Origin of the sequence: Mycoplana rhizolycopersici (genome assembly GCF_013378445.1) — a bacterium.
In the GTDB taxonomy this organism is placed as follows: Bacteria; Pseudomonadota; Alphaproteobacteria; order Rhizobiales; family Rhizobiaceae; genus Mycoplana; species Mycoplana rhizolycopersici.
Genome location: NZ_JABXYK010000002.1, coordinates 227,962 through 341,981, shown reverse-complemented (window position 1 = coordinate 341,981; position 114,020 = coordinate 227,962). Strand labels below are relative to the sequence as shown.

The following is a 114,020-nucleotide window of genomic DNA, read 5'->3' as shown; positions in this document are numbered from 1 at the left end:
CTCGGAGTTTTTGTAGGTGCCTACTGAGGTCATGAAGGCCGTCTCACCTGACGCCTCAAAGCTGATCAGATTCAGCGTAACAGACTTCTCATCTGCGCTTCCAACGACAATGCGAGGTTGCCCCCCTCCTGGCATGAAACGGAGACTGAAGGAGAGGTCGTCGAGGGGGATCTGGAATCCCAAGGCGTCCCCTGGCACAATAAATGTACCAGAAGATTCGATCATCCAGCTGCCACCTTCGGACAGCATGTTGAATGTAATCGGCATTTCTCCTCCGTGGGCTTTGCCAATTTGGTCTACTGATTCTCGGAACCGGCTTTCATTTTTGCGATTTCTCTCGCCACCTTGGGGTGGGAGCACAGCTCAACATAGCGAGATAATTTGGATTCGCTCGATGTCGATCTAAGGTAGCCCGAGAAAAATTTAAACTGATTTTCCAAGTCAGCGATACCTTGAGCGATCGTCTCTAGATCAGCGAGTTGATAGACGTACATCCGCTTGTGAAAAGTCTGCCGTGCACTCTCTGTTAGGCCGTTAACGGCGTTTTCGCGGCCAAATTTGATAAAGTCTGTAGTTTCGCACCAAACAATCCCGTCCGGAATTTTCACGCAGATCCCGAAGACCCCGTGCGCAAGCGCATTGCGCGATTTTTCTAGACCGGACTTGATCGCCAGCAGGGCATTGAGAAGTAAGAGGTCATCGTTTGAGAGCGTGGAGTTCGCGGCAGCCTTGAGTACGTCTTGCCGAGCGCGCGCGTTCTGTAGGCTAAGGTACACTGCTGCGGCCGCATCGGTATCAGCCTTTAATAAGAGGGCAAGGATTTCTGCTGTCGCAATTTCAAGATAAGTCCAGGCGGCGATCGACCGGGCGACAATTTGGGCGGCAGCCGGACGACGCTCGAGCATTTCCGGGCCTAAGGTCACCTTTGCGCCTTTGTAGCTAGGCAGAAAAGGCTTTCGTTCTCCGCCGCTCGCCTTGACCCGTTGTTCGCGAAATGAAGTGCGCGTGAAATTTGCTTTAAAAGGCTTCATCTGCTCCGCGGAGTAATCGCCATCGTACCCGCATGCGCATGGTGTACTGATTAGCCCTTCACCGCTGATAGTTACAGGGGTGCGACCTTTAGAGTTATCCGGAAATAGCGCGATCCATTTTCCGCATTCGTTGCACTCGACGCCGTAGAAGTGGTCGCCCTTTTTGACTGTGAGGTCGCCATCGAGCCGAAAGGTCTTTCCTTTAGGGAGCACGTGCATGCGTTGTCTTTCTATGTTGACGAGGTCGTTACCGGTGGAAGCCATTCCGGTCTGAATCTAATGTTTTCCAGAAGCAATTGGAACTTGGGATGAGGCCAACAATCTCCCTGTTGTTCGGAGAGGCATCACCGCCACTCCGTAGTCCACGAATTACAACAGCCCTGAATTTCCGATAGATTGCACCTGAAGCCGGTGCCGACGCTTGCCACGATCCCCTGTCAGCATCTCTCAGATACCAATGAACCTTGATTATTGCGTCAAAGCTAGAATGATCCGTGACTTGCTTCTGCGTCGGCGCGCAATCATCAATCATGCGCCACTCATGTGCCATGCGGCATGCCCTGTAAATGCTGGTAAATTTGGTAAACCGATGGCGCACGGCGCGGAGCGCAAAAAGTATATTAAGCTGTTGATTATTATTATGATCCCTCCGCGATCCGAACGCGGGACCCCCAAATCAGGAATATGATGGTTCCGAGGCTATCGAGGCGGCCGAGGCGTCCAATTTATCACAAAACAGAGCGTGAACATCCGTGGGACTTCCGTGGGACTTTCTGCTCCTTACCCCGCTTTTTCCCGCCGTTTGTTCTTTTTTTCGTTTGAGCAAGCATTTTTGCCCTTGCATCCAAATGCCCGAGATTATAGGGCTTTCCTCGGTTCGGAGCGTAGCGCAGCCCGGTAGCGCACTTGACTGGGGGTCAAGGGGTCGTGGGTTCGAATCCCGCCGCTCCGACCATTTTTCTCAAATATTTCAGAGTATTGAGTTCAACCGGGAACGCTTCGCAAGAAGCGCTTCGGTTCTGTCCTCATGTTTGCCGTCTATGCGTTCGGTACCCATTGGCTGTCGGCCATGGTGGCGAGGGACCGATGCGTGGGCTTTGCAAACCGTTGAACAGCCGGCCAGTGGCGTCAGCCGCCATCGAGCCAGCGTTCGGCGTCAGCCGCCGTGGGCGAGAGCGTGGGCCATCCGCGTCTCGGCGGCGTGGTGGGCCACGAGGCTGGCTGCAAGTGTATCGCCGACGTGTTCGTGACGACGGCGGGAGCGTCGTTCGCCTGCGACCGGCATACCGGCCTCCAGGCAGGCGAAGATGAAGGCCTCGCGGGCCATGTCGGCGGGCAGGCCGCCATCCAGCGCCACGCGGCACAGGTTCGCAGCACGGGCGTAGAGAGCGCCGGTTCGGCTCGGCCATTCATGTTCAAGGAAGTCGAGCGCGTCGTGGACGCAGACGAATCCACGCTCCAGACCGCATTGCAGATGGACGTGGACGGGAGTGGCCCAGCGGGGTGCAGAGTTGTGCATAGGATGTATCCTCCCGATCATTGAAATGCCCTTCCCCTGCGACCGTCTGTAGCAATGATTCGTGTCAGCGACGCGACGATGAGAGGGTGCGGCAGGCTAACGGCCGGCACGGGCATTTGTTCCGGATAAAAACCGGCAACGATCCTGCCGTCTTCCGGACGAAAAAATGGTCTCGCCTGCACCCCTCTCGCGGGCGCCTTTCCTTGATGGACAGATCAGGCCGGAGGACGGATCTTGACGAGATCCACCGAGGACGGACGCCCGAATTCGACAAGCCGGGGATTGAGCGGAAACGCGCCGGGTCGAGGCATTCGTAAAGCCGCAATCGGACGGGCGCTCAGCAATGTATGCCCGCGTCCGGCGGCGCAGTCGTGATTCGGTGAAGCTCCTGACCCGCACAACGAGGCAGACGTCGCGGAGACGGCAAGTCTACAGAGCAACGCGCATCAGGGAGAAGGCACGGCGGAGGATGGACTATGTGGCCCGTCGCGCCGAACCCGGCCTTGTAAGGCCCCGAGCGAACCGATTGCGGTCCCTTTCGTGGAGCAGCACAGGCAGCGTTTCAGCGCACCGGTGTCAGCGGACCTGATCGAGCAGGCGCTTGCATTCCAGGAGGTCGTAGAGCGCTTCCTGCAGGAGCGCCCGGTCCTCCTTGGATACGCTGCTCTTTCCGATCGAGATTTCGGGCGTATCTTCGCCTCCGCCGCCGACGAAGGAAAAGAACCGGCGGCTGGCCGGCGCCTTGGCGCGCCCGACGATCTGGTCGTCGTCCGCCGTCTTCGGCGCAGCGGGTTCTTCCTGGCTGGCCGCGGCCAGCGCCTCGACGGTCGCCAGGTCGCCGCTCGCAATCGCCGCAACGAACTTGTTTCCGTTGTTTTTCAGCAGCTTCTGGACGCCCTTGATCGTATAGCCGTGATCATAGAGCAAATGACGGATGCCCTTGAGCAGTTCGACGTCATCAGGTCGGTAGTAGCGGCGACCGCCGCCCCGCTTCATCGGCTTGATCTGCGAAAAACGGGTCTCCCAGAAGCGAAGCACATGCTGCGGCAGGTCGAGATCGTCTGCGACTTCGCTGATGGTCCGGAACGCGTCGGGGCTCTTCTCCATCATAAACCTCACCGAAGGACATTTGCGACTCAAAGCCGGGAAGCCGGCGAGTCTTTGCATTTCAGCGGGTTGTCACACTTTTTTCAAGCACAGAATCGGCCTCGTCCAAAGCCTGTGCACCAATCAGGACGCGGACGACTGGACCTTCTGCTTGGTTTTGCGGGCGGTGTGCGCCTTCAAAACCCTCTGCTTGAGGACGTTGGACGCCTTGAAGGTCATGACGCGCCGGGGCGAGATCGGCACTTCCTCGCCCGTTTTCGGATTACGCCCGATGCGCTCGTTCTTGTCGCGGACCTGGAAGGTCGCGAAGGAGGAAAGCTTCACGCTTTCGCCACGGACGATGGCATTGCAGATTTCATCGATGACGGTTTCTACGAGTTCTGCGGATTCAGTCCTGGAGAGACCGACCTTCCGAAAGACGGATTCGGCCAAATCTGCGCGTGTCACGGTTTTGCCGCTCATCTTCTCCCACCGTTTTCTTATTGAAAGCGCTCAGTTATCGGGTCAGAGTATTTCCCTTGCCCCTGTCGGTCAAGCGCCGTTGAAGTAGGGTATGCGGGTGCGACGACTACCAGCGAAGCAGCACCGCCCCCCAGGTAAAGCCGCCGCCCATCGCCTCCAGCAGGACGAGATCGCCCTCCTTGATGCGCCCGTCGCCCGCAGCCGACGCGAGTGCGAGCGGGATGGATGCAGCCGAAGTGTTGCCGTGCAGGTCCACCGTGACCACGACCTTCTCCAGGGGGATGCCGAGCTTCTTGGCGGAACCGTCGATGATGCGACGATTGGCCTGGTGCGGCACCATCCAATCGAGATCGTCGATCGTGAGGCCGGTCGCGTCGAACGCAGCAACGATGACGTCGGTTATCATGCCGACCGCGTGCTTGAAGACCTCACGGCCTTCCATGCGCAGATGCCCCACCGTGCCGGTGGACGACGGACCGCCATCGACATAGAGCTTTTCGAGATGAGCGCCGTCGGAACGAAGCTGGGCCGTCAGGACGCCGCGGTCTGACACGTCTCCGGTTCCCTCCTGCGCTTCCAGCACGATCGCACCCGCACCGTCGCCGAAGAGGACGCAGGTCGTGCGATCGGTCCAGTCCAGGATGCGCGAGAAGGTTTCGGCGCCGATGACCAGCACGCGGCGCGCGAGGCCGCCGCGGATATAGGCATCGGCCGTGGTCACGGCATAGACAAAGCCGGAACAGACCGCCTGCACGTCGAAGGCAAAACCGTGATGCATGCCGAGCCGGTTCTGGATGTTGACGGCGGTGGCGGGAAAGGTGTTGTCCGGGGTCGAGGTGGCAACGATGATCAGATCGATATCCGCGGGCGTCAGGCCGGCGCGCTCGAGCGCCTCGCGCGCCGCCGCCTCTCCCAGCGAGGCCGTCGTCTCGCCCTCGCCGGCAATGTAGCGCTGGCGGATGCCGGTCCGCTGCACGATCCATTCATCGGACGTGTCGACCATGCTCTCAAGCTCACGATTGGTGAGCACCCGCTTCGGAAGTGCCGTCCCGAAACCGCGAACCACTGAACGGATCATCTTAATTCCTATATCCCGTCACTCATGCTGCTGGCCGCGCCTTGGACGGGTCGGTTGGCATGATATCTCTTCAGATCGTTTTCAATCTTTTCCTTCAGCCCGTTGCGGGCCATGTCGTAGCCAACGTCCACCGCCGCCGCAAAACCCTCGGCGTCCGTGCCGCCGTGGCTCTTGATGACGATGCCGTTAAGGCCGAGGAAGACGCCGCCGTTGACCTTGCGGGGGTCCATCTTCTCGCGCAACCGGTCGAATGCGCTCTTGGCCAGAATGTAGCCGAGCTTGGCAAGCCACGTCCGCGACATCGCTGCACGCAGATACTCCGCCATCTGGCGGGCGGTACCCTCCGCAGCCTTCAGGGCAATGTTGCCCGCAAAGCCTTCGGTCACGACCACGTCGACGGTGCCCCGGCCGATATCGTCGCCTTCGACGAAGCCATAGTAGTCGATCGTGTCAAAATTGGCTTCGCGAATGAGTTGGCCCGCCGCCTTGACGTCTTCCTGGCCCTTGATCTCCTCGACGCCGACGTTCAGCAGGCCGAGCGTCGGGCGCTCGATCTCGAACAGGGCGCGCGCCATCGCGCCGCCCATCAGCGCAAAGTCGAACAACTGATTGGCGTCGGCGCCGATTGTCGCACCGATGTCGAGCACGATGCTCTCGCCTTTCAGAGTCGGCCAGATTCCGGCGATCGCCGGCCGTTCGATGTCGGCCATCATCCGCAGGCAGAATTTCGACATGGCCATCAGCGCGCCGGTGTTTCCGGCCGATACCGCCACATCCGCCTCGCCCTTTGCCACTGCGTCGAGCGCCATCCACATGGAAGACTTGCCGCGGCCGCGGCGCAGCGCCTGGCTGGGCTTCTCGTCCATGCCGATCGCGATCTCGCAATCGGTGAACGTGCTCGCCTCCTTCAGTTTGGGGTAGCTGTCGAGCAGCGGCAAGCATTGGGATGCAACGCCAAATAGGCAGAAGCGAATGTCGGGGTGACGTTCGAGCGCCTTGGCTATGCCAGGGATGACGACCTTCGGGCCGTAATCGCCACCCATGACATCAACGGAAATTCTGACCACGCGAGTCCAGTCCTTATTCTCCAGCCCCCGGGGCGGATTTTCGGTCAAAATACCGCTTTTCGTCCGGGTGACAACTGAATTGTAGAGGGCTCAAATGCCCATTCAGTTCTTTTTCCAGTCCTTCAATGCGGCAAAAGGCGACGGTTTTGCGTCATCCGCCTCCGTACTCTCGACATGGGCCGAGAAAGCCACACCTTCTTTGCGCGGATAGGGGTCGATCGCCATCGCCGCATACTCCGCGGCCACGGCGCCGGCATCGATCGTGTCGCCCTGAAAGGTTTCGGGGCTGTCCGGTCCGTCGGGATCGAGCAGCATCTCGCCGCCTTCCAGAATCGGGCCACGGGCGAGCTTCGAGCCCTCCGGCACGAAGATGGCGTCGATCGGTTCGTCGATCTTTGACCCCATCGGTTCCAGCGTCACGACACAGGTCTGGACGATGTCCGCGCTCACCCGTCCCTTCAGGCGCACCCCGTCCTTTTTCCAGCGCTTGACTTCGAACTCCGCGGAAAACGCGTTGACGCCGACGATGCCCCACTGCCGCGCCAGCCCCTCGCACTCCGCGGCGCTGGCGACAATCGTCACCGTCACCGGATTGGACGAGATATGCCCCACCTTCACGAGATAGGAGAATGGCATGTCTTCATGATGTTTCATTGTCGTTTCCTTGCGGATGCAGCCGGCTCAGGCGGCAGCTCCTGCCGGAGGTAGCTGCGCATCCCCGGTTTCGATGACGAACTCGTCCAGCGCGGCAAGGTGAGCCTCGGCAGCAGAAAGGTAATGCGCCAAGCCCTGCATGTCCGGGGCGGATTCGATATCATCGGGATAGATATTCCGTTTCAGCGCCTGCGCAAGTGCTTCTTCGTCAGAAGCATCGAGCGCCGTTGCGTAGGATTCGAGGCGGCCATAGAAACGCCCTGCCAGTTTCTTCATCCGCTTCGGTACGCCCACGTCGCTGATGCCGAGTTCGCGTATGGAATGGTCGACGTCCTGAAAGAAGGCGTCGACGATCTGCTGTGCGATCTCCTGCCCGGACCTCCCCGAAACACGCGTACGGCGGAAGTACAGGATCAGAACGGCGGAAAGCATTTCCAGCCGTCCCATGACCGTATCGGGCACGCCGAGGCTTTCGTAGAGATGAGGTTGGCGCGCAGCCGCGGTCAGATGGGCGTATTGACGCTCAACGATGCGCTGGTTCGCATTTTTTTTCCTGAACAGGCCGAAAATCATCATAACGCCTAGTTTTGGCTGATTGAAAGGGCATGGGCTGGCCCTGCCGTGTTGCATGACAGCCGAAGCTGGTTTACCGAAGCATCCACGAATTGCAATGGCTTGTGGGCCATCTTAGCCTCAAGGGGATTGTCGTTGAAGAGACGGTATTTTGGGACTGATATGAATTTGCTGCGCAGCACTGCCATTGCCATTACGCTTTCCTCCGCCGTGCTCGCCGGTTGCCAGACGGGCGAAGTCTTGAACCAGGGCTATGTGGTCGACCAGCAGACGCTTGCGCTGGCTCCCGTCGGCTCGTCCCGCGAACAGGTATTGCTGTCGCTCGGGACGCCTTCGACGACGGCGACCTTCGATACCGAGGTCTTCTACTACATTTCGCAGAAGCGCTCCCGTCCGGTGGCCTTCATGAAGCCGAAGCTGATCGAGCAGAGCATCCTGGCCGTCTACTTCAACAAGGAAGGCAATGTCGACCGGCTGGCGAACTATACGATGAAGGACGGCGTGCCGTTCGACATGATCTCGCGCACGACGCCGACCGGCGGCGTCGAACAGACCTTCCTCGGCCAGTTGCTGAAGGGCGGTGCCGACCCGAACGCGGCGATCCGCAACGCGCTGAGCCAGCCTCAGTAGAGCCAGCCAGATCCAGAAACGAAAAAAACCGCGGGGCAAAACCCCGCGGTTTCATATTCAGCACATTGGAATTTCAGGCGAGAACAGCCAGCAGCAGCAGGGCCACGATATTGGTGATCTTGATCGCCGGGTTCACAGCCGGGCCGGCCGTGTCCTTATAGGGGTCGCCCACGGTGTCGCCCGTGACGGAGGCCTTGTGCGCCTCCGAACCCTTCAGATGCCGGTGGCCGTCCTTGTCGACGAATCCGTCCTCGAAGCTCTTCTTCGCATTGTCCCAGGCACCGCCGCCCGACGTCATGGAGATCGCGACGAAGAGGCCGTTGACGATGACGCCCAAAAGCGAGGCGCCGAGCGCTGCGAAGGCGGAAGCCTTGGAGCCTGAGATCAGCAGTACGCCGAAGTAGACGACGATCGGAGCCAACACCGGCAACAGCGAGGGCACGATCATCTCACGGATCGCAGCCTTCGTCAGAAGATCGACGGCCCGCCCGTAGTCCGGCTTCTCCTTGCCCAACATGATGCCGGGCTTTTCCTTGAACTGCCTCCGCACTTCCTCGACGATGGCGCCTGCCGCGCGCCCTACGGCGGTCATCGCGATGCCGCCGAAGAGATACGGTATCATGCCGCCGAAGATCAGGCCCGCCACCACATAGGGGTTCGACAGATCGAACGAGATCTCGCCTATGCCAGCGAAATACGGATATCTGTCCGGGTTGGCGGCGAAGTAGGCGAGGTCGTTGGAATAGGCAGCGAACAGCACCAGCGCGCCAAGGCCGGCAGAGCCGATGGCATACCCCTTGGTCACGGCCTTCGTTGTGTTGCCGACCGCATCGAGCGCGTCGGTGGACTTGCGAACCTCCGGCGGCAGATGCGACATTTCGGCGATCCCGCCGGCGTTGTCGGTCACCGGGCCGAACGCGTCGAGCGCCACGATCATGCCGGCAAGGCCAAGCATCGCGGTTACGGCGATCGCCGTACCGAAGAGACCCGCCAGCTGATAGGTGGAGATGATGCCGCCGACGATGACGAGGGCCGGCAGCGCCGTCGATTCCAGCGACACGGCGAGGCCCTGGATGACGTTGGTGCCGTGTCCCGTGACCGATGCCTGGGCGATCGAATTGACCGGACGCTTGTTGGTGCCGGTATAGTATTCGGTGATCACGACGATCAGGGCGGTCACGACGAGGCCGACCAGGCCGCAGAGGAAGAGACCGGTTCCGGTGACGTCGACGCCGCCGACCGTGCCGATCGACCCCCAGCCCACCGTCAGCCACGTCGCAATACCGAGGCCGAAGATGGACAGTACGCCGGTTGCGATCAGGCCCTTGTAGAGGGCACCCATGATCGAGTTGTTGGTGCCGAGCTTGACGAAGAAGGTGCCGACGATCGAGGTGATGACGCAGGCGGCGCAGATCGCCAGCGGATAGACCATGGCGGTTGCAAGCAGCGGCGTGCCGGCAAAGAAGATGGCCGCCAGCACCATCGTGGCGACGACCGTCACCGCGTAGGTTTCGAAAAGGTCGGCCGCCATGCCGGCGCAATCGCCGACGTTGTCGCCCACGTTGTCGGCGATGGTCGCCGGGTTGCGCGGATCGTCCTCTGGAATGCCTGCCTCGACCTTGCCGACGAGGTCGCCGCCAACGTCCGCACCCTTGGTGAAGATGCCGCCGCCCAGACGGGCGAAGATGGAGATGAGCGAGGCGCCGAAGCCGAGCGCGACCAGCGAATCGATCACTTCGCGCGAGGCGGGCTCATGGCCGAATACGGCCGTCAGGACCCAGAAGTAGATGGAGACGCCGAGCAGCGCCAGGCCGGCCACCAGCATGCCGGTGATCGCGCCGGACTTGAAGGCGATTTCGAGCCCGGAAGCCAGGCTGACCGAGGCGGCCTGGGCGGTGCGCACGTTGGCGCGAACGGAGACGTGCATGCCGATGAAGCCGGCCGCGCCGGATAGAACGGCGCCGATCAGGAAGCCGATGGCGGCGGACGACGACAGAAGAAGGCAGGCGGCGATGAAAACGACGACGCCGACAATTGCGATGGTCTTGTACTGACGGGTCAGGTAGGCCTGAGCCCCCTCACGGATATAGCCTGCAATTTCCTGCATGCGGGCGTTCCCCTGATCGGCGGCAAGCACCGACCGCGTTGCCCAGATGGCATAGACCACCGAGAGCAACCCGCATGCGATAACGCCCAATAATATGGCCATTTCGCTATTTCCTCCTGTGAAGCCGCATTTCCCAGCACGCGGCCATAAAAAACGCCAGCGGCCCGCTTGCCTCCTCACAATACGGGCGGTTGACGACAGGGGCAGAGTGCAAGTGCGAATCGGCCGCGTCAAGACGCCGCGGGCTGATCACAATGGCGCGAAGGGCTTATTTTCTTTGCAGGACGGCTCAGCGCGCCTGCGCCCGGCCGCGGTAGAGCAGCATCAGAACGAGGAACAGCGAGATGCCGGTGACTGGCCAGAAGACGAGGTTGATCGTCTGCCAGCCGTAGGCATTGAAGACTTTGCCGGAGAAGAACGAGGCGAACGCCACCGTTCCGAAGAGCACGATATCGTGGAAACCCTGCACCTTGTCGGCCTCGTGCGGGCGATAGCTGGAGGCGACGATCGCGGTGGAGCCGATGAAGCCGAAATTCCAGCCAATGCCGAGCAGGATCAGCGCGCCCCAGAAATTCCAGAGCTCGATGCCGGCATGGGCGATTGCCGCGCAGGCCATCAGTATCAGCAGGCCGGCCGCGACCACCTTCTCCGTCCCGAAGCGCTGGATGAGCATGCCGGTGAAGAAGCTGGGAGCAAACATCGCCAGCACATGCCACTGGATGCCGAGCGTGGCGAGTTCGGGCGAGAAGCCGCAACCGATGACCATGGCAAGGGGTGCGCCCGTCATCATGAAGGTCATCAGCGCATAGCTTGCGATACCGCAGACCATTCCGGTCAAAAAACGCTGACTGAGAACGATTTCGCTCAGCGGACGGGCGGGCGCAGAGGCTGCGAACTTGGCGGCCGAGACGTCCGGAAGGCGCAGAAGCAGGAACAGCACGATGGTCGACAGAAACAGCGGCCCGATCGCGACGAAAGCGCCGGCGAACAGCACCGGTTCGAACAGGTCCTTGGTCAGGATGACCAGTTGCGGGCCGAGGATGGCGGAAATGACCCCGCCGGCAAGGATCCAGGATATCGCCCGAGGCTTGTAGAAGGAGGGCGAGGCGTCGGCTGCGGCAAAGCGGATCTTCTGGGCGAAGCCGGCGGAGATCCCTACCAGCAGGAAGCCCGCCGCCATCAGCCAGAATTCGGAGCGGAACAGCGCGATCGCGGCCAGGAGGCCGCCGCAGGCGCCGAGCACGGCGCCGGAAATGAAGCCATAGGTGCGGCCGAGTGCGCGCGCGAGGATCGCGACCAGCACCGCGCCGAGCGCCACGCCGATGTTGAACCCCGTCAGCGGCGCAGTTGCCAGCGACTTGTCTTCGCCCAGAAGCTCATATCCGGCCAGACCGCCGACGGAGAAGACTATGGGGCCGGCCGATGCCAGGATCGCCTGCGCGGCTGCCAGCAGGAAAACGTTCCGGCGAGCCGCTGAAAGCTCGCGCTCCAGACCTTCCACCACCGCCGTCATGTCCTTGCCCCCTACACGCTTTCGATCAGGCCCGAACCTGCTTTGCGATGCGGTCCAGCACGGCGTTCACCAGTTTCGGCTCCTCGTCCTCGAAGAAAGCCTTGGCGATCTCGACGTATTCGGTGACGATCACCGCGACCGGCACGTCGCGGCGCTCGATCAGTTCAAAAGCACCCGCACGCAGGATCGCGCGCACGGTGGCATCGAGCCGCGAGAGCGCCCAGTCGTCCTGGAGTGCCGCGCCGATCAGCGGGTCGAGCTTGCGCTGGTCGCGCACGACGCCGGCGACGATCGAACGGAACCAGGAGGCATCCGCCTTGAGATAGGTGTCGCCATCGACTTCCTGCCCGAGACGATGCGCCTCGAATTCCGAGACGATCTCCAGAACGCCGGTGCCGCCGATTTCCATCTGGTAAAGCGCCTGAACGGCGGCGAGGCGCGCTGCACCCCGCTGGTTCGCCTGCTTCACCGGCTGGTCCGATTTGTCCTTGGTCACGATACGCCGCCCAGTTTCTTCTTCAGTTCAATCATGCGCAATGCCGCGCGTGCGGCAAAGCCGCCCTTGTCGCCGTCGGAGCGGCGGGCACGCGCCCAGGCCTGCTCGTCGTTTTCCACCGTGAGGATACCGTTGCCGATCGGCAGGCTTTCGCTCACGCTCAGATCCATGATCGCACGGCAGGATTCGTTGGCAACGATGTCGAAGTGGTAGGTCTCGCCCCGGATCACCATGCCGAGCGCCACGAAGCCGTGGTACTCGGTGCCGCCATAGTCCATGCCGTCGAGCGCCATGGAGATCGCAGCGGGGATTTCGAGCGCGCCGGGCACGGTCACGATGTCGTAGGTCGCCCCTGCCGCTTCGAGGGCGGCTTTGGCGCCGTCCAGCAGCGCGTCCGACATGTCATCGTAGAAGCGCGCCTCGACGATGAGGAGATGTGGGGTTTCAGCATTTGCCATGGGTCACCCGAACGTTGGAAGAAAGGCACGCGGATCGTCGCGGCGAGCGGCGGTCAAACCACGACCGGGCGTCATTGGCAAGGAAATTCGCACTTTTTCATGCGCCGGCGCGCACAGGCCCGTCTTGTGCCGTATCGCCAGCTTATGTTCGCCATTCGATAACGTCGATCTTCGCCATGCGACATTTGCAGCCCTCCAACCGGAGACACCCGACCATGACAGAAGCCCGCAAGCCCGTCGTCAACCCGGCAAGGCTCAAACTCGACCACTGGACAAAAGGAAGCTTCTTCGAATCGCGCGACGTCGCCTTCGGCCCGCTGCTCGGATTGAAGGATCTCGGCATCGGCTACGGAGAAGTGCCGCCTGGGAAATCGGGCTGCCCCTTCCACAACCATCATGTCGAGGAGGAAATGTTCGTCATCCTCGAGGGCACCGGCACCTACCGATTTGGCGATCAGCGCCACGAAGTCGGTCCCGGCGACGTGCTGGGCGCGCCAGCAGGCGGACCGGAAACGGCCCATAACCTGATCAACACCGGCCAGACAGTTCTGAAATACCTCTCCATATCCACGATGGCTGCCACCGAGATCTGCGAATACCCCGATTCCGCCAAATTCTTGGCCAAGACCCGGCCTGCCGCTGGCGGCCCGGTGGAGTTCCGGTATGTCGGCCGGGCGCAGGGCGCGGTGGACTATTGGGAGGGAGAGCCGGGGGCGGAGGAGGACTGACCTTCCCGCGACTGCATCGGCGCAATTTACGCGTGTCTAACGGGGAGCAGCCGCCTGCGCGGCTGCTCCGGTTTCAAGGGACCTGCAAGGGCAAGCCCCGGCAACGACAGGAGATGCGCGAGTTGCCCCGACGCGCAATCCCGTCAGCAGTCCTGTCAGGCGGCCAGCGCCTGCGCGCGGGCAGCAAAACGCTCCTGCGCATCGCCGATCGGGTCATGTGCCTTTGCGAAGGGCAGCACGGCGCTCCGCAGCAGGGCCTTCAGGTGGTCGCGGCCGCGATTGCGCACGATCGGCGCAAACGGTGCCATGACGGTTACGGCAGCCATCGGAATCACCTTGTCGACTTCGGCGAAGTTCACGAACACTTCGTGGTTGGCCGCCTCGATGCGGAAGGTTTCGGCCGGCGCGCCTTCGGCGAGCACGACTTCATGGCTGTCGAGCAGGATGTGGTAGTAGTCCACCGCTTCGTGGCCGGCCGGAAGAGCCGGAGCGATCGTGGAACCGTTCACCAGATCCTTGGCCTGAATGAGGACGCCGTCCACGTACAGGCTGTGGTAGGGCGAAACGTAAAGGTCCGCACGCGGGGTGTTCTCGTCAAGAGCATGACGAGCGATGCGGATCGGCAGTACGTCGCTGTTCCAGGTCGGGCCAAAGCGTTTGAAGGTCTGGTGTCCGATCCAGCGAATGGGCATGCTCTCGCCGCGAACGGTTTTCACCATATCGCCGACGCGGAGTTCTTCCACGCGGACTTCCCCGTCGGGCGTCGAAATGGACGTACCCTGCAGGAAGCAGCGAGGCCCCCCGCCGGGACGACCGCCGCCGGGACGACCGCCGCCGCGACGTGCCCAGGCGTGGCCGGGCAGGATCGAGGAAGCCAGAACGCCCATTGCAGCAGCTTTAGCCCCCGTGGAGGCAGCCAGACCGAGGAAGTTACGTCGAGCCCGATTTAGCTGGGAGGGCCGCTTACTCTTTGAAGACATCGTTCTCTCCTTGCCTTTTAATTTACGGATTCAGTACTTACACTTCGATATCCTGCCGCAAGGAGTCATATAAAGAAATATACATACCCATGGCTTCCCACTGTAACAACGGTTGCCCGTATTACTTCGAATGACCAAGCCAGGCTGCTTTAGGGGTAGGGCTACCACCAAAGTTGGTGGAGGGATCGGCGCTTCGGCCCTTGGACGAACGATCTAGAACGTTCTAGATCGTCGGCGCGGCGGGGAATTCCGCAAGGCGGGCGGCATAGCGTGCCATGGTGTCGGCCTCAAAATTGACAAAGTCGCCGACCTTTCGCTCGCCCCAAGTGGTGACTTCCAGCGTATGCCGGATGAGCAACACATCGAAAACGTCCCCGTCCACCTTGTTGACCGTCAGCGACGTGCCGTCGAGCGCGACGGAGCCCTTGGGCGCGACGAAGCGTTCTAGGCCCGCGGGCGCACGCAGCGTAAAGCGGGTTGCGTCCCCTTCCGCTTCGACCGCCAGGATTTCGGCCTTGCCGTCGACATGGCCGGAAACGAGGTGGCCGCCGAGTTCGTCGCCGATCTTGAGCGACCGCTCGAGATTGATGCGGGTACCCTGCCGCCAGCCGCCGATCGTGGTCAGACGCAGCGCCTCTTCCCAGGCTTCCACCTCGAACCAGCGCTCGTTGGAGCCCTTGTCCGGCAGCGCGGTCACTGTCAGACAGGTGCCGGCATGGGAGATCGAAGCCCCCATGTCGATGGTCGCCGGATCAAAGGCGGTGCGCACGCGAAGGCGGACGCCTTCGTTCATGGGCTCGAGCCGCTCGACCGTGCCGACATCCGTTACGATTCCAGTAAACATCGTTAGTCTCTTTCGTATTCTTCCAGCAAATCGTTTCCGAGGCGCATCGTGCGGCGCAACGCGAAGCCCGGCGGCACAGCGCCTGGCACAAGTGGGGATGCGATCCCGTTTTCGCCAATCGGGCCGGCACCGGAATAGAGGTGGATCCGGTCGACGAAGCCGGCGTCAAGGAAGCTCCTCGCCACCGTGGCCCCGCCTTCGACCAGAAGTGAGGATATCCCGCGCGAGGCAAGCGCCGCCAAAAGGGCTGCGACATTGCGCGGATCGCATTGCAGCACCTCGACACCCGCCTCGTCCAACGCCTCGCGGCGCGCCAGAAACGAACGGTCGGCGGCATCGTCGAAACGCGGCGGTTCGCCGGCCACGTCGATAACCGGCACCTCCCGCGCCGTCAGCGCCAGCTTGCTGTAGAGCGGCAGTCGCAGATCCTGATCCAGAACGATGCGGATCGGCGAGCGATCCTGCAATCCCGGAAGCCGGCAGGTCAGTGCGGGGTCGTCGGCCAGCGCCGTACCGATACCGACGAGGATCGCATCGCTCTCGGCGCGCAAAATCTGTACCTGCCCGCGCGCTACCGGTCCCGTGATGGCCACCTGCCTCGCGCCGAGTCGGCCGAGCATACCATCGGAGGAAACGGCAAGCTTCAGAGTTACATTGGGACGCTTGTTGATCTTTTGCATGAGGTAAGCGGCCAGGGCGCGGCGCCCTTCACCCTCCAGCACGCCGGTCTCGACCTCGATCCCGGCGGCGGCGAGCATGGCAATCCCCCTGCCCGACACGCGCTCGTCCGGATCGACGACGGAGACCACGACGCGGGCGACCCCCGCCTCGATCAGGCCCTCGGCGCAGGGTGGCGTCTTGCCGTGATGGGAACAGGGTTCGAGCGACACATAGGCGGTGGCGCCGCGGGCCGCCTCGCCGGCCCCGGCCAGCGCGACCCGCTCCGCATGCGGCCGCCCGCCGAGATCGGTGACGCCCGTTGCAAGGACGGCCCCGTCCTTGACGAGAATGCAGCCGACGGAAGGATTGGTCCCAGTCCTGCCGAGATTGCGCAGGCTCAGCCGGATCGCTGCGGCCATGAAGCGCTCGTCTTCCGCCGCGACCGCCATGATCAGGCCTCGTCGCCGGGGTCGCGGGCAATCTTGGCCGCCACTTCGGACAACGTCTTCTCGAAATCGTCCACGTGGGAAAAGTCGCGGTAGACGGAGGCGTAGCGGACGAAGGCCACGTCATCGAGCGCCTTCAGCGCCTCCAGCACCTGCAGACCGATCTGCTCCGACGAGATCTCCGTCTCGCCCGAGCTCTCCAGCCGGCGGACGATGCCGGAGACGGCGCGCTCGATCCGGTCGCGATCGACCGGACGCTTGCGCAGCGCGATCTCGAAGGACTTCATCAGCTTGTCGCGGTCGAAGGGGGCCTTGCGGCCCGTCTTCTTCAGCACCATCAGTTCACGCAACTGCACCCGCTCGAAAGTGGTGAAGCGGCCGCCGCAATCCGGGCAGATGCGGCGGCGGCGGATGGCGGTCCCGTCCTCTGCGGGACGGGAATCCTTCACCTGGGTATCTTCCGAGGCGCAATAGGGGCAGCGCATGTCCGTCCTTACATGTAGGGATACATGGGGAAACGGTCGGTCAGCTTGACGACCTTCTCCCGGACGGAGGCTTCGACGGCGGCATTGCCCTCGTCGGAGTTGGCGACCTTCAGGCCGTCAAGGACCTCCACGATCAGCTTGCCGATCTCCCTGAACTCGGCTTCCTTGAAGCCGCGGGTCGTGCCGGCCGGCGTGCCGAGGCGTATCCCGGAGGTAACGAAGGGCTTTTCGGGGTCGAAGGGAATGCCGTTCTTGTTGCAGGTGATGTAGCCGCGGCCGAGCGCTGCCTCGGCGCGCTTGCCGGTGGCGTTCTTCTTGCGCAGGTCGACCAGCATCAGGTGGTTGTCTGTGCCACCCGAGACGATGTCGAGGCCGCCTTCGATCAGCGTCTCGGCCAGCGCCTTGGCATTCTTGACGATCTGGGCGGCGTAGTCCTTGAACTCCGGCTGCAGCGCCTCGCCGAAGGCGACAGCCTTGGCGGCGATGATGTGCATCAGCGGGCCGCCCTGCAGGCCGGGGAAGACGGCCGAGTTGATCTTCTTGGCGATGTCCTCGTCATTGGTGAGGACGACGCCGCCGCGCGGGCCGCGCAGCGACTTGTGCGTCGTGGTGGTGGCGACGTGGCAGTGCGGGAACGGCGAAGGATGCTGGCCGCCGGCGACGAGGCCTGCGATGTGGGCCATGTCGACCATCAGATAGGCGCCGACAGAATCGGCGATCTCGCGGAAGCGCTTCCAGTCCCAGATGCGCGAATAGGCGGTGCCGCCGGCGATGATCAGTTTCGGCTTGTGCTGCTCGGCCTTGCGCGCCACGTCGTCCATGTCGAGCAGGTTGTCGCCTTCGCGCACACCGTAGGAAACGACGTTGAACCACTTGCCGGACATGTTGACCGGCGAGCCATGCGTCAGGTGACCGCCCGAGTTCAGGTCGAGACCCATGAAGGTGTCGCCCGGCTGCAGCAGCGCCAGGAACACGGCCTGGTTCATCTGTGAACCGGAGTTCGGCTGGACGTTGGCGAAGTTGACGCCGAACAGCTTCTTGACGCGTTCGATCGCGAGTTCCTCGGCGATGTCGACGAACTGGCAGCCGCCATAGTAGCGCTTGCCCGGGTAGCCCTCGGCATACTTGTTCGTCATGATCGAGCCCTGGGCCTCGAGCACGGCGCGCGAAACGATGTTCTCCGACGCGATCAGTTCGATCTCATGACGCTGGCGGCCGAGTTCCTTCTCGATCGCGCCGAAGATATCCGGATCGGTATCGGCAAGCGAACGGGAGAAGAATGCTTCGGTGGTGGAAGAAAGGCTCATCCTCGAGGCTCCTTTGAGACGGTGGCACGGTGTTTATCGTCCTCGCATGGCAAGGGCAATATCCGCTGTGCGGTTTGCGTCATTTCCAGCCCGACGGGGAAATAAAAACGGCATGCCCTCGCCCTAAAGGCCGGAAACGAAAGGGCCGCGCAAACCCATCGGTTGCGCGGCCCCTGAAGACATTTCGCGGCGGGGTTACTGCGGCAGGAAGTCCTGCTCCACCGAACCGGCCGACCGCTCGACGCCGAAATTGGTCTGCAGCGCCAGTTCGGCAACGCCGTCGCGCTCGTAGATGTCGTCGCGGAACTGCACGACCCGGTCCGTCGCCGACCAAGCGGTGACGTAGACGATGTAGACGGGCACTTCCTGGGAGAGCTTGATCGGCGTGTTCTGGCGGGTGGAGATGACGCGCTCGATCTCCTGGCGGGACCAGCCGGGCGTGTCGCGCAGCAGCCAGCTGATGAGGTCGCGCACGTTCTGCACACGCACGCAACCGGACGATTCGAAGCGCATCAGCTTGTTGAACAGGCCCTGTGAGGGCGTGTCGTGCATGTACTCGTTGTTGGGATTGTGGAAGTTGATCTTCGTCGAGGCCATGGCGTTGATCTTGCCCGGGTCCTGTCTGAACATCAGGTTCGGTGCCTTGTCGGCGAACCAGTCGATCGTTTCCGGCGACACCTCGTTTCCCTTCCCGTCGATCAGGCGGATCGCGTTGCGGGTCAGGTAGGTCGGATCCTTGCGCATCAGCGGCACGATATCCTTTTCGATGATCGAGCGCGGCGCGGTCCAGTACGGATTGAGGATGACTTCGTAGATCTTGGAATTGATGGCGTGCGTCGGACGATCGATCTTGCCGACGACGGCGGTGTGGCGCAGCGCCACGCGATCGTTCTCCACCGCCTCGATATAGGCAGCCGGGATGTTGACCATCACGAAACGCTGGCCGAGATCGCCGGACATCGCCTGGATGCGCACAAGGTTGGTCTGCAACTGGCCGAGGCGGACATCCGCAGACACATTCATCGCCTTCAGCGTGTATTCGCCGAGCACGCCGTCCGCCGGCAGGCCATGGCGGGCCTGGAAACGCTTCACCGCACCGTCGACATAGGAATCATAGGCGTTCGAGATGCCGGCAGAGCGCGGCAAATCGCCGGAAATGATCAGGCGCTGGCGCAGCTGCTGCACCGAAGGATCGCTGATGCCGAGCTCAAGCTTCTGCGGCGCATTGACCATCGGCCAGCCGCCATTGGAAACGATGCCCTGGTAATCAAAGATTGCCTGCTGGATATGGGCGGCCGAGCCGGGGCCGAAGATCGGATTGTTGGAAACGACGGCCGTCGCCGTACGCGAGGCCTTGGCATCGAACTGATCGTCCCAGTTGCCGCGGCGGGGAGCGTTGAGGATATCGTCGATCGCGGTCTGCGCGCTGGCGGAACCGGCGACGGCAGCGGCACCGATCGTTGCTGCGGAACGCAGGAAAGTGCGGCGTGAAAACACATCATTTCCGATCTTGCGAGACATCTATCCTACCATTCTCTACCCGGCCGCAATAACGGCCTTCGCCCGTGCGAACTTTGAAGCCACCAAAGGCCCATATCCCACGGAACCTAATACGAACAGGGTTAACAAACGGAAACCGGCCATGCGGAGGGCGCATGCCTGGGGCCATACCCTCCGGTCCCATAGCAATATGGCCAAAGCGTGTCGCGGGCGCGCACGCAACGCTAACGCACGTGTGATGGCCTGCCCCTCCAAACGGAAAACCGGACGCGCACATCGGCGCACCCGGTTTTGACTGGTACTGGCGGTCCGTTCGGGCCTGCAGCCTTACAGGCGATACAGGATCGAGTCGTTCCAGAAGCGGTCGAGACGCTGCAGCAGACGGTTCATCTCGTTGAACTCGTTCTCGCCGATGCCGCCAACCTTCTGGATGGAGCCGATGTGGCGGTCGTAGAGCTTTGCTACGGTCTCGGCGATTTCCTGGCCGCTCTCGGTCAGGCTGATGCGAACCGAGCGACGGTCGACGCGCGAGCGCTGGTGGTTGATGAAGCCGAGATCCACCAGCTTCTTGACGTTGTAGGAAACGTTCGAGCCGAGGTAGTAGCCGCGGGAGCGAAGTTCGCCGGCGGTCAACTCGGAATTGCCGATGTTGAAGAGGAGCAGCGCCTGGACGGCGTTGACGTCGGAACGACCGGCGCGGTCGAACTCGTCCTTGATGACGTCAAGCAGACGGCGGTGCAGACGCTCGACGAGGTGAAGGGATTCCATGTACAGGTTGCGGATCGCGTCTTCGTGGATATCGACTGCGGGCGCCTGCGGCTTAAGCTTCGTGTTCATTTTCTGCCTCACTGTTTTGGTGGCGGTGTCTGTTTTCCCGCCTTGAGTGAGACCCTATCGAATGCATCTAAAATTCTACTTAAACCGCAGCCTTAACAGCGCCTTACCGGTTCGCCACTCTGTCTCAGGGTAAATCAGTCCTTACCTGCCGTGCCTGCTTGCGGCGCTGCAGGAACAGCGCGCCCTGGAAAAGAACGTAGATCACGGCCACAGTGATATGGGCGATCACCAGCAGCCTGTTGATGCCGAAAATCGATGGAAAGAACTCGTGCATCGCGATCTCCGTCGCCGCAGCGAGCACCCAGACGACCGCGCCCCAGGGCGCCAAAAGCCAGAGCCCGACCGCCGCTACCGGAAACATCATCGCCAGCGCCGTGGATGCCGCCTTCCAGGCCGGCGGCAGCAGGTCGAAGCGCCCCCTCCCCTCCAGCGAGTAACCGGTCAGCATCGCCCAGTACTGAAGCGCGAACCAGAGGCAGGCGGCAGCCATCACGCGCAGGAACGTCACGTAAAGCGTATCGGTCAGCGTCCATCTCGGAACATTCGGGGAATCAGAAGCCATGGGCGGACAATAGCAGCCCCCGCCGGGGCATAATACCAATGATCGGTGATAGGAACCTTTGGCGCCGGCTCGGTTTTGGTTTCCGGCCAGGCGGCAATGTGCCGGGCAAGCGGCCTTGTGCCGCATTCGCATCCGGGCACGCCTTCTGGTAAGCCGTCCCGACGTGCTATGAGCACGAAAAACATGCAAGGACAGTTCCATGACCAATGTCGTCGATCAGATCACCGGCCACCGGCGGATGCGCCGCAACCGCAAGGCGGACTGGACGCGCCGCCTGGTGCAGGAAAATCGGCTGACGGTGGACGACCTGATCTGGCCGGTCTTCGTCATCCCCGGCACCAATATCGTGGAGCCGATCCCCTCGATGCCCGGTGTCAGCCGCATGAGCGTCGACCGCCTTGTCGAGGCGGCAAAGGAAGCCGCCGACCTGGGCGTGCCGGCGATCGCCACCTTCCCCAACATCGAGATGCATCTGCGCGACGAGACCGGCTCCAACAGCCTTGCCGCCGACAACCTGATCAACGAGGCGACGCGGGCACTGAAGAAGCATGTGCCGCAGATCGGCGTGATCACCGATGTGGCGCTCGACCCCTTCACCAGCCACGGCCATGACGGCATCCTGCGCGGCGACGAGATCGTCAACGACGAGACGGTGGAGCAGGTGGCCAAGGCTGCCGTCGTCCAGGCCGATGCGGGTTCCGACATCATCTCGCCTTCGGAAATGATGGACGGGCGGATCGGTGCGATCCGACAGGCGCTCGACGCCGCCGGACACCAGAACGTCGGCATCATGTCCTATGCGACCAAGTTCGCCTCCGCCTTCTACGGGCCGTACCGCGAGGCAATCGGCACCGGCGGGCTTTTGAAGGGCGACAAGAAGACCTACTACATCGACCCCGCGAATGGCACCGAGGCGATCCGCGACGCGGCGCTCGACGTGGAGGAAGGCGCGGATATGCTGATGGTCAAGCCGGGCCTGCCCTATCTCGACATCTGCTTTCGGATGAAGGAAGCGTTCGGCCTTCCCGTGTTCGCCTACCAGGTCTCCGGCGAGTATGCGCAGATCAAGGCTGCGGCCATGAACGGCTGGATCGACGGGGACCGGGTGATGATGGAGACGCTGCTCGCCTTCAAGCGCGCCGGCTGCGACGGCATCCTGACCTATTTCGCCGTCGAGGTCGCCCGGCAGCTTTCGAAGAAGGGCTGACAGTCTGCGCGCAATTCACCCGGATGGCTTGGGGCCATCCGACTTTATTGCTTTTGCGCCAGCAATTCCCATATCAGTGGCATGAGTGAACACAGGAGCCATTCGATGAGCAATTATGACGAGGTTCGTCTGCCGAGCACGGACTGGCGCGCCTATCGCGGCGTGCTGTCCCGACGGATCTTCGCCTTTCTGATCGACTATGCGATCGTCGCCCTTCTCTGGGTGCCGGCGGCAGTCGTCGTCTTCTTCCTCGGCATCATCACGCTGGGCCTTGGCTGGATGCTTTATCCGGCGCTCTTCGTCATCGTCGCCATGCTTTATTTCGGCATGACGATCGGCGGACCGAACCAGGCGAGCGTCGGGATGAACGTGATGGGGCTGGCCGTGATGCGCGTGGACGGGCGGCCGATGGATTTTCTCACCTCCGTCGTCTACCTCGTGCTGTTCTGGCTGGGCAATGCCCTGCTCACGCCCTTCATCCTGCTGATCGGCCTGTTCACCGATCGCAGCCGATTGCTGCACGACCTGCTTCTCGGCACCGTCGTCGCCCGGCGCTCGGGCTTCTGATACATCGACAGCTGAACGTTGCGGCCGCCGCCCTTGCGGGCGGCCGGCCTCGGCGACCGGAAGGCCGGCCAGGAGTATTGGCAACGCCGGTACTAGCTCTCCGAACCGGTTGACCTTTTCCTCAACTGCGCCATGCTAGTATTGTCAGTCAGGCCCGGTTGGAGTCGCGTGCCGAAAACATGAATACCCAGACAACCCCCGCCCCCCAATTCTACCTGACGGCTCCGGCTGCTTGCCCCTACCTGCCGCACGAAATGGAGCGGAAAGTCTTCACGCACCTCGTCGGCGAGCGCGCGCCGGATCTCAACGACCTACTGACGCAGGGCGGTTTCCGCCGATCGCAGAATATCGCCTACCGGCCGGCCTGCGAAACCTGCCGGGCATGCATCTCGGTGCGCATCCTCGTCAACGAGTTCGAGCCCAGGCGCTCGATGCGGCGGGTGCAGGCAGCAAACAGCGATCTCATCGGCTACGAATATCCCGCCGAGCCCTCCAGCGAACAATACACGCTGTTTCGCCGCTATCTCGACCGCCGCCACCAGAAGGGTGGCATGTCGGACATGTCCGTTCTCGACTATGCGATGATGGTCGAGGATACCCACGTCCACACCAAGGTCATCGAATATCGCAAGCGCACCGAGGGCGCCGGCCTGGAGGAGCGGCCCCGGGGGGAGCTCGTCGCAGTAGCCCTGACGGACCGCATGGGCGACGGGCTCTCGATGGTCTACTCCTACTTCGACCCGGACGAGCAGCAACGCTCGCTTGGAACCTTCATGATTCTCGATCATATTCGCCGCGCCAGGGCGCTGGGGTTGCCACACGTCTATCTCGGCTACTGGGTAAAAGGTTCCCGAAAAATGGACTATAAAACAAAGTTTCTGCCGCAGGAGCACCTGATGGCGCGCGGCTGGGAACGCTATGATGGCGGAAGTTCGGACTGAGAATCGGATTTCCGCGTGTCACCTGCCCAAGACCCCAGCCTGCATCGCAAGGGCCTGATGATCACCGCAGTCGGCGGTCTGGCCCTGTCCTTCGACATTCCCCTGATACGTTCGGCGCACGGCGAGGTGTGGTCGCTGCTTGCCGTCCGCAGCATCGCGACCTTTCTGGTCGCAATGACCATCTGGTCGGTCCTGCGCCTTCTGCTGCGTCGTCCGCTGGCGCTGATCCCGGGTCCTGCCGGACTTGCCGCCGGCGTGCTGTATGGCATCAACTCGCTGACGTTCATGCTCGCGGTCTTCAACACGACCACTGCCAACGTCGTCTTCATCCTCGCCTTCACCTCGATGTTCGCCGCACTTCTCTCATGGCTCTTTCTCGGTGAGCGCCCGTCGAACGCTACGCTTGCGACCATGGCAGCCATGGTCTGCGGCATTGCGCTGATCGTCCATGACGGGCTGGAGAGCGGCAATTTCTTCGGCGATGCGATGGCCGCCTGCTCCGCCTTGCTGCTTGCCAGCGCCATCACCATCAGCCGCAAGAGCGGCGCCGACATGGGCTTCGTGCCGCTGGTAACCGCCATCGTCCCGGGCCTTGCCGGGCTCCTGATGCTTCCCGGCGGCACGCTGCAGATCGAACAGCCGGCCTTCATCCTCTTCAACGGGCTGGTGATGATCCCACTCGCCTTCTGGTGCCTTGCGACGGGGCCGCGATATCTGTCCGCACCCGAGGTCGGGATGTTTTATCTTCTGGAAACGGTGCTGGCGCCGATCTGGGTGTGGATCGTCTTCGCCGAGCAGCCCTCCAGCCAGACGCTCGTCGGCGGCACCATCCTTATCCTGGCGCTGCTGTGCCATTCGCTGTGGCAGATGCGCAGCAAGGCGAAAGCCGCCCGGCTGCAGGCCACGTGCGCCGTGGCCGCCCCGACGCATCCCTGACGGGTCGATTTGCGATCTGCCGCATCCTCATGTTATAACAACGTTGCAACATGAGGATACGGCCATGAACGTCACCGTCCGCAAGATCGGCAATTCCGAAGGCATCATCATCCCGAAGGAAGTGCTTGAACGCCTGGGCGTGAAGGCGGGCGACGAATTGACCCTGACAGAAGACAATGGCCAGCTCACGCTCGTTCCGCAGAATGCGGACCTCGCCGAACAACTTCGGGCTGCGAGCATCGGAATGGGAAAGTATCGCGTCGCCTTGCGTGAACTTGCCAAGTGAAGCGGGTGAAGTGGCTGACGCGCGAGGCTATCGAACTCGTTCATCATGAACAGCTGCAAGAGCACGGTGGTCTACCGGGACTGAAGGACGAAAATGCGCTGGAGGCCGCGCTTGCCCGCCCGCAACATAAGGCGACCTACGGTGAAGATGATCTGTTCGTCCTCGCCGCAGCCTACCTTTACGGTATCGTTCGCAATCACCCCTTCTCGGACGGCAACAAGAGAACGGGCTTTCTGGCCGCGTTTATGTTCCTTTATATCAATGGTTTGCTGGTCGATGCTGACCAGGGTCGGGTCATCGAACTCGTGTTCGGCGTCGCCGCCGGCGAGATCGACGAGGACGGGGCGACGCGCTTCCTGCGCGACTTCACCGTCCCCCTGCCCTCCGGCTCCTGAGCCGTGAAGCGGGCTGCGACTTCTCGAGCCCAGCCCTGACGCCCCATCCTATGACTCCACGCAGGCCATTGTCACAAAGCCGCGCGCGCTTTCGCCCGCCTGCTCCAGGGGCTTGTGATTATCGCATTGTCCGACGCCGTAGCGCTGCCGCTTCGGCTGGAAATGCGCTATCCGCTGAACTTGCCGCTGCGCGGGAAGCCCTTCGGCACCGTGCGACCGGCGCTGGCGCGGTCGGCGAGCCATTCGGCAAGCTCTTCCTTGCTGCGTACGAAGTTGCGGCCGGCGCTGTCGTCCCAAGTCAGGCCCTCGTCGAGCGCGAAGCAGCGGATGTCGGAAACGCCGCCATCCTTGTAGCGCTGCAGGCGCACGCCCTTGCCGCGCGACATTTCCGGCAGCTGCGCCAGCGGGAAGATCAGCATCTTGCGGTTTTCACCGACGACGGCGACATGGTCGCCGCGCACGGGCACCACGAGCTTGGTCTCGTCCGGCATGCCGACATTCATGATCTGCTTGCCCTTGCGGGTGTTGGCGATCATCTCCGTCTCGGCGATGACGAAGCCGTTTCCGGCCTGCGAGGCGAGGATAACCTTCCGGGCCGGATCGTGCACGAAGGCGGTCAGGACGTCCTGATCGTTCTCCATGTCGACCATGATGCGCAGCGGCTCGCCGTGGCCGCGTCCGCCCGGCAGCTTGTCCGCGCCGAGCGTGTAGACCTTGCCGCCGGTCGTCAGCACGAGGATCTTGTCGGTTGTCTGCGCCGGGAAAGCCACGTTGAGGGCATCACCCTCCTTGAACTGCAGGCCGGACGTATCGGCGATGTGTCCCTTGAGCGCCCGGATCCATCCCTTCTCGGAAATGACGACGGTGACCGGCTCCTTCTCGATCATCGCCTGCTGGATCGCCTCGATGTCGGTTTCCGGCGCATCCGAGAACTGGGTGCGGCGGCGGCCGATCTCGGTCGCCTTGGCAAACTTCTTCTTCACCTCGCCGATCTGCCAGGCGACGGTCTGCCATTGCTTCGGCTCGGAGGCCAGCAACGCCTCGATCTCCGCCTTCTCCTTCGTCAGCCCGTCGAACTCGGTACGGATCTCGAATTCCTCAAGCTTGCGCAGCGAGCGAAGCCGCATGTTGAGGATCGATTCGGCCTGGAGGTCGGTCAGCGAGAAGCGCGCCATCAGCGCCGGCTTCGGCTCTTCCTCCTCGCGAATGATGCGGATCACCTCGTCGATGTTCAGATAGGCGACGAGGTAGCCGCCGAGGATTTCCAGCCGCCGCTCGATTGCAGCCAGCCGGTGGCGGGAGCGGCGCACCAGCACTTCGCGGCGATGGGCCAGCCATTCCGACAGCACCTCGTTCAGCGCCATCACCCGCGGCACGCGTCCCATCGAGAGCACGTTCATATTCAGCGGAATACGGCTTTCGAGCTCGGACAGCTTGAACAGCGATTCCATCAGCAGCGTCGGATCGACGCTGCGGCTCTTCGGCACGAGCACGATGCGCACGTCCTCGGCGGATTCGTCGCGGATGTCTTCCAGCAGCGGCACCTTCCGCGCCAGAAGCAGTTCGGCGACCTTCTCGATCAGGCGCGACTTCTGCACCTGGTAGGGGATTTCGGTGACGACGATCTGATAGCCGCCGCGCCCCAGGTCTTCCGTCTCCCACTTCGCCCGCACGCGAAACCCGCCGCGGCCGGTGCGGTAGGATTCCAGCATACTCGCGCGGCTTTCCACGATAATGCCGCCGGTCGGAAAGTCCGGCCCCTCGACCCCGCCCTTCTGCGGGTTCGCCGGATCGAACATCAGATCCTCGACGGTGGCGTCGGGGTGCTTGATCAGGTGGAGGGCCGCATCGCAGAGCTCGTGCGCATTGTGCGGCGGGATGGAGGTCGCCATGCCGACGGCAATGCCCGAGGCGCCGTTGGCGAGCAGGTTCGGGAACGAGCCCGGCAGCACGACCGGCTCCTCGTCCTCCTCGTTGTAGGTCGGACGGAAATCGACCGCGTCCTCGTCGAGACCTTCGAGGATCAGGGTTGCGACATCGGTCATGCGCGCTTCGGTGTAGCGCATCGCCGCGGCGTTATCGCCGTCGATATTGCCGAAGTTGCCCTGCCCGTCCACCAGCGGATAGCGGATGGCGAAATCCTGCGACAGGCGTACCAGCGCATCGTAGATCGAGGCGTCGCCGTGGGGGTGGAACTTACCCATCACGTCGCCGACGATGCGGGCGCACTTCTTGTAGGCCTGCCCGGGATCCAGCCGCAGGATGCGCATCGCATGCACGATGCGGCGGTGTACCGGCTTCAGGCCGTCGCGCACGTCAGGCAGCGCGCGATGCATGATCGTCGACAGCGCATAGGCAAGGTAGCGCTCTTCAAGCGCCGCCTTCAGGTCGACCGGAAGGATATTGTCGTCGTCTCCGCCACCGGGCGGCAAAATCTCTTGTCCCATGGGACTTGACTACCGAAAAGCCCGATTCGCGGCAAGGAAACCGGGCGATTGCGCTGTGGATAGCCGGCCTGCCAGGTTGCCGGCAAACCCAAGATACGCAGGCAATCGACGGCCGCGAAGCATCGCAGTGTCAGCAGGGACAGGGCGTGCGACAAGTGCAACGGCAAAACCGTCCACGGGACGGCGATAGTCTCTCGGCCGGACAAGGGTTTCCGGGGCACCGACCGGTTTGCGATCAGCATCATCACGCAGCGCCATGTCGACGGTCCCGGCAGCCGGTCCGCCCTCATTCCCGCCACCATTGACGTGAAATAGTGACGTTTACCATTTCGCCCGGCGCGGGATGCGACGCCAATTTGCATGACGAATAGACAAGCCGTATCAAACGTTTCCGAGCCGGACGACGGCCGACGGCCGGCACGACAAGAAGGAACCATTATGCTTTATAACCGCACTCTCCGTAAGATGTTCGCCAGCGTCGCGCTTGCGGCGATCGCAAGCCCCGCCTTCGCGCTCGACGGCGCCGACCTCGTCGCCAAGCTCAATGCAGCCAACAGCGCAAGCGGCCTGACGGTGACCTACGGCAACATCGCGGTCGACGGCGATACCCTGACGCTGCAGGCAACGAAGGTCACGCCCACAGGCGGCGAGGCGCTGGAACTCGGCGACATCACGCTTGAGGGCGTCGAAGAGGACGGCGACGGCGGCTACAGGATCGAAACGGTCAGCTTTCCGGACATCAACAGGACCGAAGGCGACACGACGATCGTTGCCTCCGACATCCAGCTTGGCGGGCTGACCATCCCCGCCAAGGCGGACGGCAAGACGCTCGACACCATGCTTTTCTATGAGACCGCGACCACCGGCCCGATCACGGTCACCAACAAGGGCAAGGAAGTCTTTTCCACCTCCCGCATAGAAGGCAGGATCGAACGCCGCGCGAACGACGCCGGGATGGACTTCGACGGCTCGGTCTCCGACATCAAGGCGGACCTGACCACGATCCAGGACCCGAAGGGGAAGGATACGATCGAAAAGCTCGGGCTGCAGACGATCGAAGGCAAGATCGACATGAAGGGCAGCTGGGAACTTGGCAGCGGCCTCTTCTCCGTCGACGAATATGCCTTCGATTTCAACGACGTCGGAAGGCTGAACCTGGCCTTTGCGATTTCGGGCTACACGCTCGATTTCATGAACACGATGCGCGAAGCGGTGGAGACGGCGCAAGCCAACCCCAACAGGGAAGAGGCGAACAACGCGCTCGGCATGTCGATGCTGGGCATGCTGCAGCAGCTGACTTTCAACAGCGCCGAGATCAGCTTCAACGATGCGTCGCTGACGAAGAAGGTGCTGGACGTGGTCGGCGCCGAACAGGGCGTTTCCGGCGATCAGATGGCGCAATCGCTGAAGGGGCTGGTGCCACTGATGATCGCACAGCTGAACATGCCCGAGTTGCAGAACCAGATCTCGCAGGCCGTGAACACCTATCTCGACGATCCGAAATCGCTCAAGATTACCGCAGCACCAGCAAACCCCGTGCCCTTCCCCATGATCATGGGGGCTGCGATGGGCGCGCCGAACACGATCCCGCAGGTTCTGGGCGTAACGGTCACAGCTAACGACTAAGTGGTGCAAGCCGAACAAAGTTGATCAGAAACCCGGCGGCGAACCGCCGGGTTTTTTCGGTCGAATTCAGTGCGACGCCGGCAGGGCCGCACCTTCCTTGTCGTGGACGGCGAAGCGGTCGAGCATGTGGGCGCTCGCCTCGTTCAGCCCCTTCACTTCGACCTCGATGCCGTGGCGGCGATACTTCAGCACCACCTTGTCCAGGGCGCCGACGGCGCTGATGTCCCAGAGATGGGCATTGGAGACGTCGATCACCACCTTCTCCAGCTCCTCGGCGAAGTCGAAGGCCGCGACGAAGCTCTCCGTGGAGGCGAAGAAGACCTGGCCTTCGACGACGTAGGTGCGGACCCGGCCGCCCGCATCCGTTTCGGAGCTGACCCTGAAGAGGCGCGCGACCTTGCCGGCGAAGAAGACGCCGGAGAGGAGCACGCCGACGAGGACGCCCTTGGCGAGGTCGTGCGTTCCAACCGTCGTGACCACCGTTGCCAGCATCACGATGGAAGACGGTAGCGGGTTCTTCCGAAGATCGATGATGGAGCGCCAGGAGAACGTACCGATCGAGACCATGATCATCACCGCCACCAGTGCGGCCATCGGTATGATCCGCACCAGGTCGTCAAGGACGAGGATCAGGAACAGCAGGAAGGCGCCAGCGACGAAAGTGGACAGGCGGCCGCGGCCGCCGGAGGTGACGTTGATCACCGATTGCCCGATCATGGCGCAGCCGCCCATGCCGCCGATCAGGCCGGAGGCGATATTGCTCGCGCCCTGGCCTATGCACTCCTGGCTCTTCGAGCTCGTCGTGTCGGTCATGTCGTCGACGATCTGTGCCGTCAGCAGCGATTCCAGCAGGCCGACTGCGGCGAGCGCCACAGAATAGGGGAAGATGATCTGCAGCGTCTCGAGAGTCAGCGGCACCTGCGGCAGGGCGAAAATCGGCAGTGCCGAGGGAAGCTCGCCAAGGTCGCCGACGGTGCGCAGATCCAGCCCACCCCACCAGGCGATCGCGGTCAGGACGAGAATCGCCACGAGCGGCGACGGCACCGCCTTCGTGAGGTAGGGTAAGAGATAGATGATGGCGAGCCCGGCAGCGATCATCACGTATGTCAGGTGCGGCACGCCGATAAGTTCGGGCAATTGCGCCATGAAGATCAGGATCGCCAGCGCGTTGACGAAGCCGGTGATGACGGAGCGGGAGACGAAGCGCATCACCCGGCCGAGCTTGAGCATGCCGGCAACAATCTGGATGGCGCCCATCAGCAGGGTCGCCGCGAAGAGGTATTGCAGGCCGTGCTCCTTGACGAGCGTGACCATGAGCACTGCGGTTGCAGCGGTCGCAGCCGAAATCATTCCGGGACGGCCGCCGGTGAAGGCCGAGACGCAGGCGATGGCAAAGGAGGCGAACAGGCCCACCTTTGGATCGACGCCGGCAATGACGGAGAAGCCGATCGCTTCGGGGATCAGGGCAAGGGCGACGACGATGCCCGAGAGGATGTCTGCGCGAATGTTGCAGAACCATTCGTGCCGGTAGGAGGAGAACGTGGTTTTCATGGAAAGTTTCGCAAATTCCATGCATCCAGGCCGGCTGGAAAGCCGGCATGTGAGTGATTTGATGCATTTGCGTTGTCTGGCGGATCGGCGGCCAGAAGAGCCACCCGGAGTTTCACCGGGTCCGTGGTGATTGGCACCCGTATAGCCGCCCATGCGCCGCATGGCAACATACGAGGCATTCAGGCCCGACGCCTTTGGTCAGCCCTGCAATCGAAATGCTCGTTCTGTTCCGCCAATCTGTCGCAGTCTTCAGCGGCCGTGGCCCGCAAAGCGCAACACCCTGCCCGTCTGCGCTGCGGCCACCTCCGCAGGCTCGGCGCCCACGGGCAGTTTGAATGCGGAGACGAGCACGCGCAGCCGTTCGGCCTGCGTGGCGAGCAAGGCGCTCGCCGCAGTGTTTTCCTCCGCCATCGCGGCATTCTGCTGCGTGCCCTGATCCATCTGGTTGACGGTGGCGTTGACCGCGGAGATGCCGAGCGACTGCTCGCGGGAAGAGATGGCGATCGCCTCCATCAAGGCGTGAATGGTCTTGACCTCCTGTCCGATCGCCTGCAGCGCCGTACCTGTGTTTCGGACGATCTCGACGCCGTCTTCGACCTCCGCGGTTGAGTTGCGAATCAGGTCCTTGATCTCCTTTGCCGCAACGGCAGAGCGTTGCGCCAGCTCGCGGACCTCCTGCGCGACGACCGCAAAGCCGCGGCCCGCCTCGCCGGCGCGCGCCGCTTCGACGCCGGCGTTCAACGCCAGAAGGTTGGTCTGGAAGGCGATCTCGTCGATGACGCCGATGATGCTGGAGATACGCCGCGACGACTGCTCGATACGCTCCATCGCCCCCACCGTGCCGCCGACGAGTTCGGCGGTACGCTCTGCGTGGACGTTGGCGCGGGACGCGACGTCGCGCGCCTCCTGCGCCCTTTCGGCCGCATGGGTCACGTTGGCGGTAATCTCGTCGAGCGCCGCCGCCGTCTCTTCCAGCGACCCCGCCTGCCGCTCGGTGCGCGTCGAAAGCGTATCGGCGCTTGCGCTGATCTCGCGACTGCCGCCGTCGATGGTACCGCTGACGGCCGAAATCTCCAGAAGCGCTGCCCCCAATTGACGCAACGCCTGGTTCAGGTCGGCACGCAACCCCTCGAATTCCGGCGAAAACGCTTCCGTCAGCTGGAAATCGAGATTGCCGCCGGCAAGCCGGCGCAGGCCGGCCGCAAGCCCCTGCGTCGCCTGCATCAGCCGCTCATGCGCCTCGGCTTCTGCGCCCGCCTGGATTGCCGCGCGCTCGGCCTCGGCCTTGCGCCGGTCCGCCTCCGCCTGCTCCTCCAGCCGCCGGTTGTCGATCGCCGCCTGCCGGAAAACTTCAAGTGCTGCCGCCATCGCACCGATCTCGTCGCGGCGGAAAAGGCCCGGAACGGCGATCTCCGTCCTGCCGCCGGCGAGGGACCGCATCGCCTGTGTGATCGATCCGATCGGACGTACGATCGAGCGACCGACGAGCCATACGGCAACAAGCAGCGCCACCACGGCCACGCCGATCAGGACGGCGACCACGGTGATGGTGCGGCGGGCCGAAGCCTCGTTCGCGGCAAGGTTCTGCGACCGTTCGCGGGCAAAGAGCGCCGTCGCCCGCTCCTTTGCCGGCTGGATATCGGCATGCGCAGCACTCACCGCTTTACGCGCGGCCGACTCCTTCAGGCTGGTTTCCGCGTAGAGACGGAAGGAGATGCGATAGACGTCGAACCTCTCCATAACCCGTTGTCGCTGTGCCCCGGGACGGTAAAGCTTGCGCACGAGACCAGTGAACGTCTTCGCCTCCTCCGCATGTCGCTCGATGTATTTCGCATCCCGGCGCAGGATGAAATCCTTCTCATGCCGACGCAGCATCAGCATGCTGGCGCGCACACCTGCATCGTCGATGTCCTGCAACTGCTTCTCGATGCCGTGGACGGCCGAGCGCATGGCGCCCTCCAGTCCCTGCGACTGGTCGAGCCCCAGTTCCACGTTGAGCTTCACCAGGCTGGCAAAAGCGCTGCGATAGGTTTCGAACCGGGCGCCGATCTCCTGCAGTTCCGCAGCAAGTTCCACGCCGGCCCCTGCCTTCAGCCTCTCCAGGCGCGCAACTGCGCTCGCGACAGTCTGCTCGAAGGCGGCATTCGCCGACAGGTCGTGTCCAAGCAGGAAATCCTTCTCTGACAGCCGTGCGGCGAGGAAATCCGCAGACAGGCTGCCGAACTCCGCCTCGCGCGCCGCAAGCCGGTAGCCCGTCTCGCGATTGGCGGCTTCGAACTGCCGCTGCGCAAGAAGGATGCCGGCGATGACCGCGATGCCGGCCACGGCCAGCACCCCCAGCACCATCACGCGGTGTGCAATTTTCAGCTTGGACAGAACGGACATGGACGGCGCTCCATAGAAAACGGAGCCTGACCTATCGCCTCCAAGAACTTAAAGGAAACTCAAGCCTTTATGAAGGTTTTGTGACAATTCACAGGCCCGCTCGCGCAAGGCGGTCGCCACACCGCTGTCAACCGCCTCAGTCCTTTCGGCGACCGTGGAAGAAGACGATGGCGACGATGACGCCGATCACCACCCCAAGGATGACGTCGAGAAAGCGCGCGAGACCGGCATTCTGTGGCCCGAGCAGCAGGACCAGCATCGCCGACGCGCCGGCCTGGATCGGAACGACCGGCGCCAGCCCGAACAGCGAAGCGAGCATCATGGCGATGAAGGTGGCTACAGCAAGCCGGACTTCGCCCAGGAGATGCGGCGCCAGATCGTAGGGAATGAGGAATGCCAGTTCGCCGACGAGGATGCCGATGGTCACGCCAACCAGCAGGTTGGCACCCTGCCGAAGGTGGTCGGGGATGCCGGGGGCCAGGCAGATCAGCGCGCTGATCGCCGCAAATATCGGCTGTGGCTGCCCGAACAGGAGGTGGGCAAGCCAGTATGCCAGGGCGGCGGACAGCGCCGCCGCCAGGGCACGGGAGAATGCTGCGCGACCGCGATCGAGCAGCATCCGCAGCACGAGATCAGTCCTTCTTGGACGGAACGACGCGCAGCCCCAATTCGCGCAGCTGTGCCGGGGTTGCCGGCGCCGGGGCGTTCATCAAGAGGTCCTGCGCCTGCTGGTTCATCGGGAACAGCGAGATTTCGCGCAGGTTCTTCGCGCCGACGAGCAGCATGACGACGCGGTCGATGCCGAAGGCGCAGCCGCCGTGCGGCGGGGCACCATACTGGAAGGCGCGATAGAGGCCGCCGAAGCGCTCTTCCACGTCCGCCTGGCTGAGGCCGACCTTCTCGAAGGCCTTGACCATCAGTTCCGGCGACTGGTTACGGATCGAACCCGAGGCGATTTCGAAGCCGTTGCAGACCGCGTCGTACTGATAGGCCTTCAGCTCCAGCGGATCCTTGCTGTCGAAGGCCTCGAGACCGCCCTGCGGCATGGAGAAGGGGTTGTGCGCGAAGTCGATCTTCTTTTCGTCTTCGTTGTACTCGTAGAACGGGAAGTCGACGATCCAGCACATCTCGAAGCGGTCGCGGTCGACGAGGTTCAGTTCCTCGCCGGCGCGGGTGCGGGCTTCGCCGGCAAACTTGTAGAACTTGGCCGGGTCGCCGGCGACGAAGAAGCAGGCGTCGCCGTCTTCGAGACCGAGCTGCGTGCGGATGGACTCGGTGCGCTCTTCGCCGATGTTCTTGGCAAGCGGACCGGCGCCTTCAAGCTTCTCGCCTTCCTTGCGCCAGAAGATGTAGCCGAGGCCGGGCTGGCCAGTCGACTGCGCCCAGGCATTCATGCGGTCGCAGAATGCACGGGAGCCGCCGGTTTTGGCCGGGATCGCCCAGACCTGAACCTTCGGGTTCGACGCGATCATGTTCGCGAAGACCTTGAAGCCGGAGCCGGCGAAGTGATCGGTGACGGCCTCCATCACGATCGGGTTACGCAGGTCCGGCTTGTCGGAGCCATACTTGCGGATCGCTTCGTCATAGGGAATGCGCGGCCACGTCTTGGTGACCGGCTTGCCTTCGGCGAACTCCTCGAAGACGGCCGTCATCATCGGCTCCATCGTATCCCAGACATCTTCCTGGGTGACGAAGCTCATCTCGACGTCGAGTTGGTAGAATTCGCCCGGCAGGCGGTCAGCCCGCGGGTCTTCGTCGCGGAAGCACGGCGCGATCTGGAAGTAGCGGTCGAAACCGGCGACCATCAGGAGCTGCTTGTACTGCTGCGGGGCCTGCGGCAGGGCGAAGAACTTGCCTTCGTGAATGCGCGACGGCACGAGGAAGTCGCGGGCGCCCTCGGGCGATGAAGCCGTCAGAATCGGCGTCGTGTATTCGGCAAAGCCGGCCTCACCCATGCCCTTGCGCATGGAGGAGATGATCTGCGTGCGCTTGACGATATTCTTGTGCAGCGTCTCGCGGCGAAGGTCGATGAAGCGGTACTTCAGGCGCACGTCTTCCGGATATTCCGGCTCGCCGAAGACCGGCAGCGGCAGTTCCTTGGCGGCGGAAAGCACTTCGATTTCCTGCGCGTAAAGCTCTATCTCGCCGGTCGGCATGCCCTTGTTGACCGTGTCTTCGGTGCGGGCCTTGACGAGGCCGTCAATGCGGATCACCCATTCGCCGCGCACGGTCTCGGCCAGCTTGAAGGCCGGACTATCGGGGTCTGCGACGACTTGGGTGATGCCATAGTGGTCGCGCAGGTCGATGAAGAGCACGCCGCCATGATCGCGGACGCGATGAACCCAGCCGGAAAGACGAACGGCCTGGCCGACGTCGGACTTGCGGAGGGCGGCGCAGGTGTGGCTGCGGTAAGGGTGCATTGTTCTATCCTGGAATGCGCTTGAGCTCGGCTCGCAAAGCGGTGCCGCACTTCTTGAAAATCGGCCGGAAAAGCGCATGGCCGGCCCGATTTGTCAAGGCTTGGGCATGGCTGCGCGCGCGTACCGGCGATGCTCCGCGCCTTGCCGCGGCATTCTCCATTTCGGCGAAGCCTGCCCGGCGGGCTGCTACGGAGCTTCGATCGGCAAATCGGACAACGGCAGGTTAACGGCGCTTTGCCTTTTGATTCACCATGTTGCTCCACCCGAATTTAAGCGATGCGGTAGAGTATCGGGCGGCTGCATGATGCAGCTCAAACAAGAAGAAGGGCAATGATATGCTTGAACTCCCTATGCTGACGCCGCTGATCATCATTTCGGTCGCCGTGTATTTCTTTTTCCGCTGGGTCGTCTTCGACATGAACCGCCAGTAAGGCCGGCGCGAGGGCCGCATACGGCCTTACCCTCCCTTCGCAGCCGATCGATCGGTTGATTTCAGGCCCGATCGGTCGGCTGCACTCCAAAATTCTTCCCGATGTCACTTCCGGCCTGTCATACGGCTGCATCCGCCTGTAGTAATCGCCTGCGACGCAAAGCGCATTGCGATTCCCTCCTGTGGCGGCCCCATGAGCCAGATCCGTCTCCTCGTTCCCCTTCTCGTAACCGCCGGCATCCTGATCGGCGGCAACGGCCTGCAGGGAACCTTCATCTCGCTGCGCGCGTCGCACGAAGGCTTCTCCACTTCGCTAATCGGCCTTGTGGGGGCCGGCTACAACATCGGATTTGCCGTCGGCTGCATCTACGTCACCCGCATCCTGCGGGCGATCGGCCACATCCGCACCTTCTCGGCGATGGCGGCAATCGCATCGGCCTCGTCGATCTCGATGCTGCTGGTCATCGACCCGACGTTCTGGTTCTTCATGCGGCTGCTGTCGGGCCTGTGCTTTGCCAGCCTGTTCGCCACGGTGGAAAGCTGGCTGAACGCCAGCGTCACCAATGCCAACCGCGCGCGCACGCTGTCGGTCTATCGCCTGGTGGATCTCGGCTCGGTGACGGCGGCGCAGTACCTCATTCCGGGCGTCGGCATCGGTGGCTTCCAGCTCTTCGCCATCATCTCCATGGCGCTGACACTCTCGCTCGTCCCGATCTCGCTTGCCGACCGCTCGAGCCCGATTGCGCCGGAATCGATCCGCTTCGACGTCAAGAAGCTATGGAACATCTCGCCGCTGGCGACGATCGGCTGCATCGTCGTCGGCCTGACGAATGCGGCGTTCCGATCGCTCGGGCCGATCTACGGCCAGGAGATCGGGATGTCGGTGACGGCAATCGCCAGTTTCATGAGCGCGGGCATCATCGGCGGCGTCGTGCTGCAATATCCGCTCGGCCTTTATTCGGACAAGCTGGACCGCCGCGTCATCATCCTCTTCGCCACATTCGGCGCGACGGCCGCAGCCCTCTTCCTGGCCATCTATGCCGGGAGTGACGAGTGGCTGAACATGGCCGGCATCTTCGTCTTCGGGGCCTTCGCCATGCCGCTCTATTCGCTGTGTTCGGCGCACGCCAACGACCACGCCGGCGAAGGAGAGCACGCGCTGGTGTCGGCGGGCATGCTGTTCTTCTGGTCTATCGGCGCGATCATCGGCCCGCTCTTCGCCTCGGTGCTGCTCGATATGTTCGGCCCGGGCTCGCTGTTCACCTACACCGCCGTCGTCATGGTGATCTTCATGGCCTATACCGTTGTGCGCATGACCGCCCGGCCGGGCGTGCCCGCGGAACAGCGGCACGGACGCTTCCGCAACCTGCTGCGCACGTCCGCCTTCTTCAACAAGCTCGCAGGGGACAACCGCAACGGCGAAGAGCGCTGATTTGTCGCCGCGCGGTCCTTGCATGATCGCATTGATGAGCGGGGATATCAGGTTTAAGGAGGTCGCCAATTCCACCTCCGGAGCCGTCATGCCGATCGACCGCCGCACCCTCATCAAAGGTTCAGCCCTTGCCGCCGCTGCCTTCGGCGCGGGCATGATGCTGCCGCTGGCGCGACGCGCCGCTGCCGGCAGCCCGCTTAATCTCGTCGCCCATGACGGCAGCGCGACGATCGACGGTCAGAATATCACCGAGCGCACGATGTCCTACAGGCTGGGCGAGAAGAGCAATCCCCGCGACGGCCTGCCGCCGGTATTGCGGATGCGCAAGGGCGAGGCGTTCGCCGCCCGCCTCGTCAACCGGCTGAAGGAGCCGACCACAGTTCACTGGCACGGTCTTCGCATCGCAAATGCCATGGACGGGGTGCCGGAAATGACGCAGCCCTATGTCTATCCCGGCGACACGTTCGACTATCGCTTCACGCCGCCCGATGCCGGCACGTTCTGGTATCATCCGCACTGCAACACGCTTGAGCAGATGGGACGCGGCATGACGGGTGTCATCGTCGTGGATAATCCGCAAGACCCAACGTTCGATGCCGAGATCGTGCTGAACCTGCGCGACTGGAGGCTCGGCGGCGACGGGCAGTTCATCGAACAGTTCAAGCCCCGGGATGCCGCCAGAAGCGGCACCTACGGCACGGTGCGCACCACCAACTGGCACAAGGAACCGGTCTACGACGCGCCGGCCGGAGGGCTGGTGCGTCTTCGCATTGCCGCCACGGACGTCACCCGCATCTACCGGCTGGGACTGGAGGGCGGCGCGGCAAAGATCGTCGCACTCGACGGCAACCCGCTGGAAGCCCCCTTCCCGCTCGAGCTCTTTGACGTGGGCCCCGGCCAGCGCATGGAGCTGGTGGTGCGCATGCCGGATGGCGAGGGTGAAACCGTCAGGCTCCTCAACCTGCGCGGCAGCACGCCCTGGACGGTCGCCTCGCTGCGTGCCACCGGCGCCAGCCGGAAGGGCGACCTCGGCGACGTCACCCCCCTTCCCGCCAATGAGGTTCCTGTCGCCGACCCGAAGGCGGAGATCATTCCGCTCGATTTCACCGCGACTGCCGAACACGGCGCGCGCGCCAGCATCTGCGGGTCGCTCGGCTACACCTTCTGGGCGATCAATCGCGTCGCCTGGCCGGGCGATACGCCAGACCGGATAGCACCGCTTGCCGAACTGAAACTCGGCAGGAGCTACATCTTCCGCATGGCGAACCGGACCCCGCACGCCCACCCCATCCACCTGCACGGCCTGAGCTTCCGTGCGGTGGCCTCCAACCAGCCGCGGCTTCTGGGCCACCCGACGGACACAATCCTGTTGCAACCTGACGAAACCGCCGACCTTGCATTCGTAGCCGACAACCCCGGCGAATGGCTGCTCCATTGCCATATCATCGAACACCAGAAGGCCGGGATGAGCAGCTATGTTCGCATAAGCTGACACCGGCTGTCAGTTTTCGATTGTGGCGAAATGGTGGAGCGGCTAAACCATCATGACGTGAACCCGGCCGCCATTCGAGCAAATTTGATGCATATCATCGAGACCACCGCTGCGCTGGCAGAAGCCTGCGCCCTGCTTGCAAAATCCGAATATATGACGATCGACACGGAGTTTCTCCGCGAGACGACGTTCTGGCCGGAGCTCTGCCTGATCCAGATGGCCGGCCCCGAGACAGCGGTGATCGTCGATCCGATGGCGAAAGGGATCGACCTTGCGCCGTTCTTCGCGCTGATGGCCGATACCAGCGTGGTCAAGGTTTTCCATGCCGCCCGGCAGGACCTCGAGATCATCTACAACCTCGGTAAGCTGATCCCGCATCCGATCTTCGATACGCAGGTCGCCGCCATGGTCTGCGGCTTCGGCGACAGCGTTTCCTACGACCAGTTGGTGCAGAAAACGAAGGGCGTGCAGATCGACAAATCCTCGCGCTTTACCGACTGGAGTCGCCGGCCGCTGACGGACAAGCAGCTGGAGTATGCCCTTGCCGACGTCACCCACCTGCGCGACGTCTACCAGTTCCTCAAGGCCAAGCTTGAGCAGGAAGACCGCACGCTTTGGGTCACCGAGGAGATGGCGGTGCTGGAGGCTCCCGGCACCTATGACATTCATCCGGACGATGCCTGGAAGCGATTGAAACTCAGGGTCAAGAAGCCCGTCGAACTGGTCGTGCTGCAGAAGGTCGCCGCATGGCGCGAACGCGAGGCCCGGTCGCGCAACGTGCCGCGCTCGCGTATCCTGAAAGACGACACGATCTACGAGATCGCCCAGCAGCAGCCCGCGGATGCCGAGGCGCTTGGACGGTTGCGCACGATCCCGAAGGGATGGGAACGCTCGCAGTCCGGCTCGGCCCTTCTGGAGGCAATCAAGGAAGCGCTGGCAATTCCGAAGACGGAGCTTCCCAAGCTGCCACGCCAGCCGCAGGTGCCGGAGGGTGCCGCCGCCGCCAGCGAAATGCTGAAGGTGCTGCTCAAGCTCGTCGCTGAAAAACAGGGTGTTGCCGCCAAGATCATCGCCAACAGCGACGATCTGGAAAAGATCGCCATCGACGGCGAAAATGCCGAGGTCGCCGCCCTGCACGGCTGGCGCCGCGACCTGTTCGGCAACGTGGCCCTGGACCTGATCGGCGGCAAGGTGGCGCTGCGCTTCGTCAACAGGAAGATCGAAGCCGTCGAGCTCTGATCCGGCCCATCTGCACGGACCGCCTTCGCAACACGGAAGGCGGTCTCCGACAGGTAAGGCATCGCCGGCGCATGCCGCGTCGTCCGATTCGCGCAGGCGCTCTTTCAGCGTTCTGCACATTTCCCGATCTTGAAATGCCCGGCTGCTTTCGCCGAAACATGCGTTAGAATGGCATCATGGCCATTGCCGAACCCTTTACGATTTCGACCATCGTGCTGCCTGACGGCGGACGGATCGGAATCAGCCATATCCCCGGACGCAGCGGTGCTCCCGACCATGACATCGCAGCCATCGCCGAATGGGGCGCTGCCGTCGTCCTCTCCATGACCGACATGGCGGAAATGCAGGTCTGCGACTGCGCGGATCTGGGTGAACGGCTGTCCGGGCGGTCGATTGCATGGTTTCACGTCCCCGTCCACGACCTCGGCGGGCCAGGCGCTGCGAGCCTGGAGAAATGGGCCGGCATAGCGCCGGCGCTGCACGCGATCCTGGACGGCGGCGGCGCCGTGCTCGTTCACTGCCATGGCGGACACGGCCGCGCTGGAATGGCGGCGTTGCGACTCCTCGTCGAGCGCGGCTGGCAGCCGGACCAGGCGCTTCGCCACATCCGGTCGGTGCGGCCCGGCGCGGTGCAGACCGAACGCCAGTATCGTTGGGCGGCATCTGCGGCCGGCTAGCCGGTGCCTGACGGCGGGGAACGGCTCACCGATCGGCAGATGGTTCCGGCAACCGAAGCGACCGCCGTGGACGGTCACCAAACCTTCAACCAACTGTCAAGCACCGGTCACAGCGGGTCCCTATCGACTGGGCCGCAATGCAAACCCATGGGGGATGTTTGATGACCAAATTCTTGCTGACCACCGCCGCCGTTGCCCTCGTCATGTGCGGGCAGGCTTCCGCCGAGGAGAAGGCCTTTACGGCCACGCTCAAGGCGCACGCGATCCTGCCGGCGAACACGATCATCGCCGCACCCGGCGATGCCGCCGACTATCTGAAGACGTCGGGCAAGTTCACCACTGCTGACCGCAAGCGCGCCGAAGGCCTCGGCACGGTGCCCGGCAAGGACGGCGTGCGCACCACCGGCCTCTCTCTGCCCTTCGATGGCCAGCCGATGCAGGGCTTCTCCGGGATCAAGATCATGGCGGACGGCACGTTCTGGACACTGTCCGACAACGGTTTCGGAGCCAAGCTCAACTCTACCGATGCAATGCTGATGCTGCACAACGTCCGTTTCGACTGGGACAATGGCAAGCTGGAAGCGGTCAGGACGGTCTTCCTGTCCGATCCGGACCGGAAGGCACCGTTCCCGATCGCCATGGAGGGTGCTGCCACCCGTTATCTCACCGGTGCTGACTTCGATGTGGAATCGATCCAGCCGGTCGCAGACGGCTTCTGGATCGGCGAGGAGTTCGGTCCCTACATCCTGAAGTTCGATCGCGACGGCAAGCTGACCGACGTCGTTGCCACCCAGGTCGACGGCCAGACGCTGATGTCGCCCGACCATCCGACGCTGACGCTGCAGGCCGATCCCTCGAAGCCGACGCCGGCTTTCAAGCTCAAGCGCTCCGGCGGCTATGAGGGGCTTGCCATGTCGAAAGACGGCAGCAAGCTCTATGGGCTTCTGGAGGGCCCGTTGTGGACCGATAGCGAAACCGTCGAGCAGGCAGAGGGTCGCCCGGCGTTGCGCATTGTCGAATTCGACGTCGCGACGAAGACCTGGACCGGCCGCAGCTGGCTCTATCCGCTCGCGGAAGGCGGCGAGGCGATCGGCGACTTCAACATGCTGGACGACAAGACCGCACTGGTGATCGAACGCGACAACGGGGCAGGCACAATCGACAAGGCCTGTGCCGACCCGAAGGATCCGAAGGCAGACTGCTTCGCCGTTCCTTCCAAGGTGAAGCGGATCTACAAGATCGAGATGAGCGAAGAAAACGTCGGCAAGGCCGTGCGCAAGATCGGCTACATCGACCTGCTGAAGATTGCGGACCCCGACAACAAGAGGCGCCAGGGCGGCGGCGACGGTTATTATGACATGCCGTTCGTGACGATCGAGAACGTCGATCGGGTGGACGAGACCCACATCGTGGTCGGCAACGACAACAACCTGCCGTTCTCCGCCGGCCGCGCGCTCGACAAGGCCGATGACAACGAGTTCGTGCTGCTCGAAGTCGGCGAATTCCTGAAGGCGGAGTGAGCGTGAACGCCGAATGTTCAGACGACGATCCCCGCGCCGACGGCGCGGGGATCGTCCGCTTGTCCCGCGCTTACCGTCTCAGAGCAGGAAGTCGCCCTTGTCGAGCTTCAGGGCGCTGTCGATATGAATGGCGAAGTCGGCCTTGCCGTCGCCGTTGGTGTCGCCATAGACGTAGGTATCGGCCTTCTTCTTCTCGTAGCGCAGTTCGCCTGATTTCTTGGAGAAGTCCTTCGTGCCGATGAAGGCGAAGTCCTGGTCGCCGGAAGCCTTGGTCTTCGCATCGATATCGGACACGTCGATCCGGTCGCCCTGCTTCTTGGAGAAATCGAGGATCGTGTCGCGGCCGGAGGCCTTGACCGTGCTGTCGGAGGCCTTCTTGAAGATGAAGGTATCCTTTCCGGCACCGCCGAGAAGTTCGTCGCGGCCGGCGCCACCGTAGAGCTTGTCATCGCCTGAACCGCCGTAGAGCTTGTCCGCTCCGCCGCCGCCGTTCAGCGTGTCCTTGCCGCCGCCGCCGGTGATCGCGTCGGCGAACTTGGTGCCTGTTATCGTGTCGTTGCCGGAAAGGATCAGCTCGAGGGCGTCGGGTCCATCGTCCTCGAACGTGGAGCTGAAGGTCTTGGCGGACATCTTCAGATCGGTGATGGACAGCAGCATCTTGCCACCCTCGACATGCTTCAGGCCGGTGACCGTGCCCGACTTGAGGCCGAATATCTCGCCGTCCTCGAAAATGTATTTGAGGCCTGTCCCCTTCAGTTCGGTGTAGTTCTTGCCGTCGGCGAACATCTTGAAGCCCTTGGAATTGGGCGTGGTGGTGTTGTCGTAGTCGAGAATATCGAGATCGTAGAAATTGCCGAAATTGAAGCCCTTGCTTTTGCCCATGCTGCCGAGCGTGATCTTAGCCATGAATAATGCCCCTTGAATGCACTGCGGCAGACCTGTGCTGCCGTGGCGCAACGTAAGGGCGAGACGTTAACGCGGCTCTACACCGGCGGTTAAAACACAAGCGTATGTGCTTATTTTTTCAAAGGAAACGCGACTTCGAACGGGCGCTCATGCCGGGGTTTCAGCAGCCAGCTTCCTTCTGATGCCGGAAAGCCAGCACGTGGACGGCGTCGTCCCGGGCCCGCAGCGCCCCGAACGCCCTCCGCACCGCCCTATCCCGCCACGAACGCGATCTTGAGCCCCGTGAGCTTGGCAAGCTGCTGCAGCCGGCCCTCCAGGCGCTCGCCGGCGAAGTCGGCATAGGTCGCGGGGACGACGAATTCGAGGTCCAGTTCCGGCGCGACCGCCTTGCGGATCGACAGGTTGCGCACCACGCCGGGCATGGAGGCGGAAAAGAGGTAGACGACACGCAGAAGTCCGCCGAGCAGCTTGGCGAGCATCAGCATGCGCGGCGTTGCGATCGCCGCCAGCGGACCGGAGGCGCCGTCGTCGTAGAGCCCTTCGAAACGATAGTAGTTCGCAAGGGCGATGTAGGCGCGGCCGGAATGGGTGATGCCGGTGAAGGTGCCGTGCGCAATGATGTTGAGCGCCTGCAGACCACGGTAGTCGGGGTGGGCGCGCCAGCTGATGTCAGCGAGAAGGCAGGCGGCCTGGCGGTATCGCGCCTCCTGCTCGGTCTCCTCGATGCCGAAAAGCGGCATGGTCTGGCCGGTCCAGTCGGCAAGTTCGCGGGCGTGCTCGGGCGAACGGGCACGCAGGATCGCCAGTTCCTCGGCCGCGGCCAGCAGCGGATCGCGCTGCTTTTCCTGTTCCGGCAGCAACGAATAGAGATAGCCCTCGCGCACGCCCTGCGACGAAAACGACACCCTGGCCGGCCGCATCAGCGCGATCGCTTCCTGCATGGCCACGGCGCCGAAGGGAAGAAGGTTGCGGCGGTTCTTGGAGATGGTGGCGTAGGCGGGATCCTTCGTGTCCTTGCTGGTGACAACGTAGGTCAGGAAGTCCATCGCTTCCTCGAAGGAAACCTCGTAGCCCTGCATCATGTGCAGCGGATAGTTCTTTACTTCCATGTGCAGCTTGGCGATCGAGCGCCAGGTGCCGCCGACGGCATAGAAGGTACGCCCCTGCCCGCGCTTGAGGAGCCCCGCCGTCTTCAGATGCTTGCGGGCGATGGTGCGCGCCTGGGCGACGGAACCTGTGGAGGCTTCCGACAGGCGGATGCCGCCCAGCGGCAGGGTCAGTCCTGTCCCGATCGTATCGCCTGCAACATCCACGACTTCCAGCGAGCCCCCGCCGAGGTCGCCGACGATGCCGTCGGGGTCATGGAAGCCGCTGATGATGCCGAGTGCGGAAAAATAGGCTTCCTCGTCACCGGTCAGAACCCGAACCTTGTGCTCGAGGATTTCCTCCGCGCGCGCGATGAAATCCGGGCCGTTTTCCGCTTCGCGCGCTGCTGCAGTCGCAAGCGCATACATCCGGTTGGCGCGGGCCTGATGGGAGAGAGCCTTGAAACGATGAAGCGCGGCCAGCGCCCGTTCCACGCTCGCATCGTCCATGCGACCGGTCTTCGCCAGCCCCCTGCCGAGCCCGCACATGACCTTCTCGTTGAAGAGAATGGCAGGCGCCCGGATCATCCCCTCGTAGATGACGAGACGTATGGAGTTCGACCCGATATCGACGACCGATACCGGGGCGATGCCGGGCAGGCGCCCCTGCGCTTCAGATTCAACCATGCAAATCCAATTTTACCGTTTGCGCTGGCTCTTCCAGCCGGCAATCGCCTTCGGCGCGCTCGACTTGAGGGCCTCCCCCCGCCCTGACAGGCTCGGGTTGGTCATGAAATAATGCTGCGCATTGAACGGCTCGGTCCCCTGCGGCACCTGCATGCGCCGCGAAGTTCCATCCGAAAGGATCTCATAGCTCTGCTGGTTATCGATCAGATTGCCCAGCATGATCTGCGATAGAACCTGTTCATGCACAGTGCGGTTGGTCAACGGAACCAGCGTTTCGACGCGCCGGTCCAAGTTACGCGGCATCATGTCCGCCGAGCCTATATAGACGAGCGCCTTCTCGGAGGGAAGCCCGTGACCATTGCCGAAACAGAAGATGCGGGAATGCTCCAGGAAGCGGCCGACGATCGACTTGACCCGGATGTTGTCCGACAGGCCAGCCACCTGCGGACGCAGGCAGCAGATGCCGCGCACGACGAGATCGACCTCGACGCCCGCCTGGCTGGCACGATAGAGCGCGTCTATGATGTCCGGATCGACAAGCGAGTTCATCTTCATCCAGATCGCCGACGGCGCGCCGTTGCGGGCATGCTCGATCTCGTTTTCGATGTTGCGCAGGATGCGCGGACGCAAGGTATGCGGCGAAATCGCGATCTGCATGTCGGCTTCGGGCTCGCCGTAGCCGGTGATGAAGTTGAAGATGTTCGCCATGTCGTGGGCGATCAACGGGTTGCAGGTGAAGAACGACAGGTCGGTGTAGATCTTCGCGGTGACCGGGTGGTAGTTGCCGGTACCGAGATGGCAGTAGCTGCGCAACCTGCCCTCCTCGCGGCGGACCACGAGCGACATCTTTGCGTGCGTCTTCAATTCGATGAAGCCGAAGACAACCTGTACGCCGGCGCGTTCCAGGTCGCGCGCCCAGCGGATGTTGGCCTCTTCGTCAAATCGCGCCTTGAGCTCCACCAGTGCCGTCACCGACTTGCCGGCCTCGGCGGCGTCGATCAGCGCGCGTACGATCGGGCTGTCGTTGGAGGTGCGGTAGAGCGTCTGCTTTATCGCCACGACCTCAGGATCGCGCGCAGCCTGGAGAAGAAACTGGACCACCACGTCGAAGGACTCGTAGGGGTGGTGGACGACCATGTCTTTTTCGCGGATGGCGGCGAAGCAATCGCCGGCGTGCTCGCGGACGCGCTCGGGAAATCGCGCATTGTAGGGCTCGAAGCGCAGGTCGTTGCGCGGGGCCTTGGTGATCTCCGACAGCGTGTTGAGCGCGAGCAATCCCGGCAGGACGGCAACGCGGTTTTCCGGTACGCCGAGTTCGTTCACGACGAAATGGCGCAACGATTCCGGCATTTCGGAATCGGTCTCGATACGGATCACCGAACCGCGGCGGCGGCGCTTCAGAGCGGTTTCGAAGAAGCGGACGAGATCCTCGGCCTCTTCCTCAACCTCGATATCGCTGTCGCGGATGATGCGGAACGTACCGGAGCCCTGCACCTCGTAGCCGGGGAACAGCCTGTCGATGAAGAGGCTGACGGCGTCCTCCAGCGTGATGTAGCGAATGACTGCGCCATCGTCCGGCAGCCGGATGAAACGGTCCAGCGCGGGCGGCAGGCGCAGCAGTGCCGTCATCGGCTCGCGATCGCGCTTGTGGACCAGCTGCAGCCCCATCGAGAAGCCTAGGTTGGGGATGAAGGGGAACGGATGCGCCGGGTCGATGGAAAGAGGCGTCAGCACCGGGAAGATCGACTGCTCGAACTCCTGGGCGAGCCAGCTGCGGTCGTCGCCCTTCAGGGCGGTTGGCCGGATGATGACGATGTCTTCCTTGGCGAGATACTGCTGCAGCACGGCCAGCGAAGCCTGCTGCTCCATCTGCAGGTTGTCGATTTCCTTCAGGATATCGTCCAGCTGCTCGGCCGAGGTCTTGCCGTCCGGGCTGCGTATGGCAATCCCCTGGCGGACCTGCCCCTCCAGGCCGGCGACCCGGACCATGAAGAACTCGTCGAGGTTCGCCGCCGAGATCGACAGGAAGCGCACGCGCTCGAGCAGCGGATGGGCGGTGTTGAGGGTTTCCTCGAGAACGCGGCGATTGAACTGAAGCCACGAGAACTCGCGGTTCACGAAGCGTTCGGGGCTCTTCATCAACTCCGTGAGAGCCTGCGCATTGTCGAATTCCAGCGGCTCTTCTGCGCTCTCGTTTTTCGTCGGTACTGCATCCATGTCCATAACCGCCCCGTTGTTTTTGTTCAGGCTGTTAGCGCAGTTTGACGACGGTTCTATGACAGTCAATCCCCGAGGTCGGGGCTATCCCCCTCGGCCATCTGGCCGAGCACCTCCTGTGCTAGCGCTCGCGTGATGCGACTGCCGCGCGCCAGCGCCAGCCTGTCGAGGCGGTCCACAACCTTTTGCGCGGCATCGAGGGACCGTTCCATCCGCGCGACCATGTAGGCGACGAGGCGGTCGTCCACGAAAAGCTGGCGGTCGGCGAAGAGTTTGACGATCACTTGCGACAGAAGCTCGTCGTCGGGCTCGCCGATCTCCACCACCGTCGCAGCCTTGAGACGCGAGCGCAGGTCCGGCAGTTCAACCGGCCAGGACATCGGCCAAAGGCGCGAGGTCATCAGAAGGGTGTTGCCGTTCTGGCGGACGTTGTTGATGACATGGAAGAGCGAACGGTCGTCAAAGCCGCACCGGTCGGCATCCTCGAACAGCACCGGGCCTGCGGCCGCCATCTCTTCCGCCCCCTCGCCTTCCAGCGGGCGGATTTCGGCAGCGCCCGAACGCTCGCGCCAGATCGAGGCGAGATGCGTCTTGCCCGAACCGATCGGGCCGGCCAGGATCACCACCGGCGACGGCCAGTTCGGCCAGGCATCGACGACGGAGACAGCGGCGCTCAGCGGATCGGATATCAGCAGGTCGTCGCGACCTGACGAGGAAACGTGCTGGAACTCCAGCGGTAGCTGTTCTGCTGGTTTGGGCGATTTCATGTGATACTCGGCTACGGCTTGCGAACGGAAGGTGTTTCCTTCTTCCGGACGGCGGGCGGATTGCCCTGACCGTGATAGACGTCGCTGTCAAGGTAGCGCTGAAGGCCGAAACGGACAAGCACGCCGATCGCAGCGGAGGCGGGAACCGCCACCAGCAGGCCGACGAAGCCGAACAGGGCGCCGAAGGCGAACAGCGCGAACATCAGCCAAACCGGGTGGAGGCCGACCTGCTTTCCCACGAGCTTCGGCTGCAGGATGTTGCCCTCGATGAACTGCCCGGAGAAGAAGATCGCGAGCACGGCGCCGATCCACAGGTAGTCCGGCCAGAACTGAACGATGGCGACGCCGACCGAGAGAACGAGCCCCACCATCGAGCCCACATACGGCACGAAGCTGATCATGCCGGCGAAGAGGCCGATCAGCAGGCCGAAGTTCAGTCCGACGGATGTCAGCCCAACGCCGTAATACAGGCCGAGAATGATGCAGATCGAACCCTGCCCGCGGACAAAGCCGGCGATGGCGGTGTTCATCTCGGTTGCGATCTGGCGGACGGTCGTGACGTGCTGGCGCGGAATCCAACTGTCGACCTTGGCGATCATCCGGTCCCAGTCGAGCAGCAGGTAGAAGGCGACGACGGGGGTCACGATGAGCAGCGAGGCGATGTCGACGAGCGCAAGCCCGGAATTCCAGATCTGCTTGAAGACAGTGCCGAGCAGCCCGGCACCTTCGGCTAGGACGCTGCCGAAGCCCTGCTTGATCGTGCCCATCTGGCTGCTGATCCAGGGCGGCAGGATATCGGGGTTGAAGCTCGTAACCAGTTCCTGCAACTGGGTGATGTAACCGGGCAGCTTGGAGAAGAGATCGGAGGCCTGCGTCGCCAGAAGCGGGATGATGATCATCAGCGAAAGGGCAAACAGGATGACGAAGGCGACGAGGATGAAGACCGTCGCCATGGTGCGGCTGAGGCCGAAGCGCTCCAGCCTGTCGGCGACCGGATCGAGGAAATAGGCGAGCGCCATGCCGGCGACGAAAGGCAGCAGGATCGAGCTGAAGATCATCAAGAACAGCACGAGGCCGGCCAGCGCGATCAGCCAGAAGATGACCTGCCGCTTCAGCCCGGCACCGCTGACATGGCCGGAAACCTGGCCAGGGGCCGCGCTGCGATGTACTGTTTCGTGACCCTTCACGACCGCCCTACCCTGACTGAAACGCATCCTGATGTTGAAATAGGCTGCACTGGAGAGAATGGTCAAGGTCGCGGCGGGTAAATCGACGGCGTGCTTTCGGGATGCGGCCTTCGGGCCGGCAAAAACGTTAAAAAAGCCGGGCGATCCGGGCATTGCGCTTGCACTTGCGGCCCCGACGTGCCAATCGGGCGCAATTGCCAGAAAGCGGAGAGCGGACGATGAGCCAGTCTGACAGAAACGGCCTGACCTACAGCGATGCGGGCGTCGATATCGACGCGGGCAACCTGCTGGTCGAGAAGATCAAGCCGGCCGTACGCTCCACCCGCCGCCCCGGCGCCGACGGCGAGATCGGCGGCTTCGGCGGCCTGTTCGACCTGAAAGCGGCAGGTTTTTCCGATCCGGTTCTGGTCGCCGCCAATGACGGCGTCGGCACCAAGCTGAAGATCGCAATCGACGCCGACAAACACGACACCGTCGGCATCGACCTCGTCGCCATGTGCGTCAACGACCTCGTGGTGCAGGGTGCGGAGCCGCTGTTCTTCCTCGACTATTTCGCCACCGGCAAGCTCGATCCCGACCAGGGTGCGGCGATCGTCGGCGGCATCGCCGAGGGCTGCCGCCAGGCCGGCTGCGCGCTGATCGGCGGGGAAACCGCCGAGATGCCGGGCATGTATGCCGGCGGCGACTACGACCTCGCGGGCTTTGCCGTGGGTGCCGCCGAGCGCGGCAAGCTTTTGCCGGCCGGCGACATCGCGGAAGGCGACGTGATCCTGGGCCTTGCCTCCTCCGGCGTCCACTCCAACGGCTATTCGCTGGTGCGCAAGATCGTGGCACTGTCCGGGCTTGCCTGGGACGCCCCCGCCCCGTTTACTGAAGGCAAGACGCTGGCCGAAGCGCTGATGACACCGACAAAGATCTATGTGAAGCCGCTTCTGAAAGCGATCCGCGAGACCGGTGCGATCAAGGCGCTGGCGCACATCACCGGCGGCGGCTTCCCGGAAAACATTCCGCGCGTGTTGCCGAAGCACCTCGCAGCCGAGATCGACCTCGACGCCGTGAAGGCGCCCTCCGTCTTTTCCTGGCTGTCGAAGACCGGCGGGGTCGCCGCGACCGAAATGCTGCGCACCTTCAACTGCGGCGTCGGCATGATCGCCGTCGTTTCGGCGAATGACGTCGAGCGCGTCAGTGCGGTGCTTGCGGCCGAAGGCGAAACCGTCCTCACGCTCGGCCGCATGGTCGCCCGCACGGAACGCGCGTCCGGCACCAGCTACAAGGGCACGCTCGCCCTATGAGTTCAGGCGTCACCCGCAAGCGCGTCGTCGCCTTCGTCTCCGGCAGCGGCTCCAACATGGTCAAGCTTGCCGACAGCTGCGCGGCGCCGGACTTCCCGGCCGAGATCGTCGCCGTCTTTTCCGACAAGCCGGACGCAGGCGGACTTGCCAAGGCAAAGGCGCGGGGCATTCCGACCTTCGCCTTCGCCCGCAAGGATTTCGCCTCGAAGGAGGCGCACGAGGAGGCGATCCTCGCCGAACTCGACCGCCAGCGCCCCGACATCGTCTGCCTCGCAGGCTACATGCGCCTGCTTTCGGGCCGCTTCATTTCCCGCTACGAAGGCAGGATCCTCAACATCCACCCCTCGCTGCTGCCGCTCTTCCCCGGCCTCGACACCCATCGCCGCGCCATCGAGGCCGGCATGAAGCTCGCCGGCTGCACGGTGCACTTCGTCACGGAAGGCATGGACGAGGGCCCGCAGATCGTCCAGGCGGCAGTACCTGTGCTTTCAGGCGACACGCCCGGCGATCTTGCAGCGCGGGTGCTGACGGTGGAGCACCGGGCCTATCCGCTGGCGCTGAAGCTGTTTGCCGAAGGCAAGGTGAGGATGGAAGGCGGCAAGGCGGTGGCGGTCGATGCGCCGGCAGGCGAATCCACGGGATCGCTCATCGTTCCGAACCGTTAGATCCCCTGGTCACCGGAATCCCCGGCTGGCATTCAAAGAGCCGAGATCCGGTTGCGGCCGGCCCGTTTCGACAGATAAAGCCCCTCATCGGCGCGTTTCAGTACATCGCTGGAAAACCGATCCGGCCGACCGAACTCGCTGATGCCGCCGCTGATCGTCGATTCATAGCGCACGTTCTCCCTCAGGATGATGGGAACACGTTCGCGCAGCCGCTCGGCAATTTCCAACGCGTCGCCGCGATGGGTGCCGGGCATCACGACCACGAATTCGTCTCCGCCGAAACGGGCAATCACATCGCTCTGGCGCAGATGCTGGCGGCACAGGCGCGCAATTTCCACGAGGGCCGCGTCACCTGCGTGATGCCCCATCTCGTCATTGAGCCGTTTGAAATTGTCGAGATCGAAGACGAGGACAGAAGTCTGAGACCTTTCCCGCTCAAAGATCGCCAGCTGGTGATCCAAGGTCTCCATCAGCTTCCGTCGGTTGTACAGCCCGGTCAGGGCGTCCGTTTCGCTGAGTTGGCGCAGCTTTTTCTGAACGTCGTTCTTGTCGGTGATGTTGCTCGCCACCCAGACGACGGCAGCCTCGCCCTCCACCTGGAAACTCAACGCCTGGATGCGGCCTTCGAACCAGATGGAATGACTGGGGCCGTCGCCGGCTCCCTTGACGTCGCTGCCGCTGAGTTCGTATTCGACGATATGGAGTACACCGCTTTCCAGCGCCTTTTCAATTTCGTCAGCAAACCACTGAGCCTTCTCCTCCTTCAGCACTTCAAACATGCTGCGCCCGACAAGGGCGCTACCGTCATGATAGTGCCGGAGGTCCTTCCCTCCGAATACCGCTGCATAGCGGCCACTGCGCGTGAGGATGAATGCGGGGTCCGGGAGGGAGGAAAGGATTGAAACCAATTGCTGTTGCGAAAACACGATACCACTTTCCGGCGTTACCTACCGACACGGCCCTGCCCAAAACACTTGCATGTGCCGTGGCACACGCGCGCATTTCACTTGCAAGTCAGCCTCCCGGTTCCTCCTAATTGCCACAACGGCATTTCACTTTTCTAAATGCATAGCTCCCGGAAAGCGGCAGGCATTCTTGACCGACGGAGTGAGGCAAACCTGCGGTGGAACGTGCCACTGCCCTTGATGTCCAGCTCCGATACGGCTTGAACGAAGACAGCCTGTCTTCAGTCGCGTACCAGAAACTGCGCGAGCTGACCCGTCACATCAAGCTTCGGCTGCGCCCGAACAACAGGCCAAAGCGCTACTTCCGCTGCAACAGCGCCCACTGCACCAGCATGATCGTCTTGCCGTCGCAGATCTCGCCGGTCTCAATCATGCGGGCCGCCTCGTCGAGACCGATTTCGACGACCTCGATGTCCTCGTGCTCATGGTCGGCGCCGCCGCCGTTGCCCTCGCGCACCGAGGCATCGATCTCGGCTGCGAAGAAGTGGACGAGTTCGGTGACCGCGCCCGGGCTCATGAAGGCGCGGAACAGCGATTTCACCTCGCCGATCCGGTAGCCGGTCTCCTCCATCACCTCGCGGCGGATGGCGTCGGCCGGATGGTCGCCGTCGAGCAGGCCCGCAGGCGTCTCCAGCAGCCAGCCGGAATCGCCGTTCTGATAGGCGGGCATTCGGAACTGGCGCACGAGGATGATCGTATCGCGCTTCCGGTCGTGCAGCAGGATCGTCGCGCCGTTTCCGCGGTCGTAGACCTCGCGCTCGAGGCGGACGGTGTGGCCGTCCGAGCCGGTGTAGTCGAAGGTCACCTTGCGCAGGTGGTACCAGTTGTCGGATAGGGTTTCGTCTGAGACGACCTCGATCTTCGCGTCGCGAAACTTCGTCATGAAACCTCTTTTTCGAGCCAGACGCGGTTATCGTGCAGGGCAGCGCCGCCATAGGGCGCGACGGGATCGGCGCCGGTCAGCACGTTGATGCCCTCGCCGTCGAGATGGGCATCGTTCGGCCAGATGCCCTCGCAGATCAGCACGCCCGGCTTGCCCTCGCCCGTCACCTTCGCATGCAGGCGGATCTCGCCGCGGACGTTGCCAATCTTGACGACGTCGCCGTCGCCGATTCCTCGGGACTGGGCGTCTTCGGGATGGATCATCACTTCCGGCCGGCCCTCGCGGTCGCGCGACCACTTCATCTCTGTGAAGCTCGAATTCAGGTAGGTGCGGGCTGGCGGGGTGGCCAGGCGGAAGGGATGGTCGGCGTCCGCCACCTCGATCACCTCGACATAGTCCGGAAAGTCCGGCAGTGCGGCGTGCGGGCCGAGCGGGCCGATCGATGCCGGCGGCCGGTTCGGGGCGGGCGTTGCCGTCCAGTCGGGGCGAAAGCGGAATTTTCCGTCCGGATGGCCAAAGCCCTTCCGGTAGTGCGCAGTCTCGAAGTCCGGCTGGCAATCGATCCACTTCGCCGCGGCCAGACCGTCATAGTCGATCTCGTAATGCGGCAGCATGCGGGTAATGTGCTCGCGCTCCGAAAGGCCGAAGCCAGGCATGTTCGATACGCCGAGGCGCCGCGCCAGCTCGTCGATGACGAAGAGATTGGTGCGCACGGTCGCAGGCGGCTCGACGAGCTTGGGCCCGAGCAGGATGTGCTGGTGGCCACCGCCGCGATAGAGGTCGTCGTGCTCGACGAACATGGTGGCCGGCAGGACGATGTCGGCGAGCTTGGCGGTATCGGTCATGAACTGCTCGTGGACCGCGACGAAGAGGTCGTCGCGCAGAAAACCCTGTTTCACCAGCCGCTGCTCGGGCGCAATGCTGGCCGGGTTGGTGTTCTGGATCAGCATGGCCGTCACCGGTCCGCGATGACGCAGTGCCACCGGATCGCCGGTGAGCACGCGGCCGATCTGCGACTGGTCGAGCTCGCGGATGTCGGGATCGATCATGTCGAGGCCCATCAGCTCGCGCTTGTCGAGCCGGTAGATACCGCCATTGTTGTGGAAGGCGCCGCCGCCCTCGTGCTGCCAGGAGCCGAGCACGGTCGCGACCGAGCAGGCGGCGTGCATGGAGACGGAGCCGTTGCGGCTGCGGGTGAAGCCGTAGCCAAGGCGGAAGAACGTGCGCTTCGTCTCGCCTACGAGCCGGGCGAATGCCTCGATCTCCTCGACCGAAAGCCCGGTGATCGCGGCCGCCCATTCCGGCCCGCGCGAGGCCAGATGCGCCTCCAGGCCGGCCGGGTCGTCGGCAAACTCTGCCATATAGGCACGGTCGGCATGGCCGTCGCGAAAGGCGGTGTGCATGACGGCACAGGCGAGTGCCGCGTCCGTGCCAGGGCGCAGCTTCAGCGCCATGTCGGCCTGCTTCATCGTCGGATTGTCGTAGATGTCGATGACGACGAGCTTCGCGCCCCGCTCCTTGCGGGCCTTCACCGCATGGGTCATGACGTTGACCTGGGTGGCGACCGCGTTCGTGCCCCAGATGACGACGCAGTCGGCCTTGGCCATCTCGCGCGGGTCGGGACCGGTGAGGCTGCCGGTGCCCATCACGTAGCCGGTCCAGGCCGTGTTGGTGCAAATGCTGTCGAAGAAGCCGGAATAGCGCTTGGCATGGCGCAGGCGGTCGATCGAATCGCGCTGCACCTGCCCCATCGTGCCGGCATAGTAGTAGGGCCAGACGGCCGCGCTTCCGTGCGCCTGCTCGGCCTTGACGAAGGCGTTCGCGATCTCGTCCAGCGCGTCTTCCCAGGCGACCTCCTGCCAGCCGCCCCCGCCCTTTTCGCCCGTGCGGCGCAGCGGCTTCATCAGCCGGTCCGGGTGGTAGAGCCGGTCGGCATAGCGGGCAACCTTGGCGCAGATCACGCCTGCCGTGTAGCTGTTGTCGGCGCTGCCACGCACCTTGCCGATACGCCCGTCGGCGCCGATCTCGATGTCGAGCGCGCAGGCGGAGGGACAGTCATGCGGACAGACCGAGTGGCCGGTCCGGGATTTGCCGAGATTGGGGGTCGCAACGTTCATGGCATTTGTATATTGCAGGGTGGCAGCGCCAAGAAGGCATAAAATTCTCCCATCGCAACAATTGATGGGCGCATCACGGAAACTTCGATGAACTACCGCCACATCTACCATGCAGGCAACTTCGCCGACGTGCTCAAGCATGCGGTGCTGGCACGGCTCGTCACCTACATGAAGGCCAAGGACAAGGCATTCCGGCTGCTCGACACGCATGCCGGGCTCGGCCTCTACGACCTGTCGAGCGAAGAGGCGCAGAAGACCGGGGAATGGCGCGACGGCATCGGCCGGCTGCTGGACGGCGACCTGCCGGAGGAGATTGCGGCGCTGCTCGCCCCCTATATCGACGCGGTGAAGGCGCTCAATCCCGGCGGCGGCATCCGCCTCTATCCCGGCTCGCCGAAGCTTGCGCGCATGCTGTTCCGTCCGCAGGACCGGCTGTCGGCGATGGAATTGCACCCCGACGACTACGAAAGCCTGCACCGCCTGTTCGACGGGGATTTCCAGAGCCGCGTCACCCATCTGGACGGCTGGCTGGCGCTCGGCGGGCACCTGCCGCCGAAGGAAAAGCGCGGCATCGTCCTGGTCGACCCGCCCTTCGAGATCGAGGGCGAGTACGAGCGGCTGACCGACGGGCTCGCCAAGGCCTGGCGGCGGTTCCCGGGCGGCGTATACTGCCTCTGGTACCCCTTGAAAAAGGGCGCGCCGATCACCGAATTTCACAAGGCGCTGAAGGAGCTTGGCATCCCCAAGATGCTCTGCGCCGAGCTTTCCGTGAAGAGCGACCGCGAGACGACGGGGCTGACGGGCTCCGGTCTGATCGTCGTCAACCCGCCGTTCACGCTGAAGGAGGAGCTTGGCCGCCTGCTGCCTTACCTCAAGGAAAAGCTGCGGCAGGACCGCTTCGCCTCCTCCCGCTGCTTCTGGATTACCGGCGAGAACCAGGCCGCCTCTTGACCAAGGGCCACACCGGAACGCAATCTTCGCTTCGGGCAAGGGCTGCAACAGCGCGGTTTTGCAGCCGGGACGGAACGCATTGCGGCGACCGGCCCGACCCGGGGACCGCCGGAGGGGACTATGACCGTCGCTAGAACCGCAGGCATCGCCGCCTGGATCGCCGCCGCATTTTGCGCCACGCCTTTGTCGTCCGCCGACTATGAGACCGGGGCGCGTCCGCACCCTGCCTATGCCTCCGGCATCCCTGCCGGTGCATGCACCGATCCGGGCGTGCTGCGCTTCATTACCGGCCGCTTCGAATACAAGGCGGCCAACTACATCCGGCAGAACCTGTCGATCTACGAGATCGGCAAGATGCAGCTCAGCCGCTACGAGCCGTTCAACGACTACATGTCCTCCGTCCAGCGGGAATACTGCGTCGCCTCTGCGACGCTGACGGACGGCAGCCGCCGCCCGCTTCTCTACGTGATCGAGACGCCATGGGGCTTTGCCGGCGTCGGACGCAACATCGAATTCTGCATTCCGGGGCTCGACCCCTGGTATGTGTATGGCGATTCCTGTGATTCGCTTCGCTAGACGACCGTGACATCCAAGACCTCGCCTCTCCGGCGCCGCCGCGGCTGCCTTGCTCCGCTTCTGATTGCCCTGCCGCTCGCGCTTGCCGGTTGCAGCGACGACCAGTCCCGCCCTGCCGACGCCAAGCCACCTGTGCAGACAGGCGGCGTGACGCAGGCCACGACACAGTCTGCCACACAGGCCACACAGAAGGCGGCGCAGGCCGAAAGCGAACGACAGGGCAGTTTTCCCACATCCCTTCCCACGGGGAACGGCTTCGATTTCTACGTGCTGTCGCTCTCCTGGTCGCCAACCTGGTGCATGGACAACGACTCATCGGGCCAGGGCGACCAATGCCGCGCGGGCCGCAATGCCGGCTTCATCGTGCACGGCCTGTGGCCGCAGAACGAGCGCGGCTATCCCGAATTCTGCCCAACGCGGGAGTCCGACCGCGTCCCCGCCTCTCTCGGCCGCAACTATCTCGACATCATCCCGAGCATGGGGTTGATCGGCCACCAGTGGCGCAAGCACGGCAGTTGTTCGGGTCTGTCGCAGCGCGACTACCTCGCCACGACCCGCGCCGCCTTCGAGCGCCTTGTGCTCCCGGACACGCTGGAGGAGGCGACCGGCAACCGCACAGGCCCGGCAGCGATAGAGGGGGCGCTCGTCGAAGCCAATCCCGGCCTTACGGAACACGGCATCGCCGTCACCTGCGACGGCGGGCGGCTGGACGAGATCCGCATCTGCATGACGCGCGACCTGAATTTCCGCGATTGCCCGGAGGTGGACCGTGCCGCCTGCCGGGCCAAGACGATTACCCAACCGCCAATCCGCTAGCGACACATCCGGAGACCAACTTTGAAGATCTTCTATTCCGTCACCTCGCCCTATTCGACGAAGGTCCGCATGGCCGCGCATTATGCCGGCCTCGATGCCGAGCATGTCTCGACCGATACAAATGCCGACCCGGCCGAGTTGATCGCCGCCAATCCGCTGGGCAAGATCCCGACGCTTTTGACCGACGAAGGGCTGGCGATCTACGACAGTCGCGCCATCATGCATTTCATCGACCGCGAGACCGGCCGCAAGCTTTACCCGCGCGCTGCCGCCAAGCGCACGGAAGCCGATGTGCTCGAGGCGACTGCGGACGGCGTGTGCGACTGCCTGCTGGCGATCGTCTACGAACGGCGCACACGGCCGGACGACAAGATCCACCAGCCCTGGATCGACCGGCAGTGGGCGAAGGTAGAGCGCGCGCTCGACCACCTGGAAAAGACAATGCCGCGGCTCGGCAAGATGCCGCATGGCGGCCACTTCGCGCTGGCCGCCATGCTGCGCTACATCGAACTGCGCTTCGCCGGCCAATGGCAGAAGGGCCGCCCGAAGCTGAAGCGGTATCTCTCGCGGTTCGAGGCGGTGTTTCCGGACTTTGCCAAGTTCAAGGATTGAGGGCGCTGCGGCGCCATTATCAGGCCTGTTTGCTTTGTCTCACCGCGCAGACGCGCGGTGACTGGATGCCGGATCAAGTCCGGCAGGACGGAGATATGAAGGCAGCGCCTCTTGCACTTCCAGAGTGCATCACCACAATCGGCCTGTGAAGGGGTATGTCTCCTGTGAAGGGGTATGTCTCCTGTGAAGGGGTATGTCTACAGTCTCGCGTCCAGGCACAAGGGAACGCGTTAAATCCAGACTGGGTGACTGCTCACTATTTGCATGGCATCTGAATCTGGATGGCATTTATGGTGCCCAGTGGCTTCACTTGTCTCCGACAACCGCGTGCGCGGCAACCTCCTTGCATCCGTCATGCCGGACTTGATCCGGCATCCATCCACGGAGCCTCGGCGCAGCGAACAATGCTCCCGTTTCGCGCCAGCATAATGGAGCCAGCGTGCGGAATGCGCAAAGACAAAGGGCCGGACGCTTGTGCGCCCGGCCCTTTCGTTCATTCACCTGATCGGGAGGATCAGAACTTCACGCCCATACCGACGCGGACGCTCTGCTCGTCCTGGCCGGCGCTGACCTTGCCGGAGTCCAGGTTGAAGTCCTTGCTGCCGTAGTCGGTGTAGCGGTATTCGACGCGGGCGGTGACGTTGTTGGTGACGAAGGTTTCGGCACCGACGCCGGCCGTCCAGCCGACCATGGTGTTCTTGTCGGACGAGGTGTTGTCCTCCATCTTGGCGCGCGACAGGGCCAGACCGCCCGTGCCGTACAGCAGGACCGGGTTCAGGTCGACACCGACGCGGGCACGCAGCGAGCCGTTGACGCCCTGCTCGGCTTCGCGGGTCGAGTTCTTCGAATCGATGCCCGAGTAGTTGACGTCGGCTTCACCGCCGTACACCAGCTGGCCGCTCTGCATGTTGTAGCCGCCGTAGACGCCGCCGCCGAAGCCGTTGGCACCGTTGCCGCTCTGCTTCTGGAAGTTGCCGTGCTGCCAGGTGACGGTACCACCCGCGTAACCGCCGGCCCAGTTGCCGCTTGCGACCGGCTCGGAATATTCGGCGGCCGGAGCCTGGGGGATCTGATCGACCGCGTCGGCAGCATGTGCGGACTGGAAGGCAGCGATCGACATGGCGGAAGCCATCAGGGTGGTGATCAGGGTACGCATACTAATTCTCCTTTGCATTCCATGCCGACGGCAATCAACACACCAATTCGGCACCACTAATATATACGGCGTTACGCGTCCGGTTGAGTTCAAATTGAATAAAGATTGAGGATTTGAAAGAGCGGAAATGTGAAATTTTCACGGCACAATCATGATCAGATTGCGATGTTGCTTTCCGACAACATGCAATTTATTAACCATAATATCAAATATAGAAAATATACTTCGATATCGGCAAACAACATTGTCGATCGAACGCTTCTGTTAATTATTCTGAAAACTTTATGCGGCCCAGTTTAAGCGCTCGCTCCAATCTCTATATCTGTGGCAGGTTAAGCAAACAGAAAGCGACGCGAGCCCTTCATTGAGAATTCTTCATCGAACAGCACTGGTGACGGGCGCGGCCCATCGGATCGGTCGCGCGATTGCCGAGGACCTGGCGGCGAACGGTTTCGCTGTCGCCATCCACGCCAACTCGTCGATCGAGACGGCGCGATCGATCGCCCGCACAATCACGGCGAATGGCGGACGCGCCGCCGCGCTCGACTGCGACCTCGCCGACGCGGACGCGACCGCGCTGCTGGTGGATCGCGCGGTGGAGGCGCTTGGTACGCTGGGCGTCGTCGTCAACAACGCCTCGCTGTTCAAGCCCGACAGCCTGCGCAATCTCGACAGCGCGCTATGGGACCGCCATTTCGATGTCCATGTCCGTGCGCCGTCGATTCTCGCCCGTGACTTCACCCGGCAACTGCCGGAGGGGTCGGGCGGGCTGATCGTCAACATCATCGACCAGCGCGTATGGAACCCGACGCCACGCTACTATTCCTACACACTGTCGAAATCGGCGCTGTGGATGGCGACGCGGACCATGGCCCAGGCACTGGCGCCGCGCATCCGCGTCAACGCCATCGGTCCCGGGCCGACGCTGCCGAACGAGCGCCAGAGCGAGGCCGATTTCAAGGCGCAGACCGAGGCGCTCCTGCTGCAATCCGGACCTGATCTTGACGAATTCGGTCGGACCATCCGCTTTCTGGTCGACACGCCCTCGATTACGGGGCAAATGATCGCCCTTGACGGCGGCCAGCATCTTGCGTGGCAAACGCCAGACGTCGCGGAGATCACGGAATGACCACCGGCCGGCCGGTGCAGGATGGCGGCATCCTCTATGACGAAACGGAGCGGGACGACGAAGAGGAGCTGACGGAAGCCGCGCCCTCCCCCTCATCCTTGCCCGACATCGAATGGTCCGAGGCGATCGAACCGTCGCAGGAAGGCTTGCGAGGCGCGGAACTGATCCAGGCCTTCGTCAAGCGCCTGCCCAACAGCCCCGGCGTCTACCGCATGTTCAACGAGGCCGGCGACGTGCTCTATGTCGGCAAGGCACGCAGCCTGAAGAAGCGCGTGAACAACTATGCGCTCGGCCGCGGTCATTCCAACCGCATCGGCCGGATGATCCGCGAGACGGCGAACATGGAGTTCGTCACGACGCGCACGGAGACCGAAGCGCTGCTGCTGGAGGCGAACCTCATCAAGAGGCTGCGCCCGCGCTTCAACGTGCAGCTTCGCGACGACAAGTCGTTTCCCTATATCCTCGTGACGGCGGACACCCGGGCGCCTGCGATCTTCAAGCATCGGGGCGCACGCAGCCGCAAGGGCGCCTATTTCGGACCGTTCGCATCCGCCGGCGCCGTCGGCCGGACCATCAATTCACTGCAGCGCGCCTTCTTGTTGCGTACCTGTACGGACAGCGTCTTCGAAAGCCGGACGCGCCCCTGCCTGCTCTACCAGATCAAGCGCTGTTCGGGGCCTTGCACGCACGAGATCAGCGACGAGGGTTACGGCGAGCTGGTGCAGGAGGCGAAGGATTTCCTCTCCGGCAAGAGCCAGAACGTGAAGGGCCAGATCGCCGCCGCCATGAACGAGGCGGCGGAAAACCTGGATTTCGAGCGCGCCGCCGTCTATCGCGACCGGCTGGCAGCGCTTTCCCATGTCCAGAGCCACCAGGGCATCAACCCGGCCGGGGTCGAGGAGGCGGACGTCTTCGCCATCCACCACGAGGGCGGCATTTCCTGCATCCAGGTGTTCTTCTTCCGCACCGGGCAGAACTGGGGCAACCGGGCCTATTTCCCGAAAGCCGATCCGCAGCTTGCGGGCGGCGAGGTGCTGAACGCCTTCCTCGCCCAGTTCTACGACGACAAGCCGTGTCCCCGTCAGATCCTGCTATCGGAGAAGATCGAGGAGCAGGAACTGCTTTCCCAGGCGCTGAGCGAGAAATCCGGCTACCGGGTCGCAATCCACGTGCCGCAGCGCGGCGAGAAGAAGGACCTGGTGGACCAGGTGCTGGCGAACGCCCGCGAGGCGCATGGCCGAAAGCTCGCCGAGACCGCATCCCAGTCGCGGCTTCTCGAAGGTTTCGCGCAGACCTTCAAGCTGCCCACCGTGCCGCGCCGCATCGAAATCTACGACAACTCGCACATCATGGGCACCAATGCGGTCGGCGGCATGGTGGTCGCGGGGCCGGAGGGCTTCGTCAAGGGGCAGTACCGGAAGTTCAACATCCGCTCGACCGAGATCACCCCCGGTGACGACTTCGGCATGATGCGGGAGGTGATGACGCGCCGCTTCTCGCGGCTGATCAAGGAAGAAGGCCTGCCGGACCGAAGTGTGGACGCCTGCACTGAAGCCGCCGACCTGCCCTTCCCGGCGTGGCCGGACGTGATCCTGATCGACGGCGGCCAGGGTCAGATGACGGCGGTGCGGGCCATTCTCGCCGAACTCGGCATCACCGATCACGTCGTCGCCATCGGCGTCGCCAAGGGGGCTGACCGCGAGGCCGGCCGCGAGCGTTTCTTCGCCGCCGGCACGCCGGACTTCTCGCTGCCGCCGCGCGATCCGGTGCTCTACTTCATCCAGCGGCTGCGCGACGAGGCGCACCGCTTCGCCATCGGTTCGCACCGGGCACGCCGCAAGAAGGAAATGGTCAAGAACCCGCTCGACGAGATCGCGGGAATAGGGCCAACGCGCAAGCGTGCCCTGCTGCAGCATTTCGGCACCGCCAAGGCTGTGTCCCGCGCCGGCATATCCGACCTCATGACGGTGGAAGGCATCTCCGAAAGCGTTGCGCGACTGGTCTACAATCACTTCCACGAAGACGGGCGGTAGCGCGGCAGCTCAGGCACTGCCGCTTGTGCCGCCGCCCGGCTCGTCACAGCAGGAAATCCGCCTTTACGAAGGTGTGTGCGCCGGAAAAGAGGATGCTGAAATCCGCCTTGCCGTCGCCGTCCACATCGCCCGAAAGCACCGTGTCGCTGCCGCTCTTCTGATACCGCAACTCGCCCGCGTGCTTGCCGAAGCCGGACTTGCCGATGAACACGAAGGCGTTGTCGGCACTCGTCGCCACGCGCGCATCGATGCTGCGCAGGTCGATCAGGTCGCCGCCGCTGTGGGAGAAATCGAGCACGGTGTCGCGCCCGCCGCTGGAAACGGTCGTTTCGGATAGCTTGCGGAACACGAAGTGGTCGCGCCCCGCCCCGCCGGAAAGCCTGTCTGTGCCCGCGCCGCCTTCGAGCGTATCGTTGCCGTTGCCGCCGTAGAGCCGGTCGTTCCCGCTGCCCCCGTCGATCACGTCGTTGCCGTCCATGCCTTTCACGAGGTTCGCGCCGGCATTGCCGGTGATCCGGTTCGACAAGGCATTGCCGGTACCGGCATGGTTCCCGGAGCCCGTAAGAAGTAGTCGTTCGACATTGTCCGTGAGCGAATAGCTGCAACCGGCCTGCACCGTATCCGTGCCCTCGCCCCTGAGCTCCACGACGATGTCGCCGGCGCTCACCACATAGAGATCGTTGCCGGCGCCGCCATAAAGGCGATCGGATCCGGCGCCGCCGTCCAGCGTGTCGTTCCCATCACCGCCTTCAAGCCTGTCATCGCCGCCGCCGCCGAAAAGCAGGTCGTTGCCGCCAAGCCCTTTCAGCGTATTGGCCCCGGCATTGCCGGTGATCGTATTGGCGAGCGAATTGCCGGTGCCGCTGTATTTGCCCGATCCCATCAAGGCGAGCTTTTCGATGTTGGCACTGAGCGTATAGCTGCAGCTAGCCTGCACGATATCGGTTCCGGCATTCGCGACCTCGACGACCACGTCCCTGGCGTCGTCCGCCACATAGGTATCGTTGCCGCTTTCACCCTTCAGCGTGTCGATACCGCTGCCCCCGTCGATCAGGTCGTTGCCCTCCCCCCCCACCAGCGTGTCGTTGCCGCCCTTGCCGTACATCAGGTCGCCGTGAATGCTGCCGGTCAGCTTGTCGTTGCCTGACGTGCCGGAAAAGAGATCGGGCGAAATACCCATCACGGTCAGGGTGATGGTGGCCGTCGACGTCCCGCCCTTGCCATCGGAGACCGTGTAGCTGATGACGACCTTGCGGCTTTCGCCGTCACCGATGTTCTGGTTCGGCCCGACGGTCGGATTGTAAATCAGCATCTTCTTGGCATCGATCATCACCGAGCCGAAGCCGGAGACGATGCGGGCCTTGATCATCGACAGTTCGTCGCGGTCGACGTCCACGGCGGCGTCCTTGACCTCGACCTTGTAGATGGCGTTCTCGTAGGTGGAAGTGCTCAACGCCCGCGCGTTCGGATTGTCGTTTACCGGCGCCACGTCGAGAGTCAGCTTGCGCGTGATGGGATCCGTATCGCGGCCGTCGAAATCCTTGCCGCCGGTATCGACGACGTTGAAGGTCAGGGCGCCGAGCGCGATGCCGTTCAGGTTCGCCGTCGCCTTCCAGGCAAGCTTGCCGGCCTCAATGTCGCTTGCGGAAATCATCTGGCCCGGCACGACCGGGCGGCCGCCGAGCGTCAGTGTTCCGTTTGCCGGAACAGAGGAAATATGGACGGCCTTCAGCAGGTCGCCATTGGCATCGCGGAAGCCAAAATCCTCCGCCTTGAAGACGTAGGGGCTGTCTTCCTTGACATGCAGCGTCTTGCTCTCGCCGGTCGGCGCGTCATTGACGGCCCGATAGACCTTTTCGTAGAGATGGACGCCATCGTCCTCGCTTGCCTGCCAGGTCAGCGCCAGGCCGCCATCGCGAAGGGCCGCAATCTTCGGGGCGCCCTGCACCAGCGCCGACGCCTTCGCAACCGGCTCGTCGATCGACATGCGCGCAGCCCCGGTCGCGTTGAAGACGCGAAGCGAGACGGAATAGCCATCGTCGCCCTGTATCGTCCAGGCGACAGCAAAGCCGCCGCCGGCGAGCGCGACCACGAACGGGTCGCCCTGAACCCCGTCCGTTCCGGCATTCACCGGAATGTCGCCTGCCATTCTGGTCTTGCCGTCGGCATTGTAGACCTGCATGGCAAGGCCTGCTTCGTCATGGACGGTCTCGCCGCTCCACAGCACGACGAATCCGCCATCCTTCAGGGCGGTGACGAGCGGGCTGCGCTGGTCGCCGCGGGCGTGCTCGTTCACCGAGAAATCGGTGTTTGCGCGCGCGGTGCCGTCCGGATCGAAGATCTGCAGGGAAATGCCGGCCGAATCGCCGTTGCGCTCGCCGTCCCAGGCGACGACGAAGCCGCCATCGGCCAGTGCTGTAACGACGGGATGGGCCTGCGAAGCGCCATCGCCCGCAAAGATCGGCACGATCGCGTCCTTCTTGACGGATCCCGCCGTATCGAAAATCCGCATCCGCACGCGTGAGACGCCGCCGTCTTCAGAGGCTGCGCCGTCGTGAACGACAACGAATCCGCCGCCGACAAGCGCCGCTATCGAGAAACTTCCCGCCGAGGCGACGTCGAGCCGGACGTCCTGGTCGCCGGAGCTCGCCTTGCCGTCCTTGTCGAAAACGCGCAACGACAGGCCGGACGGGATATCGCCGCTGGCGGAGGTCTGCCAGGCAACGACGAGCCCGCCATCGGCAAGCGACGTCATTTGCGGCACAGACTGGGTGCCCTCGGTGCCCACATTGACCAGCGTATCGGTCGCAGACTGCGGGGTGCCGTTGGCATCGAAGATCCGAAAAGCGATGCCCGCCTCATCCCCTGCCGTCTGCCCGGCCCAGACGACCGCGAAACCGCCCCCTGCCAGCGACGTCAGCCGCGGCATTGCCTGTTGCCCGGCAAGATCAGCGTTAGCGGGAATGTCGACCAGGGACCGAAGGTTGCCGTCGGCGTTGAAGACGCGCAAGGTGACGTCGGCGGTTCCGCTCGCCGCCGTGCCGCTCCAGGCAAGCACGAAACCGCCGTCCGCCAGTGTGACGACATCGCTCTGATACGGCGCCTGCGCGAGGAACCCGTTCACCGACAACAATTCTCCACCGATGATCCCCATCGAGGACCCGCCCTCCCGAAGCCTGAACTGAATTTGATCGCGCGCATCAATCACGAACCACAACCCACGATCAATGGGACGGCAGTTCGCAGCACGCAAAACCTGTTCTAAAACGAACAAAGTTCGCAATCTATTCGGGCAAATTGAAAATTTTTCTTCATCGTGTGACGATGGCGAAACGCGCTCCGGCGTCAGCGGCTCAACGGCGGACAAAACAGCGATTAAACTGGATCATCCGAATATTGCCTTGTTCACGATGAAAAGCTGTCGCCAACGGTTGACGGAAATGTCACAAACGCCACAACTAACGGCAAACACATTTGAGACTGCGAATCCATGGCTTCTCCCGCTTACAGCATCCCCAATCTCCTCACCTACGCCCGCATGGTCGCGGTTCCACTGATCGTGCTCTGCTTTTTCGTCGAGGGGCGGCTGCAATCGTCGGACTTCGCGCGCTGGTCGGCATTCGGTCTATTCGTGGCGGCGTCGATCACGGACTTCTTCGACGGCTACCTGGCGCGGATCTGGAAGCAGACGTCCAACATCGGGCGGATGCTCGATCCGATCGCGGACAAGCTGCTGGTCGCCTCCGTCCTGCTCCTGATGGCTGCCGACGGCACGATCGCCGGCTGGACGATCTGGGCGGCCATCATCATCCTCTGCCGCGAGATCCTCGTCTCGGGCCTGCGCGAATATCTGGCGGAGCTGAAGGTCAGCGTTCCCGTGACACGCATCGCCAAGTGGAAGACGACGATCCAGATGTTTGCGATCGGCTTTTTGCTTGCCGGCCCGGCCGGCGACAAGGTGCTGCCGTACACGACCGAATTCGGCATTGCGCTGCTGTGGATCGCAGCCGCCATCACCATGTACACCGGCTACGACTATTTCCGCGCCGGCTTGAAGCATATCGTGGACGAACGATGACCAAGCTTGTCTATTTCGCCTGGGTGCGCGAACGCATCGGCCGCGGCGAGGAGGAACTCGACCTCCCCGGCCACGTAAAGACGGCCGGCGACCTCCTGCGGCATCTAAAGACACTGGGCGAAGAATACGAAATGGCGCTGGAGCATGAAAACGTGATCCGCGTCGCGGTCAATCACGAGCATGTCGAACACGGCGAGACCATCGAAGGCGCACGCGAAATCGCCCTGTTCCCGCCGATGACGGGGGGCTGAACCATGCCCGCCGGGTCCGGCATCCCCGTGGTCGTGCGCATCCAGCGCGAGGATTTCGACACCGCGGCCGAGACAGCCAGCCTCTGCGCACAACACGGGCGGATCGGTGCGGTCGTGACCTTCACCGGGCTTTGTCGCGACGAGGACGGCACCCTCGCCGCCCTCGAGCTCGAACATTACCCCGGCATGGCAGAAGCCGAAATCCGGCGCATCTGCGAAGAGGCGGTGGAGCGTTTCTCGCTCGAGGGCATCGCCGCCATCCACCGCTTCGGCCGGATGGCGCCGGGCGAAAGCATCGTCCTCGTCATCGCCGCCGCGCCGCATCGCCACGCCGCCTTCGACGGCGCATCCTTCGTCATGGATTATCTCAAGACCTCCGCCCCCTTCTGGAAGAAGGAGCATCGCGCCGACGGCAGCACCGGCGGCTGGGTCGAGGCGAAGGACGCCGACGACCGGGCGCGGGCCAAGTGGCGAAAATAGCCCATTCGGACCGACCCGCCTGTCCGGCCGAAGGGGCGTTCAGGGAATGGTCCGCTCGCGCCGGAAGACGACGAGGAGAAGGACCAGCGCCGAATAGATGACGAGGTCGCGCCAGAGAAACGCGCCATAGGCGTTCCAGACCGTCTCGGCCAACCCTAGCGCGACGCCGCCGAGTGCCGAAAGGACCGGCGTGGAATAGCCGCCGATTGCGGCGACGAAGAGCACTTTCACCCCGAAATTCAGACCGGCGCCGAAATCCATGTTGCCGTAGTAGCCGGCGGCGAGGATCCCGGCTGTGCAGGCGATCAGAGCGGCGAGCGCGAAGGCCGACAGGAAGACGCGGGGCGCATCGACGCCGCACAGTTCCGCCGCCTGCCGGTCGTCGCAGACCGCCCGCCAGCGTCGGCCCCAGTCGGAGCGGACGAGAAAGAGATGCCCGGCCAGAACGATTGCGCCCATCACCGCCGCATTGACGAGTTGCAGCACAGTCAGCGTCACCGGAAAGGCGGGGTCGCCCCACAACTCGACCGGCCGGTTCAAGAGCGGCGGCAGCCAGAGACTGCGGGTATTGGAGGCGAGCCTGGCCGTCTCCATCAGCACCAGCACGACACCGAGCGCGGCGACGACGACGGTGTTGTCCGAGGAAAATGCCAGCGGCCGCATCACCTGGCGGCCAACGAGCAGGCCCGCACCCATTCCATAGACGAGGGCCATCAGGGCACCGAAGGCGAGTGCTGCCGGCAGCACCAGCCACAGCCGGTTCCAGCCGGCGTCGGCAAACAGGATGAACATCTGGCCTGCAAAGGCAAAGATGGCGCCGTAGCTGACATCGGCCCGCCGCGTCACCGAAAACGCGATCGCATAGCCGAAGGCAAGCACCGCATAGAGCGCGGAAACCGGCACGGCGTTGGCGATCTGCTGCAGGAAATAAGCCATGGAAATTCCCTGATGACAGGAACACTATAACTGGTAAAATCGCTTTTACTAGTTAGGACATTCCGCATGAGCTTCACCTGGACCCCGCATCGTTTCGCCGGCGGCGCACTGGCGCTGGACGTCGCCAACTCGGTGGTGATGCGCGCCGATCCGGAGCGTCGCATCGACCGCTACGCCGATGCCACCGCGCTGGACGCCTTCGCGAGCGCGGCCAATGCGCATTGCGCCGAACGGGACCTGGCGACCGCGCTCATCCCCGTAATCCCGGACCGGCGCCCGGCATTCATCGCCTTGCGCGAGGCGATCGACGGTCATTTCCGCGCGGCCGCCTCCGGCGAGGGAACGCCGGAGCGCATGGCGACCCTGCTCGAGGCGATCGCCGGGACGCTTCGCAGCGCCGGGCATGATCCCGCATCCCTGGATACGGCGACGGCGCACTCGGCGCTGAGGCTTTCGGCCAACACCGGACCGGACCGGCTGAAGATCTGCCCCAATTGCGGCTGGCTGTTCATCGATCGCAGCCGCAACCGCTCGCGTGCCTGGTGCGACATGGCCGTCTGCGGCAACCGCGCCAAGGCAAGCCGGCACTATTATCGCCGCAAGGAGGAGAGCCGCGCATGATGCCCCTGCTCCGTCGAACCGTGCTGGCCGCCGCCCTACTTGTGCTCGCCGCCTGCCAGCGCGAAACCGGCCCGGATCCGCTGCAACTGACCGGCAAGATGTTCATCTTCAACTACCGGCTCGCCTACGCCACCTACATGATCACGCTGAACCGGACGGAACCGTTGCCGGAGGGCGCAACGGTGATCGCGGAATTCGAAAATCCGGCCGGTGGATCGCCGCTGACATTGAAGCGGCAGTTGTTTCCCAAGCTCGAAAAGGTCGTCCTGGAAAGTCCCGAGATCACGTGCGTGAAGAAGGACAGGCCCTACCGCGTCGCGATCCGCGTGCTTGGACCTGATGGCAATCAGTTGCAGGCAATCGAGACGACCGTGATCTCCGATCTGGACCAGAGCGTGCTTCCGGCCGAGGCGCTCGTCGTCGGCCCGGCCTATGAGAAGAACCCGCGCATGTTCCGGGACGGCAAGGCGCCGGAGCACTTCGCGCAGGCGACGTGTCCGGTCTAAACTTCCTCAGGCTCGTCGTTCGAGCGCTGCACGGAACGCGCTCGCCGCCCCGTAGAGCATGTCCGGCGGGAAGCCGGAAAAGCCGATGACGAGGCCTTGGCGAGGCGATTGCGACACCGCCATGGATGATAGCGCTCGGACTCCGAGCCCGGCGGAGCGGGCAAGCATCACGAGATCACTGTCATCCCCCGGCACGGTCAATTCGGCCAGCAGGTGAAGACCCTGCTCCGGAACGGTGACGGAAAGCCCGCGGGCGCCGTCGAGCCCGCGGACAAGGGCGTCGCGTGCCGCGATCAGCCGGTTTCTGGCGCGGCGGAGGTGCGCCGCGAGATGCCCCTCGCGGATGAAATCCGTCAGTGGCGCCTCGGCCAGCGTGGAGGGAAAGCGATCGGAGCGGTTGCGCAGGGCGATGAACTTCTCCCTCGCGGCATCCGGCAGCACCGCATAACCGATGCGAAGGCCCGGTAGCAGCACCTTGGAGAACGTGCCGAGATAGACGACGCGGCCGGACGCATCGAGCCCCTGCATGGCCGTCAGCGGCGGCCCGGCATAGCGGAATTCGCTGTCGTAGTCGTCCTCGACGATCCACGCATCGTTTCGCCACGCCCAGTCGAGCAGCGCCAGCCGGCGCCGCATGGTCATCGCCACCCCGAGCGGGAACTGGTGCGACGGCGTCACATAAACAGCCCGCGCAGCCGGCATAAGCGCCTCACCCTGCTCGGGATCCAGCCCTTCCCGATCCACCGGCACACCCTGCAACCGGATGCCGTTTCCCTCGAAGGCGGCGCGGGCGCTCGGATAGCAGGGATCCTCGATCCAGGCGCCATCGCCGGGCTTCAGCATCGTGCGGATGAAGAGATCCAGCCCCTGCTGGGTGCCCGTGGTGACGACGATCTGCTCGGCATCGCAGCGCACGCCGCGCGCGGTGCGCAGATAGGCGGCGATCGCCTGGCGCAGCGCCGCACCGCCGCGCGGATCGCCATACTGGAAATGTTCGGGCGCCGGTCTCGCAAGGTGACGTGACAGCAGCGTCCGGAAGATTTTCAGCGACCGGCCGTCGGCGGTGGCGACGCCCAGGGTCCCCGGCAGCGGCATCGCGGGCTTCGGCAGCGGGCGTTCTGCCGATGGCACGTGCGCCCCGAGCTGAGGAACGTCGCCGCTGACATAGGTGCCGGCACCGACGCGGGCCACCGCGAAGCCATCGGCAATCAGCCGCTCGAAGGCGGCGACCACCGAGACACGCGACATGCGCAACCGTGCCGCCAGATCGCGCGTCGGCGGCAGCTTGGCGCCCTGCGGCACGGCCCCCGTCTCGATCAGCCTGCGCACCGCCTCGTAGAGCGCCTGCGTGCGGGGGCCAGCACCTGGAAGAACAGGAACGAGCGCAGACCAATCCGGACGATTGGTCTGAATATTTGTCGATCGATTGGAGCTACTTCGAACCAATGCCATGCGGCATCTAGACCGCAGTAAAGAAGAAAGGCAAGACCATCATGTCCTCCACGCAGGCCCCCGCTCCGTCAAGCGAATATCCGATCACCGACCGCAACCGGCTCAGGCGCCGGCACGACCGGGGAAGCTACGACCGCGGCTCGGTCCATGCGATCCTCGATGCGGCCATGCTCTGTCATGTCGCCTACGTCATCGACGGCCAGCCCTTCTGCACGCCGACCCTGTTCTGGCGCGAGGGCGACATGCTCTACTGGCACGGCTCATCGGCGAGCCGCATGCTGCGGCACCTGAAAGCGGGCACGCCGGCATGCCTGACCGTTTCGCACCTCGACGGCCTCGTTCTCGCCCGCTCCGGCTTCAATCACTCGGCGAACTATCGCTCCGCCATGTGCTTCGGAACGGCGCGGATCGTCGACGACCCGGAGGAAAAGGCAGCAGCCATGCGTGCGGTCGTCGACCGCTTCTACCCCGGGCGCTCCGATGCCCTTCGGCCTTTGACCGGCCAGGAGGCCAAGGCGACGACGTTCATCGGGATGGAGATCGAGCAGGCCTCGGCAAAGGTGCGGGCCAAGGGCGTTGCCGACGACGAGGAGGATCATGCGCTGCCGATCTGGGCGGGCGTGGTGCCGGTGCGGACCGTGCTCGGTGAGATTCAGCCGTGTCCCAAGCTGATCGACGGCGTCGAGCCGCCGCCCGAACTCGGCCTCTACCGCGCCGGCAGGTCTCTGGACGAGAGCCTGACCGACGCGCAGCACGCCTATGAGGAAGGCTGAAACGAGAGCCCCAAATACGAAACGCCCGGGGCACGGGCCCCGGGCGCTCTTCGTTTCACATCTCTGCCGGCTCAGCCAATCCGATCAAGGACTTGCGAGCAGCACTTGCGACATCGATTCAGCCGACGATTTCGGTGTCGGAGAACCAGTACTTGATTTCCTGGGCAGCGGTTTCCGGGGCGTCGGAGCCATGAACGGAGTTCTCGCCGATCGAGAGCGCGTGGGTCTTGCGGATCGTGCCTTCGTCGGCGTTGGCCGGGTTGGTCGCGCCCATGACTTCGCGGTTCTTCAGGATGGCGTTTTCGCCTTCCAGCACCTGGACGACCGTCGGGCCGGAGGTCATGCCTTCGACGAGTTCACCGAAGAACGGGCGATCCTTGTGGACGGCGTAGAAACCTTCGGCTTCGCGGCGGCTCATCCAGACGCGCTTGGAGGCGACGACGCGCAGGCCGGCATCCTCGAGCATCTTGGTGATAGCGCCCGTGAGGTTGCGCTTCGTCGCGTCCGGCTTGATCATCGAAAAGGTGCGTTCAATCGCCATAGTCTCATTTCCCTTGGTGATGGTGAAAGTGGCGGTTCATTACCCGCCAATTCGGCGCAAAACAAGGGGGCGTGGTCGCCATGCAGTATCCGGATCGCTCCAAACTCACGCAGCACGCACGCTGCGGCCAAGCCCATCGTAGAGATCGAGACAACGCTCGAACCACAGCGAGACCGGATCGTCGGCTGCGAGCACATCGGCACGCGAGGTGATGCGCAACCACTGGAGCGCGCCAAAGACAATATAATCGGCAAAAAGCGGTGCATCGCCGCCGATGAAGGGCTGAACCTTCAACATATGCCGAAGGGGCTCGAGCTTGCTGGAGAAGGCCTTGATTTCTTCGGACCGTGCCGCGACGAACGTCTCCAGCGGCATACCGAAGCGCGCTTCCCGGCTTTCGCGGAAATATTGCCTGTCTTCAGCATCCAGCATGTCGTGGATGTCCAGCAGCGCGATGCGGGTAACCGCCGGGTGCAGGGTGGTTTGCGACCATGCTTCGACAAAGCGCGCAAGCGCGCGTCCCGCCTCTCCCTTGAACAGGGATGGCCGATCCGGATAGGCTTCGTCCAGGTGAAGGGCGATGGCAAAACTGTCGATCACCAGGCGCTCGCCGTCGCGCAGCAGCGGCACCGTCTTCGTCGCACCGCCCTCCAGCTTCGGGATCTGCGTGAAGCCGACTGCTTCGACCTCATGCGGCAGCCCCTTGTGGGCAAGTGCCAGCTTGACCTTCCAGACATGAGGAGAAAACGGACGGGTGCGGTCGGTGCCGCTGAGAGCATAAAGCTTGAGGTTCATGATTGAGTCCCGGGAGCGTCCGCGCATCAATACCGAGGCGGCGCTGGAACTCAAATCAGAAAATTTCATCGGTGCCATCAGCAGCAGTGGCGAAAACGAGTGCTAGAGTCGTTGTCCGACTCCCAACGATACTGGAACTGGAAATGCTCGATCACTTCAAGACGTTCGCCGCATACAATGCATGGGCAAACCGGGCTATCTATGCAGAGGCCGCTGCCCTTTCCCCCTCCGCTTTCCGTGAGAACAGGGGCGCCTTCTTCGGCTCGATGCACGGAACGCTCAATCATATCCTGGCGGCGGACCGGATATGGATGGGTCGCTTCACCGGCACCGGCGACACCCCGGGCCGCCTCGACACCATCCTCCACGACGACGTCGAAAGCCTGCGGCAGGCGCGTATTGCCGAGGACCAGCGCATCATCGACTGGATCGCCTCCCTCGACGAGGAGAGCCTCGCCCGCGACATAACCTACAGCCCGCTCACCAATCCCGTTCCCGTCACCCACCAGCTGAGCCTTGGGCTGACCCATTTCTTCAACCACCAGACCCACCATCGCGGCCAGTGTCACACCATCCTCACCTCGATGGGCCGCCCGAGCATCGTGCTCGACCTGATCTATTTCGCCCGTAACGACAGCGGCCTGGTCAAGACCTGAACGACTGGCTTCAGGCCTTGTGCGATGCATCCCCGAAATAGTGCTGAAACACTTCGAGCCTATGCCTGATGCGAAACGCAGTGCGGCGCCCTGTTCCTGTTACCCAAGTGACAGGTGGACCTGTCGGCCGATGCAATAGTCCGACCACCGGGGACGACCTGAAAGGCGAATGCCTGGACACCGACAACCTGCCCCGGCGGAGTGAGGGAAGACATGGCAAGAACGAGCGAGGAATGGAGCGCGCTCCTGGGGAGCGCGCTGTCGAAGATGGCCCTGGTGCGCGGGACGGACAGTCCCGACGCCTATCTGCCCGACGACTGCTATCCGGTGATCGAGAAGGTCTTCGAGGTCGCGATGCAGGAGGCGCGCGCCGAAGGCTATGCGGCAGCGACGCGCGACATGCAGAAGGCCGCAGCCCAGCGCAGCAATCCATCCGAAGGCGGCATCATCCGGCAGTTGATCCGCTCCGTCCCGATGGTCCGCCTGTTCGCCTGAACGTTTCGCTGCAGTTTCGCACGTTGGAGGGCAGTGTCGCGTCTGGCGAAAACGATTCCGGAAACAGCCCTAAGCAACGGCTTCTTAAGGCTTATCAGCTAACGATTGTAAATGCCGGCTCCGATCTGGACCGGCGTTTTCGCGCGTTTTTACAGGCTGGTGAACCATGACCGCAAAGGCGAATGCACCGGATTGCCTCGCAAGATCGGCCGCCATACTGGCGAAGATCGCGCAATTGATGACGAAGCTGGAAATCCAGGCCATTCCGCGCAACTACGCCTTGCTGCACGAGGCCTTGACGGGAAGCAACACCGCGCTGGGCCGCGAGATCACCGCGCTCGGCAAGGCGCCGGCGCAGGACGCGCTTGATGCAATCGGCGTGCGGAACGGCCTGCCGGAGCACAATTCGCTCGTGCTCGGACACAGCGCGACCGACCTGATGCGCACGATCGCGGCGCTCGCTGCAGAAGCCGAAGGTGAACGGCAGAAGCGCGTCAACGCGATCACGCAGATGAACCAGATGATCGGCCGGCTGAAAGCGGATCCGGTGATGGCGATGTCGGATTTCGCCAGCCAGGCCGGCCTTCTGCTGTCGGCCGTGGAGAGCATGGTCGGCAGCGAGACCGCGCATTGCCAGCGCCTGGACACGCTCGTCGCGCGGCTCGAGAACGTGGCCGCGGGTGCCGCCGCCGCCGAGATCGCGCTCCTCCACGATCCGATCACCGGGCTTGCCAACCGGGCCGCCCTGATGAACCGGCTTGCCGCCGCCTACGACGCCGAGGAGAATGCCGGCGGCGCGCTTCTGCTGATGCGCGTGGACCGGCTGAAGAGCCTGTCGGACAGCCATTTCGCCGGCGCCAGCGAGGATGCGCTTAAGCAGATCGCCACCATCTTCCGCAAGTCGATCAAGAAGCTCGACTATGTGGCCCGGGTCGGCGGCGACGGCTTTGCTTTCCTGTTCGACAGGGTCGATCGCGACAGCGTGGTCTCCATCGCCGAACGAATCCGCCAGCGCCTCGAACTGGAGGCTTTCCGCATCTCCGGGCGCGACTACCTGCCGGGTACGCTGTCGCTCACCGTTGGCGCCGCGCTGACGGAGGACGCGCAAAATTCCGGCGAGCTCTACCGGCTCGCCATGCTGGCGCTGGAAGCCGCCAACGAAAGCGGCACCTGCGTCTATTCCGTGGAACTTACCGAGCGTGCCGGCCGAGCCTACCGTCGCGACGTCGCCTGAGGCAGCCATCCCGGGGCGCACCGCTTGCCCGATGCGAAGAGTGCCGGCATCGCAGGCAGCACCTCTTGCACTGCGGCGGGGTCGCACCCTATAGACGCCAGTCATGATCACGATTTCCGGCCTCTCCGCCCGCATCGCCGGGCGCCTGCTTCTCGACAACGCCTCCGTTTCGCTGCCCTCGGGCACCAAGGCGGGGCTCGTCGGCCGCAATGGCGCCGGCAAATCCACGCTCTTCCGCATCATCACCGGAGACTTTTCCTCCGAGGCCGGTTCGGTCTCGCTGCCGAAGAACGCGCGCATCGGACAGGTGGCGCAGGAAGCGCCGGGCACGGACGAACCGCTGATCGAGATCGTGCTCGCCGCCGACAAGGAGCGCGCAGCTCTGCTGAAGGAAGCGGAGACTGCGACCGATCCCCACAGGATCGCCGAGATCCAGACGCGGCTTTCCGACATCGGCGCCCATTCCGCGCAGGCGCGTGCCGCCAGCATCCTTGCCGGCCTCGGCTTCGACCATGAGGCCCAGCAGCGTCCGGCAAGAAGCTTTTCCGGCGGCTGGCGGATGCGCGTGGCGCTCGCGGCCGTCCTCTTTTCCGAGCCGGACCTGCTGCTTCTCGACGAGCCGACCAACTATCTCGACCTCGAAGGCACGTTGTGGCTGGAGGACTATGTGCGGCGCTATCCGCACACCGTGCTCATCATCAGCCACGACCGCGACCTGCTCAACACCGCCGTCAACGCGATCGTCCATCTCGACCAGAAGAAGCTGACCTTCTACCGCGGCGGCTACGACCAGTTCGAGCGGCAGAAGGCCGAAGCCGACGAGTTGCAGATGAAGGCGAAGGCGAAGAACGAGGCCGCGCGAAAACACCTGCAGAGCTTCATCGACCGCTTCAAGGCCAAGGCCACCAAGGCGCGCCAGGCGCAGAGCCGCGTCAAGGCGCTGGAGCGGATGGGTACGGTCGCAGCCGTGATCGAGGACCACGTGCAGGGCTTCACCTTTCCCGAGCCGGAAAAGCAGCCCGCCTCGCCCATCGTCTCCATCTCCGGCGGCGCCGTCGGCTATGTGCCGGGCCAGCCGATCCTGAAGCGGATGAACCTCCGGATCGACAACGACGACCGCATCGCCCTGCTCGGCTCGAACGGCAACGGCAAGTCGACCTTCGCCAAGTTCATCTCCGGCAAGCTTGCAGCCGAGAGCGGCGAGGTGAAGACGGCGCCGGGACTGAAGATCGGCTTCTTCGCCCAGCACCAGCTGGACGACCTGGTGCCGACCCAGAGTGCCGTCGAGCACGTGCGTCGGCTGATGGCGGACGCACCCGAAGCCAAAGTGCGCGCGCGCGTCGCCCAGATGGGGCTTGCCACCGAAAAGATGGATACCCCGGCAAAGGACCTCTCCGGCGGCGAGAAGGCGCGGCTTCTGATGGGGCTTGCTGCCTTCGACGCGCCGAACCTCCTGATCCTCGACGAACCGACCAACCACCTCGACATCGACAGCCGCCGCGCGCTGATCGAGGCCCTGAACGACTATCCCGGCGCCGTCATCCTGATCTCGCACGATCGCCACCTGATCGAGGCGACCGTCGACCGGCTGTGGCTGGTCAAGGACGGCACGGTGGCGAGTTTCGACGGCGACCTGGAAGAATACCGGACCCTGATCGTCGGCGGCGCGAAGCCGAAGGAAGAGAAGGCGCGTCCCGTTCCCGGCGACGAAGGTCTCTCCAAGGCCGACCAGCGCAAGGCCAATGCCGACCGCCGCGCCTCTCTTGCACCGCTCCGGAAGAAGATCAACGAAATCGAATCGTTGACGGGAAAGCTTGAGAAGCAGATTCAGGTGCTCGACGGCGAACTGGCCGACCCTCTGCTCTATGAGAAAAACCCGGCCAGAGCTGCGCAGAAGGCCAAGGAGCGTGCGGACGCGGCCGCAAAGCTGGCTGCGGCCGAGGAGCAATGGCTGGAGCTGTCTTCTGAGTACGAGGAAGCGATGGCGGGCTGAGTCCTGCTTTCGCGGCCGCGAAGGCAACCGCCCGGTACCGCGGCAGGGACGATGCCGCGACGACCGCATGACGAAAGAAGCCACCCCTCACCCTCCCCACACGGGGAAGGATTAACCGGGCCTACCCGCAAAGCACCAGGAGGGCAAACGGTGGTCTGTCCCCCTTTGTTGCAGAGATGGCCGGCAGGCCGGAGGGGGACTTGCCGGAAGCGATCGTCCGGGGCGAAGCATGACCGCTGATTTTGCCCGGCAAAACGGGAAACGCCTAAAAAACATGCAGATAGCCGATTTCGGGGCTCTTAGACCAAAGTCGTATTCGCGCTCGCCCGGGGATTGGGGCCGGCGCGCTTGAATAGGCCTTCCCGACATGGTTAGGTCTGCGACGGAAACCAAGGGGCTGGGAGGCCCCTGCAATTGGGAGGATATTAATGGATCGTCGTTCATTCATGAGAAAGGCCGGGGCGACCGGCGTGGGCGCTGCAGCGGCCGCAGCACTTGCCGCGCCCGCCATCGCGCAGACCAATCCGAAAATCAACTGGCGCCTCGCCTCTTCGTTCCCCAAGTCCCTCGACACGATCTATGGCGGCGCGGAAACGCTGTCGAAGTATCTTTCCGAAGCGACCGACGGCAATTTCCAGATTCAGGTCTTCGCTGCGGGTGAGATCGTTCCGGGCCTGCAGGCTGCCGATGCGGCCGCCGCCGGCACCGTCGAGGCCTGCCACACGGTTTCCTATTACTACTGGGGCAAGGACCCGGTCTGGGCGCTGGGTGCGGCCGTGCCCTTCGCGCTCAACGCCCGCGGCATGAACGCCTGGCAGTATCATGGCGGCGGCATTGACCTCTTCAACGAGTTCATGGCCACGCAGAGCCTGGTCGCGCTCCCCTGCGGCAACACGGGCGTGCAGATGGGCGGCTGGTTCCGCAAGGAAATCAAGACCGTCGCCGACCTGCAGGGCCTGAAGATGCGCATCGGCGGCTTCGCGGGCAAGATCGTCGAACGCCTCGGCGTCGTGCCGCAGCAGATCGCCGGCGGCGACATCTACCCGGCGCTCGAAAAAGGCACGATCGACGCTGCCGAATGGACCACGCCTTACGACGACGAGAAGCTCGGCTTCTACAAGGTCGCGCCCTACTACTACTATCCCGGCTTCTGGGAAGGCGGCCCGACCGTGCATGCGATGTTCAACAAGGCCGCTTTTGAAGGGCTGCCGAAGAACTACCAGTCGCTGCTGCGCACCGCCTGCCAGGCGGCAGACGCCAACATGCTGCAGAAGTATGACTGGCTGAACCCGCCGGCGATCAAGCGCCTCGTCGCCGCCGGCGCCAAGCTAGCACCTTTCTCGGCGGAAATCCTGTCGGCCTGCTTCGACAAGTCGAACGAGGTCTATTCCGAGATCGAGGCCTCCAACCCGACCTTCAAGAAGATCTGGGATTCGATCAAGGCGTTCCGCGGCGAATACTACCTCAACGCCCAGATCGCCGAATACAACTACGACACCTTCATGATGATCCAGCAGCGGGGCGGCAAGCTTTAAGGCTTCATAACCCTCGATCATTTCCCAAGGCGACGTGGAATGGTCACCGGCAACACGGAGCGCCGCCCGCAACGAAAATGATGCGGGCGGCGCCTTGCGTTTAAAAGATCCGCGAGTGACGATTGCCCGCGCCCGTGCCAGAGGTCGATGCCTCGATCATGCATCAGGAGGATGCTGCGATGTCAGACGGAAGCAAGGTCGTGATCCTGGGGCCTGGAGGCGGCAGGCGTTACGACATGGGCGCCATTCAGGCGATCTTCAAAGCGGACGGCCCGGAAACACAAGGTGGCTTCGCCATCTCGGAGTGGTGGCTGGACGCCCGTCACGAAGGGCCCGGTGCACACAAGCACGACGACAACGACGAGATCTTCTACGTGCTGGAGGGTACCGCCAGCATCCTTGCAGGGGACACCTGGCACCATCTGGCGAAGGGATCGTGCTGCGTCATACCCCGCGGGACGATGCACGATTTCCGCAAAGAGAGCACCGAGCGCATGGGATTGCTGAACGTCTTCATCCCCGGTCCCTTCGAGGAAATGATGGCGTCCATCGTCGACTGGTATCGCGACAATCCGGCGAAGCGGCTGGACTGAACAATCTCGACCGCAGGCGGCGGGCGCCTCCCACGAATGGAAAGGGCGGCCAAGGCGGCCGCCCTCCTCGATGATCGTATCCGCGTCAATTGAACGAGGGCGGCTGGCTGAGGTCGTTGGCCGGCGGGGTCGGCGGCTGGCCACCGTTCTGGCCACCGCCCGGTGCGGCTGGCGGCTGGTCGAGCGGGCTTCCGCCGGGAAGCTGCAGGCCGCCGGGCAAGCCGAGCCCGCCGTCCTGCCCGAGCCCCTGCCCACCGAAGCCCGGCACATCGATGGTGATCGTCGAGGGATCGACTGTGGACGCATCGCCCTTGTAGTGCATGACCATCTGCGGGAACATGATCGTCAGCGCCACCATCACGAGCTGGATGCAGACGAACGGCACGGCACCCCAATAGATCTGCCCGGTCGTCACCGGCGCGATCTTCTTGCCGGTGATCTTGTCGATATACGGCACCTTGGCCGCCACCGAGCGCAGGAAGAACAGGGCAAAGCCGAAGGGCGGATGCATGAAGCTCGTCTGCATGTTGATGCCCAGCAGCACCCCGAACCAGATCAGGTCGATCCCCAGCTTGTCGGCCGCCGGCGCCAGAAGCGGCACGATGATGAAGGCCAGCTCGAAGAAGTCGAGGAAGAACGCCAGGAAGAACACCAGGATGTTGACGGCGATCAGGAAGCCCGTCTCCCCGCCCGGCAACGAGACCAGCAGATGCTCGACCCAGAGGTGGCCGTTGACCCCGTAGAAGGTGAGCGAGAAGACGCGCGCCCCGATCAGGATGAACAGCACGAAGGACGACAGCCTCGTCGTCGCGGCGAGCGCCTGCCGGATCACGTCGAGGTTCAGCCGCCCCTTCGCCGCCGCCAGGAACAGGGCGCCGACGGCACCCATCGCACCGCCTTCGGTGGGCGTCGCGATGCCGAGGAAGATCGTTCCGAGCACGAGGAAGATCAGCGCCAGCGGCGGGATCAGCACGATGATGACCTGCTGGGCCAGCCGCGACATGACGTTGACCTTCAGGCTCTTGTCGAGCAGCGCGACCACGTAGATGAAGATCACGCCGACCGTGCCGCCGAGAATATCGGCGTTCTCGCCATGCGTCGGATAGAGAAAGACGTGCGCGCCATAGGCGATCGCAGCCGCCACCACGAGTGCGACCGCAAGCGAGGTGACGCCGGAACCCAGCGAGCGCGCCTCCAGCGGCAGGGCGGGCATCGACTCCGGCCGGACGATCGACATCAGCATGATGTAGCCGGTGTAAAGGCCGGTCAGCACGAGGCCGGGGATCAGCGCGCCGGCATACATGTCGCCGACGGAGCGACCGAGCTGATCGGCCAGAACGATCAGCACGAGCGACGGCGGGATGATCTGGGCCAGCGTACCGGAAGCGGCAATGACGCCGGAGGCAACACGCCGGTCATAGCCGTAGCGCAGCATGATCGGCAGCGAGATCAGGCCCATGGCGATGACCGATGCGGCCACGACGCCGGTGGTGGCCGCCAGCAGCGCGCCGACGAAGATCACCGCATAGGCAAGGCCGCCGCGAATCGGACCGAAGAGCTGGCCGATCGTGTCGAGCAGGTCCTCGGCCATGCCGGATTTCTCCAGCACGATGCCCATGAAGGTGAAGAACGGTATCGCCAGCAGCGTCTCGTTCGACATCACCCCCCAGAACCGGTCCGGCAGCGCGTTCAGCAACGGCCAGGAGAGATTGATCGAATCCGACAGCGGCGCCAGCTCGACACCGATGATGAAGAAGAGCAGGCCGTTTGCCGCCAGCGAGAACGCCACGGGGTATCCCAGGAGCAGGAACACCACGAGCGAGACGAACATGATCGGCGCGAGGTTGTCCGCAATGAACTCGATCATGCCCGCCCCTCCTCGGAACCGCTCTCTTCCAGAGCCTGATGGGTCGGCTCATAGGGTGTCGGATCGTCCATGTCTCCGCGGATGATCGCCACCTTCTTGATGATCTCGGAAACGCCCTGCGCGCCGAGGAGCAGGAAGCCTGCCAGCAAAATCGCCTTGGCCGGCCAGAGAATCAGGCCGCCGGCGCTCGAAGAGCCCTCGCCCGAGCGGTAGGACATGCTGACATAGGGGATGAAGTAGTAGATCATCAGCAGCACGAACGGCATCAGGAAGAAGCAGTGGCCGAACAGGTCGATGAAGTGCTGCTTCCGGCGCGAAAACTTGCCGTAGACGATGTCGATGCGAATGTGCTCGTTCTGCGCCAGCGTGTAGGCCGCGGCCAGCATGAAGGCGCCGCCGAACAGATACCACTGCGCTTCCAGCCATGCGTTCGAAGAGATGTTGAACATCTTCCGCACCACCGCATTGCCGGCACTCACGAGCACCGCGACGAGAATCAGCCAGGACACCGCCTTGCCGATCTTTTCCGTAACAATATCAATAATTCGGCTTAGGCCGAGCAGCGCTCCCATCGCGTTCCTCCCCGCAAGGCATTGTTGTTTCGTTGTCTGCCATGCACAGCCAGAGTGCCCATTTCAAGCGGGGTTTCAAGCGCAAAGCCCGGTTTTCCCAGCCCGAGAGACCGCATTAGACGAAAGGTGAATGCCCCCGCGGCAGGATTGCACAAGGGATAGGCAGAGTGACAAAAGTCGGCCTTGCCGCCGCCACGCATTCTGCTACAACACGCCCAATTATCATACAAATCGAGCGAACCACCATGTCCCCGATCCATCTCGCCATCGTCGGCGTCGGCAAGATCGCCCGCGACCAGCACCTCCCCTCGATCGCCAGGAACCCCGACTTCCAGCTCGTCGCGGCCGCCAGCCGTCACGGCACGGTCGATGGCATCGACAACTTCACCTCCATCGAGGAGATGCTGGAGAAAGTGCCGGGCATCGAAGCCGTATCGCTCTGCATGCCACCGCAGCATCGATACGATGCCGCATACAAGGCACTCACCGCCGGCAAGCACGTCTTCATGGAAAAGCCGCCGGGAGCGACGCTAAGCGAGGTCGAGGACCTGCAGGCACTGGCAGACAGGAAGGGACTGTCGCTCTTTGCCAGCTGGCATTCGCGCTATGCCCCGGCCGTCGAAGCGGCCAAGGCCTTCCTTGCCTCCACGACGATCCGCTCGATGAAGGTGATCTGGAAGGAGGACGTCCGCCACTGGCACCCGAACCAGGAGTGGATCTGGCAGGCCGGCGGGCTCGGCGTCTTCGATCCCGGCATCAATGCGCTGTCAATCGTGACCCACATCCTGCCGAAGCCGGTATTCATCGCCAAGGCGACCCTCGAGTTTCCTGAAAACCGCGACGCCCCGATCGCAGCCGATATCACCTTCACCGATGCCGACGGCCTCGACCTTTCCGCCGAATTCGACTGGCGCCAGACCGGCAAGCAGAGCTGGGACATCGTCGCCGACACCGAGGCCGGCCAGATGATGCTTTCGGAAGGCGGAGCGAAGCTCTCGATCGACGGCGTGCTGAAGCACGAGGAGCCGGAGCAGGAATATCCGATGCTCTACAAGCGCTTTGCCGAGATCGTGCACGCCGGCAAGTCGGACGTCGATCTCGCGCCGCTGCGCCACGTCGCCGATGCCTTCATGCTGGGACGGCGCAAGTTCGTGGACGCGTTCCACGACTGAGGTCGTCTTGTATTACGCCTGCGCCGGCTTCTTCCGGGCTCGGCCGGAGCCGGCGTTCAGCGCGATGGCGGCGCGGATGAGCGCCTCCAACGCCGCTTCGTCAATCCCGTCGCCCTCCTGAAAATCAATGGCGCGGCGGGTGTTGCCCTCCAGGCTGGCGTTGAACAGGCCCGTGGGATCCTCGAGCGCAGCCCCCTTGGCGAAGGTCATCTTCACCACGTTCTTGTAAGTCTCGCCGGTGCAGATGATGCCGGCATGCGACCACACCGGGACGCCGCGCCACTTCCACTCTTCCACGATATCGGGATCGGCCTGCAGGATGATGCTGCGAAGCTTCGCGAGCATTGCACCCCGCCAGTCACCCAGTTCCGCGATCCTTGCGTCGATCAGTTCGGAGGGTGTTTTGCCGTCTTCCGTCATAGCGCTCTTCTTCATGCTGACGCCGCCTTTCCATGGCTGGAAACATTGCTACATCCGCTCGCCCGGCAGGCGGCTTGCCTGCCCCACCCAGTCGGCGAACTGGTCTTCGTCGAACTGGTCGTCTTCGCGAATATCGAGATAGCGCACTTCCTTCTGCTTCGACGTGCCCGGCGGAAGCGGATGGAGCGAAGTGCCGCGGAAGAATGCAACTTTCACGTATTTCGCGAAACAATGGAGGCTGAGGAACCATCCGTCTCCCTTCACCCCGTAAAAGGGCGAGTTCCATTTCACAGCCTTGCGCACACCGGGCACCGTCTGCGTGATGATGGCGTCGATCCGGCGGCCGAGATCGCTCTTCCAGCCCGGCATGGCAGCGATATAGGCCTGAACGGGCGCGTCACCCTCGCCCTTGGCGATCTGCGGGTTGCCGCCGGACAAGAGGACCGGCTGGCTGTCCGACACAGCCCCGTTCCCGTCCGCGACTGGGCCGGCAGCCTTGCCTCCGCCGTTCTGCACCGGCTTTTTGACCTTGGCGGGTTTTCCTGCAGTCTTGACCGGCTTACCGGTAGATTGCGTCATCGAAATCCTCCTCTCGCAGACGGACAGCCGTCTTCCGACGAAGCCCGCGGCCGACTGCCCTCCTGCAACCGGCAGATGTCCGGCAAAATAGCGTTCGGTCGCAGGACATCCAGTTTTTTTGACGGACCATCCGGCTGCGTCGGATCGACGACGCGCTCATTTCAAGCCCTGCCGCGACGGCCTGGCTAGGCCTTCTTGACCCAGCGTCCGTCGTTGTTCTGCTGCCAGTAGGTCAATTGGTGGCCCTCGCCCTTCAGCCGCTTCCAATGCTCGCGCGCGGCATCGAGTTCGGGCTGGTCGTGGCCGTCGAACATGAAGATGACGCGATCGTAGCCGTCGAGCGGCGGCGGTACGGCGCCGTCGACCAGAAAGCGCACGGTCGCGGCATTCGCATTGTCGGGACCGTTCGTCAGCAGCACCGGCTGGTCGGCGGCATTGGGCTGATCGTCGGTGCCGTGCGGCAGGAAGCTTTCCTCGCGATACGTCCACAGATGGGTGTCGAGTGCGTCGCGCCGTTCGGCCGTGCCGGTCTGGACGACGACCCGCCAGCCGCGCTCGAGGCTCTTGTCGAGCAGCGGCGGCAGGGCGTCCTCCAGTTTCGATTCGGTCAGGTGGTAGAACAGGATCTCGCTCAAAGCGATCAGCTCTCGTACTGCGTCCGCACCAGTTCATCGAGCAGCCGCACGCCGAAGCCCGAGCCCCAGGACTGGTTGATCTCGTCGGTCGGCGACCCCATGGCGGTGCCGGCGATGTCGAGATGGGCCCAGGGCGTGTCCTTGACGAAGCGATGCAGGAACTGGGCTGCTGTGATCGAACCTGCATAGCGGCCGCCGGTGTTCTTCATGTCGGCGAACTTGCTGTCGATCATCTTGTCGTATTCCTTGCCGAGCGGCAGGCGCCAGACCCGCTCGTTGGTGGCAATGCCGGCCGCCGTCAGCCGTGCGGCCAGCGTGTCGTCGTTGGAGAACAGGCCGGCGTGATGGCTGCCGAGCGCCACCATGACGGCGCCCGTCAGCGTCGCAAGGTCGATCATGAATTGCGGCTTGAAGCGATCGTTGCAGTACCAGAGCGCGTCGCAGAGCACGAGGCGCCCCTCGGCGTCCGTATTGATCACCTCGATCGTCTGGCCAGACATCGAGGTGACGATGTCGCCGGGACGCTGGGCGTTGCCGTCCGGCATGTTCTCGACCAGGCCGAGGATGCCGACGGCGTTGACCTTGGCCTTGCGTGCGGCCAGCGTGTGCATCAGGCCGATGACGGCGGCGGCACCGCCCATGTCGCCCTTCATGTCCTCCATGCCGGCCGCCGGCTTGATCGAGATGCCGCCGGTATCGAAGACGACGCCCTTGCCGACGAAGGCCACCGGCTTGTCCTTCGGCTTGCCGCCCTTCCACTGCATGATGGCAAGACGCGGCGGACGCGCGGAGCCCTGCGCGACCCCGAGAAGGGCCTCCATGCCGAGCTTCTTCATTTCGCGTTCGGTGAGGATTTCCACATCCACGCCGAGCTTTTCCAGCGCCTTCGCCTTTTCGGCGAATTCGACGGGACCCAGCACGTTAGCCGGCTCGTTGACGAGATCGCGCGCCAGGAGCACACCGCCGGCGACCGCCTCGCTGTCCTCAAAGGCCTTCTTCGCTGCCGAAGCGGCCGCGGTGACGATCGAAACCTTGATCGACTTCTTGCCGTTCGACTTCTGCTCGTCGTCGTCCTTCTTCGTCTTGTAGGTATCGAAGCGATAGGCGCCCAGCAAAAGGCCAAGGGCGAAATCGGCCGCCGCCTGGCCAGCGACATCGACGCCTTCCGCATCGAGATAGACCGCGACCGAATCGGCGTTGCCGATCTTGCCCGACGCGGAGCCGCCCGCCTTCAGCCAGTCATTGGCCGTCAGCTTCTCGGGATCGCCGAGGCCCAGAAGGACGATGCGATCGAACGGCGAGCCGTGCGGGGCGACAACATCGAGGCTCTTCAGCGCCTTGCCCTTGAAGCGCCCGACTTCGGCAGCCCGCGGCAGCACGCCGGCCGGATCGACCTCGGAAGGCGCGCCGATCACACCTGGCGCCTGCAGGACGATCGCAGTGCCGCCGGCGGGCTTGAGCGCCTTTACGAAAGTGACATCGAACTTCTGGGACATGGTCTACTCCAAGGGTATGCAATCGGCCGCACCGTTCGCGGGCGACCTGAATCCACAGGTTGCGCGGTTGACTGTCGGCAATTCCTTGTCGCTTTTGCGGCGCTTGGCAAGATGCCGCCCTCGGTTTAAAACCGGACCAGTAGATTTGTTCGCGGCAAATTTCCGTGGCATAGGGCCGTTCCGGTCTGGTGTCGGCCGGATGAAGACTTATATGGGCTCGAACGTTTTCGCATCGGTGGACCGATCGGCTGCGACCGGACGACTATAGACAACAGAAACGGGACTCCGGTTCGGAACAGACATGAAGCTGATTGAACGCTACATCCTGCGTCGCACGTCGCTGATGTTCTTCGGCACGCTGCTGCCGCTGCTCGGTATCGTCTGGACGACGCAGGCGCTGACCAACGTCAACCTGGTGACCGACAGCGGCCAGTCGATGTTGGCGTTTCTGAAGCTCGCCACGCTCATCCTGCCTTCCGTCATTCCGATTATCCTCCCCTTCGCCTTCGTCATCGGCGTCGCCCAGACGCTGACGGCGATGAATGCCGATTCCGAGCTCACCGTCCTGAATGCGGCCGGCAGTTCGCGCATGATGATCATCCGCCCGATCATCTATCTGGGCGTCGGCCTCAGCGTCGTTTCCTTCGTCGTCGACAACTTCGTGGAACCCTATTCGCGCACGGCCGTGCGCCAGATGATCGCCACGGCGCATGCCGACATGCTCTCCTCGGTCATCCAGGAAAACGCCTTCCGCAAGGTGACGGACGGGCTCTATGTCCAGGTTTCCCGGCGCAAGGGCGGCGGCGTGCTCGAAGGCCTGTTCGTGGCCGACACCCGCGACCCGAAGGTGGAATACGTCTACTATGCCCGCGAAGGCGCCATCGACGAGAAGACCTCGGCGCTGGTGATGAACGACGGCGAGGTGCACCGGAAGCTTCCGAACGGGGACGTCTCGGTCATCAAGTTCGATTCCTATGCCTTCGACCTGGCCGACCTGACCGAGCGCGCCGGCGAAGCGACCATCCGCGCCAAGGATCGCGACCTGCCCTTCCTGCTGAACCCCGATCCGAACGACGAGCAGGTCAAACGCAATCCGGGCGCGTTCACCGCCGAACTACACCGCCGCTTCACCGAATGGACGCTGCCGCTGATCTTCGGACTGGTCGCGCTCGTCGCCAGCGTCGATGCCCGGTCGCATCGCGAGGCGCGCGTCCATCCCATGGTCACCTCGCTGCTCGTGGCGCTCGCGATCCGCTGGGCGATGTTCTATGCGGCGAGCGCTTCGGAAACGTCCTACTACGCCATCCCGTTCCTCTATCTGATCCCGGTCGGCGTGGCAGCGCTGGCGATACGCCAGCTCTCACGCCACAAGAGCCTTGAATTGCCGGCCTCGTTGCGCGCGCGGCTGATGGATCTGCGAGACAGCCTCATGGCGCGCCTGTCCGGCCGCTCCGGGGCCGCGTCCACGAGCCACGGACAACAGCAATGATCCCCACCCTCGGCCTCTATTTCTTCCGCCGCTACATGGTGACGACGATCTGGTTCATGATCGGAATCTTCGCGCTCGTCTTCATCATCGACTTCAGCGAGACGTCCAGCCGCATGGGTGGGCTGCCGAAATACACGGCCCTCAGCGGATTGCTGATGACGGTGCTGCGCATTCCGATGATCCTGATGCAGACGATTCCCTTCGTCGCACTCTTTGCCGGCATGGCCGCGCTGATCTCGCTGAACCGCCGCTACGAACTCGTCGTCACCCGTGCCGCCGGCGTATCGGTCTGGCAGTTCCTGCGGCCGTTCGCCATCGGCGCCTTCCTGTTCGGGGTCCTCGCGGTGACCGTCCTCAACCCGATCGCGGCCTGGGGGACGCGCCAGTCGCAGGTGCTGGAAGCCGAGTGGGGCTCCAACCGCAAGTCTTCGAGCACAGGCATACCGTGGATCCGCCAGCGTCACGACGGCGACGATGCGATCATCGGGGCGAAGGCCGTCGAGGACGGTGGAACGCGGCTGCTGAACGTCAGCATCATCCATTTCGACAAGGACGGGCACATCAGTTTTCGACAGGACGCCGAATCGGCAATCCTGAAAGATGGTTACTGGGAGCTTAACAAGGTACTGGAGACCCGCAACGGCGAGTTGCCCAAGCGTTCCCCTTCGGCACAACTGGAGACCAATCTGAGACAGGAGTTCGTCCAGGAGAGCCTCGAAAAACCTGATTCCATTTCGTTTTTCGCACTGCCACGAAAGATCGAGGCGGCAAAGTCGTTCGGTTTCGCTACCGAGCCGCTCGAAACGCAGTTTCATTCGATGCTTTCGCTGCCGCTTCTTCTGGTTGCAATGACGCTGATCGCTGCTAGCGTCTCGTTAAAATTTAGCAGGTTTAATCAATCACGTGCGGTGATTCTGGGTGGCATACTCGCCGGCTTCATGCTTTATGTCGTCACCGTGCTTGTGAAAGCATTCGGAAGCAGTGGAATAGTCCCACCGTTTGTTGCGGCCTGGCTGCCAGTTGTCGTAGCAATGTCGCTGGGTGCAACAATCCTTCTGCACCAGGAGGACGGCTAGTGGCGGCAGGCAACCGCGAACGTAAGACTTGGATCGCGACCGCGCTGCTTGCCGGTGTCGCCTTGTGCGCGCTTGCGCCCATGGCCTCGCTGCCTGCCCGTGCGCAGTCGGCGACGGTCGATTCGCTCGCACCCAACATTCCGCCGGATGCGAAGCTGATTCTGGCCGCCAACGAACTGGTCTACAATCGCGACAGCGACACGGTGACGGCGCGAGGCGCGGTCCAGATCAACTATGGCGGTTACCAGCTCGTCGCCAAGCAGGTCATCTATGACCAGACGACCGGCCAGCTCAAGGCGACCGGCGACATCGAGTTCATCGAACCGACCGGCAACCGCGTCTACGCGCAGGAACTCAATCTCTCCGACGATTTCGCCAACGGCTTTGCCAACGCGCTGCGGATCGAGACGACCGACCTGACGAAGATCGCCGCGACCAGCGGCGAGCGCGTAAACGGCGAGGAAATGATCCTAAACAACGGCGTCTACACGGCCTGCACGCCGTGCGCGACGGACCCGACGCATCGCTCGCTGTGGCAGATCAAGGCCGAGCGCGTGGTCCAGAACGGCCGCACCCATACCGTGCGCCTGGAGCATGCCCGCTTCGAGATGTTCGGCAAGCCGATCGCCTACTTCCCGATGCTCGAGGTTCCCGACCACACGGTGAAGCGGAAGACGGGCGTTCTGTTCCCGAAATTCAGCTATACGCAGAAGCTCGGTCTCGGCATCGGCGTGCCCTACTACATCGCCATCGCCCCGGACATGGACGCGACGATCACGCCGAACGTCTATACGCGGCAGGGCTTCCTGATGGAGGGCGAGTTCCGCAAGCAGTTCCACAGCGGTCTTGTCACGTTGCGCGCGGCCGGCATCCAACAGATGCGTCCAGAGGTCTTCACCGACGGCACCAGCGACCGCGAGGTCGACGGGCGCGCCATGATCGCGTCTGTGGGCACGTTCCAGATCAATCCGCGCTGGGCCTTCGGCTGGGAAGTGATGACCCAGACGGACAACAACTTCTCGCGTACCTATGACCTATCGGGATACGACGACCGTATCATCCGCAACCAAGTCTACCTGAACGGTATCGGACGCCGGAATTATCTCGACCTGCGCGCCTTCTATTTCGACGTGCAGGACGCCGATCCCAATGACGTCGCCGAGCGCCAGCAGGCAATTCCACAGACGCTCGACTACGAATACATCGCACCGAATCCGGTGTTCGGCGGACAGCTGGCCGCCACGGTGAACCTCACCAACGTCGAGCGCGACCGTCTCGACCGCTATTTCATGGGCTCCTCCTGGCGTTTCCCCGGCCTCGATGGCGGCACGTCGCGCCTCACCGCGGAACTCGAATGGAAGCGCCAGTACGTCATGCCCGGCGGGCTCGTCTTCACGCCGCTGCTGGCAGCGCGCGGTGACGCCCTGCGCCTCGACATGACCGATCCGGGTTCGCGCTATGACGGCAACTTCGACACCGCAGACAGCGCCACGCGCGGCATGCTGACGGCGGGTCTGGAGACACGCTATCCGATCCTGGTGACGACCGATGGCGGCAGCCACGTGTTCGAACCGATGGCGCAGGTCTATGTCCGCCCCAACGAGCAACTGGCCGGCGGACTGCCGAACGAAGATGCACAAAGCTTCGTCTTCGACGCCACCAACCTGTTCGAGCGCGACAAGTTCTCCGGCTTCGACCGGATCGAAGGCGGCACGCGCGCCAATGTCGGCATCCGCTACACCGGAACGCTGGACAGCGGCTACACGATGCGCAGCGTCTTCGGCCAGTCCTACCAGCTTTCGGGCGAGAATTCGTTCGCCTCGGCGGACCTCGTCAATGCCGGCGCGAATTCGGGTCTGGAATACGACAGCTCCGACTATGTCGGCATGGCCGGACTGACGACCCCCGGCGGCTGGGCCCTCTCCTACAGCTCGCGCCTCGATCGCAAGGATCTGTCGCTGCGCCGTACCGATACGCGCGTGGGCTTCGAGAACTACCGCCTGCAGGCGGCGATGACCTACACCCGGATCGCCGCCCAGCCGCTCTACGGCTTCCCGGAAGACAACGACGAAGTCCAGACCATCGCCGCTCTCAAGTTCCGCGATTACTGGTCGGTCTTCGGCTCGGTGACTTACGACATCAACAACAACAATCTCGCGCGCAGCGGCGTCGGCCTGACCTATGACGACCGCGACACGATTTTCTCGATCGTCTACGAGAATACGCGCGACACCGGCTCGACAATCGCCAACGACTGGTCGATCGGCGCCCGCCTCAGCTTCAGAACGCTCGGCGACATCAATGTGGGCGATACGACCCTCGACGGTTTCGACGACTACTGAGGCAGCCTTTCGCTCTCCGGGCTTGTCATCGTTTGGCCGCATGTATTATGCAAATGGCTGATTTGAGGGCGTAATTCGTTAGGGCTGCCGCCGAGAGGCGTTGCGCGCGCATAAGAAGATGCCGCAGACGCGTCCGGGCAACGCCCGGTTCATCCGCTTCAAGCCCGATTGCCGGGCAATGCGGAAAAGACGGAAAGGGATGGAAATGACCAGAAAGATGTCGTTGATGCGGGCGATCGCTCTTGGCACCGCTATTTTTGTGGGCTCCGTCGCGTCGGGAGTGCCTATCGTCTCTCCGGCCGTCGCCGCAACCGGCGTCGAGGCAGTCGTCAACGGCACGGCCATCACATCGGGCGACGTCCAGCGCCGCATGGCATTCCTGCGCCTGCAAAAGTCCAAGGCCACCAAGGATATCGCACGCGAACAGCTTATCGACGAAACGCTGAAGCGTTCCGAGATTGCCAGGCTGCGCATGTCCGTCAGCACGTCCGACGTCGATGCCTCCTATGCGCGTTTCGCCTCCGGCAACAAGCTGACCACCGACCAACTCGGCCAGATCCTCGACCGCGCCGGCGTCGGCGCCGACCACTTCAAGCAGTACATCGCCGTGCAGATGAGCTGGCCGCGTGTCGTCAACGCACGATATGGCAATTCCGCGGGCGGCAAGTCGCTCGTGGAACGCATGCAGGAGCGCGGCGGCGACAAGCCGTCGACGACCGAATACTTCCTGCAGCAGGTCATCTTCGTCGTTCCCGCATCGCGCCGCAACGCCATCATCGGCAAGCGCAAGGCGGAGGCCGAGGCCTCGCGCTCCAAATATCCCGGCTGTGAGGACGCCAAGATCTTCGCCGCGACGATGCACGACGTCTCCATTCGCGAGCTGGGCCGGGTGCTTGCACCGCAGTTGCCCGAAGACTGGAAGCCGCTGATCGAGAAGGCTAAGGGCAACACCACCGAGACGCGCGTCACCGAACGCGGCGTGGAATATCTCGGAATCTGCAAGACGCGCCAGGTCAACGACGACATGGCCGCCGAAATGGTGTTCCGCGCCGAGGAGCTCGGCAAGGGTGGCGACAAGCCGGATGACGGCAACAGCAAGAAGTATGTGGATGAACTGCGCAGCAAGGCGCAGATCACGATGCGCTGACCGCGCTCCGCCGCCGGCGCGCCGCGCCGGCTCTTCTCCCGCCATAGAAATGCCATTCCATGACCGTTGCGACCGTCCCCCCGCTGGCCCTTACCATGGGCGACCCGTCCGGGATCGGACTGGACGTCACGCTCGACCTTTGGCTTGAGCGCGTCCGGCTGGACCTGCCCGCCTTCCTGTTCATCGGCGACGGCGAGGCGCTTCTGGCGCGCGCTGCCGCACGCGGGCTGGACGTTGCAGTCGCCGCAGCGACGCCGGAGACGGCGGCCACGGTTTTCGACGAGGCGATCCCCGTCTATTCCGTCCCGCTCGTCGAGCCGGCCATCGCCGGAAAGGCGTCCTCGAAGAATGCGGGCGCGATCATCGCTGCGATCGAGACGGCCGTCACGCTGACGATGTCGGGACGCACTTCGGCGGTGGTGACCAATCCGATTGCCAAGGCCGTCCTCTACGATTCCGGCTTCCCCTTCCCCGGCCACACCGAATATCTGGCCGACCTGGCCGCCAGGGCAACCGGCAAGCAGGCGCTGCCGGTCATGCTGCTGGCAGGACCGAAACTCAGAAGCGTGCCCGTCACGATCCATATCCCGCTGAAGGACGTGCCTGCCGCGCTGACGGAGGATCTCGTCTTCGAGACTGCGCTGGTGACGGCGAGGGATCTGAAGCAGCGCTTCGGCATTGCCGCACCGAGGCTGGCGGTCGCCGGCCTCAATCCCCATGCCGGCGAAGGCGGCGCCCTCGGCCTCGAGGACACAGCGATCGTGGCGCCGGCGATCGAGCGGCTCAAGGAACTGGGCATCGATGCCGTCGGGCCGCTGCCGGCCGACACGATGTTCCACGAGGCCGCGCGTGCGACCTACGACGTTGCGATCTGCATGTATCACGATCAGGCCCTGATACCCGCCAAGGCGCTGGGCTTCGACGATTCTGTCAATGTGACGCTCGGGCTGCCGTTCATCCGCACCTCGCCCGACCACGGCACGGCTTTCTCGCTGGCCGGCACCGGCCAGGCCAAGCCGGACAGCCTGCTCGCGGCACTTCGCCTTGCTCACGAGCTGGCGCTGCACGAACGGGGCGGTAACTGATGGCGGCGATCGACGGGCTTCCGCCGCTACGCGACGTCATTCAGCGCCACGGGCTCGATGCGAAGAAGTCGCTCGGGCAGAACTTCCTCCTCGACCTCAACCTGACGCAGAAGATCGCGCGCACGGCCGGGCCGCTGGAAGACTGTACCGTGATCGAGGTCGGCCCCGGCCCCGGTGGGCTGACGCGCGCCATTCTCTCGCTCGGCGCCAAGCACGTCATCGCGATCGAACGCGACGCGCGTGCCTTGCCAGCGCTGCAGGAGATTTCGGACCATTATCCGGGCCGGCTCACCGTCATCGAGGGCGATGCGCTGAAAGTCGACTTCACAGCACTGGTGCCGGCAGGTGAGCCGGTCCGCATCATCGCCAACCTGCCCTACAACGTCGGTACGCAGCTGTTGCTGAACTGGCTGCTGCCGAAGGACTGGCCGCCCTTCTACAAGTCGCTGACGCTGATGTTCCAGCGCGAGGTGGGCCTGCGCATCGTGGCCAGCGAGGACGACGATCACTATGGACGGCTCGGCGTGCTCACAGGCTGGCGCACGCACGCGCGGATGGCGTTCGACGTTCCACCCCAGGCATTCGTCCCGGCGCCGAAAGTCACTTCGTCCGTCGTTCATCTGGAACCGATCGAAAATCCGCTCGCCTGTGCTGCGCCCGCGTTGGAGAAGGTGACGCACGCGGCCTTCGGCCAGCGCCGCAAGATGCTGCGGCAAAGCCTGAAGCCGCTCGGCGGCGAGGCGCTGCTCGCAAAGGTCGGGATCGATCCGCAACGACGGGCGGAAACGCTTTCTGTCGAAGAGTTCGTGGCACTCGCAAACGCGCTCTGACCGCCGGTACCAGCCACCTGCCACTGCCGGTGCAGCCAAGACATCAATTCGCCATGTTCCGGTCGCGCCATTTCTGTCCTACCGAGGGAGCGGCCAATGCAACCTGACACCGTTGCCTTCGACCAGAAGAAGCGGATCGCGTCCCTGTGGCTGCTCTCCGCATCCTCTCTCGCGGCCATCGTCCTGATCAGGCCATACTGGCAGGATGGCCCCGTCCATGAGTTCATAGAGGTCAGCGGCCTGATGCTGATCTTCCTTGCGATCCTCGGCCGGCTCTGGAGCATTCTCTATATCGGCGCCCACAAGAACCGGAAGCTCGTCGACATCGGCCCATATTCGATGACACGCAATCCACTCTACCTCTCCTCGCTCGCGGGCATTCTCGGCGTGGGCCTGATCTCCGGTTCGCTGATCCTGGCCGTTTCGATGGCCTTCGCCTTCTATCTGGTGTTCAAGTACACGGCCTTGCGCGAAGCCGCGTTTCTGGAGCATCTTTTCGGGGCAGCCTATCGTGACTATGCGAAGAAGACGCCGCTGTTCCTGCCGCGCCTATCACTCTACCGAACGGCGACAGGCGTCCGCTTCTCGCAGAAGGCGCTGACGAGCACGTTCCGGGACAGCCTGTTCCTGCTGGCGCTGTTTCCATTCCTCGAAGGCATCGAATACCTGAGGATGAACGGCCATCTGCCGATCCTCGCGACAATGTTTTGAAAGGCTGGAGCGCCGGCCTCAGAGGACCGGCTGTTCCGTCAGCAGTTTCGAGACAAAGTCGAACATGCCGTGGCGGCGGTCGCGGCGCAGGCGCTCCGCCTTGACGATGCTCTGCACCGCATCGAAGGCGGCCGTCAGATCGTCGTTGAGGATGACGTAGTCGTATTCATGCCAGTGCTCGATCTCGGCCCGCGAATTGGCCAGCCGTGTCGCGATCACTTCCTCGGTGTCTTCCGCCCGCCTGTGCAGGCGCGACTGCAGCTCGGTCATCGACGGCGGCAGGATGAAGATCGAGACGACATCGGCGGCCATCTTTTCCTGCAGCTGCTGTGCGCCCTGCCAGTCGATATCGAACAGCATGTCGCGACCGGCAGCCATCGCCTCCTCCACCGGCTTGCGCGGCGTGCCGTAGAAATTGCCGTGCACTTCCGCCCATTCGAGCAGAGCATCGGAATCGCGCAGCATGTCGAATTCGGCGCGGTCGATGAAGTGGTAATGGCGGCCGGCGATCTCACTCGGGCGGCGCTGGCGGGTCGTGACGCTGATCGACAGGCTGATGCCGGAATCGGCTTCCAGCAGGTTGCGAGCGATCGTCGACTTGCCGGCGCCGGACGGCGAGGAAATCACCAGCATCAGCCCGCGCCGGGCGATCTGGATCGGTTGGTTCTGCTGCGGCGCGGCCATGGTCTACTCCAAATTCTGTATCTGCTCGCGGAACTGGTCGATGACGACTTTCAGTTCGATCCCCGCGGCGGTGACGGCCGCCGCGTTCGACTTCGAGCATATGGTATTCGCTTCCCGGTTAAATTCCTGTGCAAGAAAGTCGAGCTTCCGCCCGACCGGCTGGTCGGCCAAGAGCAATTGCTCGGCGGCCCGCACATGCGCCTCAAGGCGATCGATCTCCTCGCGCAGGTCGGCCTTGGTGGCCAGCAATACGGCCTCCTGGTAGAGGCGGTCACGGTCCAGCCCGCCATTGCCCTGCATCAGCATTTGCACCTGCCCGGCCAGCCTCTCGGCAATCGCATCGATGCTGCGGCTGCGGTCCGCCTCGATCGCCGCGGCCAGAGCGGCGATCTTGCCAACATGGCCGCCAAGGACCTGCCGCAACGCATGGCCCTCGCCGAGCCGCATGGACAGCAGCCGTTCGATCGCAGCATCGAGGCCATCGGAGATATCCTGGTCGCGGCTTTCGCGCTCGGCCGCGCTCTCCTCCGCCTCGCGGAAGTCGACGACGCCGCGGACGCCGAGCAACGTATCCAGCCGCAACGGCGCCGAATCGACAATGCCTGAAAGTTGTTCGCGCAGGGACAGAATGGCGGAGAGGGCCGCCTGGTTGATAACCGGCTGTACCTGCGCCTCAACCACGGAGACCGACAAGCCGATCTGCATGTTGCCGCGGGTAAATGCCGCCGCCGCCTTCTGCCGCACCATCGGCTCGAATTGCTCGAAGCCCTGCGGGAGGCGGATACGCAGGTCGAGCCCCTTGCCGTTGACCGAGCGCAACTCCCACGCCCAGCGACAACGTCCGCTCGTTCCCTCGCTGCGCGCAAACCCGGTCATGGACTGAAGTGGCATTTCGATCTCCGCTCGCGAAGGGCTTCGGCGCCTCGGAATCAGCGGCGGCACCGTTTTCCCCTATATAGCCTGTTCCTGAAGGAAAAGCGTGGGCCTTGGCCGCGATAGGCACGGCCGAGGAACCGGCAGGGCACGCTGGGCGCCCCGCCTCGGTCATCACCCAACGTAGACGCGCTACTGGGCGCCAGCGCCGTCAGGCGTGCCGGCCTGGCCGGCTTCCTGCGCAGCCTTGGCGGCCTCGGCAGCCTTCTCCGCTTCCAGCTTGCGCCAGCGGCGGACATTGGCGTTGTGCTCGTCGAGTGTTTCGGCGAAGGCGTGACCGCCCGTGCCGTCGGCAACGAAGTAGAGGTCAGACGTCCGCGAGGGATTGGCAACCGCCTCAAGCGCCGCGCGACCGGGATTTGCGATCGGCGTCGGCGGCAAGCCGCGGATCACATAGGTGTTGTAGGGGGTCTGCTTCTCGATATCCGACTGCAGGATCGGACGGTCGGCCGGTTTGCCGTCACCACCGAAGATGCCGTAGATGATCGTCGGGTCGGACTGCAGGCGCATCTTCTTCTCGAGCCTGTTGATGAAGACGGATGCCACGCGCGGACGCTCGTCGGCCCTGCCCGTCTCCTTTTCCACGATCGAGGCAAGCGTCACCAGTTCCTCCGGCGAGGCGATCGGAAGGTCGTCGTCGCGCTTCTCCCAGATCTGCTGCACCAGCGCCTTCTGCGCCGCCAGCATCTGCTGGAGCACGTCGGCCCGCTTGGTGCCGCGCGAGAACTTGTAGGTGTCCGGCATCAGCGTGCCCTCCTGCGGCAGGTCACCGGGCAGGTCGCCTTCGAGAACCGGATCGTCGGTGAGGCGCTGGAACACCTGCTTGACGGTCAGGCCTTCAGGAACGGACACGCTGTAGAGAATCGACTTTCCGGACTGCAGCAACTCCAGGATGTCGTGCATCGAGGCCCCGGCACGAATTTCGTACTCGCCAGCCTTGAGGACAGCGTCCTTCAGGTAGATCCGGCTCATGCCACGGAAGACGCGGCTGTCGGTAATGATGTCGTTACGCTCCAGGCTGGAGGCGATCTCGTTGACGCCGGCGCCGTTGCGGACGATGAAGTTGGTGTTGGCCGCCAGCGGACCAGGCTTCTCGAAGCTGTCGAGCGCGTAATAGAAGATCGCGCCGGCCGCGATCGTGACGAACACGATGACGGTCATCAGGAAGTTCAGGAAGATCACAAGCTGGCTGCGGGCCTTGCGCGAGCGCCGCGGCGGACGCGGAACCTGCTCCGGCCGCAGGGCCTCGTTTGCGGACTTGGGGATGATCGGGCCCTTGCTGGCGTTGTCGCCACGACCGAAAGACATGTCAGCGGTTTCGTTGTTCTCGCTCACAGACACTCCTCGTATGAACTGGCCGTCATGGTCCGCTCCCCCGCCTGCCCGCCGCTGCCCGCAACGAAACCGCGGGATGGGGGCGTGCGCAAATTGTCATGGCCTGACTGTGCGGCCCGACTGCGCCCCCATGCCCAATGCGAACGCACATATCACTAGGGCAGACCAATACGGCAAAAACTGGATCGTATCCCGCCCCCAGGCGAGATCCGTCGTCATTCTCCGGCGCGCCGCTTGCGGCGCATTGGATTGTTTCGTCGGACTGCGTTCGACGCCGTGGGGCGGACACAAACCCGAACCGCCACCGGTGGTGGCGGTACACAGACCGCTCAGCCGTAGCGGCGCAGAATCAGCGAGGCGTTGGTCCCGCCGAAGCCGAACGAATTCGACAGCGCGACATTGATCTCGCGCTTGCGCGCCTTGTGCGGCACGAGGTCGATCGCCGTCTCGACGTCGGGATTGTCGAGATTGAGCGTCGGCGGTGCGACGTTGTCGCGGATCGCCAGCGCCGAGAAGATCGCTTCGACCGCGCCCGCAGCGCCCAGAAGATGGCCGATCGCCGACTTGGTCGACGACATTGAGACCTTGTCCGCATGCTTGCCGACCAGGCGCTCGACGGCGCCGAGTTCGATCGTGTCGGCCATGGTCGAGGTGCCGTGCGCGTTGACGTAGTCGATATCGTCCGGCGTCAGTCCGGCCCGCTTCAGCGCCATCTGCATGCAGCGATAGGCGCCGTCGCCGTCCTCGGACGGGGCGGTGATGTGGAAGGCGTCGCCCGAAAGACCGTAGCCGACCACTTCGGCATAGATCTTTGCGCCGCGCGCCAGGGCGTGCTCCAGTTCTTCCAGCACGACGATGCCGGCGCCCTCGCCCATAACGAAACCGTCACGATCGCGGTCATAGGGGCGCGAGGCTTTGGTAGGCTCGTCGTTGTACTGGGTCGAAAGCGCCTTGCAGGCGGCGAAGCCGGCAAGCGCCATGCGCGAAATCGGCGATTCGGTTCCACCGGCGACCATCACGTCGGCGTCGCCAAGTGCGATCAGGCGGCTTGCGTCACCGATCGCATGCGCGCCGGTCGAACACGCCGTCACGACGGAATGGTTGGGGCCGCGCAGCTTGTGGCGGATGGAAACCTGGCCGGAGGCGAGGTTGATCAGGCGGCCGGGAATGAAGAAGGGAGAAACGCGTCGCGGGCCCTTGTCGCGCAGGATCAGCCCCGCCTCGACGATGCCTTCGAGGCCGCCGATGCCCGAGCCGATCAGTACGCCGGTCGAGGTCTGCTCCTCGTCGGTCTTCGGATGCCAGCCGGCATCGTCCAGCGCCATTTCGGCAGCCGCCATCGCGTAAATGATGAAGGGATCGACCTTGCGCTGTTCCTTCGGCTCCATCCACCGGTCGGCATTGTAGGTGCCTTCGGTCCCGTCGCCCGTGGGGATATAGCATGCGATCCTGGCGGGAAGGTCATCGAATTCGAAGCCACTGACCTGGCGAGCGCCGCTCTGGCCGGCAAGAAGCCTGGACCAGGTCAATTCGGTACCACAGCCCAAAGGCGATACCATGCCGGTACCTGTGATAACGACACGTCTCATCGTCGGTGATCCACCCTATAATTCTCTTGGACCGAGGCGGAGCGCACAGGCGCTGTCCGCAAGCGGGGTCGCGACGGGCCGCGAGGGCCCGTCGGAAATGCAGGATCAGGCCTGGGCCTTCTCGATGAACTTGACGGCGTCGCCGACCGTCAGGATCGAGTCAGCGGCATCGTCGGGGATTTCGACGCCGAATTCTTCTTCGAAGGCCATGACCAGTTCGACGGTGTCGAGCGAGTCCGCGCCGAGATCATCGATGAAGCTCGCGCCTTCGCTGACCTTGTCGGCGTCAACGCCCAGATGATCGATCACAATTTTCTTCACGCGTTCTGCGATGTCGCTCATGTCGGATTCCTCGACCTTTGTTTTGTTCGATGCCGTTCACGGCACCGGGGCACTCAACCAAGCCCGGCACGCGAAGGTTCCGGGCAATTCTTTTTCAACCGTAGATGCCCCCGGGCGCCATCATAGAGCGCCGCACAAAGCTTGTATTCCCCGGTCGACTGCTGGCAGTCATGGCCCGATTAACACGGTTTAAGTCTGCCGCAAAGTCCGAAAATCGCCCGGCAAGCCGCGGTCAACATGCTATTTTCACGCGACAAGCGGGCGTTTTCCGGTCGGCTTCAGATCATTGCCATGCCGCCGTTGACGTGCAACGTCTGGCCGGTCATGTAGCCTGCCTCCGTAGAAGCCAGATAGACGACGGCGGATGCAACTTCCGCGCCGGTGCCCATCCGCTTCATCGGGATGGCCCCCATGATCGTTTCTTTCTGCTTGTCGTTGAGCTTGCCGGTCATGGCAGACTCGATGAAACCCGGTGCCACGCAGTTGACGGTGACGTTGCGGGTGGCGATCTCCTGGGCGAGCGACTTGGAAAAGCCGATCATGCCGGCCTTGGAGGCGCAGTAGTTTGCCTGACCCGGGTTGCCGGTGACGCCGACGATCGACGTGATATTGATGATACGACCGAAACGACGGCGCATCATCGGATGGGTCAGTTCCCGCGTCAGACGGAACACCGACGTCAGGTTCACCTCAAGGACGGCATCCCAGTCGTCGTCGCTCATGCGCACGAACAGGCCATCCTTGGTGATGCCGGCGTTGTTGACGAGGATGTCGACGCCGCCCAGTTCAGCCTCGGCCTTTTCGCCGAGCGCCTTGACTTCGGCGCGGTCCGCAAGGTCCGCCGGAAAAATGTGCACGCGTTCGCCCAGCTCGCCGGCGAGCGTTTCGAGCTTTTCGACGCGCGTGCCATGCAGGCCGACGATCGCGCCCTGCGCATGCAGCGCCCTGGCGATTTCCTCGCCGATACCACCGGATGCTCCGGTTACGAGTGCCTTGCGGCCGGAAAGATCAAACATGGTCCTGTCCCCGTTCATTGGGTCCTGCTTCGTGGTCTCAGCCGCAGAGGTCCTGCAGCAGGTTTTCGATGTCGGTCGCGGTGTTGACGGCATAGCCGGTCACGGACTTGTCGATGCGACGGGCAAGCCCCGTCAGCACCTTGCCGGAACCGATCTCATAGAGCGAGGTCACATCATTGCCGGCGAACCACTCGACAGTCTCGCGCCAGCGAACCTGTCCCGTCACCTGCTGCACGAGCAGGCCGGCAATCGCGGCCGGGTCCGTGACGGGCTGGACGGAAACGTTGGCGATCACCGGGACGACCGGCTCGAGGATCGTGACGGCCGCAAGCGCCTCGCGCATCGCTTCGGCAGCCGGCGCCATCAGCGCCGAATGGAAGGGGGCTGACACAGGCAGCATGACGGCGCGCTTGGCGCCTTTTTCGGTCGCCATACGCGCCGCGCGTTCAACCGCCGGCTTGGCGCCAGAAATGACGAGCTGGCCGCCGCCGTTGTCGTTGGCGATCTGGCAGGACCCGTCGACCAGCGCCTCGTCGCAGATCGTCTGCACGTCCTGGTGCTCGAGGCCGATGATCGCGGCCATCGCGCCCTCGCCGACCGGAACGGCCGCCTGCATCGCGTTACCGCGGATACGCAGCAGCCGTGCCGTATCGAAAATGGTGAACGCGCCGGCGGCACAGAGGGCGGAATATTCGCCAAGCGAGTGACCGGCGACATAGGAAACCTTGTCGCGAAGGATGAGGCCGCGCGCCTCCAGTACCCGGACCATGGCCATCGAAACCGCCATCAGCGCCGGCTGGGCGTTCGCCGTCAGCGTCAGTTCAGCCTCCGGGCCCTCGAACATGACAGAGGACAGCTTCTCGCCGAGGGCGTCGTCGACTTCGGCAAAGACTGCGGCCGCCTCGGGGAAGGTGTCCGCGAGTTCCTTGCCCATTCCGACAGCCTGGCTGCCCTGGCCGGGAAAGGTGAAAGCAATGGTCATGGGGGCTCTCCCGTCGTTGTTTTGCCCCCTCCATTCACGGAATGTGGCACCGAGTCAAGATTTGCGCGCCGGCGCGGGTTGTTCCCAACGCCGCCATGCACGGCAGATTCGCACGAGCAAGCCACCCTTTCTCGCAGGCGCGGCGTGGCCCTGACATTCCCTCGCCGGCGAACGCATTCGCCGGCGCGACTTGAAATTGACGATCGGGAGGTTAAGTTTCGCGCGGTGCGAAACCCAACGCCGGCTGCACCCGTCGGCCGGCGTTCGCCCGCCATTCCCGCAATTCCAGCGCCGCGCCGCAAGGAAGATAATTCGTCATGAAGTACAACATGCTCGGCCGGACCGACATCAAGGTCTCCGAAATCTGTCTCGGCACGATGACCTGGGGCTCCCAGAACAACGAAGCCGAAGCACATCAGCAGCTCGACTACGCGCTCGACAAGGGCGTCAATTTCATCGACACCGCCGAACTCTATCCGACGACCCCGCTCTCGCCCGAGACCTACGGCGACACGGAACGCTTCATCGGCAGCTGGCTTTCCGCGCGCGGCAATCGCGACAAGATCGTCCTCGCCTCCAAGGTCGCCGGCCCGGGACGAGCCTACATCCGCGGCGGCCAGCCGATGACGCGCGCAGGCATCCTCGAAGCAATCGACGGCAGCCTCAAGCGCCTTCGCACCGACTATCTCGACCTCTACCAGCTGCATTGGCCCAACCGCGGCCATTACCATTTCCGACAGGCCTGGACGTACGATCCCTCCAGCCAGGATCCCGCACGAACGGCGGACGAAATGGCCGAGGTGCTCGAAACGACCGGCGAACTCGTCAAGGCCGGCAAGATCCGCGCCGTCGGTCTCTCGAACGAAACGGCCTGGGGCACCATGCAGTTCCTCAAGCTTTCGGAAAGCCGCGGCCTGCCCCGCATCGCCTCGATCCAGAACGAATATAACCTGCTCTACCGCGCGTTCGATCTCGACCTCGCCGAGGTATCCCACCACGAAAACGTCGGGCTTCTCGCCTATTCCGCCCTCGCGGCCGGCCTGCTGACCGGCAAGTACCTTGGCGGCGTCCGCCCCGAGGGCTCGCGGATCACCAAAAACGGCGACCTCGGCGGCCGATACCAGCCGCTGCAGGAGCCGGCGGTCGCAGCCTATATCGCGCTCGCACGCGAACACGGCATCGACCCGGCGCAACTGGCGCTGGCATTCTGCCTCACGCGCCCGTTCATGACGTCTGTGATCATCGGGGCGACCAGCATGGAACAACTGGCGACGGATATCGCAGCTGCGGATATCACCCTTTCGGCAGACGTCATGAAGGCATTGCAAAACCTTCACCGCCGCTATCCGGCACCGATCTGAACCCGTCGGAACTGCCATAGAAACTAAAAACCCGCCATCGCTGGCGGGTTTTTGCTGTCGGGTTGCGGCTTACAGCCTCTTTGTTACTGCCCGTTGCCGCCGGTCGCCGGCGCGGCGTCCGGCTGAACGGGCTGGGGAGCGGGCTGCGTACCGGTTGCCTGACCATCGGTCGGCGGCGTGACCGGAGCAGGCTCCTGCGTCGTGATCGAAGACGTGTTGGCATTCGGGTCGACGCCATCGCCGGTGCCGCTGCCGGTGAAGTAGAATACGCCGCCTGCGACGAGCACGGCGACGATCGCCGCGACGGCCCAGCCAGCTGCGCCGCTGCCGCTGCTGCGCGCGTCGACGATTGTGCTGCGTTCCTCCAGGGGACGGTCCTCCAGCGGACGGTCTTCGCGGATCGGACGGTTCTGCTGCATCGGATCTTGCATGTTTCCTCGCTCCATCTGGTTGCGTCGAGAAGGAGAACGCAGCTTTTACCATCTGGTTCCCCGCTTTTCCGACCGCCGTTCCCCGGATGATCCGCCTCCATCAACGCGCAGCCCCTTGCCTTCCGCGGAAAAATCCGTATAAGCGCGCTGTTCAAAACACCCGGTCGCATCGGCTGGTGGCTGAACGGAGGGCCGCTTCCGGCGACGGGAGCGACAGGAACACAAGCGTTCCGGCCTCCCGTGTCTCCGCTCTCGACCGTATAGATGAAACGCTTTTCTTGCCCGGCCTCCTGGCCTCTAAGATCAGTCGTTGAGGCTTGGCGCCGGTTTCCGGGTGTGGATCAAACGCAAGAAAGGCAAAGCCACATGGCTCTCTACGAACATGTATTCCTGGCCCGCCAGGACGTGTCCGCCCAGCAGGTCGACGCTCTCGTCGAACAGTACAAGGGCGTGATCGAAGCGCACGGCGGCAAGGTCGGCCGGGTCGAGAACTGGGGCCTGAAGTCCCTGACCTACCGCATCAAGAAGAACCGCAAGGCACACTACGCCCTGATGGACATCGACGCCCCGGCTGCCGCCATCCAGGAGATGGAGCGCCAGATGCGCATCAACGAAGACGTTCTTCGTTACATGACCATCGCCGTCGAAGCCCACGAAGAGGGCCCGTCCGCGATGATGCAGAAGCGCGACCGCGACGACCGTCCGCGTCGTGACGGGGACGACCGCGGCCCGCGCCGCGACTTCGGCGACCGCGGCCCGCGCCGCGACTTCGGCGACCGTCCGCCCCGCGGTGACCGCCCCCCGCGCGAAGACCGTGCGTAATCGAAGCTGAAGGAGACAACGACAATGGCTGATATTTCTTCCGCTCCGGCACGCCGTCCGTTCCACCGCCGCCGCAAGACCTGCCCCTTCTCGGGCGCAAACGCCCCGAAGATCGACTACAAGGACGTTCGCCTCCTGTCGCGCTACATTTCCGAGCGTGGCAAGATCGTTCCGTCCCGCATCACGGCCGTTTCCCAGAAGAAGCAGCGCGAGCTCGCCAAGGCGATCAAGCGCGCCCGCTTCCTCGGCCTGCTGCCCTACGTCGTAGCCTAATTCTGGCGGACCCCGCGCGCCGGCTTCGGCCGGTGCGCGGCATGACATTCGGGACGGCGTCCGCGCCATCCCTCTCCCTTCCGCGTTGGGCGCGGATCGGAAAACCACCGGCCAGGCGCGCCACAATCCCGCGCTTCGGCCAAAATCCCATGTTGGGGAGCCGTTTCTGAGATCGAACCTCAGGAAACTCCTCTAACTGTCTCAAAAGACAGGACAGCGCTGTGCAAAACCTGAACTGGATCTCGATCGCGACCGGGCTCGTCGCCGGTGTGACCGCCGCTCTGCTTTCGCTGAGCGCGAACGTCCAGTCGACTCTCGCGATCTTCTTTTTCGCGGGCTCGGCGCTGCCGATTCTGATTGCCGGCCTCGGCTGGGGCAATGCCAGCGCACTGACGGCCGTGATCGCCGGCGGTGCGGTGGCCGCCGCCATGGCCTCCTCGCATTTCGCGCTGCTGATCGTGATCATCACGCTGATCCCCGCCGGCTGGCTCAGCAACCTCGCCAACCTGGCCCGTCCCGCCACCGAGATCGGCGGCCCCAAGGACGCCCTGGCCTGGTATCCGCTTTCCAACATCGTCACCCACCTTGCCGTGATGGTCACGCTCGGCATGATCGCCGTCGGCATGATCATCGGCTACAGCGGCGAACTCGCCAGCCAGATGGTCGACGTGATGATGATGGCGCTGCAGGAGCAGGAGCCGCTCTACAATCCCGACCCGGCCATGATCGCGCAGATGAAGGCCATTTTCGGGCTCGCCCTGCCGCTGGTTCAGGGGGCGTTGTGGGTGATCCTGCTTTTCGCCGCGTTCTATATCGCCTCGGCCATCGTGCGGCTGTCGGGCAAGGGCCTGCGTCCGCGCGAGGACATGCCGACGTCGCTGCGCATGCACCGCAACGCCATCTTCGTCTTCCTCGCCGGCCTCGTGCTGTGCTTCACAGGCGGCGTCCCGGCCATCATCGGCGCGCTGGTCTGCGGCACGTTCGGCGCCGGCTTCGTGCTTTCCGGCTTTGCGATCCTGCATCAGCGCACGCGCGGCAAGGCCTGGCGCCTCGCAGCACTCTGGCTCGCCTATGCGTCGGTCGTGCTGTTCGCCCTGCCGGTGCTTTTCATTCTCATCCTCGGCCTGACAGATACGCGGCGCACGATCGCGCTGACGCCTGCAGCCGACAAGACACAATCGAAATCCAACAACACCTGAGCTTTAGAGAAAGGAACTCAACATGGAAGTAATTCTCCTCGAGCGCATCGCCAAGCTTGGCCAGATGGGCGAAACGGTCAAGGTTCGCGACGGCTTTGCCCGCAACTACCTGCTGCCGCTCGGCAAGGCGCTGCGCGCCAACGAAGCCAACAAGAAGCGTTTCGATTCGGAACGCGCCACGCTGGAAGCCCGTAACCTCGAGCGTAAGTCGGAAGCCCAGACGGTTGCCGAGAAGCTTGACGGCAAGGCCTTCGTCATCGTTCGCTCCGCAGGCGAAACCGGCCAGCTCTACGGTTCGGTCGCTGCCCGCGATATCGTCGATTCGCTTGCTTCGGAAGGCTTCAACATCGGCCGCAACCAGGTCGAGCTGAACACCCCGATCAAGGCGATCGGCCTGCACAGCGTCGTCCTGCACCTGCACGCCGAAGTCGAGATCGCAGTCCAGATCAACGTTGCCCGTTCGGCCGAAGAAGCTGAGCGCCAGGCCAAGGGCGAGACCCTGACCTCGGCCGACGCCATCTATGGTGTCGACGAAGACGCCCTGAAGCCGGAAGACTTCTTCGATCCGGATGCAGACAACGAAGGCGAAGAAGCCTGAGATTGACCCAGACGCGCGGCGGGTACCCCGTCGCGCCGCCACACGGCTGACGCGAAAAAACCCGGGTTGAAATCCGGGTTTTTTTGTTATCTTTTATGGTGATCAGACTGGAATGGCGGTCGGGCCGCTACCAGGCCGGTTACCCGACCAGACCCGCTCCGCCGCAGTATGCGATGGAGTGTGCTGATGACGTTTGTGCTTGCTTCGACGATTTCCCGACTGGTGCAACGCGGAAATCTGACCATGACCTTCAGCGACGGCCGTTCGATGACCGCCGGCGATGGCACCGGAAAAACCGTTCATATCCGCCTCAACAGCAAACGCGCCGAGCGTGGCCTGGTCTTGGACCCCGCCTTCTATCTCGGCCACTACTACGGCACCGGTGATATCGACCTCGTCGAGGGCGACATGTACGACCTGCTGGAGACAGTGTTCACCGGCAATCCGGATTTCAAGTATTACGACAGCCGCTGGAACCGACTTCTCGATCGGGGCCGTTATCTGCTGCGCTGGCTTCGCGAAAGGAATGGCGTCCGCCGATCCCGCAACAACGTCCAGCACCACTATGACCTGACCGGCGCGCTCTACGACCTCTTCCTGGACGAGGACAAACAGTATTCTTGCGCCTATTTCGAAAATCCCGAGCAAAGCCTCGACGACGCGCAACTTGCAAAGAAGAGGCACATCGCAGCCAAGCTGGCGATGGGCCGGCCGGGACTTTCCGTGCTCGACATCGGCAGCGGCTGGGGCGGCATGGCGTTGTATCTCGCCCGTTACCTCGGCGCTCAGGTGACCGGCGTCACCCTCTCGGACGAGCAGTACGCGGTCTCGCGCCAGCGTGCCAAGGACGCAGGGCTGGATCAGGAAGTGAACTTCCTGCTCGAGGACTACCGAAACGCGCCCGGCAGTTATGACCGGATCGTTTCGGTCGGCATGTTCGAACATGTCGGACGCCCGAACTACCTGACCTTCTTCCGCAAGGCCGCCTCGCTGCTGAAACGCAACGGGGTGATGCTGCTGCACACGATCGGACGAACAGATGCGCCGACCACCAACAACCCGTTCATCGAGAAGTATATCTTTCCGGGCGGATACATCCCTGCGCTCTCGGAGGTGATGCGGGCGATCGAGAAGTCCGGGCTCGCCGTCGTGGATATCGAGGTCCTGCGGCTGCACTATGCCGAGACGCTACGGCACTGGCGCGAACGCTTCATGGCGCGGCGCGAGGAAGCCAAGGCGCTCTACGACGAACGGTTCTGCCGGATCTGGGAGTTCTATCTCGCCGCCTCGGAAAGCGCGTTCCGCTGGCAGAACCTTGTCGTCTTCCAGCTGCAACTCGCCCATGACCAGCAAGCCGTGCCTCTGACGCGCGACTATCTGGAGCGTGGCGAAGGCTGCCTGAAGGCGCGCGAGGGTGACGGCAAGGTCCGGCCGGGGGCGCAAAAGTTTCCGCAGGAAGCATCGATCTGAAATCTTCGGCCGGTGCCGTCGGTGCCGGCCGCTTCAAGTCACAGGGGGCAGCGTTGGCTGCATCCCTCCCATCGGCGCAAGGAAGATCGCGTGGGAGCGCCCCCGGCCAACGGTGTGTTGCGCATCCGCTGAAAGGCACGCCGCCGGCCGCGGCAGCAACGCTGGCTTCCGCCCCTCACCGCAGTCCCACTGCGCGAATCTCCCGCACTCCTCGTCAAGCGCGCCGGAGCGGTTTGCCTTGGAGCAGGGTTGATTTTTCGCCGCTGTGGCCTTTGCGCAATGGAGCGGCTGTGGAAAGGTCGAAGACTGTGTCCAAGACTGATTCGGTGTAGCGCTGCTGCCGCCCCGCACGAAGACGACACTTGACCCGTGCGCCCCCCCGGTTGAAAGCAGGGACTTCACTGCAAATGGGATTCGGGAGATTCGGGCCAGATGAACGACGCCGTACGAAAGCTTGCCAGTGCGGGCCGCGACGACCTCGGGGTGCACCATCGCGAGGCGCCGAACAACGTCGAGGCGGAGCAGGCGCTTCTGGGCGCCATCCTGGTCAACAACGACGCCTACTACCGCGTCTCGGACTTTCTCAAGCCGATCCATTTCAACGAACCGCTGCACCGCAAGATTTTCGAGCTGGCCGGCGACACGATTCGCATGGGCAAGATCGCAACGACGATCACGCTGAAAACGCATCTGCCGGCCGATGGCCGCGTCGGTGACCTCACAATACCGCAGTATCTCGCCCGCCTCGCGGCCGAAGCAGTGACGATCATCAACGCGGAAGACTATGGCCGCGCCATCTACGATCTGGCGCTGCGCCGTTCGCTGATCACCATCGGCGAGGACATGGTCAACATCGCCTATGACGCGCCGCTCGACATGCCGCCGCAGAACCAGATCGAGGACGCAGAGCGCCGCCTGTTCGAGCTGGCGGAAACCGGCCGCTACGACGGCGGCTTCCAGTCCTTCAACGATGCGGTTGCGCTCGCGATCGACATGGCCGGCCAGGCCTTCGAGCGCGACGGTTCGCTGTCAGGCATCTCCACCGGCATCCACTCGCTCGACGCGCGCATGGGCGGACTGCAGCGCTCGGACCTTATCGTGCTCGCCGGCCGTCCCGGCATGGGCAAGACTTCGCTTGCCACCAACATCGCCTACAACATCGCTGCCTCCTATGAGCCGGAAGTGCAGGCGGATGGATCGTTCAAGGCAAAGAACGGTGGTGTCGTCGGCTTCTATTCGCTCGAAATGTCCTCCGAACAGCTGGCCACCCGTATCATCTCCGAGCAGACCGAAGTTTCATCTTCGAAGATCCGCCGCGGCGATATCTCGGAGGCCGATTTCGAAAAGCTCGTCGCCTGCAGCCAAATGATGCAGAAGGTGCCGCTTTACATCGACCAGACCGGTGGCATCTCGATCGCCCAGCTTTCCGCCCGCGCACGTCGCCTGAAGCGCCAGCGCGGCCTCGACTGCCTCGTGGTGGACTATATCCAGCTCATGACCGGCTCGGGCAAATCCAGCGACAACCGCGTGCAGGAGATCACGCAGATCACCACGGGCCTGAAGGCGCTGGGCAAGGAGCTGAACGTTCCGATCATTGCGCTTTCACAGCTTTCGCGTGGTGTCGAAAGCCGCGAGGACAAGCGGCCGCAGCTCTCCGACCTTCGCGAATCGGGCTCGATCGAACAGGACGCCGACGTGGTGCTGTTCGTGTTCCGCGAGGAGTACTACGTGAAGAACCTCGAGCCGCGCGACGAGTTCGATCCGAAGTACGAAGAGTGGAAGATGAAGATGGAGCAGGTGAAGGGCACTGCGGACGTGATCATCGCCAAGCAGCGTCACGGACCGACCGGCACGGTGAAGCTCGCCTTTCAGTCCGAATTCACCCGCTTCGCGGACCTCGCGGACCCATCGTTCTCGCAATACGAGGAACACTGAAGAACGGCGTCCCGGTCGCAAGAGGCTGAGAGGGCTCAATGGGCGGGACGCGATGTCTCCCCGCTCAGCGGCCGACCGCCTCCATGCCGCACATTTGCGCCATCAGGTCCAGCGCTGCGCGCACGCGCGCGGTCTGCTTGCCGTCGATCATCGATACGTCCAGGCGGTCCTCGCAGGCGCTGGCCGCACCGTTGGAGGCGCCGTCGAGGGAAATGCGCGTGGTGCAGCTCAATCCACGGCCTTCCAGCACCATCTGCCGGGCGCCGGGGTCGGCGGGTGGCAGGGGATTGCGGCCCGCAATCAGGTCGTCCACCGAAGCGTAGGCCACAGCGTATTCGACCTTGCGCAGGTCAACGCGCGTCAGCGACAGAACCGCCCAGCCGCCTGGCGATTGCAGCGCCGACGTCGTGCGCACGAGGCAGGCGTTGCCGCTGACTTCCAGGCGCGTGACCAGGCGTGGGGCCTGTGCACTGTCGGGCGAAGAGCGATAGATGTCCGTTTCCCCGTCCGTGACTGGCTCCTCCCCTTCCAGATCGAGCCCCAGCAACGTCGCATAGGCCTGGCGGACGTCGATCGGAGCGGGGGCGATGGGCTCCTGCGCTCGTGGTGCCTGAAGCGGCGCGGCAATGATTGCGCAGGCAATCACCCCTGTGGCGAGAGATCTGGTCATCGGATAAGCTCAACATCAATACGGCATCGGTTCTCGCAACGGCAGAATCCGCTCCCTAAGAACCCACATCCACAACCCAGGTGCAACCGGGAACGAGAGAGGCGCGCAACGCATCCCCCGTTTGTCGTTTTGCGCCGCCGCCAGGAGGAATACCCAACCTCCGCCGCCAAGGCTGTTGCTGCGGAATGCCGGAACTTGTATTCCAGAGATATGACGAACAGTGCCGACGCATCCTCCATCTCGTCCTTTCCTGCCGGCCAGATCGGCGAAGAAGCCGCGAGACTGACCGTCGATCTCCAGGCCCTTGCCGACAACTGGCGCCTGATGGCAAAGAAATCCGGCAAGGCAAGAACAGCTGCCGTGCTCAAGGCGGATGCCTACGGGATCGGCCTGGAACCCGCGGCGCGAACGCTCTACCGCGCAGGGGCGCGCGACTTTTTCGTGGCGACGCCCGCGGAAGGCCGGGCATTGCGACCGACCGCCCCGGACGGCCGCATTTTCGTTCTTTCGGGCATGTGGGCCGGATCGGAGGAACTTTTCTTCGAAAACGATCTCGTTCCCGTTGTCGCTTCCAGCGAGCAACTCGCCGTCTTCATGGCGGCGATCGCCGAGCGCGGCGACTATCCGTGCGCCCTTCAGGTCGACACCGGCATGAACAGGCTGGGGCTGTCGCCCGGCGAAGCGCTGGCGCTGGCGAACGATCCCGTGCGACCGGCGAGCTTTTCCCCGGTGCTGATTCTCAGCCATCTCGCCTGCGGCGACGACCCGCTGCACCCGATGAACCGGATGCAGCTCGACCGCTTCCGCGCCGCCACGCGCGCCTTCGACGGGGTCGAGGCGAGCCTTGCCAATTCCGCCGGCGTCTTCCTCGGCGAGGATTTCCATTTCGACCTGACCCGGCCCGGCATTTCCGTCTATGGCGGTGCTGCCGTCAACGGCGAGCCGAATCCGATGAAGCCGGTCGTCACAGCCGAAGCCCGCATTCTGCTGGTGCGCGAAGCGAAGATCGGCGAAGCCGTCAGCTACGGCGCCACCGCGGTGCTTTCCCGCGACAGCCGCATCGCGGTTGCCGCCATCGGCTACGCAGACGGCTATCTGCGAAGCCTGTCCGGCGCCGGTGTGCCGCTGCGCCAGACGGTCAGTTCCGGGGCGAAGGGATACCTGCACGGTCGCCATGTGCCGCTGATCGGCCGGGTCACCATGGACCTCACCCATTTCGACGTGACCGACCTTCCCGCAGGCACTGTCCGCCCGGGGGACTTCATCGAACTGTTCGGTCCGCACATGCCGATCGAAACCGTCGCCAAGGCCGGCGGCACGATCGACTACGTGCTGCTGACCAGCCTCGGCACCCGCTACCGCCGCGACTATATCGAGGCACGGTAGGAACTGTTCTCACCCTGTGTTAAGCTGAGGGAGAGCAGCGGAGGTCGGCATGTCGAACGCAAAGAAGTCCATCGTCGTCGGCGAACATTTCGAAGCCTTTATCGACGAGCAGGTCAGCTCGGGGCGCTACAACAACGCCAGCGAGGTCGTGCGCGCGGGACTGCGCCTGCTGGAGCGGGACGAACTGCAGCTCACCGAATTGCGGCGGCTGATCGCGGAGGGGGACGCCGACATCGACGCCGGCCGCTTCCACGAATACGACACTGCCGAGAGCCTGCTGGAGGATATTGTCCGTCGGTCGGAGTCCGGCCATTAAGCGCCGCCGGGTCGCCTATACAACGACGGCGCGCGCCGATCTGCGTGCCATTCATCGCTACATCGCCCATCAGGACCCGCCCGCCGCCGACCGCTTCGTTCTCGATGTGCACGCGAAAATGCTTCACCTTGCCGATTTAGGCCTGACCGGGATCGATCGCCGCGAAGTCAGCCCGGGTTTGCGATCCTTTGCTTATCGCGACCGGGCGGTGTATTTCCGGCTGACCGATTCTCATCTCCATATCATCCGCATCCTTCACGGCCGGCAGAGCCTGTCGCCGGACGACTTCACCGAAAGCGAGACCTGATGGCCAAGGCGCGCACCCAATTCGTCTGCCAGAACTGCGGCACCGTGCATGCGCGCTGGGTCGGCAAATGCGACGCCTGCGGCGAATGGAACACCGTCGTCGAGGAAGACCCGATGGGCGGCATCGGCGGCGGCCCCGGCAAGACGCCGAAGAAGGGCCGCGTGGTGGCGCTGACGACCCTGTCCGGCGAGATCGAGGAAGCGCCGCGCATCGAGACCGGGATATCCGAACTCGACCGGGTCACCGGCGGCGGCTTCGTGCGCGGCTCGGCGGTGCTGGTCGGCGGCGATCCGGGCATCGGCAAGTCGACCGTGCTGATGCAGGCGGCGGCCGCCCTCTCGCGGCGGGGCCAGCGCGTCATCTATGTCTCGGGCGAAGAGGCCGTGGCGCAGATCAGGCTTCGCGCCCAGCGCCTGGGTGCTGCCGAGACCGACGTGCTGCTGGCGGCAGAGACCAATGTGGAGGACATCCTGGCGACGCTTGCCGACGGCAAGCGGCCGGATCTCGCCATCATCGATTCGATTCAGACGCTGTGGAGCGACATCGTGGAATCTGCGCCCGGCACGGTGACGCAGGTGCGCACCGGCGCGCAGGCGATGATCCGTTTCGCCAAGCAGACGGGTGCCGCCGTCGTGCTCGTCGGCCACGTCACCAAGGAAGGCCAGATCGCCGGCCCCCGCGTCGTCGAGCACATGGTGGACGCGGTGCTCTATTTCGAGGGCGACCGTGGCCACCATTACCGCATCCTGCGCACGGTCAAGAATCGCTTTGGACCGACCGACGAGATCGGCGTGTTCGAAATGTCGGACAAGGGCCTGCGGGAGGTCACCAACCCCTCGGAACTGTTTCTCGGCGAGCGCAACGCGAAGGCGCCCGGCGCTGCCGTCTTCGCCGGCATGGAGGGTACGCGGCCGGTGCTGGTGGAGGTTCAGGCGCTTGTCGCGCCGACCTCGCTCGGCACGGCGCGGCGGGCCGTCGTCGGCTGGGATTCGGCCCGGCTTTCGATGATCCTTGCGGTGCTGGAGGCCCATTGCGGCGTGCGGCTCGGCCAGCACGACGTCTATCTCAACATCGCAGGCGGTTTGCGCATCTCCGAGCCCGCCGCCGATCTCGCCGTGGCAGCGGCCCTCGTTTCGTCGCTGGCCGGCCTTGCCCTGCCGGCAGATTGCGTCTATTTCGGCGAAGTCAGCCTTTCGGGCGCCGTCCGGCCGGTTTCGCACACCGGCCAGCGCCTGAAGGAGGCGGAAAAGCTCGGCTTCTCGCAGGCGGTGCTTCCCGCCGGTTCCGCCGAACTGCCGAAGGGCAATGGCGGGCGCTGGGCAGAGATCGACAGCCTGCCGGACCTGGTGGCAAAAATCGCCGGTTCGAAGGG

At 63.6% G+C, this 114,020-nt stretch carries 108 protein-coding genes, 1 tRNA gene and 1 other annotated feature (2 of these 110 only partly in view); of the genes, 54 read left to right on the top strand and 55 right to left on the bottom strand.

Annotated features, from left to right (window positions below):
• Positions 1–267, bottom strand: partial view of a hypothetical protein gene (locus HV823_RS04120; RefSeq protein ID WP_176948459.1) — the 5' portion only. The gene continues 96 nt to the left of window position 1, outside the view; 267 of the gene's 363 nt are visible here — the first part of the coding sequence; the start codon lies at positions 265–267; the stop codon falls past the left edge of the window.
• 29 nt (positions 268–296) lie between these two features.
• Entirely contained in the window at positions 297–1,295 is a 999-nt protein-coding gene (locus tag HV823_RS04115) for a hypothetical protein (RefSeq protein ID WP_176948458.1), read from the bottom strand.
• 614 nt (positions 1,296–1,909) lie between these two features.
• Between HV823_RS04115 and HV823_RS04110 the strand changes: the two genes are divergently transcribed.
• Positions 1,910–1,986 (top strand) — tRNA-Pro (locus HV823_RS04110).
• Between the two features lie 201 nt (positions 1,987–2,187).
• Here HV823_RS04110 and HV823_RS04105 read toward each other — a convergent pair.
• From HV823_RS04105 to HV823_RS04075, 7 genes are all read right to left on the bottom strand, one after another.
• Positions 2,188–2,550 carry a DUF982 domain-containing protein gene (locus HV823_RS04105; protein ID WP_176948457.1) on the bottom strand — a complete coding sequence of 121 codons (363 nt, stop codon included), beginning with the start codon at positions 2,548–2,550 and terminating at the stop codon, positions 2,188–2,190.
• A 576-nt stretch (positions 2,551–3,126) separates the two neighbouring features.
• Entirely contained in the window at positions 3,127–3,657 is a 531-nt protein-coding gene (locus HV823_RS04100; RefSeq protein ID WP_176948683.1) for a MerR family transcriptional regulator, read from the bottom strand.
• Positions 3,658–3,780: 123 nt separating this feature from the next.
• Positions 3,781–4,119 carry an integration host factor subunit alpha gene (locus HV823_RS04095; protein WP_097138974.1) on the bottom strand — a complete coding sequence of 113 codons (339 nt, stop codon included), beginning with the start codon at positions 4,117–4,119 and terminating at the stop codon, positions 3,781–3,783.
• Positions 4,120–4,225: 106 nt separating this feature from the next.
• Positions 4,226–5,197, bottom strand: coding sequence for a beta-ketoacyl-ACP synthase III (locus HV823_RS04090; RefSeq protein WP_176948456.1), 972 nt, complete (start codon positions 5,195–5,197; stop codon positions 4,226–4,228).
• Between the two features lie 8 nt (positions 5,198–5,205).
• Entirely contained in the window at positions 5,206–6,264 is a 1,059-nt protein-coding gene (gene plsX / locus HV823_RS04085) for a phosphate acyltransferase PlsX (RefSeq protein WP_176948455.1), read from the bottom strand.
• Positions 6,265–6,366: 102 nt separating this feature from the next.
• Positions 6,367–6,918, bottom strand: a complete 552-nt coding sequence (locus HV823_RS04080) for a YceD family protein (protein ID WP_176948454.1) — start codon at positions 6,916–6,918, stop codon at positions 6,367–6,369.
• A gap of 27 nt (positions 6,919–6,945) precedes the next feature.
• Positions 6,946–7,548 (bottom strand): ubiquinol-cytochrome C chaperone family protein, encoded by a 603-nt coding sequence (locus tag HV823_RS04075; RefSeq protein WP_176948453.1) that lies wholly within the window; start codon positions 7,546–7,548, stop codon positions 6,946–6,948.
• Positions 7,549–7,626: 78 nt separating this feature from the next.
• On the opposite strand from HV823_RS04075, the gene HV823_RS04070 reads away from it, so the two are divergent.
• Entirely contained in the window at positions 7,627–8,121 is a 495-nt protein-coding gene (locus tag HV823_RS04070; protein WP_425487633.1) for an outer membrane protein assembly factor BamE, read from the top strand.
• Between the two features lie 73 nt (positions 8,122–8,194).
• On the opposite strand, the gene HV823_RS04065 is transcribed toward HV823_RS04070, so the two are convergent.
• From HV823_RS04065 to ribH, 4 genes are all read right to left on the bottom strand, one after another.
• Positions 8,195–10,330 (bottom strand): sodium-translocating pyrophosphatase, encoded by a 2,136-nt coding sequence (locus HV823_RS04065; RefSeq protein ID WP_176948451.1) that lies wholly within the window; start codon positions 10,328–10,330, stop codon positions 8,195–8,197.
• A gap of 187 nt (positions 10,331–10,517) precedes the next feature.
• Positions 10,518–11,741 (bottom strand): MFS transporter, encoded by a 1,224-nt coding sequence (locus tag HV823_RS04060; protein ID WP_176948450.1) that lies wholly within the window; start codon positions 11,739–11,741, stop codon positions 10,518–10,520.
• A gap of 25 nt (positions 11,742–11,766) precedes the next feature.
• On the bottom strand, positions 11,767–12,237 hold the full coding sequence (gene nusB, locus HV823_RS04055; protein ID WP_097138988.1) for a transcription antitermination factor NusB: 471 nt from the start codon (positions 12,235–12,237) through the stop codon (positions 11,767–11,769).
• Positions 12,234–12,695, bottom strand: coding sequence for a 6,7-dimethyl-8-ribityllumazine synthase (gene ribH / locus HV823_RS04050; RefSeq protein WP_176948449.1), 462 nt, complete (start codon positions 12,693–12,695; stop codon positions 12,234–12,236). The genes nusB and ribH overlap by 4 nt, the downstream gene beginning before the upstream one ends.
• 215 nt (positions 12,696–12,910) lie before the next feature.
• Between ribH and HV823_RS04045 the strand changes: the two genes are divergently transcribed.
• A complete protein-coding gene (locus HV823_RS04045; RefSeq protein ID WP_176948448.1) occupies positions 12,911–13,423 on the top strand; it encodes a cupin domain-containing protein in 513 nt (170 codons plus the stop codon).
• A gap of 155 nt (positions 13,424–13,578) precedes the next feature.
• Here the strand turns inward: HV823_RS04045 and HV823_RS04040 are convergent, their stop codons facing one another.
• The 8 genes from HV823_RS04040 to HV823_RS04005 all read right to left on the bottom strand — a co-directional run bounded on the left by HV823_RS04040 (position 13,579) and on the right by HV823_RS04005 (position 21,044).
• Positions 13,579–14,403 (bottom strand): Hint domain-containing protein, encoded by an 825-nt coding sequence (locus tag HV823_RS04040; protein WP_176948447.1) that lies wholly within the window; start codon positions 14,401–14,403, stop codon positions 13,579–13,581.
• 223 nt (positions 14,404–14,626) lie between these two features.
• Positions 14,627–15,247, bottom strand: a complete 621-nt coding sequence (locus tag HV823_RS04035) for a riboflavin synthase (protein WP_176948446.1) — start codon at positions 15,245–15,247, stop codon at positions 14,627–14,629.
• A gap of 2 nt (positions 15,248–15,249) precedes the next feature.
• Positions 15,250–16,356: a bifunctional diaminohydroxyphosphoribosylaminopyrimidine deaminase/5-amino-6-(5-phosphoribosylamino)uracil reductase RibD gene (ribD, locus tag HV823_RS04030; RefSeq protein ID WP_176948445.1), complete on the bottom strand. Its 1,107-nt coding sequence runs from the start codon at positions 16,354–16,356 to the stop codon at positions 15,250–15,252.
• 2 nt (positions 16,357–16,358) lie between these two features.
• Positions 16,359–16,838, bottom strand: coding sequence for a transcriptional regulator NrdR (gene nrdR, locus HV823_RS04025; RefSeq protein ID WP_097139001.1), 480 nt, complete (start codon positions 16,836–16,838; stop codon positions 16,359–16,361).
• A gap of 8 nt (positions 16,839–16,846) precedes the next feature.
• On the bottom strand, positions 16,847–18,145 hold the full coding sequence (gene glyA, locus HV823_RS04020; RefSeq protein WP_176948444.1) for a serine hydroxymethyltransferase: 1,299 nt from the start codon (positions 18,143–18,145) through the stop codon (positions 16,847–16,849).
• A gap of 195 nt (positions 18,146–18,340) precedes the next feature.
• Positions 18,341–19,666, bottom strand: a complete 1,326-nt coding sequence (locus HV823_RS04015) for a L,D-transpeptidase family protein (protein WP_176948443.1) — start codon at positions 19,664–19,666, stop codon at positions 18,341–18,343.
• 306 nt (positions 19,667–19,972) lie between these two features.
• A complete protein-coding gene (gene ldtR / locus HV823_RS04010) occupies positions 19,973–20,482 on the bottom strand; it encodes a transcriptional regulator LdtR (protein ID WP_176948442.1) in 510 nt (169 codons plus the stop codon).
• A gap of 124 nt (positions 20,483–20,606) precedes the next feature.
• Positions 20,607–21,044, bottom strand: coding sequence for a DUF6163 family protein (locus HV823_RS04005; protein ID WP_176948441.1), 438 nt, complete (start codon positions 21,042–21,044; stop codon positions 20,607–20,609).
• Positions 21,045–21,243: 199 nt separating this feature from the next.
• Here HV823_RS04005 and hemB point away from each other — a divergent pair, with 199 nt between their 5' ends.
• The 6 genes from hemB to HV823_RS03975 all read left to right on the top strand — a co-directional run bounded on the left by hemB (position 21,244) and on the right by HV823_RS03975 (position 25,376).
• The gene (hemB, locus tag HV823_RS04000; RefSeq protein WP_176948440.1) at positions 21,244–22,251 is read left to right on the top strand and encodes a porphobilinogen synthase; all 1,008 of its coding nucleotides are present in this window, start codon (positions 21,244–21,246) and stop codon (positions 22,249–22,251) included.
• 81 nt (positions 22,252–22,332) lie between these two features.
• Positions 22,333–22,818: an RDD family protein gene (locus tag HV823_RS03995; RefSeq protein ID WP_425487632.1), complete on the top strand. Its 486-nt coding sequence runs from the start codon at positions 22,333–22,335 to the stop codon at positions 22,816–22,818.
• 179 nt (positions 22,819–22,997) lie between these two features.
• Positions 22,998–23,759 (top strand): arginyltransferase, encoded by a 762-nt coding sequence (locus HV823_RS03990; RefSeq protein ID WP_176948438.1) that lies wholly within the window; start codon positions 22,998–23,000, stop codon positions 23,757–23,759.
• A gap of 57 nt (positions 23,760–23,816) precedes the next feature.
• Positions 23,817–24,695 carry a DMT family transporter gene (locus tag HV823_RS03985; RefSeq protein WP_210270704.1) on the top strand — a complete coding sequence of 293 codons (879 nt, stop codon included), beginning with the start codon at positions 23,817–23,819 and terminating at the stop codon, positions 24,693–24,695.
• 64 nt (positions 24,696–24,759) lie between these two features.
• Positions 24,760–24,981 carry an AbrB/MazE/SpoVT family DNA-binding domain-containing protein gene (locus HV823_RS03980; RefSeq protein ID WP_176948436.1) on the top strand — a complete coding sequence of 74 codons (222 nt, stop codon included), beginning with the start codon at positions 24,760–24,762 and terminating at the stop codon, positions 24,979–24,981.
• A complete protein-coding gene (locus HV823_RS03975) occupies positions 24,978–25,376 on the top strand; it encodes a type II toxin-antitoxin system death-on-curing family toxin (protein WP_176948435.1) in 399 nt (132 codons plus the stop codon). The genes HV823_RS03980 and HV823_RS03975 overlap by 4 nt, the downstream gene beginning before the upstream one ends.
• Before the next feature lie 167 nt (positions 25,377–25,543).
• On the opposite strand, the gene parC is transcribed toward HV823_RS03975, so the two are convergent.
• Entirely contained in the window at positions 25,544–27,823 is a 2,280-nt protein-coding gene (gene parC / locus HV823_RS03970; RefSeq protein ID WP_176948434.1) for a DNA topoisomerase IV subunit A, read from the bottom strand.
• A 438-nt stretch (positions 27,824–28,261) separates the two neighbouring features.
• Here parC and HV823_RS03965 point away from each other — a divergent pair, with 438 nt between their 5' ends.
• A complete protein-coding gene (locus HV823_RS03965) occupies positions 28,262–29,449 on the top strand; it encodes a hypothetical protein (protein WP_176948433.1) in 1,188 nt (395 codons plus the stop codon).
• A gap of 66 nt (positions 29,450–29,515) precedes the next feature.
• Here the strand turns inward: HV823_RS03965 and HV823_RS03960 are convergent, their stop codons facing one another.
• From HV823_RS03960 to aspS, 4 genes are all read right to left on the bottom strand, one after another.
• On the bottom strand, positions 29,516–31,000 hold the full coding sequence (locus tag HV823_RS03960; protein ID WP_176948432.1) for a SulP family inorganic anion transporter: 1,485 nt from the start codon (positions 30,998–31,000) through the stop codon (positions 29,516–29,518).
• A gap of 70 nt (positions 31,001–31,070) precedes the next feature.
• Positions 31,071–31,126, bottom strand: a sequence feature (sul1 is cis-regulatory element that is thought to sense ions involved in sulfur or methionine metabolism; They are found in Alphaproteobacteria).
• A gap of 123 nt (positions 31,127–31,249) precedes the next feature.
• Positions 31,250–33,385: a methyl-accepting chemotaxis protein gene (locus HV823_RS03955; protein WP_176948431.1), complete on the bottom strand. Its 2,136-nt coding sequence runs from the start codon at positions 33,383–33,385 to the stop codon at positions 31,250–31,252.
• A 136-nt stretch (positions 33,386–33,521) separates the two neighbouring features.
• The gene (locus tag HV823_RS03950) at positions 33,522–34,004 is read right to left on the bottom strand and encodes an FUSC family protein (RefSeq protein WP_210270702.1); all 483 of its coding nucleotides are present in this window, start codon (positions 34,002–34,004) and stop codon (positions 33,522–33,524) included.
• A 13-nt stretch (positions 34,005–34,017) separates the two neighbouring features.
• Complete coding sequence (gene aspS / locus HV823_RS03945; protein WP_176948429.1) at positions 34,018–35,805, bottom strand: aspartate--tRNA ligase; 1,788 nt, start codon at positions 35,803–35,805, stop codon at positions 34,018–34,020.
• Positions 35,806–36,428: 623 nt separating this feature from the next.
• Between aspS and HV823_RS03940 the strand changes: the two genes are divergently transcribed.
• From HV823_RS03940 to HV823_RS03920, 5 genes are all read left to right on the top strand, one after another.
• Positions 36,429–37,667, top strand: coding sequence for an MFS transporter (locus HV823_RS03940; protein ID WP_176948428.1), 1,239 nt, complete (start codon positions 36,429–36,431; stop codon positions 37,665–37,667).
• A gap of 88 nt (positions 37,668–37,755) precedes the next feature.
• Entirely contained in the window at positions 37,756–39,159 is a 1,404-nt protein-coding gene (locus HV823_RS03935; RefSeq protein WP_176948682.1) for a multicopper oxidase family protein, read from the top strand.
• A 93-nt stretch (positions 39,160–39,252) separates the two neighbouring features.
• The gene (rnd, locus tag HV823_RS03930) at positions 39,253–40,398 is read left to right on the top strand and encodes a ribonuclease D (RefSeq protein WP_176948681.1); all 1,146 of its coding nucleotides are present in this window, start codon (positions 39,253–39,255) and stop codon (positions 40,396–40,398) included.
• 176 nt (positions 40,399–40,574) lie between these two features.
• Complete coding sequence (locus tag HV823_RS03925) at positions 40,575–41,075, top strand: phosphatase domain-containing putative toxin (RefSeq protein ID WP_176948427.1); 501 nt, start codon at positions 40,575–40,577, stop codon at positions 41,073–41,075.
• A 161-nt stretch (positions 41,076–41,236) separates the two neighbouring features.
• Positions 41,237–42,595, top strand: coding sequence for an esterase-like activity of phytase family protein (locus tag HV823_RS03920; RefSeq protein WP_176948426.1), 1,359 nt, complete (start codon positions 41,237–41,239; stop codon positions 42,593–42,595).
• Between the two features lie 78 nt (positions 42,596–42,673).
• Here HV823_RS03920 and HV823_RS27015 read toward each other — a convergent pair whose 3' ends face one another.
• The 5 genes from HV823_RS27015 to HV823_RS03895 form a co-directional block, all read right to left on the bottom strand.
• Positions 42,674–43,501 carry a M10 family metallopeptidase C-terminal domain-containing protein gene (locus HV823_RS27015; RefSeq protein WP_176948425.1) on the bottom strand — a complete coding sequence of 276 codons (828 nt, stop codon included), beginning with the start codon at positions 43,499–43,501 and terminating at the stop codon, positions 42,674–42,676.
• Between the two features lie 251 nt (positions 43,502–43,752).
• Positions 43,753–45,273, bottom strand: coding sequence for an exopolyphosphatase (gene ppx / locus HV823_RS03910; RefSeq protein ID WP_176948424.1), 1,521 nt, complete (start codon positions 45,271–45,273; stop codon positions 43,753–43,755).
• 12 nt (positions 45,274–45,285) lie between these two features.
• Positions 45,286–47,490: an RNA degradosome polyphosphate kinase gene (locus tag HV823_RS03905; protein ID WP_176948680.1), complete on the bottom strand. Its 2,205-nt coding sequence runs from the start codon at positions 47,488–47,490 to the stop codon at positions 45,286–45,288.
• A 65-nt stretch (positions 47,491–47,555) separates the two neighbouring features.
• Positions 47,556–48,257, bottom strand: a complete 702-nt coding sequence (gene hdaA / locus HV823_RS03900; RefSeq protein ID WP_176948423.1) for a DnaA regulatory inactivator HdaA — start codon at positions 48,255–48,257, stop codon at positions 47,556–47,558.
• 11 nt (positions 48,258–48,268) lie between these two features.
• A complete protein-coding gene (locus HV823_RS03895) occupies positions 48,269–49,471 on the bottom strand; it encodes an AI-2E family transporter (RefSeq protein ID WP_176948679.1) in 1,203 nt (400 codons plus the stop codon).
• 191 nt (positions 49,472–49,662) lie between these two features.
• Between HV823_RS03895 and purM the strand changes: the two genes are divergently transcribed.
• Together purM and purN are read left to right on the top strand one after the other, a co-directional pair.
• Complete coding sequence (purM, locus tag HV823_RS03890) at positions 49,663–50,736, top strand: phosphoribosylformylglycinamidine cyclo-ligase (RefSeq protein WP_176948422.1); 1,074 nt, start codon at positions 49,663–49,665, stop codon at positions 50,734–50,736.
• Complete coding sequence (gene purN / locus HV823_RS03885; RefSeq protein WP_176948421.1) at positions 50,733–51,401, top strand: phosphoribosylglycinamide formyltransferase; 669 nt, start codon at positions 50,733–50,735, stop codon at positions 51,399–51,401. The genes purM and purN overlap by 4 nt, the downstream gene beginning before the upstream one ends.
• Before the next feature lie 32 nt (positions 51,402–51,433).
• Here purN and HV823_RS03880 read toward each other — a convergent pair whose 3' ends face one another.
• From HV823_RS03880 to HV823_RS03870, 3 genes are all read right to left on the bottom strand, one after another.
• Positions 51,434–52,327 (bottom strand): diguanylate cyclase, encoded by an 894-nt coding sequence (locus tag HV823_RS03880; protein WP_176948420.1) that lies wholly within the window; start codon positions 52,325–52,327, stop codon positions 51,434–51,436.
• 337 nt (positions 52,328–52,664) lie between these two features.
• On the bottom strand, positions 52,665–53,249 hold the full coding sequence (locus HV823_RS03875) for an NUDIX domain-containing protein (protein WP_176948419.1): 585 nt from the start codon (positions 53,247–53,249) through the stop codon (positions 52,665–52,667).
• Positions 53,246–55,366: a molybdopterin-containing oxidoreductase family protein gene (locus HV823_RS03870; protein ID WP_176948418.1), complete on the bottom strand. Its 2,121-nt coding sequence runs from the start codon at positions 55,364–55,366 to the stop codon at positions 53,246–53,248. Before HV823_RS03870 ends, HV823_RS03875 begins: the two co-directional genes overlap by 4 nt.
• Before the next feature lie 87 nt (positions 55,367–55,453).
• On the opposite strand from HV823_RS03870, the gene HV823_RS03865 reads away from it, so the two are divergent.
• The 4 genes from HV823_RS03865 to HV823_RS03850 all read left to right on the top strand — a co-directional run bounded on the left by HV823_RS03865 (position 55,454) and on the right by HV823_RS03850 (position 58,321).
• Positions 55,454–56,317, top strand: a complete 864-nt coding sequence (locus HV823_RS03865) for a 23S rRNA (adenine(2030)-N(6))-methyltransferase RlmJ (protein WP_176948417.1) — start codon at positions 55,454–55,456, stop codon at positions 56,315–56,317.
• A 120-nt stretch (positions 56,318–56,437) separates the two neighbouring features.
• Positions 56,438–56,893: a hypothetical protein gene (locus tag HV823_RS03860; RefSeq protein WP_176948416.1), complete on the top strand. Its 456-nt coding sequence runs from the start codon at positions 56,438–56,440 to the stop codon at positions 56,891–56,893.
• Between the two features lie 6 nt (positions 56,894–56,899).
• Positions 56,900–57,709, top strand: coding sequence for a ribonuclease T2 family protein (locus tag HV823_RS03855; protein ID WP_176948415.1), 810 nt, complete (start codon positions 56,900–56,902; stop codon positions 57,707–57,709).
• 21 nt (positions 57,710–57,730) lie between these two features.
• A complete protein-coding gene (locus HV823_RS03850) occupies positions 57,731–58,321 on the top strand; it encodes a glutathione S-transferase (RefSeq protein ID WP_176948414.1) in 591 nt (196 codons plus the stop codon).
• Positions 58,322–58,835: 514 nt separating this feature from the next.
• Here the strand turns inward: HV823_RS03850 and HV823_RS03845 are convergent.
• On the bottom strand, positions 58,836–59,477 hold the full coding sequence (locus tag HV823_RS03845; RefSeq protein WP_176948413.1) for an outer membrane protein: 642 nt from the start codon (positions 59,475–59,477) through the stop codon (positions 58,836–58,838).
• A gap of 364 nt (positions 59,478–59,841) precedes the next feature.
• On the opposite strand from HV823_RS03845, the gene HV823_RS03840 reads away from it, so the two are divergent.
• Together HV823_RS03840 and uvrC are read left to right on the top strand one after the other, a co-directional pair.
• Positions 59,842–60,606 (top strand): SDR family oxidoreductase, encoded by a 765-nt coding sequence (locus HV823_RS03840; RefSeq protein WP_176948412.1) that lies wholly within the window; start codon positions 59,842–59,844, stop codon positions 60,604–60,606.
• Positions 60,603–62,639, top strand: a complete 2,037-nt coding sequence (gene uvrC, locus HV823_RS03835) for an excinuclease ABC subunit UvrC (protein WP_176948411.1) — start codon at positions 60,603–60,605, stop codon at positions 62,637–62,639. Before HV823_RS03840 ends, uvrC begins: the two co-directional genes overlap by 4 nt.
• A 43-nt stretch (positions 62,640–62,682) precedes the next feature.
• Here the strand turns inward: uvrC and HV823_RS03830 are convergent, their stop codons facing one another.
• Positions 62,683–65,793, bottom strand: a complete 3,111-nt coding sequence (locus HV823_RS03830; RefSeq protein WP_176948410.1) for a cadherin-like domain-containing protein — start codon at positions 65,791–65,793, stop codon at positions 62,683–62,685.
• 336 nt (positions 65,794–66,129) lie between these two features.
• Between HV823_RS03830 and pgsA the strand changes: the two genes are divergently transcribed.
• Genes pgsA through HV823_RS03815 form a run of 3 tightly spaced genes read left to right on the top strand, consistent with a single transcriptional unit; the run spans position 66,130 to position 67,448 of the window.
• Positions 66,130–66,717 carry a CDP-diacylglycerol--glycerol-3-phosphate 3-phosphatidyltransferase gene (gene pgsA, locus HV823_RS03825; protein ID WP_176948409.1) on the top strand — a complete coding sequence of 196 codons (588 nt, stop codon included), beginning with the start codon at positions 66,130–66,132 and terminating at the stop codon, positions 66,715–66,717.
• Complete coding sequence (gene moaD, locus HV823_RS03820) at positions 66,714–66,968, top strand: molybdopterin converting factor subunit 1 (RefSeq protein WP_097139067.1); 255 nt, start codon at positions 66,714–66,716, stop codon at positions 66,966–66,968. Before pgsA ends, moaD begins: the two co-directional genes overlap by 4 nt.
• Positions 66,969–66,971: 3 nt before the next feature.
• A complete protein-coding gene (locus HV823_RS03815) occupies positions 66,972–67,448 on the top strand; it encodes a molybdenum cofactor biosynthesis protein MoaE (RefSeq protein WP_176948408.1) in 477 nt (158 codons plus the stop codon).
• A 39-nt stretch (positions 67,449–67,487) separates the two neighbouring features.
• Here HV823_RS03815 and HV823_RS03810 read toward each other — a convergent pair whose 3' ends face one another.
• Positions 67,488–68,384, bottom strand: coding sequence for a branched-chain amino acid ABC transporter permease (locus HV823_RS03810; protein WP_176948407.1), 897 nt, complete (start codon positions 68,382–68,384; stop codon positions 67,488–67,490).
• A gap of 66 nt (positions 68,385–68,450) precedes the next feature.
• On the opposite strand from HV823_RS03810, the gene HV823_RS03805 reads away from it, so the two are divergent.
• On the top strand, positions 68,451–69,005 hold the full coding sequence (locus HV823_RS03805; protein WP_176948406.1) for a CGNR zinc finger domain-containing protein: 555 nt from the start codon (positions 68,451–68,453) through the stop codon (positions 69,003–69,005).
• A complete protein-coding gene (locus HV823_RS03800) occupies positions 69,002–69,511 on the top strand; it encodes a hypothetical protein (RefSeq protein ID WP_176948405.1) in 510 nt (169 codons plus the stop codon). Before HV823_RS03805 ends, HV823_RS03800 begins: the two co-directional genes overlap by 4 nt.
• Positions 69,512–69,517: 6 nt before the next feature.
• Here the strand turns inward: HV823_RS03800 and pdxR are convergent, their stop codons facing one another.
• On the bottom strand, positions 69,518–70,963 hold the full coding sequence (gene pdxR / locus HV823_RS03795) for a MocR-like pyridoxine biosynthesis transcription factor PdxR (RefSeq protein ID WP_176948404.1): 1,446 nt from the start codon (positions 70,961–70,963) through the stop codon (positions 69,518–69,520).
• Between the two features lie 41 nt (positions 70,964–71,004).
• Here pdxR and HV823_RS03790 point away from each other — a divergent pair, with 41 nt between their 5' ends.
• Complete coding sequence (locus HV823_RS03790) at positions 71,005–71,736, top strand: pyridoxamine 5'-phosphate oxidase family protein (protein ID WP_176948403.1); 732 nt, start codon at positions 71,005–71,007, stop codon at positions 71,734–71,736.
• A 118-nt stretch (positions 71,737–71,854) separates the two neighbouring features.
• Here the strand turns inward: HV823_RS03790 and ndk are convergent, their stop codons facing one another.
• Together ndk and HV823_RS03780 are read right to left on the bottom strand one after the other, a co-directional pair.
• Positions 71,855–72,277, bottom strand: a complete 423-nt coding sequence (ndk, locus tag HV823_RS03785) for a nucleoside-diphosphate kinase (protein WP_176948402.1) — start codon at positions 72,275–72,277, stop codon at positions 71,855–71,857.
• Between the two features lie 105 nt (positions 72,278–72,382).
• A complete protein-coding gene (locus HV823_RS03780) occupies positions 72,383–73,072 on the bottom strand; it encodes a glutathione S-transferase family protein (protein ID WP_176948401.1) in 690 nt (229 codons plus the stop codon).
• A 143-nt stretch (positions 73,073–73,215) separates the two neighbouring features.
• Between HV823_RS03780 and HV823_RS03775 the strand changes: the two genes are divergently transcribed.
• The 6 genes from HV823_RS03775 to HV823_RS03750 all read left to right on the top strand — a co-directional run bounded on the left by HV823_RS03775 (position 73,216) and on the right by HV823_RS03750 (position 79,578).
• Positions 73,216–73,728: a DinB family protein gene (locus HV823_RS03775; RefSeq protein WP_176948400.1), complete on the top strand. Its 513-nt coding sequence runs from the start codon at positions 73,216–73,218 to the stop codon at positions 73,726–73,728.
• Positions 73,729–73,941: 213 nt separating this feature from the next.
• The gene (locus HV823_RS03770; protein ID WP_176948399.1) at positions 73,942–74,223 is read left to right on the top strand and encodes a hypothetical protein; all 282 of its coding nucleotides are present in this window, start codon (positions 73,942–73,944) and stop codon (positions 74,221–74,223) included.
• A gap of 166 nt (positions 74,224–74,389) precedes the next feature.
• The gene (locus HV823_RS03765; protein ID WP_176948398.1) at positions 74,390–75,457 is read left to right on the top strand and encodes a GGDEF domain-containing protein; all 1,068 of its coding nucleotides are present in this window, start codon (positions 74,390–74,392) and stop codon (positions 75,455–75,457) included.
• Positions 75,458–75,560: 103 nt separating this feature from the next.
• Positions 75,561–77,450, top strand: a complete 1,890-nt coding sequence (locus HV823_RS03760) for an ABC-F family ATP-binding cassette domain-containing protein (protein ID WP_176948397.1) — start codon at positions 75,561–75,563, stop codon at positions 77,448–77,450.
• 428 nt (positions 77,451–77,878) lie between these two features.
• The gene (locus HV823_RS03755; RefSeq protein WP_176948396.1) at positions 77,879–78,985 is read left to right on the top strand and encodes a TRAP transporter substrate-binding protein; all 1,107 of its coding nucleotides are present in this window, start codon (positions 77,879–77,881) and stop codon (positions 78,983–78,985) included.
• A 179-nt stretch (positions 78,986–79,164) separates the two neighbouring features.
• On the top strand, positions 79,165–79,578 hold the full coding sequence (locus HV823_RS03750; RefSeq protein WP_176948395.1) for a cupin domain-containing protein: 414 nt from the start codon (positions 79,165–79,167) through the stop codon (positions 79,576–79,578).
• Between the two features lie 85 nt (positions 79,579–79,663).
• Here HV823_RS03750 and HV823_RS03745 read toward each other — a convergent pair whose 3' ends face one another.
• Both HV823_RS03745 and HV823_RS03740 read right to left on the bottom strand, forming a co-directional pair.
• Positions 79,664–81,445 (bottom strand): TRAP transporter large permease, encoded by a 1,782-nt coding sequence (locus HV823_RS03745; RefSeq protein ID WP_176948394.1) that lies wholly within the window; start codon positions 81,443–81,445, stop codon positions 79,664–79,666.
• Positions 81,442–82,017: a TRAP transporter small permease subunit gene (locus tag HV823_RS03740; RefSeq protein WP_176948393.1), complete on the bottom strand. Its 576-nt coding sequence runs from the start codon at positions 82,015–82,017 to the stop codon at positions 81,442–81,444. The genes HV823_RS03745 and HV823_RS03740 overlap by 4 nt, the downstream gene beginning before the upstream one ends.
• 245 nt (positions 82,018–82,262) lie before the next feature.
• Between HV823_RS03740 and HV823_RS03735 the strand changes: the two genes are divergently transcribed.
• A complete protein-coding gene (locus tag HV823_RS03735) occupies positions 82,263–83,189 on the top strand; it encodes a Gfo/Idh/MocA family protein (protein ID WP_176948392.1) in 927 nt (308 codons plus the stop codon).
• A 12-nt stretch (positions 83,190–83,201) separates the two neighbouring features.
• Here the strand turns inward: HV823_RS03735 and HV823_RS03730 are convergent, their stop codons facing one another.
• From HV823_RS03730 to HV823_RS03715, 4 genes are all read right to left on the bottom strand, one after another.
• A complete protein-coding gene (locus tag HV823_RS03730; RefSeq protein ID WP_176948391.1) occupies positions 83,202–83,624 on the bottom strand; it encodes a DUF1801 domain-containing protein in 423 nt (140 codons plus the stop codon).
• 33 nt (positions 83,625–83,657) lie between these two features.
• Positions 83,658–84,188 carry a DUF1801 domain-containing protein gene (locus HV823_RS03725; RefSeq protein ID WP_176948390.1) on the bottom strand — a complete coding sequence of 177 codons (531 nt, stop codon included), beginning with the start codon at positions 84,186–84,188 and terminating at the stop codon, positions 83,658–83,660.
• A gap of 185 nt (positions 84,189–84,373) precedes the next feature.
• Positions 84,374–84,823, bottom strand: coding sequence for a DNA polymerase III subunit chi (locus HV823_RS03720; protein WP_176948389.1), 450 nt, complete (start codon positions 84,821–84,823; stop codon positions 84,374–84,376).
• Positions 84,824–84,828: 5 nt separating this feature from the next.
• Positions 84,829–86,319 carry a leucyl aminopeptidase gene (locus tag HV823_RS03715; RefSeq protein WP_176948388.1) on the bottom strand — a complete coding sequence of 497 codons (1,491 nt, stop codon included), beginning with the start codon at positions 86,317–86,319 and terminating at the stop codon, positions 84,829–84,831.
• 301 nt (positions 86,320–86,620) lie between these two features.
• On the opposite strand from HV823_RS03715, the gene lptF reads away from it, so the two are divergent.
• From lptF to HV823_RS03680, 7 genes are all read left to right on the top strand, one after another.
• Positions 86,621–87,808, top strand: a complete 1,188-nt coding sequence (gene lptF / locus HV823_RS03710; protein WP_176948387.1) for an LPS export ABC transporter permease LptF — start codon at positions 86,621–86,623, stop codon at positions 87,806–87,808.
• Positions 87,805–88,884 carry an LPS export ABC transporter permease LptG gene (gene lptG, locus HV823_RS03705; protein ID WP_176948386.1) on the top strand — a complete coding sequence of 360 codons (1,080 nt, stop codon included), beginning with the start codon at positions 87,805–87,807 and terminating at the stop codon, positions 88,882–88,884. Before lptF ends, lptG begins: the two co-directional genes overlap by 4 nt.
• A complete protein-coding gene (locus tag HV823_RS03700) occupies positions 88,884–91,226 on the top strand; it encodes an LPS assembly protein LptD (protein ID WP_176948385.1) in 2,343 nt (780 codons plus the stop codon). The genes lptG and HV823_RS03700 overlap by 1 nt, the downstream gene beginning before the upstream one ends.
• A gap of 199 nt (positions 91,227–91,425) precedes the next feature.
• The gene (locus tag HV823_RS03695; RefSeq protein WP_176948384.1) at positions 91,426–92,373 is read left to right on the top strand and encodes a SurA N-terminal domain-containing protein; all 948 of its coding nucleotides are present in this window, start codon (positions 91,426–91,428) and stop codon (positions 92,371–92,373) included.
• Positions 92,374–92,432: 59 nt separating this feature from the next.
• Positions 92,433–93,458 carry a 4-hydroxythreonine-4-phosphate dehydrogenase PdxA gene (pdxA, locus tag HV823_RS03690; RefSeq protein ID WP_176948383.1) on the top strand — a complete coding sequence of 342 codons (1,026 nt, stop codon included), beginning with the start codon at positions 92,433–92,435 and terminating at the stop codon, positions 93,456–93,458.
• Positions 93,458–94,288, top strand: coding sequence for a 16S rRNA (adenine(1518)-N(6)/adenine(1519)-N(6))-dimethyltransferase RsmA (gene rsmA / locus HV823_RS03685; protein ID WP_176948382.1), 831 nt, complete (start codon positions 93,458–93,460; stop codon positions 94,286–94,288). Before pdxA ends, rsmA begins: the two co-directional genes overlap by 1 nt.
• A gap of 96 nt (positions 94,289–94,384) precedes the next feature.
• Positions 94,385–94,999 carry a methyltransferase family protein gene (locus HV823_RS03680; protein ID WP_176948381.1) on the top strand — a complete coding sequence of 205 codons (615 nt, stop codon included), beginning with the start codon at positions 94,385–94,387 and terminating at the stop codon, positions 94,997–94,999.
• Positions 95,000–95,017: 18 nt separating this feature from the next.
• Here HV823_RS03680 and gmk read toward each other — a convergent pair whose 3' ends face one another.
• The 7 genes from gmk to fabD form a co-directional block, all read right to left on the bottom strand.
• A complete protein-coding gene (gene gmk, locus HV823_RS03675; protein WP_097139119.1) occupies positions 95,018–95,683 on the bottom strand; it encodes a guanylate kinase in 666 nt (221 codons plus the stop codon).
• Positions 95,684–95,686: 3 nt separating this feature from the next.
• The gene (locus HV823_RS03670; protein WP_176948380.1) at positions 95,687–96,574 is read right to left on the bottom strand and encodes a YicC/YloC family endoribonuclease; all 888 of its coding nucleotides are present in this window, start codon (positions 96,572–96,574) and stop codon (positions 95,687–95,689) included.
• Positions 96,575–96,748: 174 nt separating this feature from the next.
• On the bottom strand, positions 96,749–97,924 hold the full coding sequence (gene mltG, locus HV823_RS03665; protein ID WP_210270698.1) for an endolytic transglycosylase MltG: 1,176 nt from the start codon (positions 97,922–97,924) through the stop codon (positions 96,749–96,751).
• Between the two features lie 356 nt (positions 97,925–98,280).
• Positions 98,281–99,540, bottom strand: coding sequence for a beta-ketoacyl-ACP synthase II (gene fabF / locus HV823_RS03660; protein WP_176948378.1), 1,260 nt, complete (start codon positions 99,538–99,540; stop codon positions 98,281–98,283).
• 105 nt (positions 99,541–99,645) lie between these two features.
• Positions 99,646–99,882 carry an acyl carrier protein gene (locus tag HV823_RS03655; protein WP_097139127.1) on the bottom strand — a complete coding sequence of 79 codons (237 nt, stop codon included), beginning with the start codon at positions 99,880–99,882 and terminating at the stop codon, positions 99,646–99,648.
• A 278-nt stretch (positions 99,883–100,160) separates the two neighbouring features.
• Positions 100,161–100,898 carry a 3-oxoacyl-[acyl-carrier-protein] reductase gene (fabG, locus tag HV823_RS03650; protein WP_176948377.1) on the bottom strand — a complete coding sequence of 246 codons (738 nt, stop codon included), beginning with the start codon at positions 100,896–100,898 and terminating at the stop codon, positions 100,161–100,163.
• A 37-nt stretch (positions 100,899–100,935) separates the two neighbouring features.
• On the bottom strand, positions 100,936–101,880 hold the full coding sequence (fabD, locus tag HV823_RS03645) for an ACP S-malonyltransferase (protein WP_176948376.1): 945 nt from the start codon (positions 101,878–101,880) through the stop codon (positions 100,936–100,938).
• Between the two features lie 317 nt (positions 101,881–102,197).
• On the opposite strand from fabD, the gene HV823_RS03640 reads away from it, so the two are divergent.
• Complete coding sequence (locus tag HV823_RS03640; protein ID WP_176948375.1) at positions 102,198–103,241, top strand: aldo/keto reductase; 1,044 nt, start codon at positions 102,198–102,200, stop codon at positions 103,239–103,241.
• Between the two features lie 83 nt (positions 103,242–103,324).
• Here HV823_RS03640 and HV823_RS03635 read toward each other — a convergent pair whose 3' ends face one another.
• Complete coding sequence (locus HV823_RS03635; RefSeq protein WP_176948374.1) at positions 103,325–103,672, bottom strand: hypothetical protein; 348 nt, start codon at positions 103,670–103,672, stop codon at positions 103,325–103,327.
• A gap of 366 nt (positions 103,673–104,038) precedes the next feature.
• On the opposite strand from HV823_RS03635, the gene rpsF reads away from it, so the two are divergent.
• From rpsF to HV823_RS03605, 6 genes are all read left to right on the top strand, one after another.
• Positions 104,039–104,494 (top strand): 30S ribosomal protein S6, encoded by a 456-nt coding sequence (rpsF, locus tag HV823_RS03630; protein WP_097139133.1) that lies wholly within the window; start codon positions 104,039–104,041, stop codon positions 104,492–104,494.
• 24 nt (positions 104,495–104,518) lie between these two features.
• Positions 104,519–104,767: a 30S ribosomal protein S18 gene (rpsR, locus tag HV823_RS03625; RefSeq protein WP_097139135.1), complete on the top strand. Its 249-nt coding sequence runs from the start codon at positions 104,519–104,521 to the stop codon at positions 104,765–104,767.
• Between the two features lie 221 nt (positions 104,768–104,988).
• On the top strand, positions 104,989–105,966 hold the full coding sequence (locus HV823_RS03620) for a DUF2232 domain-containing protein (RefSeq protein WP_176948373.1): 978 nt from the start codon (positions 104,989–104,991) through the stop codon (positions 105,964–105,966).
• A 22-nt stretch (positions 105,967–105,988) separates the two neighbouring features.
• On the top strand, positions 105,989–106,564 hold the full coding sequence (gene rplI, locus HV823_RS03615; protein ID WP_176948372.1) for a 50S ribosomal protein L9: 576 nt from the start codon (positions 105,989–105,991) through the stop codon (positions 106,562–106,564).
• 186 nt (positions 106,565–106,750) lie between these two features.
• The gene (locus HV823_RS03610; RefSeq protein WP_176948371.1) at positions 106,751–108,034 is read left to right on the top strand and encodes a cyclopropane fatty acid synthase; all 1,284 of its coding nucleotides are present in this window, start codon (positions 106,751–106,753) and stop codon (positions 108,032–108,034) included.
• Between the two features lie 432 nt (positions 108,035–108,466).
• Positions 108,467–109,969: a replicative DNA helicase gene (locus tag HV823_RS03605; RefSeq protein ID WP_176948370.1), complete on the top strand. Its 1,503-nt coding sequence runs from the start codon at positions 108,467–108,469 to the stop codon at positions 109,967–109,969.
• A gap of 64 nt (positions 109,970–110,033) precedes the next feature.
• On the opposite strand, the gene HV823_RS03600 is transcribed toward HV823_RS03605, so the two are convergent.
• Positions 110,034–110,639: a hypothetical protein gene (locus HV823_RS03600; RefSeq protein WP_176948369.1), complete on the bottom strand. Its 606-nt coding sequence runs from the start codon at positions 110,637–110,639 to the stop codon at positions 110,034–110,036.
• 210 nt (positions 110,640–110,849) lie between these two features.
• Between HV823_RS03600 and alr the strand changes: the two genes are divergently transcribed.
• The 4 genes in view from alr to radA are tightly spaced (at most 49 nt apart) and all read left to right on the top strand, a layout consistent with a single transcriptional unit that may run on beyond the window.
• A complete protein-coding gene (gene alr / locus HV823_RS03595) occupies positions 110,850–112,025 on the top strand; it encodes an alanine racemase (protein WP_176948368.1) in 1,176 nt (391 codons plus the stop codon).
• 49 nt (positions 112,026–112,074) lie between these two features.
• Complete coding sequence (locus HV823_RS03590) at positions 112,075–112,341, top strand: type II toxin-antitoxin system ParD family antitoxin (RefSeq protein WP_176948367.1); 267 nt, start codon at positions 112,075–112,077, stop codon at positions 112,339–112,341.
• Positions 112,313–112,648: a type II toxin-antitoxin system RelE/ParE family toxin gene (locus tag HV823_RS03585; RefSeq protein ID WP_210270688.1), complete on the top strand. Its 336-nt coding sequence runs from the start codon at positions 112,313–112,315 to the stop codon at positions 112,646–112,648. The genes HV823_RS03590 and HV823_RS03585 overlap by 29 nt, the downstream gene beginning before the upstream one ends.
• A protein-coding gene (gene radA, locus HV823_RS03580) for a DNA repair protein RadA (RefSeq protein ID WP_097139154.1) crosses the window boundary here: on the top strand, positions 112,648–114,020 show its 5' portion. 31 nt of this gene lie beyond the right edge of the window; the window shows 1,373 of its 1,404 coding nt (coding positions 1–1,373); its start codon is at positions 112,648–112,650; its stop codon lies beyond the right edge, outside the window. The genes HV823_RS03585 and radA overlap by 1 nt, the downstream gene beginning before the upstream one ends.

Bases quoted from the DNA above. Each gene is read 5' to 3' on its own strand.
- rplI (WP_176948372.1), top strand. From the start codon at position 105,989: ATGGAAGTAATTCTCCTCGAGCGCATCGCCAAGCTTGGCCAGATGGGC.
- glyA (WP_176948444.1), bottom strand. From the start codon at position 18,145: ATGAGCCTTTCTTCCACCACCGAAGCATTCTTCTCCCGTTCGCTTGCC.
- HV823_RS03775 (WP_176948400.1), top strand. From the start codon at position 73,216: ATGCTCGATCACTTCAAGACGTTCGCCGCATACAATGCATGGGCAAAC.
- ppx (WP_176948424.1), bottom strand. From the start codon at position 45,273: ATGGTTGAATCTGAAGCGCAGGGGCGCCTGCCCGGCATCGCCCCGGTA.
- HV823_RS04095 (WP_097138974.1), bottom strand. From the start codon at position 4,119: ATGAGCGGCAAAACCGTGACACGCGCAGATTTGGCCGAATCCGTCTTT.
- HV823_RS03830 (WP_176948410.1), bottom strand. From the start codon at position 65,793: ATGGGGATCATCGGTGGAGAATTGTTGTCGGTGAACGGGTTCCTCGCG.
- HV823_RS03955 (WP_176948431.1), bottom strand. From the start codon at position 33,385: ATGTCCGTTCTGTCCAAGCTGAAAATTGCACACCGCGTGATGGTGCTG.
- ndk (WP_176948402.1), bottom strand. From the start codon at position 72,277: ATGGCGATTGAACGCACCTTTTCGATGATCAAGCCGGACGCGACGAAG.
- HV823_RS03845 (WP_176948413.1), bottom strand. From the start codon at position 59,477: ATGCGTACCCTGATCACCACCCTGATGGCTTCCGCCATGTCGATCGCT.
- HV823_RS03755 (WP_176948396.1), top strand. From the start codon at position 77,879: ATGGATCGTCGTTCATTCATGAGAAAGGCCGGGGCGACCGGCGTGGGC.
- parC (WP_176948434.1), bottom strand. From the start codon at position 27,823: ATGGGACAAGAGATTTTGCCGCCCGGTGGCGGAGACGACGACAATATC.
- HV823_RS03680 (WP_176948381.1), top strand. From the start codon at position 94,385: ATGCAACCTGACACCGTTGCCTTCGACCAGAAGAAGCGGATCGCGTCC.
- HV823_RS03995 (WP_425487632.1), top strand. From the start codon at position 22,333: ATGAGTGAACACAGGAGCCATTCGATGAGCAATTATGACGAGGTTCGT.
- HV823_RS03640 (WP_176948375.1), top strand. From the start codon at position 102,198: ATGAAGTACAACATGCTCGGCCGGACCGACATCAAGGTCTCCGAAATC.
- HV823_RS03760 (WP_176948397.1), top strand. From the start codon at position 75,561: ATGATCACGATTTCCGGCCTCTCCGCCCGCATCGCCGGGCGCCTGCTT.
- HV823_RS03750 (WP_176948395.1), top strand. From the start codon at position 79,165: ATGTCAGACGGAAGCAAGGTCGTGATCCTGGGGCCTGGAGGCGGCAGG.
- uvrC (WP_176948411.1), top strand. From the start codon at position 60,603: ATGACCACCGGCCGGCCGGTGCAGGATGGCGGCATCCTCTATGACGAA.
- HV823_RS03810 (WP_176948407.1), bottom strand. From the start codon at position 68,384: ATGGCTTATTTCCTGCAGCAGATCGCCAACGCCGTGCCGGTTTCCGCG.
- HV823_RS04065 (WP_176948451.1), bottom strand. From the start codon at position 10,330: ATGGCCATATTATTGGGCGTTATCGCATGCGGGTTGCTCTCGGTGGTC.
- gmk (WP_097139119.1), bottom strand. From the start codon at position 95,683: ATGGCCGCGCCGCAGCAGAACCAACCGATCCAGATCGCCCGGCGCGGG.
- HV823_RS03655 (WP_097139127.1), bottom strand. From the start codon at position 99,882: ATGAGCGACATCGCAGAACGCGTGAAGAAAATTGTGATCGATCATCTG.
- purN (WP_176948421.1), top strand. From the start codon at position 50,733: ATGAGTTCAGGCGTCACCCGCAAGCGCGTCGTCGCCTTCGTCTCCGGC.
- ldtR (WP_176948442.1), bottom strand. From the start codon at position 20,482: ATGAACACGAAGCTTAAGCCGCAGGCGCCCGCAGTCGATATCCACGAA.
- HV823_RS04080 (WP_176948454.1), bottom strand. From the start codon at position 6,918: ATGAAACATCATGAAGACATGCCATTCTCCTATCTCGTGAAGGTGGGG.
- ribH (WP_176948449.1), bottom strand. From the start codon at position 12,695: ATGGCAAATGCTGAAACCCCACATCTCCTCATCGTCGAGGCGCGCTTC.
- HV823_RS03790 (WP_176948403.1), top strand. From the start codon at position 71,005: ATGTCCTCCACGCAGGCCCCCGCTCCGTCAAGCGAATATCCGATCACC.
- HV823_RS03865 (WP_176948417.1), top strand. From the start codon at position 55,454: ATGAACTACCGCCACATCTACCATGCAGGCAACTTCGCCGACGTGCTC.
- HV823_RS03605 (WP_176948370.1), top strand. From the start codon at position 108,467: ATGAACGACGCCGTACGAAAGCTTGCCAGTGCGGGCCGCGACGACCTC.
- HV823_RS03815 (WP_176948408.1), top strand. From the start codon at position 66,972: ATGCCCGCCGGGTCCGGCATCCCCGTGGTCGTGCGCATCCAGCGCGAG.
- nrdR (WP_097139001.1), bottom strand. From the start codon at position 16,838: ATGCGCTGCCCCTATTGCGCCTCGGAAGATACCCAGGTGAAGGATTCC.
- rpsF (WP_097139133.1), top strand. From the start codon at position 104,039: ATGGCTCTCTACGAACATGTATTCCTGGCCCGCCAGGACGTGTCCGCC.
- HV823_RS03765 (WP_176948398.1), top strand. From the start codon at position 74,390: ATGACCGCAAAGGCGAATGCACCGGATTGCCTCGCAAGATCGGCCGCC.
- HV823_RS27015 (WP_176948425.1), bottom strand. From the start codon at position 43,501: ATGGCTAAGATCACGCTCGGCAGCATGGGCAAAAGCAAGGGCTTCAAT.
- lptG (WP_176948386.1), top strand. From the start codon at position 87,805: ATGATCCCCACCCTCGGCCTCTATTTCTTCCGCCGCTACATGGTGACG.
- HV823_RS03610 (WP_176948371.1), top strand. From the start codon at position 106,751: ATGACGTTTGTGCTTGCTTCGACGATTTCCCGACTGGTGCAACGCGGA.
- HV823_RS03870 (WP_176948418.1), bottom strand. From the start codon at position 55,366: ATGAACGTTGCGACCCCCAATCTCGGCAAATCCCGGACCGGCCACTCG.
- HV823_RS03990 (WP_176948438.1), top strand. From the start codon at position 22,998: ATGAATACCCAGACAACCCCCGCCCCCCAATTCTACCTGACGGCTCCG.
- hemB (WP_176948440.1), top strand. From the start codon at position 21,244: ATGACCAATGTCGTCGATCAGATCACCGGCCACCGGCGGATGCGCCGC.
- lptF (WP_176948387.1), top strand. From the start codon at position 86,621: ATGAAGCTGATTGAACGCTACATCCTGCGTCGCACGTCGCTGATGTTC.
- HV823_RS03735 (WP_176948392.1), top strand. From the start codon at position 82,263: ATGTCCCCGATCCATCTCGCCATCGTCGGCGTCGGCAAGATCGCCCGC.
- HV823_RS03695 (WP_176948384.1), top strand. From the start codon at position 91,426: ATGGAAATGACCAGAAAGATGTCGTTGATGCGGGCGATCGCTCTTGGC.
- HV823_RS04060 (WP_176948450.1), bottom strand. From the start codon at position 11,741: ATGACGGCGGTGGTGGAAGGTCTGGAGCGCGAGCTTTCAGCGGCTCGC.
- HV823_RS03590 (WP_176948367.1), top strand. From the start codon at position 112,075: ATGTCGAACGCAAAGAAGTCCATCGTCGTCGGCGAACATTTCGAAGCC.
- pgsA (WP_176948409.1), top strand. From the start codon at position 66,130: ATGGCTTCTCCCGCTTACAGCATCCCCAATCTCCTCACCTACGCCCGC.
- fabF (WP_176948378.1), bottom strand. From the start codon at position 99,540: ATGAGACGTGTCGTTATCACAGGTACCGGCATGGTATCGCCTTTGGGC.
- HV823_RS04035 (WP_176948446.1), bottom strand. From the start codon at position 15,247: ATGTTTACTGGAATCGTAACGGATGTCGGCACGGTCGAGCGGCTCGAG.
- aspS (WP_176948429.1), bottom strand. From the start codon at position 35,805: ATGCACCCTTACCGCAGCCACACCTGCGCCGCCCTCCGCAAGTCCGAC.
- HV823_RS04015 (WP_176948443.1), bottom strand. From the start codon at position 19,666: ATGTCTCGCAAGATCGGAAATGATGTGTTTTCACGCCGCACTTTCCTG.
- HV823_RS03935 (WP_176948682.1), top strand. From the start codon at position 37,756: ATGCCGATCGACCGCCGCACCCTCATCAAAGGTTCAGCCCTTGCCGCC.
- HV823_RS03770 (WP_176948399.1), top strand. From the start codon at position 73,942: ATGGCAAGAACGAGCGAGGAATGGAGCGCGCTCCTGGGGAGCGCGCTG.
- HV823_RS04040 (WP_176948447.1), bottom strand. From the start codon at position 14,403: ATGTCTTCAAAGAGTAAGCGGCCCTCCCAGCTAAATCGGGCTCGACGT.
- HV823_RS03925 (WP_176948427.1), top strand. From the start codon at position 40,575: ATGGCCATTGCCGAACCCTTTACGATTTCGACCATCGTGCTGCCTGAC.
- alr (WP_176948368.1), top strand. From the start codon at position 110,850: ATGACGAACAGTGCCGACGCATCCTCCATCTCGTCCTTTCCTGCCGGC.
- HV823_RS03725 (WP_176948390.1), bottom strand. From the start codon at position 84,188: ATGACGCAATCTACCGGTAAGCCGGTCAAGACTGCAGGAAAACCCGCC.
- HV823_RS03670 (WP_176948380.1), bottom strand. From the start codon at position 96,574: ATGCCACTTCAGTCCATGACCGGGTTTGCGCGCAGCGAGGGAACGAGC.
- mltG (WP_210270698.1), bottom strand. From the start codon at position 97,924: ATGTCTTTCGGTCGTGGCGACAACGCCAGCAAGGGCCCGATCATCCCC.
- HV823_RS04100 (WP_176948683.1), bottom strand. From the start codon at position 3,657: ATGGAGAAGAGCCCCGACGCGTTCCGGACCATCAGCGAAGTCGCAGAC.
- HV823_RS03715 (WP_176948388.1), bottom strand. From the start codon at position 86,319: ATGTCCCAGAAGTTCGATGTCACTTTCGTAAAGGCGCTCAAGCCCGCC.
- ribD (WP_176948445.1), bottom strand. From the start codon at position 16,356: ATGGCGGTCGCGGCGGAAGACGAGCGCTTCATGGCCGCAGCGATCCGG.
- HV823_RS03745 (WP_176948394.1), bottom strand. From the start codon at position 81,445: ATGATCGAGTTCATTGCGGACAACCTCGCGCCGATCATGTTCGTCTCG.
- HV823_RS03635 (WP_176948374.1), bottom strand. From the start codon at position 103,672: ATGCAAGATCCGATGCAGCAGAACCGTCCGATCCGCGAAGACCGTCCG.
- HV823_RS03800 (WP_176948405.1), top strand. From the start codon at position 69,002: ATGATGCCCCTGCTCCGTCGAACCGTGCTGGCCGCCGCCCTACTTGTG.
- pdxA (WP_176948383.1), top strand. From the start codon at position 92,433: ATGACCGTTGCGACCGTCCCCCCGCTGGCCCTTACCATGGGCGACCCG.
- purM (WP_176948422.1), top strand. From the start codon at position 49,663: ATGAGCCAGTCTGACAGAAACGGCCTGACCTACAGCGATGCGGGCGTC.
- fabG (WP_176948377.1), bottom strand. From the start codon at position 100,898: ATGTTTGATCTTTCCGGCCGCAAGGCACTCGTAACCGGAGCATCCGGT.
- HV823_RS04075 (WP_176948453.1), bottom strand. From the start codon at position 7,548: ATGCAACACGGCAGGGCCAGCCCATGCCCTTTCAATCAGCCAAAACTA.
- rsmA (WP_176948382.1), top strand. From the start codon at position 93,458: ATGGCGGCGATCGACGGGCTTCCGCCGCTACGCGACGTCATTCAGCGC.
- HV823_RS04115 (WP_176948458.1), bottom strand. From the start codon at position 1,295: ATGGCTTCCACCGGTAACGACCTCGTCAACATAGAAAGACAACGCATG.
- HV823_RS04090 (WP_176948456.1), bottom strand. From the start codon at position 5,197: ATGATCCGTTCAGTGGTTCGCGGTTTCGGGACGGCACTTCCGAAGCGG.
- HV823_RS03740 (WP_176948393.1), bottom strand. From the start codon at position 82,017: ATGGGAGCGCTGCTCGGCCTAAGCCGAATTATTGATATTGTTACGGAA.
- HV823_RS03805 (WP_176948406.1), top strand. From the start codon at position 68,451: ATGAGCTTCACCTGGACCCCGCATCGTTTCGCCGGCGGCGCACTGGCG.
- fabD (WP_176948376.1), bottom strand. From the start codon at position 101,880: ATGACCATTGCTTTCACCTTTCCCGGCCAGGGCAGCCAGGCTGTCGGA.
- HV823_RS04105 (WP_176948457.1), bottom strand. From the start codon at position 2,550: ATGCACAACTCTGCACCCCGCTGGGCCACTCCCGTCCACGTCCATCTG.
- HV823_RS03950 (WP_210270702.1), bottom strand. From the start codon at position 34,004: ATGCTGCTCGATCGCGGTCGCGCAGCATTCTCCCGTGCCCTGGCGGCG.
- HV823_RS03960 (WP_176948432.1), bottom strand. From the start codon at position 31,000: ATGAAAACCACGTTCTCCTCCTACCGGCACGAATGGTTCTGCAACATT.
- pdxR (WP_176948404.1), bottom strand. From the start codon at position 70,963: ATGGCATTGGTTCGAAGTAGCTCCAATCGATCGACAAATATTCAGACC.
- HV823_RS03920 (WP_176948426.1), top strand. From the start codon at position 41,237: ATGACCAAATTCTTGCTGACCACCGCCGCCGTTGCCCTCGTCATGTGC.
- HV823_RS03980 (WP_176948436.1), top strand. From the start codon at position 24,760: ATGAACGTCACCGTCCGCAAGATCGGCAATTCCGAAGGCATCATCATC.
- HV823_RS04005 (WP_176948441.1), bottom strand. From the start codon at position 21,044: ATGGCTTCTGATTCCCCGAATGTTCCGAGATGGACGCTGACCGATACG.
- HV823_RS03895 (WP_176948679.1), bottom strand. From the start codon at position 49,471: ATGCGTTTCAGTCAGGGTAGGGCGGTCGTGAAGGGTCACGAAACAGTA.
- rpsR (WP_097139135.1), top strand. From the start codon at position 104,519: ATGGCTGATATTTCTTCCGCTCCGGCACGCCGTCCGTTCCACCGCCGC.
- moaD (WP_097139067.1), top strand. From the start codon at position 66,714: ATGACCAAGCTTGTCTATTTCGCCTGGGTGCGCGAACGCATCGGCCGC.
- HV823_RS03905 (WP_176948680.1), bottom strand. From the start codon at position 47,490: ATGGATGCAGTACCGACGAAAAACGAGAGCGCAGAAGAGCCGCTGGAA.
- HV823_RS03860 (WP_176948416.1), top strand. From the start codon at position 56,438: ATGACCGTCGCTAGAACCGCAGGCATCGCCGCCTGGATCGCCGCCGCA.
- HV823_RS03940 (WP_176948428.1), top strand. From the start codon at position 36,429: ATGAGCCAGATCCGTCTCCTCGTTCCCCTTCTCGTAACCGCCGGCATC.
- HV823_RS04045 (WP_176948448.1), top strand. From the start codon at position 12,911: ATGACAGAAGCCCGCAAGCCCGTCGTCAACCCGGCAAGGCTCAAACTC.
- HV823_RS03600 (WP_176948369.1), bottom strand. From the start codon at position 110,639: ATGACCAGATCTCTCGCCACAGGGGTGATTGCCTGCGCAATCATTGCC.
- hdaA (WP_176948423.1), bottom strand. From the start codon at position 48,257: ATGAAATCGCCCAAACCAGCAGAACAGCTACCGCTGGAGTTCCAGCAC.
- HV823_RS03780 (WP_176948401.1), bottom strand. From the start codon at position 73,072: ATGAACCTCAAGCTTTATGCTCTCAGCGGCACCGACCGCACCCGTCCG.
- HV823_RS03875 (WP_176948419.1), bottom strand. From the start codon at position 53,249: ATGACGAAGTTTCGCGACGCGAAGATCGAGGTCGTCTCAGACGAAACC.
- HV823_RS03730 (WP_176948391.1), bottom strand. From the start codon at position 83,624: ATGAAGAAGAGCGCTATGACGGAAGACGGCAAAACACCCTCCGAACTG.
- HV823_RS03965 (WP_176948433.1), top strand. From the start codon at position 28,262: ATGCTTTATAACCGCACTCTCCGTAAGATGTTCGCCAGCGTCGCGCTT.
- HV823_RS03985 (WP_210270704.1), top strand. From the start codon at position 23,817: ATGATCACCGCAGTCGGCGGTCTGGCCCTGTCCTTCGACATTCCCCTG.